Annotated in this window: 106 protein-coding genes and 1 riboswitch (2 of these 107 cut by a window edge); of the genes, 37 read left to right on the top strand and 69 right to left on the bottom strand. The window is 71.6% G+C overall.

Annotated features, from left to right (window positions below; genetic code table 11):
* The 5 genes in view from AC07DO_RS31860 to AC07DO_RS31840 are tightly spaced (each overlapping or abutting the next) and all read right to left on the bottom strand, a layout consistent with a single transcriptional unit that may run on beyond the window.
* Window positions 1–878, bottom strand: partial view of a sugar phosphate isomerase/epimerase family protein gene (locus AC07DO_RS31860; protein ID WP_479064525.1) — the 5' portion only. Its footprint begins 19 nt before the window's first position; only the first 878 of its 897 coding nucleotides appear in the window; its start codon is at window positions 876–878; its stop codon lies off the left edge, out of view.
* Window positions 875–2,089, bottom strand: coding sequence for a substrate-binding domain-containing protein (locus tag AC07DO_RS31855; protein WP_479064523.1), 1,215 nt, complete (start codon window positions 2,087–2,089; stop codon window positions 875–877). Before AC07DO_RS31855 ends, AC07DO_RS31860 begins: the two co-directional genes overlap by 4 nt.
* Window positions 2,086–3,096 (bottom strand): ABC transporter permease, encoded by a 1,011-nt coding sequence (locus tag AC07DO_RS31850; RefSeq protein WP_479064521.1) that lies wholly within the window; start codon window positions 3,094–3,096, stop codon window positions 2,086–2,088. Before AC07DO_RS31850 ends, AC07DO_RS31855 begins: the two co-directional genes overlap by 4 nt.
* Window positions 3,093–4,097, bottom strand: a complete 1,005-nt coding sequence (locus AC07DO_RS31845; protein WP_479064519.1) for an ABC transporter permease — start codon at window positions 4,095–4,097, stop codon at window positions 3,093–3,095. The genes AC07DO_RS31850 and AC07DO_RS31845 overlap by 4 nt, the downstream gene beginning before the upstream one ends.
* A complete protein-coding gene (locus tag AC07DO_RS31840; RefSeq protein WP_479064894.1) occupies window positions 4,094–5,647 on the bottom strand; it encodes a sugar ABC transporter ATP-binding protein in 1,554 nt (517 codons plus the stop codon). Before AC07DO_RS31840 ends, AC07DO_RS31845 begins: the two co-directional genes overlap by 4 nt.
* 199 nt (window positions 5,648–5,846) lie before the next feature.
* Here AC07DO_RS31840 and AC07DO_RS31835 point away from each other — a divergent pair, with 199 nt between their 5' ends.
* Window positions 5,847–7,043: an ROK family protein gene (locus AC07DO_RS31835; protein ID WP_479064517.1), complete on the top strand. Its 1,197-nt coding sequence runs from the start codon at window positions 5,847–5,849 to the stop codon at window positions 7,041–7,043.
* A 154-nt stretch (window positions 7,044–7,197) separates the two neighbouring features.
* On the top strand, window positions 7,198–8,031 hold the full coding sequence (locus tag AC07DO_RS31830; RefSeq protein ID WP_479064515.1) for an alpha/beta hydrolase: 834 nt from the start codon (window positions 7,198–7,200) through the stop codon (window positions 8,029–8,031).
* Between the two features lie 8 nt (window positions 8,032–8,039).
* On the opposite strand, the gene AC07DO_RS31825 is transcribed toward AC07DO_RS31830, so the two are convergent.
* The 6 genes from AC07DO_RS31825 to AC07DO_RS31800 all read right to left on the bottom strand — a co-directional run bounded on the left by AC07DO_RS31825 (window position 8,040) and on the right by AC07DO_RS31800 (window position 11,767).
* Window positions 8,040–8,774, bottom strand: a complete 735-nt coding sequence (locus AC07DO_RS31825; protein ID WP_479064513.1) for a hypothetical protein — start codon at window positions 8,772–8,774, stop codon at window positions 8,040–8,042.
* Window positions 8,771–9,289 carry a methanogen output domain 1-containing protein gene (locus AC07DO_RS31820; RefSeq protein WP_479064511.1) on the bottom strand — a complete coding sequence of 173 codons (519 nt, stop codon included), beginning with the start codon at window positions 9,287–9,289 and terminating at the stop codon, window positions 8,771–8,773. Before AC07DO_RS31820 ends, AC07DO_RS31825 begins: the two co-directional genes overlap by 4 nt.
* Window positions 9,290–9,417: 128 nt before the next feature.
* Window positions 9,418–9,681: a hypothetical protein gene (locus AC07DO_RS31815; protein ID WP_479064509.1), complete on the bottom strand. Its 264-nt coding sequence runs from the start codon at window positions 9,679–9,681 to the stop codon at window positions 9,418–9,420.
* Window positions 9,682–9,992: 311 nt separating this feature from the next.
* A complete protein-coding gene (locus tag AC07DO_RS31810) occupies window positions 9,993–10,550 on the bottom strand; it encodes a putative immunity protein (RefSeq protein WP_479064507.1) in 558 nt (185 codons plus the stop codon).
* Between the two features lie 33 nt (window positions 10,551–10,583).
* Window positions 10,584–11,042, bottom strand: a complete 459-nt coding sequence (locus AC07DO_RS31805; RefSeq protein WP_479064505.1) for a DinB family protein — start codon at window positions 11,040–11,042, stop codon at window positions 10,584–10,586.
* A gap of 5 nt (window positions 11,043–11,047) precedes the next feature.
* Window positions 11,048–11,767, bottom strand: coding sequence for a class I SAM-dependent methyltransferase (locus tag AC07DO_RS31800; RefSeq protein WP_479064503.1), 720 nt, complete (start codon window positions 11,765–11,767; stop codon window positions 11,048–11,050).
* A 106-nt stretch (window positions 11,768–11,873) separates the two neighbouring features.
* On the opposite strand from AC07DO_RS31800, the gene AC07DO_RS31795 reads away from it, so the two are divergent.
* From AC07DO_RS31795 to AC07DO_RS31785, 3 genes are all read left to right on the top strand, one after another.
* Window positions 11,874–12,146, top strand: a complete 273-nt coding sequence (locus tag AC07DO_RS31795; protein WP_479064501.1) for a hypothetical protein — start codon at window positions 11,874–11,876, stop codon at window positions 12,144–12,146.
* Between the two features lie 238 nt (window positions 12,147–12,384).
* Complete coding sequence (locus AC07DO_RS31790; RefSeq protein WP_479064499.1) at window positions 12,385–14,061, top strand: ABC-F family ATP-binding cassette domain-containing protein; 1,677 nt, start codon at window positions 12,385–12,387, stop codon at window positions 14,059–14,061.
* Between the two features lie 231 nt (window positions 14,062–14,292).
* Window positions 14,293–16,284: an N-acetylmuramoyl-L-alanine amidase gene (locus AC07DO_RS31785; RefSeq protein ID WP_479064497.1), complete on the top strand. Its 1,992-nt coding sequence runs from the start codon at window positions 14,293–14,295 to the stop codon at window positions 16,282–16,284.
* Here the strand turns inward: AC07DO_RS31785 and AC07DO_RS31780 are convergent.
* From AC07DO_RS31780 to AC07DO_RS31765, 4 genes are all read right to left on the bottom strand, one after another.
* Window positions 16,239–17,801, bottom strand: coding sequence for an FtsW/RodA/SpoVE family cell cycle protein (locus AC07DO_RS31780; protein ID WP_479064495.1), 1,563 nt, complete (start codon window positions 17,799–17,801; stop codon window positions 16,239–16,241). The two genes, AC07DO_RS31785 and AC07DO_RS31780, sit on opposite strands and share 46 nt — an antisense overlap.
* On the bottom strand, window positions 17,789–18,985 hold the full coding sequence (locus AC07DO_RS31775; RefSeq protein WP_479064493.1) for an LCP family protein: 1,197 nt from the start codon (window positions 18,983–18,985) through the stop codon (window positions 17,789–17,791). Before AC07DO_RS31775 ends, AC07DO_RS31780 begins: the two co-directional genes overlap by 13 nt.
* 107 nt (window positions 18,986–19,092) lie before the next feature.
* Entirely contained in the window at window positions 19,093–20,478 is a 1,386-nt protein-coding gene (locus AC07DO_RS31770; RefSeq protein ID WP_479064491.1) for a sensor histidine kinase, read from the bottom strand.
* 70 nt (window positions 20,479–20,548) lie between these two features.
* Window positions 20,549–21,226, bottom strand: coding sequence for a response regulator transcription factor (locus AC07DO_RS31765; protein ID WP_479064489.1), 678 nt, complete (start codon window positions 21,224–21,226; stop codon window positions 20,549–20,551).
* Between the two features lie 484 nt (window positions 21,227–21,710).
* On the opposite strand from AC07DO_RS31765, the gene AC07DO_RS31760 reads away from it, so the two are divergent.
* The 5 genes from AC07DO_RS31760 (at window position 21,711) to AC07DO_RS31740 (ending at window position 27,351) form a co-directional block, all read left to right on the top strand.
* Window positions 21,711–23,444: an ABC transporter permease gene (locus tag AC07DO_RS31760; protein ID WP_479064487.1), complete on the top strand. Its 1,734-nt coding sequence runs from the start codon at window positions 21,711–21,713 to the stop codon at window positions 23,442–23,444.
* A 113-nt stretch (window positions 23,445–23,557) separates the two neighbouring features.
* Window positions 23,558–24,904: an ABC transporter ATP-binding protein gene (locus AC07DO_RS31755; RefSeq protein ID WP_479064485.1), complete on the top strand. Its 1,347-nt coding sequence runs from the start codon at window positions 23,558–23,560 to the stop codon at window positions 24,902–24,904.
* On the top strand, window positions 24,901–25,116 hold the full coding sequence (locus tag AC07DO_RS31750; protein ID WP_479064483.1) for a hypothetical protein: 216 nt from the start codon (window positions 24,901–24,903) through the stop codon (window positions 25,114–25,116). Before AC07DO_RS31755 ends, AC07DO_RS31750 begins: the two co-directional genes overlap by 4 nt.
* Before the next feature lie 16 nt (window positions 25,117–25,132).
* Window positions 25,133–26,050, top strand: a complete 918-nt coding sequence (locus AC07DO_RS31745; RefSeq protein WP_479064481.1) for an endonuclease/exonuclease/phosphatase family protein — start codon at window positions 25,133–25,135, stop codon at window positions 26,048–26,050.
* Between the two features lie 194 nt (window positions 26,051–26,244).
* Window positions 26,245–27,351: a hypothetical protein gene (locus AC07DO_RS31740; RefSeq protein ID WP_479064479.1), complete on the top strand. Its 1,107-nt coding sequence runs from the start codon at window positions 26,245–26,247 to the stop codon at window positions 27,349–27,351.
* A 67-nt stretch (window positions 27,352–27,418) separates the two neighbouring features.
* Here the strand turns inward: AC07DO_RS31740 and AC07DO_RS31735 are convergent, their stop codons facing one another.
* The gene (locus tag AC07DO_RS31735) at window positions 27,419–28,057 is read right to left on the bottom strand and encodes an HD domain-containing protein (RefSeq protein WP_479064477.1); all 639 of its coding nucleotides are present in this window, start codon (window positions 28,055–28,057) and stop codon (window positions 27,419–27,421) included.
* 112 nt (window positions 28,058–28,169) lie between these two features.
* Here AC07DO_RS31735 and AC07DO_RS31730 point away from each other — a divergent pair, with 112 nt between their 5' ends.
* A complete protein-coding gene (locus AC07DO_RS31730) occupies window positions 28,170–29,180 on the top strand; it encodes a GlxA family transcriptional regulator (RefSeq protein WP_479064475.1) in 1,011 nt (336 codons plus the stop codon).
* Here AC07DO_RS31730 and AC07DO_RS31725 read toward each other — a convergent pair.
* From AC07DO_RS31725 to AC07DO_RS31690, 8 genes are all read right to left on the bottom strand, one after another.
* Window positions 29,162–31,408, bottom strand: a complete 2,247-nt coding sequence (locus tag AC07DO_RS31725; RefSeq protein ID WP_479064473.1) for a glycoside hydrolase family 95 protein — start codon at window positions 31,406–31,408, stop codon at window positions 29,162–29,164. The genes AC07DO_RS31730 and AC07DO_RS31725 overlap by 19 nt on opposite strands.
* Before the next feature lie 294 nt (window positions 31,409–31,702).
* On the bottom strand, window positions 31,703–32,203 hold the full coding sequence (locus AC07DO_RS31720; protein ID WP_150187755.1) for a hypothetical protein: 501 nt from the start codon (window positions 32,201–32,203) through the stop codon (window positions 31,703–31,705).
* A gap of 391 nt (window positions 32,204–32,594) precedes the next feature.
* Complete coding sequence (locus tag AC07DO_RS31715) at window positions 32,595–33,524, bottom strand: universal stress protein (RefSeq protein WP_479064892.1); 930 nt, start codon at window positions 33,522–33,524, stop codon at window positions 32,595–32,597.
* A 159-nt stretch (window positions 33,525–33,683) separates the two neighbouring features.
* Window positions 33,684–33,926, bottom strand: coding sequence for a DUF397 domain-containing protein (locus tag AC07DO_RS31710; protein WP_479064471.1), 243 nt, complete (start codon window positions 33,924–33,926; stop codon window positions 33,684–33,686).
* Between the two features lie 111 nt (window positions 33,927–34,037).
* On the bottom strand, window positions 34,038–35,204 hold the full coding sequence (locus AC07DO_RS31705; protein ID WP_479064469.1) for a thiolase domain-containing protein: 1,167 nt from the start codon (window positions 35,202–35,204) through the stop codon (window positions 34,038–34,040).
* Window positions 35,197–36,261, bottom strand: a complete 1,065-nt coding sequence (locus AC07DO_RS31700; protein ID WP_479064467.1) for a thiolase domain-containing protein — start codon at window positions 36,259–36,261, stop codon at window positions 35,197–35,199. The genes AC07DO_RS31705 and AC07DO_RS31700 overlap by 8 nt, the downstream gene beginning before the upstream one ends.
* Entirely contained in the window at window positions 36,262–37,278 is a 1,017-nt protein-coding gene (locus AC07DO_RS31695; RefSeq protein WP_479064465.1) for a Zn-ribbon domain-containing OB-fold protein, read from the bottom strand.
* A gap of 99 nt (window positions 37,279–37,377) precedes the next feature.
* Window positions 37,378–38,190, bottom strand: coding sequence for a crotonase/enoyl-CoA hydratase family protein (locus AC07DO_RS31690; RefSeq protein WP_479064460.1), 813 nt, complete (start codon window positions 38,188–38,190; stop codon window positions 37,378–37,380).
* A 210-nt stretch (window positions 38,191–38,400) separates the two neighbouring features.
* Here AC07DO_RS31690 and AC07DO_RS31685 point away from each other — a divergent pair, with 210 nt between their 5' ends.
* The gene (locus AC07DO_RS31685; RefSeq protein ID WP_479064455.1) at window positions 38,401–40,077 is read left to right on the top strand and encodes an acyl-CoA synthetase; all 1,677 of its coding nucleotides are present in this window, start codon (window positions 38,401–38,403) and stop codon (window positions 40,075–40,077) included.
* Here AC07DO_RS31685 and AC07DO_RS31680 read toward each other — a convergent pair.
* From AC07DO_RS31680 to AC07DO_RS31660, 5 genes are all read right to left on the bottom strand, one after another.
* Window positions 40,051–40,248, bottom strand: coding sequence for a hypothetical protein (locus AC07DO_RS31680; RefSeq protein ID WP_479064453.1), 198 nt, complete (start codon window positions 40,246–40,248; stop codon window positions 40,051–40,053). The genes AC07DO_RS31685 and AC07DO_RS31680 overlap by 27 nt on opposite strands.
* A 362-nt stretch (window positions 40,249–40,610) precedes the next feature.
* On the bottom strand, window positions 40,611–41,003 hold the full coding sequence (locus AC07DO_RS31675) for a hypothetical protein (protein WP_479064450.1): 393 nt from the start codon (window positions 41,001–41,003) through the stop codon (window positions 40,611–40,613).
* Window positions 41,004–41,171: 168 nt separating this feature from the next.
* Window positions 41,172–44,906, bottom strand: coding sequence for an nSTAND1 domain-containing NTPase (locus AC07DO_RS31670; RefSeq protein ID WP_479064449.1), 3,735 nt, complete (start codon window positions 44,904–44,906; stop codon window positions 41,172–41,174).
* A gap of 162 nt (window positions 44,907–45,068) precedes the next feature.
* On the bottom strand, window positions 45,069–45,935 hold the full coding sequence (locus tag AC07DO_RS31665) for a SigB/SigF/SigG family RNA polymerase sigma factor (RefSeq protein ID WP_479064447.1): 867 nt from the start codon (window positions 45,933–45,935) through the stop codon (window positions 45,069–45,071).
* A 50-nt stretch (window positions 45,936–45,985) separates the two neighbouring features.
* The gene (locus AC07DO_RS31660; protein WP_479064445.1) at window positions 45,986–46,432 is read right to left on the bottom strand and encodes an ATP-binding protein; all 447 of its coding nucleotides are present in this window, start codon (window positions 46,430–46,432) and stop codon (window positions 45,986–45,988) included.
* A 228-nt stretch (window positions 46,433–46,660) separates the two neighbouring features.
* On the opposite strand from AC07DO_RS31660, the gene AC07DO_RS31655 reads away from it, so the two are divergent.
* The 5 genes from AC07DO_RS31655 to AC07DO_RS31635 all read left to right on the top strand — a co-directional run bounded on the left by AC07DO_RS31655 (window position 46,661) and on the right by AC07DO_RS31635 (window position 49,840).
* Complete coding sequence (locus AC07DO_RS31655) at window positions 46,661–47,026, top strand: STAS domain-containing protein (RefSeq protein ID WP_479064443.1); 366 nt, start codon at window positions 46,661–46,663, stop codon at window positions 47,024–47,026.
* Window positions 47,027–47,124: 98 nt separating this feature from the next.
* Entirely contained in the window at window positions 47,125–47,298 is a 174-nt protein-coding gene (locus AC07DO_RS31650; RefSeq protein ID WP_150175163.1) for a CsbD family protein, read from the top strand.
* A gap of 78 nt (window positions 47,299–47,376) precedes the next feature.
* Window positions 47,377–48,180 carry an alpha/beta fold hydrolase gene (locus tag AC07DO_RS31645; protein ID WP_479064441.1) on the top strand — a complete coding sequence of 268 codons (804 nt, stop codon included), beginning with the start codon at window positions 47,377–47,379 and terminating at the stop codon, window positions 48,178–48,180.
* Window positions 48,180–49,505, top strand: coding sequence for a PP2C family protein-serine/threonine phosphatase (locus AC07DO_RS31640; RefSeq protein WP_479064439.1), 1,326 nt, complete (start codon window positions 48,180–48,182; stop codon window positions 49,503–49,505). Before AC07DO_RS31645 ends, AC07DO_RS31640 begins: the two co-directional genes overlap by 1 nt.
* Window positions 49,502–49,840 (top strand): STAS domain-containing protein, encoded by a 339-nt coding sequence (locus tag AC07DO_RS31635; RefSeq protein WP_479064437.1) that lies wholly within the window; start codon window positions 49,502–49,504, stop codon window positions 49,838–49,840. The genes AC07DO_RS31640 and AC07DO_RS31635 overlap by 4 nt, the downstream gene beginning before the upstream one ends.
* Window positions 49,841–49,858: 18 nt before the next feature.
* Here the strand turns inward: AC07DO_RS31635 and yczR are convergent, their stop codons facing one another.
* Window positions 49,859–51,340: a MocR-like transcription factor YczR gene (yczR, locus tag AC07DO_RS31630; RefSeq protein WP_479064435.1), complete on the bottom strand. Its 1,482-nt coding sequence runs from the start codon at window positions 51,338–51,340 to the stop codon at window positions 49,859–49,861.
* Window positions 51,341–51,398: 58 nt separating this feature from the next.
* Between yczR and yczE the strand changes: the two genes are divergently transcribed.
* Window positions 51,399–52,043, top strand: coding sequence for a membrane protein YczE (gene yczE / locus AC07DO_RS31625; protein ID WP_479064433.1), 645 nt, complete (start codon window positions 51,399–51,401; stop codon window positions 52,041–52,043).
* On the opposite strand, the gene AC07DO_RS31620 is transcribed toward yczE, so the two are convergent.
* Together AC07DO_RS31620 and AC07DO_RS31615 are read right to left on the bottom strand one after the other, a co-directional pair.
* On the bottom strand, window positions 52,026–52,649 hold the full coding sequence (locus AC07DO_RS31620; protein ID WP_479064431.1) for a chorismate mutase: 624 nt from the start codon (window positions 52,647–52,649) through the stop codon (window positions 52,026–52,028). The two genes, yczE and AC07DO_RS31620, sit on opposite strands and share 18 nt — an antisense overlap.
* A 72-nt stretch (window positions 52,650–52,721) precedes the next feature.
* Window positions 52,722–53,567 (bottom strand): alpha/beta fold hydrolase, encoded by an 846-nt coding sequence (locus AC07DO_RS31615; RefSeq protein WP_479064429.1) that lies wholly within the window; start codon window positions 53,565–53,567, stop codon window positions 52,722–52,724.
* 221 nt (window positions 53,568–53,788) lie between these two features.
* On the opposite strand from AC07DO_RS31615, the gene paaK reads away from it, so the two are divergent.
* Window positions 53,789–55,072 carry a phenylacetate--CoA ligase PaaK gene (gene paaK / locus AC07DO_RS31610; protein ID WP_479064890.1) on the top strand — a complete coding sequence of 428 codons (1,284 nt, stop codon included), beginning with the start codon at window positions 53,789–53,791 and terminating at the stop codon, window positions 55,070–55,072.
* A gap of 21 nt (window positions 55,073–55,093) precedes the next feature.
* On the opposite strand, the gene AC07DO_RS31605 is transcribed toward paaK, so the two are convergent.
* Complete coding sequence (locus AC07DO_RS31605) at window positions 55,094–55,936, bottom strand: ANTAR domain-containing protein (protein ID WP_479064427.1); 843 nt, start codon at window positions 55,934–55,936, stop codon at window positions 55,094–55,096.
* Window positions 55,937–56,062: 126 nt separating this feature from the next.
* Between AC07DO_RS31605 and AC07DO_RS31600 the strand changes: the two genes are divergently transcribed.
* Window positions 56,063–56,476, top strand: coding sequence for a helix-turn-helix transcriptional regulator (locus AC07DO_RS31600; RefSeq protein ID WP_479064425.1), 414 nt, complete (start codon window positions 56,063–56,065; stop codon window positions 56,474–56,476).
* A gap of 17 nt (window positions 56,477–56,493) precedes the next feature.
* On the opposite strand, the gene AC07DO_RS31595 is transcribed toward AC07DO_RS31600, so the two are convergent.
* Entirely contained in the window at window positions 56,494–58,005 is a 1,512-nt protein-coding gene (locus tag AC07DO_RS31595; RefSeq protein WP_479064423.1) for an acyl-CoA synthetase, read from the bottom strand.
* 118 nt (window positions 58,006–58,123) lie between these two features.
* Here AC07DO_RS31595 and AC07DO_RS31590 point away from each other — a divergent pair, with 118 nt between their 5' ends.
* Complete coding sequence (locus tag AC07DO_RS31590) at window positions 58,124–60,547, top strand: penicillin acylase family protein (RefSeq protein ID WP_479064421.1); 2,424 nt, start codon at window positions 58,124–58,126, stop codon at window positions 60,545–60,547.
* 32 nt (window positions 60,548–60,579) lie between these two features.
* Here AC07DO_RS31590 and AC07DO_RS31585 read toward each other — a convergent pair whose 3' ends face one another.
* Complete coding sequence (locus AC07DO_RS31585; RefSeq protein WP_479064419.1) at window positions 60,580–62,130, bottom strand: acyl-CoA synthetase; 1,551 nt, start codon at window positions 62,128–62,130, stop codon at window positions 60,580–60,582.
* Window positions 62,127–63,239: an NAD(P)H-dependent flavin oxidoreductase gene (locus AC07DO_RS31580; RefSeq protein ID WP_479064418.1), complete on the bottom strand. Its 1,113-nt coding sequence runs from the start codon at window positions 63,237–63,239 to the stop codon at window positions 62,127–62,129. The genes AC07DO_RS31585 and AC07DO_RS31580 overlap by 4 nt, the downstream gene beginning before the upstream one ends.
* A gap of 127 nt (window positions 63,240–63,366) precedes the next feature.
* Between AC07DO_RS31580 and AC07DO_RS31575 the strand changes: the two genes are divergently transcribed.
* Together AC07DO_RS31575 and AC07DO_RS31570 are read left to right on the top strand one after the other, a co-directional pair.
* Window positions 63,367–63,819, top strand: coding sequence for a VOC family protein (locus tag AC07DO_RS31575; RefSeq protein WP_479064416.1), 453 nt, complete (start codon window positions 63,367–63,369; stop codon window positions 63,817–63,819).
* Between the two features lie 49 nt (window positions 63,820–63,868).
* Window positions 63,869–64,207: a VOC family protein gene (locus tag AC07DO_RS31570; protein WP_479064414.1), complete on the top strand. Its 339-nt coding sequence runs from the start codon at window positions 63,869–63,871 to the stop codon at window positions 64,205–64,207.
* Between the two features lie 18 nt (window positions 64,208–64,225).
* Here AC07DO_RS31570 and AC07DO_RS31565 read toward each other — a convergent pair whose 3' ends face one another.
* Window positions 64,226–65,431 (bottom strand): beta-ketoacyl-[acyl-carrier-protein] synthase family protein, encoded by a 1,206-nt coding sequence (locus AC07DO_RS31565; RefSeq protein WP_479064412.1) that lies wholly within the window; start codon window positions 65,429–65,431, stop codon window positions 64,226–64,228.
* Complete coding sequence (locus AC07DO_RS31560; RefSeq protein WP_479064410.1) at window positions 65,428–65,676, bottom strand: acyl carrier protein; 249 nt, start codon at window positions 65,674–65,676, stop codon at window positions 65,428–65,430. Before AC07DO_RS31560 ends, AC07DO_RS31565 begins: the two co-directional genes overlap by 4 nt.
* A 108-nt stretch (window positions 65,677–65,784) precedes the next feature.
* Here AC07DO_RS31560 and AC07DO_RS31555 point away from each other — a divergent pair, with 108 nt between their 5' ends.
* A complete protein-coding gene (locus tag AC07DO_RS31555) occupies window positions 65,785–66,549 on the top strand; it encodes a 1-acyl-sn-glycerol-3-phosphate acyltransferase (RefSeq protein ID WP_479064408.1) in 765 nt (254 codons plus the stop codon).
* Between the two features lie 3 nt (window positions 66,550–66,552).
* Here the strand turns inward: AC07DO_RS31555 and AC07DO_RS31550 are convergent, their stop codons facing one another.
* Together AC07DO_RS31550 and AC07DO_RS31545 are read right to left on the bottom strand one after the other, a co-directional pair.
* Window positions 66,553–68,028 (bottom strand): hypothetical protein, encoded by a 1,476-nt coding sequence (locus AC07DO_RS31550; RefSeq protein WP_479064406.1) that lies wholly within the window; start codon window positions 68,026–68,028, stop codon window positions 66,553–66,555.
* Window positions 68,029–68,064: 36 nt separating this feature from the next.
* On the bottom strand, window positions 68,065–69,543 hold the full coding sequence (locus AC07DO_RS31545; protein ID WP_479064404.1) for an alpha/beta hydrolase family protein: 1,479 nt from the start codon (window positions 69,541–69,543) through the stop codon (window positions 68,065–68,067).
* 148 nt (window positions 69,544–69,691) lie between these two features.
* On the opposite strand from AC07DO_RS31545, the gene AC07DO_RS31540 reads away from it, so the two are divergent.
* Both AC07DO_RS31540 and AC07DO_RS31535 read left to right on the top strand, forming a co-directional pair.
* Window positions 69,692–71,044, top strand: a complete 1,353-nt coding sequence (locus AC07DO_RS31540) for a hypothetical protein (RefSeq protein ID WP_479064402.1) — start codon at window positions 69,692–69,694, stop codon at window positions 71,042–71,044.
* Between the two features lie 26 nt (window positions 71,045–71,070).
* The gene (locus tag AC07DO_RS31535; RefSeq protein WP_479064400.1) at window positions 71,071–71,811 is read left to right on the top strand and encodes a bestrophin-like domain; all 741 of its coding nucleotides are present in this window, start codon (window positions 71,071–71,073) and stop codon (window positions 71,809–71,811) included.
* On the opposite strand, the gene AC07DO_RS31530 is transcribed toward AC07DO_RS31535, so the two are convergent.
* The gene (locus AC07DO_RS31530) at window positions 71,802–73,382 is read right to left on the bottom strand and encodes a phytoene desaturase family protein (protein ID WP_479064398.1); all 1,581 of its coding nucleotides are present in this window, start codon (window positions 73,380–73,382) and stop codon (window positions 71,802–71,804) included. The two genes, AC07DO_RS31535 and AC07DO_RS31530, sit on opposite strands and share 10 nt — an antisense overlap.
* A gap of 302 nt (window positions 73,383–73,684) precedes the next feature.
* Between AC07DO_RS31530 and AC07DO_RS31525 the strand changes: the two genes are divergently transcribed.
* The gene (locus tag AC07DO_RS31525) at window positions 73,685–74,287 is read left to right on the top strand and encodes a restriction endonuclease (RefSeq protein ID WP_479064888.1); all 603 of its coding nucleotides are present in this window, start codon (window positions 73,685–73,687) and stop codon (window positions 74,285–74,287) included.
* Between the two features lie 52 nt (window positions 74,288–74,339).
* Here the strand turns inward: AC07DO_RS31525 and AC07DO_RS31520 are convergent, their stop codons facing one another.
* The 3 genes from AC07DO_RS31520 to AC07DO_RS31510 form a co-directional block, all read right to left on the bottom strand.
* A complete protein-coding gene (locus AC07DO_RS31520; protein ID WP_479064396.1) occupies window positions 74,340–76,505 on the bottom strand; it encodes a glycosyltransferase in 2,166 nt (721 codons plus the stop codon).
* Between the two features lie 790 nt (window positions 76,506–77,295).
* The gene (locus AC07DO_RS31515; protein ID WP_479064394.1) at window positions 77,296–79,533 is read right to left on the bottom strand and encodes a serine/threonine-protein kinase; all 2,238 of its coding nucleotides are present in this window, start codon (window positions 79,531–79,533) and stop codon (window positions 77,296–77,298) included.
* Window positions 79,515–80,489 carry an oxygenase MpaB family protein gene (locus tag AC07DO_RS31510; protein WP_479064392.1) on the bottom strand — a complete coding sequence of 325 codons (975 nt, stop codon included), beginning with the start codon at window positions 80,487–80,489 and terminating at the stop codon, window positions 79,515–79,517. Before AC07DO_RS31510 ends, AC07DO_RS31515 begins: the two co-directional genes overlap by 19 nt.
* 88 nt (window positions 80,490–80,577) lie before the next feature.
* On the opposite strand from AC07DO_RS31510, the gene AC07DO_RS31505 reads away from it, so the two are divergent.
* Entirely contained in the window at window positions 80,578–80,802 is a 225-nt protein-coding gene (locus AC07DO_RS31505; protein WP_479064390.1) for a hypothetical protein, read from the top strand.
* A 59-nt stretch (window positions 80,803–80,861) separates the two neighbouring features.
* The gene (locus AC07DO_RS31500; RefSeq protein WP_479064388.1) at window positions 80,862–81,260 is read left to right on the top strand and encodes a hypothetical protein; all 399 of its coding nucleotides are present in this window, start codon (window positions 80,862–80,864) and stop codon (window positions 81,258–81,260) included.
* On the opposite strand, the gene AC07DO_RS31495 is transcribed toward AC07DO_RS31500, so the two are convergent.
* From AC07DO_RS31495 to AC07DO_RS31485, 3 genes are all read right to left on the bottom strand, one after another.
* Window positions 81,230–82,051 (bottom strand): phytanoyl-CoA dioxygenase family protein, encoded by an 822-nt coding sequence (locus AC07DO_RS31495; RefSeq protein ID WP_479064386.1) that lies wholly within the window; start codon window positions 82,049–82,051, stop codon window positions 81,230–81,232. The two genes, AC07DO_RS31500 and AC07DO_RS31495, sit on opposite strands and share 31 nt — an antisense overlap.
* A gap of 106 nt (window positions 82,052–82,157) precedes the next feature.
* A complete protein-coding gene (locus tag AC07DO_RS31490; RefSeq protein WP_479064384.1) occupies window positions 82,158–82,991 on the bottom strand; it encodes a PIG-L family deacetylase in 834 nt (277 codons plus the stop codon).
* Window positions 82,992–83,174: 183 nt separating this feature from the next.
* Entirely contained in the window at window positions 83,175–83,750 is a 576-nt protein-coding gene (locus AC07DO_RS31485) for a TetR/AcrR family transcriptional regulator (RefSeq protein ID WP_479064382.1), read from the bottom strand.
* Between the two features lie 357 nt (window positions 83,751–84,107).
* Between AC07DO_RS31485 and AC07DO_RS31480 the strand changes: the two genes are divergently transcribed.
* Window positions 84,108–84,761, top strand: a complete 654-nt coding sequence (locus AC07DO_RS31480) for a CatB-related O-acetyltransferase (protein WP_479064380.1) — start codon at window positions 84,108–84,110, stop codon at window positions 84,759–84,761.
* A 51-nt stretch (window positions 84,762–84,812) separates the two neighbouring features.
* Here AC07DO_RS31480 and AC07DO_RS31475 read toward each other — a convergent pair whose 3' ends face one another.
* From AC07DO_RS31475 to AC07DO_RS31430, 10 genes are all read right to left on the bottom strand, one after another.
* Window positions 84,813–85,778, bottom strand: coding sequence for a hypothetical protein (locus AC07DO_RS31475; protein ID WP_479064379.1), 966 nt, complete (start codon window positions 85,776–85,778; stop codon window positions 84,813–84,815).
* Between the two features lie 122 nt (window positions 85,779–85,900).
* Complete coding sequence (locus AC07DO_RS31470) at window positions 85,901–87,100, bottom strand: acyl-CoA dehydrogenase family protein (RefSeq protein ID WP_479064377.1); 1,200 nt, start codon at window positions 87,098–87,100, stop codon at window positions 85,901–85,903.
* Between the two features lie 14 nt (window positions 87,101–87,114).
* Entirely contained in the window at window positions 87,115–88,560 is a 1,446-nt protein-coding gene (locus tag AC07DO_RS31465; RefSeq protein WP_479064375.1) for an MFS transporter, read from the bottom strand.
* Window positions 88,557–89,840: an ATP-grasp domain-containing protein gene (locus tag AC07DO_RS31460; RefSeq protein WP_479064373.1), complete on the bottom strand. Its 1,284-nt coding sequence runs from the start codon at window positions 89,838–89,840 to the stop codon at window positions 88,557–88,559. The genes AC07DO_RS31465 and AC07DO_RS31460 overlap by 4 nt, the downstream gene beginning before the upstream one ends.
* Window positions 89,837–91,033 (bottom strand): pyridoxal-phosphate dependent enzyme, encoded by a 1,197-nt coding sequence (locus AC07DO_RS31455; RefSeq protein WP_479064371.1) that lies wholly within the window; start codon window positions 91,031–91,033, stop codon window positions 89,837–89,839. Before AC07DO_RS31455 ends, AC07DO_RS31460 begins: the two co-directional genes overlap by 4 nt.
* Window positions 91,030–92,052, bottom strand: coding sequence for an ABC transporter substrate-binding protein (locus AC07DO_RS31450; RefSeq protein ID WP_479064369.1), 1,023 nt, complete (start codon window positions 92,050–92,052; stop codon window positions 91,030–91,032). Before AC07DO_RS31450 ends, AC07DO_RS31455 begins: the two co-directional genes overlap by 4 nt.
* Entirely contained in the window at window positions 92,049–92,894 is an 846-nt protein-coding gene (locus AC07DO_RS31445; RefSeq protein WP_479064367.1) for an ABC transporter ATP-binding protein, read from the bottom strand. The genes AC07DO_RS31450 and AC07DO_RS31445 overlap by 4 nt, the downstream gene beginning before the upstream one ends.
* Window positions 92,895–94,019 carry a FecCD family ABC transporter permease gene (locus tag AC07DO_RS31440; RefSeq protein ID WP_479064365.1) on the bottom strand — a complete coding sequence of 375 codons (1,125 nt, stop codon included), beginning with the start codon at window positions 94,017–94,019 and terminating at the stop codon, window positions 92,895–92,897.
* A gap of 128 nt (window positions 94,020–94,147) precedes the next feature.
* On the bottom strand, window positions 94,148–94,915 hold the full coding sequence (locus AC07DO_RS31435) for a class I SAM-dependent methyltransferase (protein ID WP_479064363.1): 768 nt from the start codon (window positions 94,913–94,915) through the stop codon (window positions 94,148–94,150).
* Window positions 94,916–95,044: 129 nt separating this feature from the next.
* On the bottom strand, window positions 95,045–95,431 hold the full coding sequence (locus tag AC07DO_RS31430) for a four-helix bundle copper-binding protein (RefSeq protein WP_479064361.1): 387 nt from the start codon (window positions 95,429–95,431) through the stop codon (window positions 95,045–95,047).
* Between the two features lie 105 nt (window positions 95,432–95,536).
* Here AC07DO_RS31430 and AC07DO_RS31425 point away from each other — a divergent pair, with 105 nt between their 5' ends.
* Window positions 95,537–95,776, top strand: a complete 240-nt coding sequence (locus AC07DO_RS31425; RefSeq protein ID WP_479064359.1) for a hypothetical protein — start codon at window positions 95,537–95,539, stop codon at window positions 95,774–95,776.
* A 245-nt stretch (window positions 95,777–96,021) separates the two neighbouring features.
* Here AC07DO_RS31425 and mmsB read toward each other — a convergent pair whose 3' ends face one another.
* The 6 genes from mmsB to AC07DO_RS31395 form a co-directional block, all read right to left on the bottom strand.
* Entirely contained in the window at window positions 96,022–96,957 is a 936-nt protein-coding gene (gene mmsB / locus AC07DO_RS31420; RefSeq protein ID WP_479064357.1) for a 3-hydroxyisobutyrate dehydrogenase, read from the bottom strand.
* Complete coding sequence (locus AC07DO_RS31415; protein ID WP_479064355.1) at window positions 96,954–98,030, bottom strand: enoyl-CoA hydratase/isomerase family protein; 1,077 nt, start codon at window positions 98,028–98,030, stop codon at window positions 96,954–96,956. The genes mmsB and AC07DO_RS31415 overlap by 4 nt, the downstream gene beginning before the upstream one ends.
* The gene (locus tag AC07DO_RS31410) at window positions 98,027–99,199 is read right to left on the bottom strand and encodes an acyl-CoA dehydrogenase family protein (RefSeq protein ID WP_479064353.1); all 1,173 of its coding nucleotides are present in this window, start codon (window positions 99,197–99,199) and stop codon (window positions 98,027–98,029) included. The genes AC07DO_RS31415 and AC07DO_RS31410 overlap by 4 nt, the downstream gene beginning before the upstream one ends.
* 5 nt (window positions 99,200–99,204) lie before the next feature.
* Entirely contained in the window at window positions 99,205–100,704 is a 1,500-nt protein-coding gene (locus AC07DO_RS31405; protein WP_479064351.1) for a CoA-acylating methylmalonate-semialdehyde dehydrogenase, read from the bottom strand.
* A gap of 211 nt (window positions 100,705–100,915) precedes the next feature.
* Window positions 100,916–101,095, bottom strand: a riboswitch (cobalamin riboswitch).
* 59 nt (window positions 101,096–101,154) lie between these two features.
* Entirely contained in the window at window positions 101,155–101,493 is a 339-nt protein-coding gene (locus AC07DO_RS31400; protein ID WP_479064349.1) for an SCO0607 family lipoprotein, read from the bottom strand.
* A gap of 150 nt (window positions 101,494–101,643) precedes the next feature.
* Window positions 101,644–102,660, bottom strand: a complete 1,017-nt coding sequence (locus AC07DO_RS31395; protein ID WP_479064347.1) for a helix-turn-helix transcriptional regulator — start codon at window positions 102,658–102,660, stop codon at window positions 101,644–101,646.
* A 127-nt stretch (window positions 102,661–102,787) separates the two neighbouring features.
* On the opposite strand from AC07DO_RS31395, the gene AC07DO_RS31390 reads away from it, so the two are divergent.
* Window positions 102,788–103,183 carry a RidA family protein gene (locus AC07DO_RS31390; RefSeq protein WP_479064345.1) on the top strand — a complete coding sequence of 132 codons (396 nt, stop codon included), beginning with the start codon at window positions 102,788–102,790 and terminating at the stop codon, window positions 103,181–103,183.
* A 64-nt stretch (window positions 103,184–103,247) separates the two neighbouring features.
* Here AC07DO_RS31390 and pstS read toward each other — a convergent pair whose 3' ends face one another.
* The 4 genes from pstS to AC07DO_RS31370 all read right to left on the bottom strand — a co-directional run bounded on the left by pstS (window position 103,248) and on the right by AC07DO_RS31370 (window position 107,291).
* Window positions 103,248–104,408 carry a phosphate ABC transporter substrate-binding protein PstS gene (pstS, locus tag AC07DO_RS31385; protein WP_479064343.1) on the bottom strand — a complete coding sequence of 387 codons (1,161 nt, stop codon included), beginning with the start codon at window positions 104,406–104,408 and terminating at the stop codon, window positions 103,248–103,250.
* A gap of 138 nt (window positions 104,409–104,546) precedes the next feature.
* Entirely contained in the window at window positions 104,547–105,317 is a 771-nt protein-coding gene (locus AC07DO_RS31380) for an SDR family oxidoreductase (protein WP_479064341.1), read from the bottom strand.
* Entirely contained in the window at window positions 105,314–106,534 is a 1,221-nt protein-coding gene (locus AC07DO_RS31375) for an acyl-CoA dehydrogenase family protein (protein WP_479064339.1), read from the bottom strand. Before AC07DO_RS31375 ends, AC07DO_RS31380 begins: the two co-directional genes overlap by 4 nt.
* A gap of 70 nt (window positions 106,535–106,604) precedes the next feature.
* The gene (locus tag AC07DO_RS31370; RefSeq protein WP_479064337.1) at window positions 106,605–107,291 is read right to left on the bottom strand and encodes an HAD family hydrolase; all 687 of its coding nucleotides are present in this window, start codon (window positions 107,289–107,291) and stop codon (window positions 106,605–106,607) included.
* Window positions 107,292–107,445: 154 nt separating this feature from the next.
* On the opposite strand from AC07DO_RS31370, the gene AC07DO_RS31365 reads away from it, so the two are divergent.
* Together AC07DO_RS31365 and AC07DO_RS31360 are read left to right on the top strand one after the other, a co-directional pair.
* The gene (locus AC07DO_RS31365; protein ID WP_479064334.1) at window positions 107,446–108,387 is read left to right on the top strand and encodes an alpha/beta fold hydrolase; all 942 of its coding nucleotides are present in this window, start codon (window positions 107,446–107,448) and stop codon (window positions 108,385–108,387) included.
* Window positions 108,388–108,441: 54 nt separating this feature from the next.
* Window positions 108,442–109,092 (top strand): TetR/AcrR family transcriptional regulator, encoded by a 651-nt coding sequence (locus AC07DO_RS31360; RefSeq protein WP_479064332.1) that lies wholly within the window; start codon window positions 108,442–108,444, stop codon window positions 109,090–109,092.
* Window positions 109,093–109,120: 28 nt separating this feature from the next.
* On the opposite strand, the gene AC07DO_RS31355 is transcribed toward AC07DO_RS31360, so the two are convergent.
* Both AC07DO_RS31355 and AC07DO_RS31350 read right to left on the bottom strand, forming a co-directional pair.
* Window positions 109,121–110,122 (bottom strand): LysR family transcriptional regulator, encoded by a 1,002-nt coding sequence (locus AC07DO_RS31355; RefSeq protein WP_479064330.1) that lies wholly within the window; start codon window positions 110,120–110,122, stop codon window positions 109,121–109,123.
* A gap of 86 nt (window positions 110,123–110,208) precedes the next feature.
* Window positions 110,209–111,081, bottom strand: a complete 873-nt coding sequence (locus AC07DO_RS31350; protein ID WP_479064328.1) for an LLM class flavin-dependent oxidoreductase — start codon at window positions 111,079–111,081, stop codon at window positions 110,209–110,211.
* 110 nt (window positions 111,082–111,191) lie between these two features.
* Between AC07DO_RS31350 and AC07DO_RS31345 the strand changes: the two genes are divergently transcribed.
* From AC07DO_RS31345 to AC07DO_RS31335, 3 genes are all read left to right on the top strand, one after another.
* The gene (locus AC07DO_RS31345) at window positions 111,192–111,734 is read left to right on the top strand and encodes a GNAT family N-acetyltransferase (RefSeq protein ID WP_479064326.1); all 543 of its coding nucleotides are present in this window, start codon (window positions 111,192–111,194) and stop codon (window positions 111,732–111,734) included.
* A gap of 62 nt (window positions 111,735–111,796) precedes the next feature.
* Window positions 111,797–112,069 carry a hypothetical protein gene (locus AC07DO_RS31340; protein ID WP_479064324.1) on the top strand — a complete coding sequence of 91 codons (273 nt, stop codon included), beginning with the start codon at window positions 111,797–111,799 and terminating at the stop codon, window positions 112,067–112,069.
* A 45-nt stretch (window positions 112,070–112,114) separates the two neighbouring features.
* Window positions 112,115–112,331, top strand: the 5' portion of a protein-coding gene (locus tag AC07DO_RS31335) for a phosphoinositide-specific phospholipase C-related protein (RefSeq protein ID WP_479064322.1). It continues 2,024 nt past the right edge of the window; the window shows 217 of its 2,241 coding nt (coding positions 1–217); it begins with the start codon at window positions 112,115–112,117; its stop codon lies beyond the right edge, outside the window.

Raw genomic sequence — 112,331 nt, 5'->3', positions numbered from 1 at the left:
CGGCGCAGGAAGCGGAGGCCGTCCGTGGCGAGCGTGTCCTGGCTGCGGGCCAGCGGCCGCCAGACGGAGGCGGCGACCGCGATGGCGTCGTTGTGGGCGGTGAACGACTCGATGCACAGAGCGCCCCGGTACTCCGCCGCCCGCAGCGCCGACAGGAAGCCGGGCCAGTCGAGGTGGTCGGCGCCGGGCGCGCCGCGGTCGTTGGCGCACACCTGGACGTGGGCGATGCGCCCCGCCGCGACGGCCACGGCCTCGGGCAGGGAGTGCTCCTCGATGTTCTGGTGGTACGTGTCCAGGGCGATGCCGATGGTGTCCTCGGGGAGGCCTTCGAGGGCGTCGAGGGTCTGGGCGACGGTGTTGAGCAGACTCGTCTCGTACCGGTTGAGGGGCTCGACGGCGATGCGGACTCCGGCGCGGGCCGCGTGGGCGACGACGGGGGCGATGTTGGCCCGCCATTCCTCGTAGGCGGCCGCGCGCGCGGTGGGGTCCATGCGCCAGGTGCGGCCGACGGGCGCGTACACGGGTCCGGCCACCACGGGGGCGCCGACCGCGTGCGCCGCGTCGACGCAGCGGCGCAGGTAGTCCTGGGTGGTGCGCGCGGTGACCGGGTCGGCACGGACGAGGTTGCGTCCTTCGGACATCACCGCGACGATGGCGGCCGGGGAGATGCCCGTGGCATCGAGGACCTTGGTGACGGCTGACGGGTTCCAGTCGTCCGGGCTCTCCAGTGGGAGTTCCGCGCAGTCGAAGCCCCAGTCGGCGAGGCGGGGCAGGGTCTCGGCGAGGGCGTCGGTGGTCACGGGCGAGTGCCAGATCCAGGGGTTGGCGCCCAACTTCCAGAGGGAGGCCGGTGGTTGGGGTCCGTCCGTCGGTGTCACTTCTTGCCTCCCCAGTCCTCGGGGTAGCCGGGCAGTTTCCGGCAGCCGCACATGGCGTAGTGCAGCGGGGGCATGCCGTCGCTGAGGTACTCGTCGAGGTTGGCCTGCGTGACGGTGGGCTGTGGCAGCTTCCACTCCTTGGGGACCGGCTTGCCGTCCAGGACGCGCAGGGCCGCGATGACGGGCGTACGCCACTGGAAGGTCGGGTAGGTGGGGGCGATCGCGGTGAGCTTCTTCTCCTTCCAGGCCTCCAGGAAGTCCTGCTGGTCCTCGCCGGTGATGGGCGGTACGTCGACGCCCGCGTCCTCGAACGCCTCGACGGCGGCGACGGCGGTGGCGCCGGAGTCCATCCACACGCCGTCGATGGAACCGTGCCGGGAGATGGCGTCGGCGACGACGGACTTGGTCTTGGCGGGGTCACCGTCGGTGAACTTTACGTCGGCGACGTCGAGTTCACTCTTGTCGAAGGCGAGTTTCGCCGCCGACCAGCGGGTCTCCAGGACGTCGACGCCCGGCGAGATCCGCAGGGCGAGGATCTTGCCCTTGGGCTCAACCTTGTCGACGAGGAAGTCTGCGGCGACCGCGCCGTAGCCGTATCCGCCGATCGGGTTGACGAAGGTGACCGCGCAGTCCGTCTCGACGCCGCGGTCGAAGACGATGACGGGCAGCTTGTCGCAGGCCTCCTTCACGGCGGGGGTGAGGGTGGCGGTGGTGTTCGGGGAGACGATGAGGGCGTCGCAGTCCTTGTTCCCGGCGAGTTCCTGGATGTCGGAGATCTGCTTGTCGTCCTTGCCCTGCGCGTCCAGGACGGTGAAGTCGGAGATGTTGTCGTGCAGTTTCACCTCGGCCTTCATGGTCTTGAGGCCGACCTGCCGCCAGGGGTTGAACACTCCCGCGTTGGAGAAGCAGAGGTGGACGCCGCCCGAGCCCTTCTTCTCGTACTGGGCGGTGCTGGTCATCTGCGGTTCGAGCATCTGCTCCCAGGGTCTGCCCGCCGGGCCCCTCGGGGTCTCGCGGGCGAGTGCCAACTGTCTCTTGTACTCGGACCGTTGGAAGAACTTGGACGGCTTGTCGTCACCCGTCTCCGAGTTTCCGCTCGCGGCGGCCGGCGCGTCGAGCGGGGTGTCGCTGGAGCACGCGGCGAGCAGGGCGCCCGACAGCAGGACGGCGGCCGACGCGAGCGCGCGTCCACGGACCGTGCGGGGGTTCATGAGGGTGTCCCTCCCGAGGGATGAGTACGACGACGGCGCAGCCGGGACCAGTCGGCGGCCCCGATGCCGACGGCGGCGATGACGATGACGCCCTGGACGGTGGACTCCAGGGCGCCGGACACGCCCCGCAGATTGAGCAGGGTGAACAGGGCCTGCAAAGAGAAGGCGCCGGCCATCGCGGCGACGACGCTGCCGCGGCCGCCGCCGAGCACGACGCCGCCGAGGACCACGGCGGTGATCGCCTCGAACTCGTACCCCCGCCCGGCCTGCGCGGACACGCCGGAGAAACCGCCGACGAGGACGGCGGCGAGCGCGGCGGCCGCCCCGGAGAGGACGAAGGCGATGACGCGGGCCCGGTGCACGCGTACGCCCGACAGGGCGGCGGTGCGTTCGCTGTCGCCGGTCGCGACGAGCGTCCGCCCGAAGTCGGAGCGCATGAGGAGGACCGCGAGGGCGCCCGCGGCCAGGCAGACGACGACGGCCCAGGGCAGCCAGCCCATCGCGGTGCCGCGCCCCGGTTGCCGGAAGTCCTGCGGGAGTCGGCCGTGCGGCGAGCCGCCCGTCCAGTAGAAGACGGCTCCTTCGAGGATCAGCATCATGCCGAGCGTGGTGATGAACGAGGGGACGCGCAGCCAGGTGGTGATCAGGCCGTTCACCAGTCCGGCGAGGGCTCCCGCGAGCAGCAGTCCGGCGGCGATGAGAAGCCACGGCGCGCCCGGGAACGAGCCGTAGACCTCGGCGGCCGCGACGACCCCGGCGGTCACGATCGCCCCCACGGACAGGTCGAACTCGCCGCAGACGATGACCAGGTACTGGCCCGCCGCGAGGATCACCAGGGGCGCCGCCCGTTTGACGAAGGCGAGGAAGCGGTCGGGTTCGTAGAAGCCGATGTCGGTGACCGCGAGGAGGACGAGCAGCACCGCGAGGAGCGCGTAGACCGGAGCGCCGGTGCCCAGGGAGCGGACCACGCGCTTGTACGTCGCGCCGGTTGCCGTGGCCGTGGTCATGCGGGCCTCCCGCTGCCGCGCCGGGCGTAGAGGGCGACGGCGGCGATGATGACGACGCCGCGGACGACGTTCTTGAAGAACGGGTCGACGCCGAGCTGGTTGAAGACGGAGTCGAGGACGGCCAGCACGAGGACACCGCCCAGCGTGCCGACCACTCCCCCGCGGCCGCCCGCGAGCGCGGTGCCGCCGAGGACGACGGCGGCGATCGACTCCAGGTCGTAGCGGGCCTCCGTGCCGGCCCAGGGGGCGCCGGAGCCGAGGCGTGCGGCGAGGAACAGTGCGGCGGCGCCCACGCACAGCGAGCACAGGACGTGCGCGGCGATGACGGTGCGACGGGTGCGGACGCCGGAGAGGCGGGCCGCGTGTTCGTCGCCGCCGGTGGCGTACAGGTGGTGGCCGAAGCGGGTGCGGCGCGTGATCAGCCAGAGTGCGGCGGCGACGGCGAGGAGCAGGAAGAGGGAGACGGGGAAGGGGCCGATGCGGTCGTAGCCGAGGTGCTGGAAGGAGACGGTGACCCTGCCGGCGGGGCCGGTGTAGTTGTCCTCGATCCAGCCGCGCAGGATGAACGCGGTGCCGAGGGTGGCGATGAAGGCGTTGACCTTGAGTCCGGTGACGATGAGGCCGTTGGCGAGGCCGACGGCCGCCGACAGCGCGAGCACGGCGAGCACGGCGGTGACGACGCCGCCGTCCTCCATGGTGGTGGCGGCGACGAGCGTGCCGAGGCTGATGAGGTAGGCCACCGACAGGTCGAGGGAGCCGGTGAGGATGACGGCGGTCTGCCCGACGGCGACGAGGCCGAGGGCGACGCAGTTCTGCAGGATGCCGACGGCGTTGGCGAGGGTGAGGAAGTCACCGCCGCGGGCGGCGACGACGATCCAGCCGAGTGCGGTGACGGCGGCGGCGGCGAGCCAGATGCCGACGGCCGGGTCGGTGAGTCGGCCGCGGCGGGGCGGGGCGCTCGGTTTCGCGGTGGTCGGTGGCGCGACGGCGGTGCCGGTCATGCGGCTCCTTCCTCTGCGGGTCTGCCGGGCGCGGGCGGGGTCGGGCCGTGGGTCGGTGCGGGCGGTCCGGGCGCCGGGTGCGCCGCGGGGTGTCCGGTGGCGAGGTGCATGACGTCCTCCTCGGCGGCGCCGGGCGGGAGTTCGCCTGCGATGCGGCCCTCGGCCATGACGAGGATCCGGTCGCTCATGCCGATGAGTTCGGGCAGTTCGGAGGAGACGAGGAGGACGGCGAGGCCTTCGCGGGCGAGGTCGCGGACGAGGGTGTGGATGGCGGCCTTGGCGCCGACGTCGACGCCGCGGGTCGGCTCGTCGAAGAGCAGCACGCGGGGCCGTGCGGCGAGCCATTTGGCGATGACGACCTTCTGCTGGTTGCCGCCGGAGAGGTACTGGGTCTGCTGGTCCTCGCCGCGTGCGTGCAGCCGGACGCGTTCCAGGAGCGCGGTCAGTTCGCGGGCGGCGGGCGGCCGGTTCCGGTCGGCGACGGCGCGGGTGACGAGGAGGGCGTTGTCACGCACGGACTGGCGCAGGGCGAGGCCTTCGGCCTTGCGGTCCTCGGTGACCAGGGCGATGTCGGCGCGGATGGCCCGGCGCGGCGACGTGGGGCGCAGGTCGGTGCCGTCGACGGTCATGGTGCCTTCGGTGAAGGGTGCGGCGCCGAAGAGGGCGCGGGCCAGGGAGGTGCGGCCGGATCCCTGCAGTCCCGCGATGCCGGTGACCTCGCCCGCGCGCAGGGTGAGGTCGATGTCCGTCAGGCGGCTGTTGCCGCCGCCGCGCACGCTCAGGCGGACGTCGCCGATGTCTTCGGGGCGGGCGCGGGGCGGGTAGTAGGCGCTCAGCTCCCGGCCGACCATGGCGCGTACGACCTGGTCGGTGTCGGTCCGCGCGGTGGGCACGGTCGTCACGTGGCGGCCGTCCTTGAGGACGGTGACGCGCTGCGACAGGTCGAAGACCTCGCGCAGACGGTGCGAGATGTACAGGATGCCGAGTCCGCGGTCCGCGAGGCGGCGTACGAGCGCGTGCAGGAGACCCGCTTCGTGGTCGGCGAGGGGCGCGGTCGGCTCGTCCATGACCAGCACGCGCACCTCGGAGGCGAGCGCCTTGACGATCTCGACGGTCTGCCGGCGGGCGACGGACAGGTCGCGGACGTACGTGCGCGGGGTGATGCCCGGCACGCCGACCTCGTCCAGCAGCGCGGCGGTGCGGGTCTCCATCGTGCGGCGGTCGACGAGGCCGCGGCGCGTGGGCTCGCGGCCGAGGAAGACGTTCTCGGCGACGGTGCGGTGTTCGAGGAGCGCGAACTCCTGGTGGATGATGCCGATTCCGGCGGTCTGCGCCTGCGCGGGATGCGTGAAGGCGTGTTCCGTGCCGTCGAGCGTGATCGTGCCCTCGTCCGGTACGTGTTCACCGGCGAGGATCTTCATCAGGGTCGACTTTCCCGCGCCGTTCTCGCCGACGAGCGCGTGCACCTCGCCCGCGGCCAGGTCGAGTGAGACCCCGTGCAGCACGCGCACCCCGAGAAAGCTCTTGGAGACGCCGTGCATCGTCAGCAACGTGCGGTTCATCTGGCTTGCCTGCATCGCCTGCACCCTCGGCTCCTTCGGCAGCGGTCTGCAGAGCAATGTGGTGAGCGAGCTTTGACCTGTCAAGGGCTCAAGCACGTCTGTCTGTACGGCTTCTGACGGTGCCTTAGGTCGGCGATCGAACAGCATCGGCCTTGTGAGCAGCGGAAGTCGTCCCTAAGGTTGCGGCATGTCTGGAGCGCCGGATCATCTCCCCGCAGCCGTGCCGTCCTCGCCCGGCGAGGTGCTCGCCCTGCTGCGCACCGGTGCCGCGGAGACGCGTGCGGACATCGCCCGGCTGACGGGCCTCGCGCGGTCGACGGTCTCGCAGCGCGTGGACGCGCTGATCGCGCACGGCTTCCTCGCGGAGGAGTCCGACGGCGGCTCGACGGGGGGCCGGCCGCCGCGCAGGCTCCGGCTGCGCACCCGCGAACACGCGGTGGCGGGCGTGGATCTGGGTGCCTCGCACTGCAGGGTGGCGCTCATGGACATCGGCGGCGAGACGCTGGCGCTGCGCGAGGACCCGCTGTCCATCGCGGACGGACCGCAGGCGGTTCTCGGCCACGTGGAGCGGACGCTGCGCACCCTGCTCAAGGAGTCGGGGCGGGACGCGGGGGGCCTCAAGTCGATCGGTGTCGGCGTACCGGGGCCCGTCGAGTTCTCCACGGGCCGGCCGGTGGATCCGCCGATCATGCCGGGGTGGCACCAGTTCCCCATCCCCGAGTTCTTCGCCGACCGCTTCGGCCCGCGCGCCCTCGTCGACAACGACGTGAACGTGATGGCGCTGGCCGAGCAGCGCCGCGCGTTTCCGGACACCCGCTATCTGCTCTACATCAAGGTGGGCACGGGCATCGGCTGCGGCATCGTCGCCGATGGCCGGCTGCACCGGGGCGCGCAGGGCAGCGCGGGCGACATCGGGCACATCCGGGTCGGTGACGTGGAGGATCCCTGCCGGTGCGGCAACACGGGCTGCCTGGAGGCGGTCGCGGGCGGCGCGGCGCTCGCCCGCAGGCTGTCGGCGCTCGGTCTGGAGGCCGCGTCGGGCAGCGATGTCGTACGTCTGGTCAAGTCCGGCAACCGCGACGCCGTGCGCATGGTCCGTGAGGCGGGCCGGGCGGTCGGCGAGGTCCTCGCGGGCCTGGTGAACTTCTTCAATCCGGACACGGTGGTCGTCGGCGGTGCCCTCGCCGCCGTCCACGACCAGCTCCTCGCGGGCGTCCGGGAGGCCGTCTACCGCCGCTCGCATCCGCTGGCCACGCACGTGCTGCGCATCGAGCCGAGCCGTACCGGGGAGAACGCGGCGGCGATCGGCGCGGGGATTCTCGCGGTCGAGCACGCGCTGTCGCCGCGGCAGGTGGACCGTGTCCTGTCGGGCGCGGTGCGCTGACGCGCGGAGCGAGGCCGTCGGCGATCGCGCCACGCCGCCCCGGGACGCGCTCGCCCCGCCGGTGACGGCGCGATCCGGAAGCGTGGGCGGCAGTATCGGCCAACACCGTCGCATTCCCCTTACCGCACGGCACCGGTGACCGTAGCGTCTGGGTATGTCCGCAACCGACGCAGAGCAGATCGACCGGGCCAATTCCTCCGACCGCACACCGGCCGTGTTCGTGCACGGTCTGTGGATGCTGGCCGGCAGCTGGGACCACTGGCTCCCGCACTACGAGGCCGCGGGGTTCGCCCCGGTCGCCCTCACGTGGCCCGGCGAAGCGGCGACGACGACCGAGGCGAGGCAGTACCCCGAGACCATCGCGGGCCGGACGGTCGGGCAGGTCGCCGATCATCTGGCGGGGCTCATCGGCACGTTGGAGCGCAAACCCGTGGTGATCGGGCACTCCGTCGGCGGGCTGCTGACGCAGATCCTCGCGGGCCGCGGCCTCTCGGTGGCGTCGGTGGCGATCAACCCCGCGCCGTTCCGCGGTGTCCTCGCGATGCCTCTGTCCACGGTGCGCTCGCTGATCCCGATGATCGTGAACCCCGCCGACCGCAAGCGCGCAAAGCCTCTGACGTACGAGCAGTTCCGCTACGCCTATGCCAACGCCGTCAGCGAGGAGGAGGCCCGCTCCATCTACGAGCGGTACGCCGTGCCCGCGCCGTGCGCCCCGCCCATGCAGGCGGCGCTCGCCAACTTCAACCCCCGCACGGAGGTGAAGGTGGACTGCCGCAATCCGCAGCGCGGCCCGCTGCTCGTCATCTCCGGCGGCAAGGACAACGCGATCCCCTGGGCGCTCGCCAGCGGGGCGTACAAGCGGCAGAAGCGCAACCCGGGCGTCACGGAGATCGTCGAGCTGCACGGACGGGACCATGCGTTGACGCTCGACAGCAGGTGGCGGGAGGTCGCTGACGTGGCGCTCGCGTTCGTGCGCCGGTTCGTCTGACGGCGCCTTCAGAACCGTCCCAGCGCGCCACCGATCAGGGCGGTCACCGACTCCACATGCTCCGGTGCGGGTGGCGAGTCCGCGGTGAGGGCGAGGGTGGCGTGCGGCGGGACGGGGATGCGGAGGTTCGTGTTCGTGGGTGTCGAGTCCGCGAGGTACAGGTCGGCCCGGGCGCAGCCGAGGACCGTCGGGACGTGTCGGGTGACGAGCTCCGCGACGGCCTCCGGTGTGGACGCCGCGGCGAGCGACACGATCAGCGCGTGCAGGCGGTCGAGGCGGGTGCGGACGGTCGACAGGGACGCGTTGAGCGCGGCGCGGTCCTCGGTCGCGCGGAAGCGGAGGATGCGCTCGCGTTCCAGCGCGTTGACGCGCTCCTTGAGGATGAGGAAGCGGTCGCCGGGGTCGATGCGGACGGCGCGGAGGTGGACGGTCGGGGCGGGCAGCCACTGGGCCCGGGCGCCGAAGCAGCGGCACCGCAGCCGTGCGCCGTCGTAGCCGTGGAGGGTGAGGCCCGCCGGTGTCGGGTGGCCGGTGCGCAGCCACTGCCGGACGAACCGGCCGACGTCGTCGGCGGATTCGGAGACGAGGGCGCTCAGCGGGACGTCGTCCTCGACGCCCGGGAGCAGCCGGACGGCCGCCGGGTTGGCCGTGAGGACCTGGCTGTCGGCTGCGACGAGCAGGACGGGTTCCGTGTGCAGGGCGGTGATTTTCCGGAAGAGGCCGAGCGCCTCGTCGCGGATCACGCCAGATCGCCGTAGTACTCACGCCCCGTACTCGCCTCGGTCTCGGACGGTGGGCGGAGGTGGACGACGACGCGGCAGCCGACGTCCCAGCGCGCGATGGTCTTCTCCAGTTCCACGCGGGCGTATCCGAGGTTCTCGGCGGCGATGGTGCCGAACACGTTCGACGTCATCATGCACATCGAGGGGCGACCCACGACCTTCTCGCCGAACGGGCAGACCCGGTTGCCCAGCACGATGCGCTGGTCGCTCTCCTCCACAACGTAGAAGTCCCCGCCGACACGCCTCTTGAAGTCGACCATGACCTGCGCGACCTGCCCGCGGTCGAGCCGGTCGACGGAGAGCGCGTGGGCGTACTGGCGGTTGAGGTCGACGCCGATGGTCTGACTGACGAGGCTCACGTATCCGGCGGCTTCCTCCAGGCCGACGACGTCCTCCAGGACCCGTGCCAGCTCACGAATGAGGCTCCGCATGAACACGTCGCGGTCCAGGGCGATGGGCGCTTCGGACGGTTCCACAGAGCACTCCCTAGTGGAGCAGCCGCTCGGCACGCGGCTCTCACCTTGCGTCACACCATGGTCGCTTGCGGTGACACACGCTGTCGACCGCTTTCACCGGGGCCGCACAAAAATCGCGGGTGACTACATCAATCGAAGGGATCGCCCGATGCGCCCGCGAGCCGGATGAGGCCGGGGCCGGAGGCGTCGGCGGCCACGACGTAGATCGTGTACGTCCAGTCCCGCTCCGCCGCGTACTCCCCCGCCCAGGTGAGGAGTTCGTCGACGTCGACCTCTTCCAAGACCTCGTACTCGTGCGAGGTCTTGGCCGGTACGTCCCAGAAGTGGATCCGGTACGTGGCGTGGTCCTGTTCCCAGGTCGTGGTGCGGGGGTCGGTGAGGCGGAGGCGCATGAGAGCAGCGTAGGCGGAGGGGGTCGGAGCAGGTCGGGCGGGCGTGTGGTCCACTTCACCCCATACGTGGCAGTGGTCCGGAACAACAGGCAGGAACGCGTCGTTCTTGTAGGTGTGGCTGCGGAGGGGACAGTGTCCCCGGGCCTCACCTATAGCCCATGGGGAAGATCGTTCGGCTGAAGCCCCATGGAGCCTTTCGCCGAGAGGCGACCGCCCTCCGCCGGTCACACCCAACGGCCCCGGCTGGTCTCCCCCGTCCAGCCGGGGCTTTTTCGTGCCCGCGCCGGCTCGTGTCGGGGCAGAGGCTCAACTCAAGGGCGCAGAAGCGCGTCCAGCTCACGGGTCAGTTCGCCCACCCGTCCGCCGCCGGACGGCGCCGCCGGATAGCGTTCGAGTACGTCGACGACGGCGCGTGTCGCCCTGCGCGACGCCCGCTCGACGCGCTCGGCTCCGACTGTCCGGTCGTCACCCACCACGAGTTCGGCCGCACGCGCCGCGTGGGCGGCCGCTCCCAGGATGTGTTTGACCTGGGCGGCCTTGGCCAGCGGGTGCAGAAAAGCGGCTCCCGCCGCGGCCATCGCCGCCCGCGCCGCCTCTTGTGCGGCCGCGGTGTCCGCTTCCTTGGCCGCCTTCAGCGCCGCCCAGGCGGTGTCGCGGAGGCGCTTGCCGCGCTCGCCGCCCCTGGCGAACTCCCACGCCGCGTCGATCGCTGCCCGGGGACGCTCGTCGTCCGGCCGGTCGGCCTCGAAGACCGCGAGCACCTCCTCCGCGCGGGCCGCGGCGAACGCGGTGACCTCGCGGAGGTCCTGTTTGCCCAGCGCGATGTCCGTCGCCTCGGCCGTATCCGCTGTTTCGCTCTCCCCTGTCATGCGTCCATCTTCGCCCGCCTCTCCACCGGCCTCTCAGCGGCCGGTGGACCCGTCGATCCGCTCGCGCACAATGTCCGCGTGCCCGGCGTGCCGGGCGGTCTCCTCGATCATGTGCACGAGGACCCACCGCATCGACGGCACCGGCCCTCGGCGACGGGCTCGCGGGGCGGGGAGGGCCAGATCCGGGCAGGCGTCGATGATCTCGTTCGCCCGCTCGACGGTCTTCCGGTACTCGGCGCGCACGCTGTCGGCCGTGTCCTCGGTGGACGGTTTCAGGGTCGCCTGCCAGTCGGCGGGCTCCTCGCCGAGGAAGTAGAACCGCTCGACGGACGCCAGGTGCTTCAGCAGTCCGAGCAGGCTCGTGCCCGACGGGACCCCGGCCGTGCGGACCTGCGGTTCCGGCACGCCGTCGGCCTTGTCCGCGATCGAGCGCCGCAGCTGGTCGAGGACGTTCAGGAGAGTCTCCTTTTCGTCGGCGGTATGCGTCGGCATGGAGGTCATCCCTCCGTTTCGGTGAGGGGCCGGAGGAGTCCGGCGGTGGACTGGATGAGGAGGACGTTGTCGACGACGGTGGCGGTCTCGCCCGCGGGGCCCGTGGCCCGGCGGCGGACCGTCTCCGCCCGCAGGACCGGCTGGCACGTCGGGTCGAGCCCCAGGTCGGCGGCCACCTCTTGCGGAGTCGGGTAGTGGACGGCGGGATCCTGGTTCCAGGACCAGGGCGCCGTGGAGCCGTGATCGACGATCAGGAGGAGTCCGCCGGGGCGCAGGGACCGGGCGGCGGCACGCAGGACGCGGGTGCGCAGCAGTGGGAACGGGGTGTGGAAGTACTGGGCGGAGACGAGGTCGAACCGGCCTGCGGGGAACCCTCCGCCGAGATCGTGCTGTTGCGCGGTGATCCGCTCGGCGACACCGAGGTGACGCGCGCGTTCCCGCAGCCGCTCGACGGCCGTACCGGAAATGTCCACGGCCGTGACGTGCCAGCCCTGCTGCGCCAGCCAGACGGCGTCGCCTCCTGCACCGGAGCCCAGGTCCAGGGCGGTACCGGGGAGAAGCGGTGCGACGGTCTCGGCGAGCAGCGGGTTGACGCGGGTGCCCCAGTCGCGGCGGGTGCGGTAGTGACGCTCCCAGAACTGCTGGGCGCTCTCAGTGGTGTCGTCGGGCGTGCTCTGAGTGGTGCCGGCAGTGGTGCTGTCAGTGGTGTTTTCGGTGGCATCCATGTCGTCAGCATCCGCAGCACCATTTCGCTCCTGCAAGAAAAATTGCGGATCTGCGAAAGGCGTCGCCGGGAGTCCACTGTCAGTGGTGGCTGGGAGGCTGGTCCGCATGGACAGCGACGATGAGCAGCTGCTGCGCGGCCGGGTCTACGGCCAGGATCACGAGCGCCCGGGCCCGCGCCCGGGAAAGTCCTATGTGGAGCTGGTGGGCGGCCCGTTGGACGGGCTGCTGCTCGACGTCACCGGCTGGACGCGCGAGGAGGTCTCCGCGGGTGTCGCTCTGCCGACCGAGCTGGGTCGGTTCGGTGCCGGCGGCCGGTCGACGTACCGCCCACGGCCGGGCGGTCGGGCCCGGTTCGAGTGGGCCGGGGACATCAGATGACGGCGGCGCCGCGGCAGCGTCCCGGCGCCCGAAAAGCCGGCCCCGGAAAAACCACAGGAAGAGCGGCAGGTCGCGCTGTTGGCCTGATCCACATGGCACGAGGTATCTGGTCGCAGAAGGTCCGCTCCGCCCGCTGACGGCGGCGCCCTTCTCCCACTGAATCAGCGCTCGCCGTCCCGGTTCCCGCCGGACGGCCGCTCGACGCTGCCCGGCTCCACTGCGAGCTGCGGAGCACCCCGTGAACCCCACCCCTTTTCCCTTCGCCGAAACCCGTCCTGCCCACATCCGTGTCGAGGGCGTCACCGTCACCCGCGGGTCCCGGCGCGTCCTCGACGACGTCTCGGTCACCGTCTCCGCCCGGTCACGCGTCGCCGTCGTCGGCGAGAACGGCCGGGGCAAGACGACGTTGCTGCACGTCCTCGCCGGGCTGATCACACCCGACGAGGGCGCCGTGCACCGCGTCGGCACCATCGGGCTCGCCCGACAGGAGCTGCCCGCGCGGGACGGCGAGACCGTCGGCACCCTGACCTCCGATGCGCTGGCCGCATCACTCACGGCGCTCGCCGCATTGGACGAGGCGACCCGCGCCATGGCCGACGGCGACCCCGCCGCCGACGACCGCTACGCCGCCGCGCTCGACGCCGTCACGCGGCTCGACGCGTGGGACGCCGAACGCCGCGTCGACGTGGCCCTGGAGGCCCTCGGCGCCTGTACGGACAGGGAGCGGGAGCTGGCGAGCCTGTCGGTCGGGCAGCGGTACCGCGTACGCCTCGCGTGTCTGCTCGGTGCGCGGCACGACGTCCTGCTGCTCGACGAGCCGACCAATCATCTCGACGCCGACGGGCTCGACTTCCTGACCCGCAGGCTGCGCGAACACGACGGTGGCCTGGCCCTCGTCAGCCACGACCGGGCGCTGCTGCGCGACGTCGCGGACCGGTTCCTCGACCTCGATCCGACGCGCGACGGGAGGACCCGCTCGTACGCGGGCGGTTACGACACCTGGCAGGTGGCCCGGCGCCGCGAGCGGGAGCGCTGGGAGCAGGACCACGCCGAGCAGCAGGAGGAGCACCGGCGGCTGCGGGACGCTACGGCGAAGGCCCGCGACCGGCTCTCGACGGGGTGGCGTCCGGACAAGGGCACCGGAAAGCACCAGCGGCAGTCCCGCGCGCCGGGCGTCGTGCAGGCCCTGAAGCGGCAGCAGGACGCCTTGGAGGCGCACCGGATCGACGTGCCGGAGCCGCCGCCGGTGCTCCGGTGGCCGGAGCCGGGTGTCCGCCGGGGTGCGGCGCAGCTGCGTGCCCACGGCGTCGCGGTCGACGGTCGCCTCGCCGGCCCCGTCGACCTCACGCTCGACGGCGGCGACCGGGTGCTCGTGACGGGGCCGAACGGTGCCGGGAAGTCGACGCTGCTCGCGGTGCTCGACGGTTCGCTGACGCCCACGGAGGGGTACGTCTCCACGGCTGCCGGGGCCCGGGTCGTGCGGGTGACCCAGGAGACCGTCGGGCAGGATCCCGCTCTCACCGCTCGTGAGGTGCACGCACGTCACGTGGGGCGGCTCGTGGCCGAAGGGGTGCTCCGCGACGCCGACGTGGTCCCGCTCGGGTCGCTCGGTCTGCTGGACCGCGACGCGTCGCGCACACCGGTGGGGCGGATGTCGCAGGGGCAGCGGCGGCGCCTCGATCTGGCGTTGGCGCTGTCCGGGCGGCCGGGGACGATCCTGCTCGACGAGCCGACCAACCACCTGTCGTCCGCGCTCGTCGACGAGTTGACGGACGCGCTCCGCGTCACGAGCGCCGCTGTCGTGGTGGCGACGCACGACCGGCAACTGCTGCGGGACCTCGCGGACTGGCCATGTCTGGACATCGGGGAGCCCCGAGACGCGATGGCACACGCGAGGGCACGGACAGCCGAGTGACCACGGCATCTCACCAGGGCCTCATTGGTCCACGCCACTGACGCGCCGCAGGCGGTGGGGCCGCCGTCCGCGAAAACTTGTCCGTACCTCGCCCTTGACCCATCAGGACCAGCGCTGACATGCGAAATTCCGGCCCCTGGGCATGATTGACGGATCGTCGGAGAGCCGGTACCACTGACGCACGCCCGGCCCCGCACGCCCCGTTACGCTTCACCGGCCCAGGAGGCTGCATTGCGAGGATCCGACACCGCCCGTACGCCGTCCGCGCGCAGACGTACCGTCAGGACGGCGGGCGCCCTCGCGTCGGCCGGCCTGCTGGTTCCGCTGCTCGGCGCGGCCCCGTCGTCCGGCGCACCCCAACAGGCCGCCCCGGACCGGCTGCAGGGAGCCTTCGCCGCGGCCGCCGACGAGTACCACGTGCCCCAGAGCGTGCTGCTCGGCGTGTCCTACCTGCAGTCCCGGTGGGACGCCCACGGCGGCGCGGCCAGCGTCACCGGGGGCTACGGCCCCATGCACCTCACCGACGCCCGCACCGCACTGGCCTCGGCCCCGCACCACAGCGAGGGCACGGAGGACCCGCGCGGCGACACCTCGCGCCCGGCGCCCCCGCCGAGGACCGAGGTGCCCGCGGAGTCCGAACTCCCCGCCCGCCTCAAGACGCTGCCCCGCGCCGCCGAGCTGAGCGGCCGGTCCGCCGACGAGCTGCGCACCGATCCCGCCGCGAACGTCGAGGGTGGCGCGGCCCTGCTCGCGGCGGCCCAGCGCACGCTCGGCAAGCCGCTGAGCAGCGACCCCGCCGACTGGTACGGCGCCGTGGCCCGCTTCTCCGGAGCGGACGACGAGGCCACCGCGGCCACGTACGCCAACGACGTGTTCGCGGTGATCCGTGACGGCGAGCGGCGCACCACGGACGCGGGCCAGCGCGTGACGCTCGCGCCGGAGCCGGGCCTCTCGCCCGACGAGGCGCAGCTGAAGCGCATGGGCCTGCGCAGGGCGGCCGCCGGTGAGACGGAGTGCCCGAAGACCGTGTCGTGCGAGTGGATCCCGGCGCCGTACGAGGAGTTCAAGGACCCCAACGGCAACCCGGACTACGGCAACCACGACCTGTCGAACCGGCCGAAGAGCCAGAGCATCGACACGATCGTCATCCACGACACCGAGGGCAGGTGGGAAGGCGTCCTGAAGATGGTGCAGGACCCGACCTACGTGTCGTGGCAGTACACCCTGCGCTCCACCGACGGACACATCGCCCAGCACGTGAAGGCCAAGGACGTCGCCTGGCACGCGGGCAACTGGTACGTGAACGCCAAGTCGATCGGCCTGGAGCACGAAGGTTTCCTCACCGCTCCCGACACCTGGTACACGGAGGCGATGTACCGCACGTCGGCGCGGCTGGTGAAGTACCTCGCGAAGAAGTACGACATCCCGCTGGACCGGCAGCACATCCTCGGCCACGACAACGTCCAGGGCACCGTGACGTCGTCGATCCCGGGCATGCACACGGACCCGGGGCCGTACTGGGACTGGCAGCACTACTTCACGCTGCTCGGCAAGCCGTTCCACCGCACGGCCGGTGCGGGCGGCGGAGTGGTGACGGTGGCGCCCCAGTACTCCAAGAACCGGCCCGAGTACACGGGTTGCGTCAAGCCCGGCGAGAAGTGCGTGCCGCACGGTTCGGCCGCGGTGCGCGTCCACACCGAGCCGCGTGACGACGCGCCGCTGATCAAGGACATCGGCAAGCGCCCCGGCGGCCAGGACTCCACGATCGACGTGAACGACACGGGCGCGCGGCTCTCCACCGGCCAGCAGTACGCGGTCGCCGAGCGCAGGGGCGACTGGACGGCCGTCTGGTACCTCGGCCAGAAGGCCTGGTTCAAGAACCCGAAGAAGCAGCCCACCGCGGTCGACGCGAAGGGCCTCGTGGTGACGCCGAAGGCCGGGGCGAGCGAGGTCCCGGTGTACGGGCGCGCGTACCCCGAGAAGGAGGCCTACCCGGCCGGTGTGCCGGTGCAGACCGTCTCGCCGCTGCCTTACAGGATCCTCGCGGGTCAGAAGTACGTCGTCGGTGACAAGGTGCCGGGCGAGTACTTCTACTCCCCGACGTTCGACACCGCACCGCACAAGGTGGTGCGCGGCAAGGACATGTACTACGTGATCCAGTACGGGCACCGGGTCGGCTACGTGCGGGCGGCCGACGTGCAGGTGGCGCGGTCGGGCAAGTAGCCGCACCGCGACCGTTCGGGTCCGGGGCCGTGTGGGGACGGTTCCGGATCCGACGCACGATCTGGAGCGATCCCGAAGCCCCGGCGGGAACCTCCCCGGTGTTCGAACCCGGCGTCGACGGGCTCGGAATGGTCCGCGCCCGGGTCTGGCCGGTGGGCCTCGTACAGGTCCCTGCGGGCCTGGTTGCTGATGGCCAGGAGGAGGGCGATGATCAGCCAGTTGGCGACCATCGACGAACCGCCCTGGGCGAGGAACGGCAGCGCCTTGCCGGTGAACGGCATCAGGCCGGTCACTCCCGCCACGATGATGAACACCTGAAACGCGATCACCAGGGACAGGCCCGCGGCGAGCAGCTTCCCGAACGGGTTGCCGCAGATGATGGCCGTGCGGAAGCCGCGCGCGACGAGCAGGGTGTAGAGCAGCACCACCGCCATCACTCCGGCGAGGCCGAGCTCTTCGCCGACGGTGGTGAGGATGAAGTCGCTGCGCCCGGCGAAACCGATGAGTTCCGGGTGCCCCTGTCCCAGGCCGCTGCCCGTGACGCCGCCGCTGCCGAAGCTGAACAGCGCCTGCGCGGCCTGGTCCGAGATCAGGCCCGGCGGGCGCCGGTCGGCCGGCAGGTAGATGTCGAAGGGGTGCAGCCAGGCCATGACGCGGCCCTTGACGTGCGGTTCGGTGGCGCCGACCGTGACGGCGCCCACCAGGGTCATGGCGACCCCGCACGCCACCCAGTTGGTGCGTTCGGTCGCGATGTAGAGCATGGCGACGAACACGCCGAAGAACAGCAGTGACGTACCCAGGTCACGTTCGAAGACCAGCACCAGCAGGCTCAGGAGCCACACCGCGGCGATCGGCCCGATCTGCCGGCCGTACGGCAGCGTCATGCCGAACATGCGGCGGCCGGTGCAGGACAGGGCGTCGCGGTTGAGCACCAGGAAGCCCGCGAAGAACACCACGATGCTGATCTTCGCGAACTCGCCCGGCTGGAACGAGAGCGGGCCGAGGTAGACCCAGCGCTTGGCGCCGTAGGTGTCCCCGGGGAAGAACGCGGGCGCCATCAGCAGGGCCATGGAGGCCGCCATGGTGACGTAGAGATAGCGCTGCAACTGCCGGTAGTCCCGCAGCGCCCACAGCACGACGATCGTGGCGGCCACCGCGAGGACGGTCCACACGAGCTGTCCGCCGCTCGCGGGGGCCGAGTGGAAACGCGCGGCATAGGCGGGGTCCAGGCGTTGGACCAGGACCAGGCCGAGGCCGGTGACGAGGAAGGCGAGCGGCAGGATCAGCGGGTCGGCGTGGGGCGCGAATCTACGGACGGCCAGGTGGGCGGCGGTGGCCAGGCAGAGCTGGGAGACCGCGAAGTGGGTGAGCCGGGCGGGCAGGCCGCCGGTCATGGCGAGGCCGGCGGACGCGTAGCCGTAGACGACGACGGCGAGGGCGAGGGCGAGCAGCAGCGCCTCGGTGCGGCGGGCGTCGAGGGCGCGGGGGCCGGCGTCGCGGGCGTTCAGTCCACGCACGGCACACCGCCTCCCGCGACCTTCGGGGAGCGGTCCTCGGACTGGCCCCCGGAATGGCCCTCGGAATGGCCCTCGGAGGTGTCGCCGGACTTCTTCCCGCCCTTGTCACCGGTCTGCTTCTCGGCTTCCTGCACCCTTCTGCGCACCAGGTCGCGGTCGACGATGTTCACGTCCTCGCCGTTGTGCTTGGCGAAGCTCTCCACCGGCAGGGTGGTGAACTCCACCTTGCCACCGGTGAGGTTCTTGGCCTGTCGGACGAAGGAGAAGACGCCCCAGCCCTCGTCGAGGACGACGTTGTCCGTGGCGACGTTCTTCAGGTCGAGCAGGCGCGCGGGGTTGGTGAGGGTCCCGACGCTGTTCACCTGGTGCAGCGCGGAGGCGAGGAACGCCTGCTGGCGGCGGGTGCGGTCCAGATCGCCCCGCCGCAGGCCGTGACGCTGGCGTACGAAGGCGAGCGCCTGCTGCCCGTCGAGTTCCTGCTTGCCCGCCGGGAAGTCGGCGCCCGAGTAGCGGTCCCTGACCGGGTGGTTGAGGCACACCTCGACGCCGTCGAGCGCGTCGGCGAGGTGGTAGAAGCCGGAGAGGCTGACCTCGGCGAAGTGGTCGATGGGGACGCCCAGGAAGTCGCGCACGGTCCGGATCTGGGACTGCCGGCCCGCCTCCCGGCCCTCGTGCTCCAGCTTGTGAGCGTCCGTGACGCCCTCGCGGCGCAGCCTGTCCTCCTCCGCCGCCTTCGCGAGTCCGTACGCCTTCTTGATCTTGTCCTTGCCGTACCCCGGTATGTCGACGAGGTCGTCGCGCGGGATGGAGAAACCCTTGGCCTTGCCGCCGTCGGCCGGGACGTGCAGCAGGATCAGCGTGTTGGCGTTGTAGCCGCCGATCTCGGAGCTCCCGGCGTGCAGTTTCTTCAGCACGTCATCGGGGAGGTCCTCCCCGTTCTGGTCCTTCCGCGTGTCGAGGCCCATGAGCAGGATGTTCGTCGAGCCGTCCTTCGACTTGGGTGCGTCGGCGCCGAGAGCGGCGGAGGAGCCGATGCTGTCGATCTCGCGGTACAGGTACCAGGCCGCGGCGCCGCCGCAGAGCACCAGGACACCGGTGAGGGCCAGCAGCGTGCGGCCGATCCGCGCCCTGCGGCGCGCACGATGTCGTCGGGAGCGGGGGCTGACGGCTCGGTGCTGAGACATGAGGACGATCCTGAACGCCCGTTCCTGAGCGGATCCTGAGGAAACGGAAGGGGGCTTCAGGAAGGAGTCCTCGAGAAAACTGCGAAGGAACCCTCAGGAAGGGGGCTTCAGGAGCGGGGTGGCGAATCCGCCGCCGGGAGTCGGAGTGCCAGGCGTGCGCCGCGCCCGCCCGGCTCCACCCGCAGGCTCCCGCCGTGGGCGCGGGCGATCTCGCGGGCGATGGCGAGCCCGAGACCCGTGCCGCCGCTGGCCCGGTTGCGGTCCGCCTCCAGCCGCGTGAACCGGTTGAAGACCTCTTCCGTCGCCTCGGGCGGGATGCCGGGCCCGTCGTCGGCCACTTCGAGCAGGGCCGTGCCGTCGGCGCGGTCCGTCGCCGTGCTGACGCGCACCTCGGAGTCGGCGAACCGCTGGGCGTTGTCCAGGAGGTTCGCGAGCAGCCGCTCCAGCTGTCCGGGGTCGGCGCGTACGAGAACCGGGTCGTCGGCCGGTACGAGGAGCAGCGGAACCCGCGCCGAACGCCGGCGGGCGATCAGCTCGGCCGCGAGCAGCGACAGGTCGACGAGCTCCACGTTCGGCGGCTGCTGTGCGTCGAGCCGGGCGAGGAGCAGGAGGTCGGCGGCGATCCGCTCCAGCCGTACGGTCGAGTCGAGTGCCTGTCCGAGAGAGGCCGCCGTGTCGGGGTCCGGCTTGTTGAGGAGGGCGAGTTCGAGTTCGGCGCGGGCCGCGGCGATGGGGTTGCGCAGCTCGTGCGAGGCGTCGGCGACGAACTGACGCTGCCGGGTGACGGAGTGCTCGAGGCGTTGCAGCGTGTCGTTGACGGTCTCGGCGAGCCTGGTGATCTCGTCCTGGCCGCCCGGCGCGGGCACCCGGCGGCTGAGCCGGTCCGCGGAGACGGCGACGAGCTCTCTGCGCATGGACTCGACGGGCCGCAGCGCGGCGCCGGTCACCGACCAGGCGATGAGTCCGGTGAGCAGGACGACCAGCGGGCCGCCGACGAGGACCGTGACGCCGAGGGCCCGCTCGGCGTCGGCCACGGCGTCGAGGACGGTCAGCGCGTAGACGTAGAGGTCGCCGTCACCGCTCGGCGAAGGGGTGCGGACGACCGCGACGACGCTGGTGTGGCTGGCCAGCGCGGGGGCGGCGGCGAAGTCACGTACCGCCGAGTCCTCCCCCCGTCCGGGACGGAACGCCGCGAGGACGGCGGCGCGGGCGGCGGGGTGCGGGGCGGTGCTGGCGAGCGGCCGCCCGTGGTCGTCGAGGACGAGCACGGCGTCCACACCGCCGTCGGGCTCCGGCAGGTCGCCGTGCGGGCGCCCCTGCTTGGCCGCGACGTCCGCGGCGGCCTGGCGGGCGGCGAGTTCGGTGCGGGCGCCCGCGTTGTCGACCAGGTTGCCGCGCAGGGTGACGTACAACCAGCCGCCGCCGATGGAGAGGGCCACGACCATGATGAGGACGGCCGCGGCGGTGGCCCGGCCCCGGAGCGTGCGGGGCATGCGGGGGCGCAGACCACGGCCCCTACGGGGTCCGCGGTTTCCGACGCCTGCGCGCGCGTCGTCGGCCCTGTCAGGGGGCATCGGGAGCCAGCCGGTAGCCGATGCCCCGCACGGTGCGGATGGTGTGCCTGCCGAAGGGCGCGTCGACCTTCTTGCGCAGCGAGCTGACGTACACCTCGACGATGTTGGGGTCGAGGTCGGACGGCGAGTCCCACACCTCGTCGAGGATGTCCTGCTTGGAGACCGTGCCGCCGTCCGCGGCCAGCAGGCAGCCGAGCACCTCGACCTCCCGCGCGGTCAGCTCGACCGTCTGCTCGCCTCGCTTGCAGAGCCGTGCGACGACGTCGAGGGTGAGGTCGCCGACCTGGAGGGTCGCGGGGCGCTCGCGTCCGGCGCGGCGGCCGAGGGCGCGCAGCCTGGCGAGGAGTACGACGAGGGAGAACGGCTTGGTCAGGTAGTCGTCCGCGCCCGCGTCGAGACCGTCGGCCTCGTCGTACTCGCTGTCCTTGGCGGTGAGGATCAGGACGAGGGCGTGCTCGTCGTGGGTGCGCAGCCTGCGGCAGACCTCCAGACCGCTGAGTCCCGGCAGCATCAGATCCAGCACGATCACGTCGTAGCCGCCGGTCAGCGCCAGCTCCAGTCCGGTGTGCCCGTCATGGGCGACGTCCACCCAGTGGCCGTCCGAGGAGATGGCCCGGCGCAGGGTGTCGGCGAGTGCGTGCTCGTCTTCGATGACCAGGATCTTCACGGTGCAAATATCACATATCCAGTAAATACGGCGCGGACCTCCCACCCTATGCCGCCGTTCCTGAGCGCTTCCTGAGGACCTGAACCGGCCGAGGCGCCTGAACCGGCCGAGGAGCCAGAAGCCGGAGAGGGAGGCGAAGCTGAAGAGGGACTCAGGTCGCTCAGGTTCTCTTCAGCGGCGTGGCGCGATCCTTTGGGGGCCGGTGGCGAGAAACGCGCTGCCCGAGGATGTGAGGAGGTGGTCGTTGTGCTCTACGGCGACCCTCCCAGTCGTGTGTCCCGCTGCTCCATGCGTGTCGTCACCGCTGGACAGCCGTGGCGGACCGCCGACTGACGTACACCGTCACGGCGAGCTCCCGCCTTCGCTTCCCCTCCCCCTCCCGCTTCCGGGCCTTCCGTGCTCGGTGTCGTCCGCGCCGTGCAGCCGTGCCGCTGCGCCATTGCGCCGTCGTGCCGTCGTGCCCGCAGAACCTTCGGGTGTCCCCATGTCCAAGCTCCGTCAGTTCCCCTCCCGCGGCGCCGTGCGCGTCGCCCGTATGCGCCCCGTGGACCTCCTCGTCCTACTCGGGGTCGTCGCGCTCTTCTACGTCGTGGCCCGCGTCGGCGCCTCGGCCGACCAGCCCTACGACGTCGACGAGCCCCCGGTCGTCTCCACCGATCCGGACGAGCTGCCCTACTACGCGGTGCGCTCTCTGCTGCGGATGTTCGCCGGGCTCGTGCCCGCCGTGCTCTTCACCTTCGTCTTCGGCACCTGGGCGGCCCGCTCGCGGCGCGCGGCGAAGGTGATCGTGCCGGCCGTCGACATCCTGCAGTCGGTGCCGGTCCTCACCTTCCTGAGCATCACCGTCACCGGTTTCATCGCGATGTTTCCCGGCTCCACCCTGGGGCTCGAACTCGCCTCCGTCTTCGCCGTGTTCACCGCGCTGGTGTGGAACATGGCGATGGCGTTCTACCAGTCCCTCATCACCCAGTCCAAGGAACTGGACGAGGCGGCACGGCTGATGCGCCTCACCCGCTGGCAGCGGTTCTGGAAGGTGGACGTGCCCAGCGGCATGATCGCCCAGGTCTGGAACGGCATGATCAGCTTCGGGGCCGCGTGGTTCGCGCTGTCCGCCTCCGAGACGATCAGTGTCAACGGCAGCGACAACGGGCTGCCGGGCGTGGGCTCCTACGTCGCGCAGGCCCTGGACAACGGCGAAGGCATGCGCGTCGCGCTTGCCGTCGTGGTCATGATCGCGATGGTCGTGTCCGTGAACTTCTTCTTCTGGCGGCCGGTCACCGCCTGGGCGGAGCGGTTCCGCACCGAGGACTGCGAGCTCGCCGAGCAGCCCCGCAGCTGGTTCCTCGACCTGCTGCGCCGCTCCACGGTGCCGTCGCTGCTCGGCCGCATGACGCGCCCGGCCGGCGAGCGGCTCGACCGCGCCATGCGTGTCCTCGGCACCAGCCCCGGGCGGCTGCACCACGATCCGGTCCGCCGCAAGCGCGCCGACCTCGCCTTCTACGTGCTGTATGGCGCCGCGGTAGCGGCCATCCTGTGGCAGGCCTGCACGTACATCCTGGACAACGTCCCGGCCGGCGAGATCGGGCACGCGGCCCGGCTCGCGCTGGTCACGTACGGCCGCGTGATGATCCTCGTGGTGTTCTCCACGCTCGTCTGGGTGCCGGTCGGTGCCTGGATCGGCATGAACCCGAGGGTCAACCGGATCGCCCAGCCGATCGTCCAGGTGCTCGCCTCCTTCCCGTCGAACTTCCTCTTCCCGCTCGCCGTCGTGGTGCTCGGCGCCTCGGGCATCTCGCTGAACTGGGGTGCCATCGTGCTGATGGCGCTCGGTGCCCAGTGGTACGTCCTGTTCAACGTGATCGCCGGCGCGAGCTCCATCCCCGGTGATCTGCGCGAGGCCTCCGACGACCTGGGGCTGCGTGGTTGGCTGCGCTGGAAGAAGCTGATCCTGCCCGCGGTCATCCCGTCGTACACGACCGGTGCGCTGGCCGCGTCCGGCGGGGCCTGGAACGCCTCGATCCCCGGCGAGCTCGTCGGTTACGGCTCGACGACGCTGACCGCCGTCGGCATCGGCGCCTACATCACGCAGGCCACGGACTCGGGCGACTTCGCCCGCAACTTCCTGGGTGCGGTCCTGATGAGCGTCTACGTCGTCATCATCAACCGGCTGCTGTGGCGACGGCTGTACCGGTTCGCGCAGAAGCGGTGCGCGCTGTGACCGGGCGCCGCAGGTACCGGGCCCGCAGGCACCGGGCCCGCGCTCACCAGCTGTGCGTGCCCCGTCGCCGCCACCTTCACCACCCCCTCACCCCGTCGCCGAGGAGCGATTCCATGAACAACACCTCAGCCGTTGCCATCGCCCCTGCCACCGACACCGCGGTCATCGCCGTCCGCGGGCTGCACAAGCACTTCCCCTCCCCCACCGGCGGCGTCCTGCCGGTCCTCCAGGACATCGACCTGACCGTGCGCGAGGGCGAGATCGTCGCGCTCCTGGGCAAATCCGGTTCCGGCAAGTCGACGCTGCTGCGCCACATCGCGGGCCTCCTCGCCCCGTCCACCGGCACGGTCCACTACCGCGGCAGGCCGGTGAACGGCCCCAACCCGGGTACGGCCATGCTGTTCCAGTCGTTCGCCCTCATGCCGTGGCTCACGGTCCAGCAGAACGTCGAACTCGGTCTGCAGGCACAGGGCGTCGAGCCGAGCGCGCGCCGGGCACGGGCCCTCGCGGCCATCGACATGGTCGGCCTCGACGGCTTCGAGAACGCCTACCCCAAGGAGCTCTCCGGCGGCATGCGCCAGCGGGTCGGCTTCGCGCGCGCCCTGGTCGTCGAGCCGGACGTGCTCCTGATGGACGAGCCGTTCTCCGCCCTCGACGTACTGACCGCGCAGACCCTGCGCAACGAACTCATCGAACTGCTCACGCGCCCCGGAAGCCCCACCCGTACCGCCCTCCTGGTCACCCACTCCATCGAGGAGGCCGTCCAGCTCGCCGACCGCATCCTGATCCTCGGCACCGACCCCGGCACCATCGAGGTCGAACTGCGGGTGGACCTCCCGCGCCCCCGCAACCGCCGCACCCGCGGCTTCGAAGCGCTCATCGAGGACGCGTACGAATGCCTGACCGGCGAACGGGCCGGACTCCCGCCCGCCCTCGGCACGCACGACCCGCTCCGGGTCGCCGCTCCCCTGCCGCACGCCGACGTGGAGCAGCTCACCGGACTCCTGGAGGAACTCGACAGCCGGGGCGGCTCGGTGGACCTCCCGTCTCTCGCGGACGCGCTGAACTACGAGGTCGACGACCTGATGCCGTTGGTGGAGGCCGCGGAAACACTCGCCTATGCCCGGATCAGGACCGGTGAGCTGCGCCTGACCACCACCGGCAGCGGCTTCGCCTGCGCCGACATCCTCACCCGCAAGCGTCTCTTCGCCGCCGCCGTACTCGCCAACGTCCCGCTCATCGCCACCATCCGTACGCTCCTCACGGCGTCCGACAGCGGGCGTCTGCGGGAGCACCACGTCATGGAACGGCTGCGCGCGAGCTCCTCGGACCAGGCGTCGCGGCAGCAGCTCAACACCGCCATCACGTGGGGCCGTTACGCCGAGCTCTTCGAGTACGACGCCCGTGACCGCGTCCTGCTGCTGCCGCGCGAGGACCACGCGGCGGGAGACGAGCGATGACGTCGCGCGAGTCCCTGCGGGCCGCGGTCGCCCTCGTCGCGGTCGCCGCCGTCCTGCTGGCCGCGGTGACCACCGCTGCTCCCGGGACGGCCCGGCTGCTCTGCGGTGTGCTGCTCGGGGCCTCGGTCACGGCGGTGGCGTTCGCCCTGGTGGGCTGGGGTGTGGCCGGTCGGGGCGCGGCCGGTCGGCGCGCCGGCGGCGGCGACTTCTGAGGGGGCGGCACCGACGATGCGTATCGCCCTCTCCGCCCTCCTTCTCACGGCGCTCCTGGTGTTCCCCGGCGTGCTGCCCAACACGCCGGGGCACCTGGGGAGTCTGGTGGAGACCGCGCTGCCGTGGTTCGGCCTCGGCATTCCGCTCCTGCTGGCGGCGGCAGCGGTGCGCCGTTCCCTCAAGGGGCTCGCCTTCGCCCTGGTCCCAACGGTCGCCTGGGCCGTCCTGTTCGGCCCGAGCCTCGTCCCACCCTCCGAACCGGCGCTCGGCCGTACCGACTTCCAGGCCCTCACCCTCAACGTCGGCGGCGACCGCACCGCGCCGCGCGAGGTGGCCCGCGACATCCTCGCCACCGACGCCGATGTGGTGGCCCTGGAGAAGGTGCCGAGCGACGCCATGAGAACGTACGAGCAGGAGCTGCGCGCCGCCTATCCGCACCGTGCGACGGGCGACACGCTCGGCCTGTGGTCCCGGTACCCGCTGCACGGAGTCGAGCGGCTCGACCTGGGCGGTGCCTGGCCGCACGCGGTGCGGGCCGTCGCCCGCACGCCCATCGGCGACACGGCGGTGTACGCGGTGCGGCTGCCGTCCGTGCGGGTCACCGTCCGCGAGGGCTTCACCGTGCGGCAGCGTGACGCGAGCGCGGCCCGGCTGGCCGAGCGGGTCGCCCGGGACCGCGCACGACGCGTGGTGGTCCTCGGCGACCTCAACGGCAGCCTGCGGGACCGGGGGCTCGCCCCGCTGACCCGTGGGCTGCGCCCCGCGAGCGGCGGGTCGGGCCACGGCATGGGCTTCACCTGGCCCGCGGCGTTCCCCGTCGTCCGGCTCGACCACGTCCTGGTGCGCGGCCTCGCGTCGACGGGGGCGACGGTCCTCCCGGACCTGGGCAGCGACCACCGGCCGGTCCTCACCGGACTGCGCGCCACCCGATGAGGCCAGGCTCCGCCTCGTCTGCCGCCGGGTGGGTCGCTGTCGACGCACCCGCGGCGCCCGCGATCATGCTGACGGTGGCCAGAGGGCCAAAGGCCCCCGCCTTGAGGACCTTTGGCCGGGCGATCGAGGGTTCCGGACTGTGACGATCAAGATGTAGCCAAAGATCATCCGTCACCGTGAGAAAGGGTGCCCCGATGACCTCCCTCTCGGACTCGGACAATCCGCTCGTCCACGGCTTTCTGCCGCAGCGGCTCCCGGCCCCGAACCTCGCCGGAGGCTGGACGGATCTGGACGCGCTGGCCCACGCGGCCGCCGCGGCGCCGTGCCGGGAGGAGGCCCGCCTCCTCGTCGAAGCCGCTTGCCGGACGACGGAGTTGCCCTCGTTGCGTCTCCGTGTCGCCCGGCTGTCGGAGCATCGGGCCAAAGCGGCCGCCATGCGCCTGGCGGTGATCGTGGCGGCCTGCGGGTGGACCGACCTCGACCCGGCGTCGCCCGGGGCCGGACGCGTGGCGAACGAGCAGTTCCTCGCCCTGTGGACGTCCCTCGCCCACCGCAGTGACCACTCCCGGCTCGTCGGACTGCCCACGCTGTCCCTCTTCAACTGGGCGCCGCTGCGCAAACCCGGCCGGGCCCTGCCGGTCGACCAACTGGCCCGTACCGAACCCCTCGTGCCGATCGTGCGCTGGTCGGCCAGGGAGCAGCCGCTGTCCCGCCTGGACCGGCTCATGCTGGCCACGGTGCGCCTGGAGGCCCACGGGGTCTGGCTGTTCCGGCTCGCCGAGACGCTGGCGGGCCGGTCCCCCGGCGACCGCTCCGTCTCCGTCGCACTGTGCCGCATGACCCGCATCCAGCACGCGCTGCACGGGCAACTGCGATCGAGCGCCGTGAAATTGGGTCTGGCGCCCGCGACCGGGCAGCAGTGCGCGGTGCTCGCCTCGATGACCGAGCACGAGGCGCTGGAACCGCCGGTGCTGCTCGCCGCCGACGCCGTGCTCGGCATGGGCGGCCGCATGGGGGCCGGCAGCCGGTGCCAGCAGCGTCGGCACCTCCCCGCCCGGCACCGCGCCTGGCTGTCCACCCTGGACCGCCGCAGCGCCGCCGTCAGAACCCTCGCGCACCGGCGCGGGGCGGACGCGGACGCCTACCGCGACGCCCAGGAGTCGCTGGTCGCGCTGCGCTGCGCGTACGCGGAACTGGTGCGGACCGCCACGCAGCCGCCCGCGACGGGCTGCGCGGGACCGGCGCACCGCATGACCGGTGACGTGCGGCGGCGCGGGATGCCCGTGGACGGCGCGGCCTGACCGACCCCGGGCCGGCCCTGCACGAAGGACGGAGGGCGGAGGACGCAGGGCGGAGGACGGCCGGTCGTCACTCGGGCCAGTCGGAGCCCTTGATGACCTCTACGAAGTCGCCGCGCTCGAAGCCGGGGACGCAGTGCGCCAGCACATCCGCCTTGACGTTGCCGAAGGTGGTCCGCGGACGGTCCTTGATGCCGTCGGCGAACGCGGCGAGGATGCGGTTCTTGAAGTCCGGACGCGGGTGCGCGGCGACCACGGTGGCGCGCTCCTCGTCCGTGACGGCGTCGTACCCGATCCCCAGAACGTCCAGTTCCACGCCTCGGGTGACCAGGGCCACCTCGGGTGCCATGTGCAACGGGATCTCGGGGGTGGTGTGCAGGGCGATGGCCGTCCAGACGCGGTCCGCCCGCTCGCCGCTGATGCCGTGCGTGTGCAGGAAACGGCGGGCCTCGTCCGCGCCGTCGATCTCGAAGCGCTGGTCGGTGCGGCGGAAGCGCTCGGTCAGCCCCAGGTCGTGGAACATCGCTCCTACGTAGAGCAGCTCCGCGTCGAAAGCCAGCCCCTGTTCCCGGCCGCGCAGCGACCCCCACAGGAACACCCGCCGGGAGTGGTCGAAGAGCAGCGGCGCGGCGGCATCGCGCACCAGCTCCGTCGCCTCCCTCGCCAACGCGCTGTCCGGGATCCGAATGCCCGCGATCGTCTCACTCATGAGGTGCGCCTTCCCTTGTCGAAGCCTTGCCGAATCGGTGATGACTCCACCTTCACCCGGTGCCCTAACCTGAAGCCATGTCCGTACAGCCATCAGAACCACAGATTCAGACATGACGCACCGCGTGGCCTTCCTCGTCTTCGACGGTGTGACGCTGCTCGACGTCAGCGGCCCCGTCGAAGTGCTTCACCGGGCGGGACGGCTCGGCTTCCGCTACGAGACGGTGCTGGTCTCGCCCCGCGGCGGCGACGTCACGACGTCCTCGGGGCTCGTGCTGGCCGGATCGGTCGCGGCGGCCGAGGCCGGCCCGCTGGACACCGCCGTGATCGCGGGCGCCGACCGGTTGGCGCTCCAGCCCCTCGACGACGACGTACTGTCAGCAGCCGACGCGCTCGCCCGGCGGGCGGCGCGGGTCGCCTCGGTGTGCAGCGGCGCCTTCGTCCTCGCGGCGCTCGGCCTCCTCGACGGGCGCCGCGCGACCACGCACTGGCAGCACGCGGCGACGCTCGCCCGCCGCTACCCCGAGGTCCGGGTGGAGCCGGACGCCCTCCACATCCGCGACGGCAGATACGTCACCTCGGCGGGCATCAGCGCGGGCATCGACCTGACCCTCGGACTCGTGGAGGACGACCACGGAGCGGACGCCGCCCGGACGATCGCACGTGAACTGGTCGTCTTCATGCAGCGCCCGGGCGGGCAGTCACAGTTCTCCACGGCCCTCGCGACCCCGCCCGCGCGCAACGACGTGCTCCGCTCGCTGACCGCGTCCGTCCTCGCCGACCCGGCCGGCGAGCACAGCCTGCCCGCCATGGCCGCCTCCGCCGCCGTCAGCACCCGGCACCTCGCACGGCTGTTCCGGACCGAGCTGAACACCACGCCGGCCCGCTGGGTCGAACGGGTCCGCCTCGACCACGCACAGCAGCTCCTCCTGGAAGGACACAGCGTCACGGTGGCCGCCCGGCGCAGCGGTCTCGGCAGCGACGAGACGCTCCGCCGCGCCTTCGCCCGTCATCTCGGCACGACACCGAGCGAGTACCGCAGACGCTTCGCCACCGCGCACGGACACGACGTCCCGCCTCCCCGAGAACCCCAGAAGCCCCGGGATCAGATACCGAAGACGTAGCGCTGCCCCGCACGCACCTTCAGCGTCCTCGCCCCGGCACTGAACAGCCCGCTGCGCAACGTCAGTTCACGCGTGCGTGAGGCCCTCAGCACGACACGGGTGGCGCGGCCCGCCGCCCAGTCGATGTCGATCGTCGCGCCGCCGCGGGCCCGCAGGCCGCGCACCGAACCCTCGGGCCACTCCGACGGCAGTGCGGGCAGGATCTCGATCGCGTCGTGCTGGCTCTGCAGCAGCATCTCGACGATGCCCGACGTCGCGCCGAAGTTGCCGTCGATCTGGAACGGGGGGTGGGTGTCCCAGAGGTTGGGCAGCGTCGAGGACTTCAGCTGTTCGCCGAGCATCTTGTGCGCGTGGTCGCCGTCCAGGAGCCGCGCCCAGAAGTTGATTTTCCAGGCCTTGGACCAGCCGGTGCCGCCGTCGCCGCGCGCGTTCAGGGAGACTTTCGCCGCCTCGGCCCACTTGCTGCCGGGTTCGATGTGGCGGCCGGGGTGGAGGGCGTAGAGGTGGGAGACGTGCCGGTGGTCGTCCGTACGGTCGTCCACGTCGGCTTTCCACTCCTGGAGTTGCCCCCAGGAGCCGATGCGCAAGCCGGGGTCCAGCGCGCCCAGAGCCTTCTCCAGTTCGGCGCGGAAGGCCGGTGAGTCCCCCAGGACGCGGGCCGCTTCCAGGGTGTTGGTGAACAGGTCGTGGACGATCTGCTGCGCCATGGCCGCGCCCGCGGTGAAGTCGCCGTGCTCCGGCGAGTAGCTGGGCGTGACGATCAGGGTGCCGTCGCGCGGGTCGGCGCGCAGGTTGTCGAGCCAGAACTCGGCGGCCTCTTTCATCACCGGGTACGCGGTGGTGCGCAGGTAGTCCGTGGAGCCGCCGAAACGGTAGTGCTCGTAGAGCTGCGCGGTGAGCCAGGCCGCGGCTTCGGGGAACCAGAACGCGGTCGACCAGTCGTGGACGCCGGTGAAGCCGTAAGGGTTGGTCTCGTTGTGCACGACCCAGCCGCGGCTGCCGAACATCTCCTTGGCGGTACGTCGCCCGGGAGCGCGCAGGGCCTCGACGAAGCGGTCGTACGGGGCGGTCGTCTCGGGCAGGTTCGCGGCCTCGGCGAGCCAGTAGTTCATCTGCAGGTTGATGTTGGTGTGGTAGTCGGCCGACCAGGGCGGGGTGGTGCTGTTGTTCCAGACACCCTGCAGGTTGGCGGGCAGCGATCCGGCGCGCGAGGAGGCGATGAGGAGGTAGCGGCCGTACTGGAAGAACAGCGCCTCCAGCGCCCGGTCGGCCGCCCGGCCGTCAGTGGTGTCCGCCCCGGTCCCGTACCGCGCGAGCAGCCGGTCCGTGGGCAGGTCGTCGGGCAGCGCCTGGCCGATGTCCAGGGTGACGCGGTCGAACAGGGCGCGGTGGTCGCGCAGATGGCGGGCGCGCAGCGTTCCGTGGCCCGCCGCGACGGCTCTGTCGACGCTGCGGGTGACGGTGGTGTGCGGGTCGGCGCCGCGGTAGCCGGGGTAGGTGTCGGCGTAGTCGGTGCCCGCGGCGAGGACGAACCACACGTGGTCGGCGCCGGTCACGGTGATGCCGCCGTCGTCGTGCGCGGTGCGCGTGCCGCCCTGGTGCCGGACGCGGAGCTGCGCCTCGAACTTCAGCCCGTTGTCGGCGAGTTCACCCCGGACGGTGAGCCGGTCACCGGCCGCCTTCGCGGTGAAGTCGGCGCGGGGTGAGGTGTAGCGGACGGTGCAGGTGACCCGGGCCGGGCGGTCGGCGGAGAGCCGGCCGACGATCACTCCGTCGGGGTACGAGGCGAAGAACTCCCTGCGGTGACGCGTCTGTTCCCGCTCGTACGTGACGGTCGCGAGGCCCTGTCCGAGGTCCAGGGCACGGCGGTACGTGGCGTCGGGCGCGTCCGGGGCGCCGGGGACGTCGATGTGCAGGTCACCGAAGGTCTGGTGGGCGCCGTAGCCGCGCCGGGCCTGGCCGAGCCCGGCCGCGACGTCGTCCGGGGTCAGCCTGCCCTTCGCGTCGAGCTCGTCGCGCACGGCGTCGAGCGCGCCGGGCCTGGGCGTGCGCCAGTTGCCGAAGTCGTAGCCCTCCCGGGAGCCGGGGCCGCCGCTCCACAGGGTCTTCTCGTTGAACTGGAGCCGCTCGGAGGCGAGGGTGCCGAAGACCATGGCGCCGAGGGCGCCGTTACCGATGGGGAGGGCCTCGCGCTCCCAGTCGGCGGCGGGAGCGGCGTACCAGAGCATCGATTCATCGGAGGTGTCACGCTCCGGGGCCCCTCCCTCCCTGGGCTCCTCTGCGACCGCCGAAGCCGCCGGAGCGCCACAGCGAGCACCTCCACTCGCTGCCAGAGCGGCCGCTCCGCCGACTGCGGACTTCATGCTCGTCCTTCGCGTGATCCCCTGAGTCATGACCGGTCACGTTAAAAGTCCGATGACTGGTTGACAAGAGCCCTGCGCGCGCCGTCGGGCCCACGACGCAGAACTGCCCCGTTCCCAGGACGGAACGGGGCAGGACGTGGACGTCGGTCGGTGGTGCTGTCAGCCCTGCTGGAAGAGCTCGGCGGGCAGCGGCTTCAGGAGCGCGTACAGGTCGTCGGTGATCGGCCTGTCCCAGGCGGCGATGGTCACCAGGACGTTGTCGCTGCGGTCGAACTGCACGCAGGAGATCCGGCTCTCGGAGAGCTTGAGGCGGCGCACGATGAGGAGGTTGTCGCCCTGCATCACCGGCACGTCCTCGCTGGAGACGACCGTGACGTCCTCGTCGTTCTCCAGGGCGAGCAGCAGCTGGGCCACCTCGAAGGGCACCTCGCCCTCCGCGGTCTCGCGCGCGGGCGATCCCTCGGGGAGGTTGCCGATGATCATCGCGGGGCCGCGGCCGCCGAACAGGTCGTAGCGCAGGAAGACGCCCTGGCAGCTGCCGTCGGGGGCGGGGAGGAGGCCCGCACCGAGATTGCCGGGCCAGTCACCGGGGTCCATGGCCAGGACATCGAAGTCCGGGCCCGCGGGAGTGGCGGAGCTGCGGCGGCGGAGGAAGGACATGCGCCCATGGTACGTGGCCTGCGGGGCGTTCCGGCGCGGGGGCGGCCGGGCCCCGAAGCACCGAGGCCCGCCCCACCAGCCACGGAGCGAACCCCGTCACCCCTCGACCACAATCACCGCCACCGGACCACAGGCGAAGGACACCCCAGGAGCACCCCAGAACCGCTCCGGCCCGCACCCCGGACGTACTACTCGAAAGGTGGAGCCCCATTGACCGACGGTTCCCCGTCTGCCTGCCGGAGACCGTCGGCCCGCTCGCCGCGCTCAGTGAGCTGTGGCCGCGCGGCAATAGCCTCACCGGTCTGACTCCGTCGCCTGGACCTGCTGGACGCGCTGGAGGGCGGAGGCTGCGTCGTGCTGCGGTGATGCGGTGCGGGCGGCGACGGTTCCGTTACGTTCCTGCGGGCTCCGGCGGTACCACCGCCACCGGGCACGCCGTGTGCAGCAGCACCGCGTGGGTGACCGAGCCGAGGATGCGGCCCGGGGCGAGCCTGCGGCGGTGGCGGCCGACCACCACCAGGTCGGCGGCGTGCGAGGCGTCCACCAGGTGGCGGGCCGCGTCGCCCGGGACGATGTACACGTCCACCGGGACGTCGGGGTGACGTTCGCGGTACGGGGTGAGCAGGTCGTCGGCGAGGTCTGCGTAGTCCCGTTCCGTCTCCTCGTCGGCGACGGCCTTCATCACGAACTCTCCGGCGGGCGTGGAGCTGAGGACCGGCCACGGGTACGCCGCGACGACCTGGAGCCTCGCCCCGCGCCGCCCGGCCTCCGCGAAGGCGAACGCGACGGAGTGCTCGTCCGGCGCGGGCGCCGAGAGGCCGAGGACCACGCGCGGCCCCGGGGCACGGACGTCCGGCGCCGGGACGTCGGGCTCTCGACGGTCTTCGGAAGCCGGACGCGGCACGACCACCACGGGACAAGCCGCCTCCCGCGCACACGCCAGACCGTTCGAGCCCAGCAGCAGGCTGGCGAAGCCGCCCCTGCCGCGGGAGCCGAGGACCAGCAGGCCGGCCCCGGCGCCGAGCCGCGGCAGTTCGCGCCCCGGGACGCCGTCCACCGTGACGAACTCCAGCTCGGGCAGACCGGCCCGCCCCACGACGGACTCGCGGGCCCGGTCCACCACCGGGTCGCTCTCGCCGCGCTCCACCACGGACGCGAAGGGGCCGTCGACCAGCGGTACGTCGTATCCCCGTACGTGCACGATCCGCAGGGGCACGTCGCGCAGCGCGGCGGCGGCCAGGGCCCACTCCAGGGCGCGGCCGCTGCCCCGCGAACCGTCCACGGCCACGACGACGGGTCGACCGCCGTCCTCCGGCCCCATGCCGCTCACGGACCCACTGCTCACGCTGCCGACCGGTTCGCTGCTCATGGCTCAAGCCTCGTGCAGTCCGGGTCTCGCGGCGAGAGTCGAAGGTCACGTGATCGGCAGGGACCGAAGGCCGGCGCGGCCGCGTGCTCGCGAGCGTGCCGGGTCAGCGGGTCAGGTCAGGTCGAACTCACCCTCCCGGGCGCCGTGGACGAAGGCTCCCCACTCCGCCGGGGTGAAGATCAGGGAAGGGCTCTCCGGGCGGCCGCTGTTGCGCATGGCGATGAAGCCCTCGACGAAGGCGATCTCGACGTCTCCGCGCCCCTCGCTGCTCGATCGCCAGTGCGCCGTGCTGAGGTCGAGCTCCGGCTTGTCCCAGCCCGCGAGCGGATGCTGCTGAGTGGTGCTGTCGGCCACGTCCGTGCTCCTCCCGAATGCGTCGGTCCGGCCGTCAGCCTAGCTTTCGCTCCGGTCGCCGGACAGGCCGCGGCGGCAGGTCCTCGGTCCGTCCGGCGTCGGCGGGTGCCGTCAGCCGGTGGGCGGTTGGGCTCCGACGAGCCACATGGAGAAGAACTGCGAGCCGCCTCCGTAGGCGTGCCCAAGTGCCCTGCGGACGCCGTCCACTTGGTGCTCCCCCGCCTGGCCGCGCACCTGAAGTGCCGCCTCGGCGAAACGGATCATGCCGGAGGCGCCGATGGGATTGGTGGACAGGACGCCGCCCGACATGTTGACCGGCAGGTCGCCGTCCAGTTCCGTGACCCCGGACTCGGTGAGCTTCCAGCCCTCGCCCTCCTCGGCGAAGCCCAGGTTCTCCAGCCACATCGGCTCGTACCAGGAGAACGGCACGTACATCTCGACGGCGTCGATCTCCCGGCGCGGATCCGCGATGCCCGCCTGCCGGTAGACGTCGGCCGCGCAGTCCTTGCCGGCCTGCGGCGAGACGAAGTCCTTGCCCGCGAAGAGCGTCGGCTCGCTGCGCATCGCGCCGCCGTGCATCCAGGCGGGCGGCCGGGGCGAACGGGCCGCGCCCGCGCGGTCGGTGAGGACCATCGCGCAGGCGCCGTCGGACGACGGGCAGGTCTCCGAGTAGCGGATCGGGTCCCAGAGCATGGGTGAGGCCTGGACCTTCTCCAGGGTGATGTCCTGTTCGTGGAGGTGCGCGTACGGGTTCTTCAGGGCGTTGCGCCGGTCCTTGTACGCGACGAGGGAGCCGACCGTGTCAGGGGCGCCCGTGCGCCGCATGTAGGCCCGTACGTGCGGCGCGAAGAAGCCGCCCGCGCCCGCGAGCAGCGGCTGCTGGAAGGGCACGGGCAGCGAGAGGCCCCACATCGCGTTGGATTCCGACTGCTTTTCGAAGGCGAGGGTGAGGACCGTACCGTGGACGCGCCCGGCGACGAGGTTCGCCGCGACGAGCGCCGTGGAACCGCCGACGGAGCCCGCCGTGTGCACGCGAAGCATGGGTTTGCCGACGGCACCGAGCGCGTCGGCGAGGTACAGCTCCGGCATCATGACGCCTTCGAAGAAGTCGGGCGCCTTCCCGATGACGACGGCGTCGATGTCGGCCCAGGTCAACTCGGCGTCCCGCAGGGCGCTTTGGGCGGCTTCGCGGACCAGGCCCGCGATCGACACGTCACGGCGTGCGGCCACGTGCTTGGTCTGGCCGATCCCGACGACCGCCACGGGTTCCTTAGACACGGGTCTCTCCTTCCAGGAGGGCGACCAGGTTCTGCTGGAGGCAGGGGCCGGACGTGGCGTGGGCGACGGCCCGGTCCGAGGCACCGCGGTGGATGCGTGCGGCGGCTTCACCGATCCGGATGAGCCCGGCGGCCATCATGGGGTTGGCGGCGAGCGCGCCGCCGGACGGATTGACGGCGACGTCGTCCGTCAGGCGCAGAGCCTTGCGCAGGACGATTTCCTGCGAGGTGAACGGCGCGTGCAACTCGGCGGTGTCGACGGTCCGTTCAAAGACCCCGGCGCGTTCGGCGGCCAAGCGGGTGGACGGCGAATCGGTGAGGTCGCGCACGCCGAGGCCGTGCGCCTCGATGCGGTGGTCGATGCCGCGGATCCACGCCGGTCGCTCGCAGAGCTCCCGGGCTCGCTCCCCCGCGGCGAGGATGACGGCGGCGGCGCCGTCCCCGACCGGCGGGCAGTCGCCGGTGCGCAGGGGGCGTACGGCGTACTCGCCCTGCGCGACCGAACCGCGCAGCTGCGCGTGCGGGTTGGTGACGGCGGCCGTGCGGCTCCGGCTCGCGACCCCGGCGAGTGCGGGTTCGTCGGTCTCGCCCGCGTCGATCAACGCCTGTGCCTGCAGTGCGGCGAGGGCCACGGAGTCGGGCCAGAGCGGGGCGACGTAGTACGGGTCGAGCTGTCGGGTGAGCACGTCACGCACGGAGCCGGGCGAGGACTTGCCGTAGGAGTAGACGAGCGCGGTGTCGGCCTCGCCGGTCTGCAGTTTCACCCAGGCCTCGTACAGGGCCCAGGCGCCGTCCATCTCGACGTGCGACTCGGAGATCGGCGGCCAGGCGCCCACCCCGTCGAGCGCCATCGTGAAGGAGAAGGCGCGTCCTGCGAGGTAGTCCGATGAGCCGGAGCAGGTGAAGCCGATGTCGCTGGTCTTCAGGCCGGTGGCGGCGAGGACCTCGTGCAGCACCGGCATGAGCATCTCGACCTCGGAGAGCTCGTCGGTGGTGCGCAGGTGGTCGCTCTGCCCGAAGGCGACGACGGCGACGGGCCGCCGCTCGTGGGGCGCCATCTAGACCAGCTCCTTGTACGTGTCGTAGTCGGCGTCGGGTTCACCCGTGGGCCGGTAGTGGTCGGGGAAGCGGCCGCCCTCGGTCCAGACCGGTTCGACGCGCAGTCCCATGCGGACCTGGTCGTAGGGGATGCCCGCGATGCGGGCGTGCAGGGCGAGGTCGGCGCCGTCGAGGGCGATGTGCGCGTAGACGTACGGGACTTCGATGTCGAGGTTCCTCGCCTTGATGTTGACGATGCAGTACGTCGTGACGGTGCCGCGCGGCCCGACCTCCACGCGCTCCACCGTGGCGACCCCGCACGTGGGGCAGGCGCCGCGCGGCGGAACGTACACCTTGCGGCAGGACGGGCACCGCTCGCCGACGGTCCGCCTGTCGGAGAGGGCGGTGATGTAAGCCGACTGGGCGCGGCCCGGCGAGTAGGTGTAGTCGAGCCGTGCGGCTGCGACGATGCCGGTGACGGGTTCGTCGAACACGCCGGTGTGCGGCTCGGGCCGGGACTCCGCAGCGTCACCCTCGTACGCCTCGTACGTCTCGTACGTCTCGTACGTCTCGTACGTCTCGTACGTCTCGTACGTCTCGAAGCAGGCGATGTCCGTGATGGCGCCGACGCGTTCGCCGGCCCAGCGGACGCGGACCCGCATGCCGGTGCGCACGGCGTCGGGGCCGGGCACGTCCAGTGCGTGGAGCAGGGCGGTGTCGGCGCCGTCGAGCTTGACGAGGACCCAGGCGAACGGGGTGTCCAAGGGCTGGCCGCGGCGCGGTTCGTGGTTCCAGGCCCAGGTGGTGACGGTGCCGGTGGTGGCGACCTCGACGAGGTCGCGGATTTCCTCGGCGGTCACGGGGTCGTACTCGACGGGCGGGACGAGGACGCGGCCGTCGCCCGTCCGCACGCCGAGCACGGTGCGTTCGCGCAGTCCGGTGAGGAAGGCGCTCTGCACGGGCCCGAGTGAGCGGGTGAAGGGGAACTCGACGACAAGAGGGGCACGGAGCACTTCTGGGGAGGGGACGGATGTCATGAGGGGACTCCGTTTCCGGGTGAGGGGGCGCCCCGTCGGGGGCGCGGGGAACTGCGCGACCAGCCACATCGGGCCCGCAGTGAAGAGACGGGCTACGACCTACGCGCGCCGGAAGACGGGCGCCCGCTTCTCCGCGAAGGCTTTGGAGCCTTCCTTCGCGTCGGCCGTGTCGAAGACGGGCCACCCCCGTTTCAGCTCGGCGGCGAGGCCGTCCGCCTCGGTCATCTCGGCGGTTTCGTACACGGACGCCTTCACCGCCTCCACGGCGAGCGGCCCGCACGCGTTGATCTGCTCGGCGATGACGAGGGCCTTCTCCAAGGCCGTGCCGTCAGGCACCACGTGCCCGACGAGGCCGATCGCCGCGGCCTCCGCCGCCGAGTAGGGCCGCCCGGTGAGCAGCATCTCCAGGGCGTGCGTACGAGGGATCTGCCGCGGCAGCCGTACGGTGGAACCGCCGATGGGGAAGAGCCCCCGTTTCACCTCGAACAGGCCGAACGTCGCCGACTCCCCCGCCACGCGGACGTCCGTGCCCTGCAGGATCTCCGTGCCGCCCGCCACGCAGTACCCCTCGACCGCGGCGATGACGGGTTTGCGGGGGCGGTGGTGGCGGAGCATCGCCTTCCAGTGGAGATCGGGGTCGGCCTTGAGCCGGTCGCGGTGCTGCTCGCCCTCCATGCCCTTTCCGGCGAGGGCCTTGAGGTCCATGCCCGCGCAGAAGGAGCCGCCGGCGCCGGTGAGCACGATGGAGCGGATCCCGTCGTCCTCGTCGGCCTCGACCCATCCGTCGTACAGGCCGACGAGCATCGCGAGCGACAGTGCGTTCTTCGCTTCGGGCCTGTTCAGCGTGAGTATCAGTGTGGCGCCCTCGCGCCGCACGGAGAGGTGTTCCGTCCCACGTTCCGTCCCACCCATTGCCGTGCTCCCTCCGTCGACGGCCGCCCGCGCGGCCGGCCTGTCGGCTGCAGACCTGGAACAGGTTGCAGTAGCCGGGGAGCCAGTTCAATAGTTTTCTGACACCCAGTCAGTTTTCTTCCGCAGGGGCCCTTCCCACTTGTTGGCCCCTCTGCTCTGATGACCGCCAAGCCAGACATCACTGTGGACGCCGGGGTCAGGAGGAGTGCGGTGGAGTACAACCTTGCCGACCTGTTCGAGTCGGTCGTCGACGTGGTCCCCGACCGCGAGGCGCTCGTCTACATCGACCACCCCGGCACGGGCGCGGAACGCCGCCTCACCTACGCCGAGCTCGACGCGGCCGCCAACCGCGTCGCCCACCACCTCGTCGACAGCGGTCTGCGCCCCGGCGAACACCTGGGCCTGCACCTGTACAACGGCGTCGAGTACCTGCAGACGGTCCTCGGCTGCCTGAAGGCACGTCTCGTACCGGTCAACGTGAACTACCGGTACGTGGAGGAGGAGTTGGTCTACCTCTACCGCGACGCGGACCTCGCGGCGCTCGTCTTCGACGCCGAGTTCACCGAACGGGTCGCGGCGGCGCTGCCGCGCACGGAGAAGCTGCGGCACCTGGTGCGGGTCGGCGAGCCGCCCGCCGACGCTCCCGCGCTCGACGTGGTGGCGTTCGCCGACGCGGAGGCCGCGGGGGCGCCGGAGCGCGGGTTCGGGCCCCGCTCGGCCGACGACCTGTTCATCATCTACACGGGCGGCACGACGGGCATGCCCAAGGGCGTCATGTGGCGCCAGGAGGACCTGTTCTTCGCCGGGCTCTTCGGCGGGGAGCCGGCGGGCGAGCCGGTGAAGCGGCCCGAGGAACTCGCCGAGCGGGTCGCGGCGGGCGGGCCCGGCATCACCTTCTTCCCCGCGCCCCCGCTGATGCACGGCACGTCGACCCTGACGTCGTTCATCGCCTTCAACTACGGGCAGCGGGTCGCCCTGCACCGCAAGTACGTACCCGAGGAATTGCTGCGCACCATCGAGAAGGAGCGGGTGTCCAGCGTCTCGCTGGTCGGCGACGCGATGCTCAGGCCGCTCATCGACGCGCTGCGCGGCCCGCTGGCCGGCACCGACCTGTCCTCGCTGTTCAGCGTCTCCTCGTCCGGGGCGATCATGTCGGAGACCGTTCGCGCCCAGTTCCAGGAGCTCGCGCCGAACGTGCTGCTCCTGAACAACTTCGGCTCCTCCGAGTCGGGCTCCAACGGCAAGGCGACCGACGACTCCGGCCCGGAGAAGGGCTTCCGGCTGGAGGTCAACGAGCGCACGCAGGTGGTGGATCCGGTCACCCACGAGCCGGTGCCGGTGGGCGTGCCGGGCCGACTCGCCCAGCGCGGCCACGTGCCGCTCGGCTACTACAACGACGACAGGAAGACAGCGGAGACGTTCTTCCAGAGGGACGGCGAGCGCTGGGTGCTGCTCGGTGACATGGCCACGGTCGACGAGGACGGCATCGTCACCGTGCTCGGCCGCGGCTCGCAGTGCATCAACACGGGCGGCGAGAAGGTGTACCCGGAGGAGGTCGAGCAGGCCCTCAAGTCGCATCCGGACGTGTACGACGCGCTGGTCGCGGGGGTATCCGACGAGCGGTGGGGCAGCCACGTGGCCGCCGTCGTCCAGCTCAGGGACGGCGCGGCCGGGCTGGACCTGGAGGCGGTGCAGAACCACTGCCGCGCCCTGCTCGCCGGCTACAAGATCCCGCGGTCCGTGGTCTTCACGGGCCACATCCAGCGCTCCCCCAGCGGCAAGGCGGACTACCGCTGGGCCAAGGCGGTGGCCGCCGAGGGGACACATCGGAAAGACGGCCCCGGTTCGTCGACATCCCTGTCAGCAGGGGTCGATGAACCACACTAGGCTCCCGTCACCGAAGTCTCCCTTGGACGGCGCTGCGGGTGTGGTGTAGATGAGCTGACCGGCCTTGTCGTAGAACTTCGCCTTGGTACCTCGGGACTGGTTGTTGAACCAGCTGCTGCCGTTGAGCCCCTCGGGGGCCTCGTGCAGGTGGCAGTCCGTGAACCTGACCACTTGGCCCTTCACGAAGATGCAGAAAGAGCCCGACGGACAGGCTGCTGGGCCCGCTTCAGCGCTGTTCCTGATGGTCGGCTGCGCCGGGGCCGAAGCGGACGTGGCCAGGACTCCGCCGACAGCCAGCGCGGTGGCTGACAGTGCTGTGACAGAGCCGCGGCGGAACTTCGTGCTTCGCATGGTGACACTCCTGGTGTGGTGTCAGCGGGTGGGTGGCGGATGCCCGTGCCGGTCGATCCTGCTGCGCGTGGCCCCGGCACGCGGCCTGTGCCCGGCGCCCCTGAGGGGTTCCGCGGGCACAGGCCGCGCAGCGTCCGTGCGACGCGCCGGCCGCTGTTCAGGCCGAACCGGTGGGGCCCCGGTCAGCAGGCATCGACGTACCAGACAGGGCCCCAGTCACCGTGGGAGTCGGACGACGGAGCTCCGGGTGTGGTGTAGATGAGCTGCTTGCTCTTGTTGTACATCTTCGCCTTGGTGCCGGCGGACTGGTGGTTGTACCAGGAGCCGCCGCTGTTGAGCCCGTCAGGGATCTCCTGCATGTAGCAGTCCTTGAACTTGAACGCCAGCCGCTTGAAGTTCGCGTCCTTGTACCCGCAGAAGTAGTACTTCGGGCAGTCGGAGGGAGCCGCGGCGGCGCTGCTCCCCGTGGAGGGCTGCGCCGGGGCGGAAGCGGAGGTGGCCAGGACTCCGCTGACAGCCAGCGCGGTGGCTGACAGCGCCATGATCGCGCCGCGGCCGAACGTGGTGCTTCGCATGATGGAACTCCTTGGTGTCGTGTCGACGGGACCGGAGCGCCCGGGGCGGTCCGGCACCGATTTCACCCCGCCATGGCGTTGTTCATCAGCCCAGTTCAGTGCGGGTAAACAATCGAGTTCCAGCGGAGACCAGCCGATCGCCGGGGGTTCGTGCCCTGCCGCACCACGTCAGCAGAGCGACCGGTAGGGAACATCCGGGACGTACGTCTTCCACGCCTCGGGTGACAACAGATCACCGTCACGTCCGCACTGGTCGTCCGCGATCTCATCGGGCGCTACGGCATAGCGCTGCACCGGGGCGTCCGCGCCGGATACGTGGAGGGTGTCGCCTCGCCGGTTGAAGGAGAGGGCACGCACCGCGCCGCCGGGTGTCCGCAGCTCCGTCCCCAACTGCGTATGGGAGGGAACGTCCCACAACCGGACCGTGCCCGACCCGTCTCCGACCGCGAGCGTGCGCTCGTCCGGCGAGAACGCCAGGGCGCGCACGGGAAGGGGCTCGTTGCGGCGCTCGGTGACCAGAGGCCCTGTCAGGACTCCTTGGCGTCTTGTGACGTCACCGCTCCAGAAGGTTACGCGGCCGGAAGCGTCGCCCACGGCCAGGTACTTTCCGCTCGGGCTGAAGGTCAGGGCCCACGGCGCCTCATCACTGAGTGTTCGGTCGGTGAACCGCCAGTTGTGCATCGTCGCGCGCATGTTCCGCGTGGTGGCGAGCACCTCGCCGTCCGGTCGCAGGGCGAGGCCGCCGCCTCCGGCGACGGTGACCGCCGAACCCCGGTACTCCAGCTTGCTCGTGCGCCGGTCCTTCTCCGTGTTCCACCGCTCGACGCGCCGGCCGTCGGACCGCAGGACCCAGAGCTGATCCGCGTCCGCGCCGAAGGCAACGGCGCTCTCGCTGTCGACGGCGGGAATTCCCCCGAAGCCCATCGAACGCTTCTCGTAGTTGTTCTCGGTGTCCCAGAGGGTGAATGAGGCGGGGTCCCGGTCGTCGCCCGCGGCTGCCGCGTATCCAAAAGTGCCGCTGTCCGCACTGAACGCCATCAGGCCGGGGGCGGGGAGAGGCGGAAGTTTCCGCTCGGGAGGAGCAGCGGGCACGAGTCCCGTGACCGATCTCAGCACGGTTCCGGTGTCCGGGTCCCGAAAGCTCAGCGTGTCCTTCCCCGACTTCCGGCGGACCGTACTGAGAAGCCGGCCGTTCGGACTGAACAGGGCCGCGCCGATCGGGCGCGCGGTCCACGCGGAATCGGTCAGATCCGACAGGTCGATCGAGTGGACCTCCCGCCACGAACCACCGCTCTGGAACCGCAGGGTCCTGCCGCCGGCAATCCACCGCGGCGCGCGAGCCCTGCGCTGTCCGGCCAGGGAGTGGCGAAGGGCGGGCACGCCGACGTGAGCGGTGCGCCATATCAGGATCTCGCCCTGCCCGGCCCCGGCGAGGAACCTGCCGTCAGGGCTGAAGGCGATCTCCCGAACATCCGGTCCGTTGATGGTCCATGCCCTCTTGCCGGACGGAAGCCGCCAGGCGTGGACCCCGTCTCCGTCCACCAGTGTCAAGGTTTTCGCGTCGGGAGAGAACTTCAGGCCGGAGCCTGCGGCTCCGCACCTTCCGTCCGCGTCGACGGTGACCGTTCTTCTGCGTCGGGCGATGTCCCAGACCTGTATCGGTCCGCCCTTTTCGCACAGGGCGACCCGCCGATCGTCCGAGCTGACGGCCTGTGTCGACCGGCCGTCGGTGCTGACCGACAGCAGCGCACGGCGGCGGGCCAGGTCCCACAGCCGGACGGTTTTTCCGGCCCCGTCACCCTGGGGTTGAGCAATGGTGAGGAGGCGGCCGCTCGGGCTGAACTCCGCCACTCCGCCGGCGGACACCGGGATGGTTTCATCATCCAGCTGCCCGGCGTTCAGGTCCCAGAGACGGATCCCGTCCACGACATCGATCGCCAGCTTGTTCCCGTCCGGGCTCAGACCGACCGGAACCGAGTCCGTCATGTTCGTCCATTTACGGTATTCGTTCACTTGCCGGTGCGAGCGCACGTCCCAACGTTGGATGTAGTCATCACTCACAGAGACGAGCCGCCGTCCGTCGCCACTGAGGAAGCGCGCGACACCGGGGTTGGAATCTCCCTCGCGGAAGACGTCGTCCTCCCGGCCCGTGGTGAGGCCGAGGAGAGCGGACCGCGTCTCGGGCAGGTCGGCGAGCCGGTAAGCGGCGACGCTCAACGCCCGGGCCTGTGCGGGGTCGGTGTACCGCAGCCCGTCCGCGACCTCGGCCACCCGGCGGGCCGCGACCTGGAGCCGCTGCCGCTCGCCGGACCGGCTCTGCTGCCACGCGATGGTGCCGGCGACCAGAGCGAGGACGACCAGCAGTGACAGTGCGCCGATCGCGGCACGCCGTACGCGACGTTCACGGGTGCGCGCCGCCGTGCCGGCGCTGAGGTAGTGACGCTCCCGCGAGGTCAGCGCGTCCTGCCCGTGGAGGGGGAAGGCCGCTTCCGCTTCGGCGAGTGCGTTCCCACGCAGCAGCACCCCGTGGTCATGGCCGCGCTCGGCCCAGTCGCGTGCGGCGTCGGTGAGCCTGCGGTGCACGAGCAGCTTCTGACGGTCCTCCTCGATCCAGGCCTGGAGTCGGGGCCAAGCGGTGATGAGCGCCTCGTGGGCCAGTTCGACCGAGTCCTCGGCGACGGTCACCAGCCGCGCCCGGGCCAGACATTCGAGGACATGGCGTACGTCTGTGTCCTCCCCGGCATCCAGCTCCGCGCGCCCGGCGGGCCGCCTGGTGTCGGGCGTGCCCTGGCCGGGCGTGATGAGCCGGAGCAGGAGGTGACGGGCCACGATCCGCTCGTCCGGTGTCAACTCCCCGTATACGGTTTCGGCGGTGCGGGCGACAGCTCCGTCGAGACCGCCCGCGGCCTCGTAACCCTCCAGAGTCAGCGTGCGGCCACGGCGTCGGCGCCAGACTTCGCGCAGCGCGTGCGACATCAGCGGCAGCCCACCGGGTTCGTCGGCGACCTCGTCCACCAGCCTTGCGGTCAGGGCGCGTTCCACGATCACCGTGCGCGCCGCCGCGGGCTTGGTGATCGCCTCCCGCAGTTCCTGCCGGTTCATGGGCACGACCGGCAGTGCGGCCTCCGTCAACACGGTGGCCAGAGCCCGGTGCTCCAGGCACCGTGCGTAGAAATCGGCTCGCAGGCCGATGACGACGCGCAGCCGAGTGCCGTGCTCGGCTCCCAGCAGAGCGTCGAGGAAGGCTGTGCGTTCCTCGGCGTCGTGGCACAGGGTGAAGACTTCCTCGAACTGGTCGACGATCACCCAGGTCTCCCCCGGCGTGCTCGCCGGAAGAAGTCTGTCCCGGTGGGAGCGCATGGGCCGGGCCCCGGGGGTGAAGATGCGGATGGCGGCCGGTCTGGTGGCCGCGTCGGCGAGGTGCTGCAGGTGTGCGATCAACCCGGCCCGCAGCAGTGAGGACTTGCCGCTGCCCGAAGGGCCGAGCACCACGCTGACCCGGTGGGCGCGCGCGGTGGCGGTCAGGTCGTCGAGCAGTTGCCGCCGTCCGAAGAAGGAGCCGCTGTCACCCGCCTCGAACCGGGCGAGCCCCGGATACGGTCCGGTCCCCTCGTCGGCGTCCGGGACTGTCTGCCGGGCCAGTTCGCGGCTCGCGTCCTCCCATCGCTTCTCCCAGTGGTCGAGGTCGCCGGCACAGGCCCGCACGTACGCGAGCGTGACCTCGAGTGACGGCAGCCTCTCGCCCGCCGCCGCCTTGGAGAGGGCGGTCACCGAGTACCCGGCCCGCTGGGCCATCGCCCGGTACGACAGGCCGTCGGCCTCCTGTCGCACCTTCCGTAAGTCATAGGCGAACCGGGCCACCGGACCCGCCGCGGGATCCACCGGCTTCTCCTGACGCCCCATCTGCGTTCTCCCCCGTTCACGCGTCACGCGATCACAGCGTACGAACGCGTTCCGGGCCGTCACAAGGACGCTCTCGGCCCGCGGCCGAACACGTCGAAGGCCCGCACGCGTCCGGTTCGGTCGCGTGCGGGCCTTCGACGTGGCGGAGGGGCGAGCCGCAGGTCAGTCGGTGGTCAGGAGACCGGCGCGGAGCTTGCTCACGACGCGGGAGAGCAGCCGGGACACGTGCATCTGCGAGCAGCCCAGGGTGTCGGCGATCTGCTGCTGGGTCTGCTCCTCCACGAAGCGGAGGTGGATGAGGGTCCGGTCCCTTTCGTCGAGGTCCGCGATGAGCGGGGCCAAGGAGTGGAAGTTCTCGACGAGTTCGAAGGACTCCTCGTCGATGCCGATGAAGTCGGCCAGCATCGTGTCGGACTCGTCGTCCTGGCCGTTGACCGCGGCGTTCAGGGAGACCGCGCTGTAGCCGTTGGACGCCTTCTGGGCCTCGGCGACCTCCGCGGGCTCCAGCTGCATCAGCTCCGCGAGCTCGGCGGTGGACGGCATGCGCCCGAGCCGGGTGCGCAGCTCCTCCGTGGCCTTGGACAGCTCGATGCGTGCTTCCTGGAGCCGGCGCGGCACGTGCACGGCCCACGAGGTGTCGCGGAAGAACCGCTTGATCTCGCCTGTGATGTACGGAACGGCGAAGGAAGTGAACTCGACCTCACGGGTGAGCTCGAACCTGTCGATCGCCTTGATCAGACCGATGGTGCCGACCTGAATGATGTCTTCCATCTCCTGCTGGCCGCGGTGCTTGAAGCGCGATGCCGCGTACTGCACCAGCGAGAGGTTCATCTCGATCAGCGCATTGCGCACGTACTGGTACTCGTGCGTGCCCTCCTCGAGCTGCGTGAGGCGGTCGAAGAACCGCTTGCCGACCTCACGCGCGTCCCTGGGCGCGATGGAGGAGGGGTCCGTGTACGCGCGCTCGACGAGGTCCTCCCCGGCACGGGTGGCCGTGTCCTGCGTCTGCCCCTGCGTCACGGTAATCATGGCGTTCCGCTCCTTGTTCAGCTCGGCTGTTTACCCCCGCAGCGCCACGGTTACCCCGTCGATCGCGTCTCACGCGTACAGTTTTTCGAAAAATTCGGGCCGGGCTCCAAAGACAGGTCCAGAGCGGCCACGATGGTCTTGCCTCCGTCCCTCGCTTCGACGGTGACGCTCGAGCTCAGGCGCTGGACCATCAGCCAGCCGAAGCCGCCCGGCCGAGCCGGGTCCGGGGGCACGTAGACCGGCACCGCCTCACTGCGGTCGCTCACGCAGATCAACAGGGCACCGCCTTGGACGCTGACAGCGAGTCCGCTCAGGCCTCCGCCGTGCCGCATCGCGTTCGCCGCCAACTCGCTGACCACCAGCAGCGCGTCCTCGTGCACGCGACGCGCCTGCGCACGTGGCAGCCCTCGGCTCACCGACAGCAGTGCCGCGTCCACCTCGGCGCGGGCCTGAGCGCAGGTCGTCCGCACTGTGTCGGGCATCTCGGGAGCGCTCATGAAGCCTTGATCCTTTCCCTGCACACGTGCAAACGCGACCGCATTGCACCGTTCCTTGTGTTCGCATGCCCGACCCCGCTGCCCGCACACCCCCCGCACCCCACAAGGAGGAAACACGTTCACAACAGTGAAACGGCGCCCTGCCGGTCCTCTCCCCCGCGGCCTGTCGTACCCGGTGAAAGGGCCGCTCCATTCTCACCCGGCCACGGCATATGACAAGGTCGGGGCATGTCCCTCAACAGCATCGAACTCGCCAGACAGGACCGGGTGGCGGTCGTCACGTTGCGCCACGACATCGACCTCGACAACGGGAGCGAGGTCACCGCCGCCTTCCAGCGCGCCCGGACCGAGAGCGGCACCGAGGCCACCCTGCTCGACCTCGCCGAGCTGACCTTCGCCGACAGCGCCCTGCTCAACCTGATCCTGCTGGCGCGCGCCGAGCACGAACAGGCGCAGCGCCCCTTCGTTCTCTGCGGGCCCTTGCACAGTGCCATCCAGCGGCTGTTCGAGATCACGGGTGTCATCGACATCCTGATCGTGGCCGACACGCACGAGGACGGTCTGCGGCAGCTGACCAAGCTCCTCAACGGCTGACGACTGAAGGAATGTGTGTCGTCGATGTTTGACGCGGCGCCGAGCGGCCATGCGGATCTTCAGTACATGATGTCGATGGCAAGGAGCGTGAGCGCACCATGACCGCCAACGAGAAGGCCAAGGCGAAGACCGAGCAGGCCAAGGGTGCCGCGAAGGAAGCGGCCGGTCGCGCTGTCGGGAACGAGCGCCTCACCGCGGAGGGCCGCGCCGACCAGATGAAGGGTGACGCGCGCCAGGCCAAGGAGAAGACCAAGGACATCGGCAAGCACTGACCGCAGCACCGTTCGACGCCGTCGGGGCGGCCCCATCGAAGGGGCCGCCCCTTCCGGGTGTCTGAGATCATGGAAGTCATGGACATCATCCGCAGGAACAACGTCACCGTCACGGGCAACCCGCAAGGGCCGACGGTGATCCTGGCCCACGGTTTCGGCTGTGACCAGAACATGTGGCGCCTGACCGTGCCCGCCCTGGAGCCGCACTACCGCGTGGTCCTGTTCGACTATGTGGGCGCGGGCCGGTCGGACCTCTCCGCGTTCTCCGCGGAGCGGTACGGATCGCTGGACGGTTACGCCCAGGACGTGGTGGAGGTGTGCGAGCGGCTCGACCTGCGCGACGCCGTGTTCGTCGGCCACTCGGTGAGCTCCATGATCGGTGTCCTGGCAGCCCGGCAGGCCCCCGAGCGCATCAAGGCCCTCGTCATGGTCGCCCCGTCGCCCCGGTACATCGACGACGAGGGCTACCGCGGCGGCTTCAGCGAAGAGGACATCGACGAGCTCCTGGAGTCCCTCGAGGCGAACTACCTGGGCTGGTCCGCGGCGATGGCTCCGCTCATCATGGGCAACCCGGAGCGACCCGAGCTCGGCGAGGAGCTCAAGAACAGCTTCTGCGCCACCGACCCCGAGATGGCGCTGGTCTTCGCCCGGACCACGTTCCTCTCGGACGCCCGGGAGGAGCTGACGAGCGTACGCATCCCGACGCTGGTCCTCGAGTGCTCGCAGGACGCGATCGCGCCCCGCGAGGTCGGTGCCTACGTACACCGAAGGGTGCCCTCGTCGCAGCTGGTCACCCTCGACGCGACCGGGCACTGCCCGCACCTGTCCGCGCCCGAGGCGACCAACGCGGCGATCATCGCGTTCCTGGCAGGCCTCGGGTGATGTGCCGCACCGGAACCGGTCCCGAGGAGGCCGACGGCGAAACCTCCTCGGACTCGGTGTTCGCCGCCCTTCTGGAGGACAGCGCCGAGGAACTGTACGAGAACGCGCCGTGCGGTTACCTGTCCACGCTGATGGACGGCACCGTGGTGAAGATCAACAGCACGTTGCTGGACTGGCTGGGGCTCGACCGGGATGCGGTGGTGGGCCGGCTGCGGTTCACGGACCTGCTGCCCGTGGGCGGCAGGCTGTACCACGAGACGCACTTCGCGCCGCTGCTGCGCATGCAGGGCGAAATCAGCGGGGTGGCTCTCGAGGTCAAGCAGGCGGACGGCGGCCGCAGGCCGGTGCTCGTCTCCGCCGTCGTCAAGTACGGCAGCACCGGCACACCGCTGCTGACCCGCATCACCGTCTTCGACGCCACCGACCGCCGTGCCTACGAGACGGAGCTGCTGCGCAGCCGCAAGGCCGCCGAGGAGTCCGCACGGCAGGCCCGCGCCGACCGGGCCCGGCTGCAGCAGGCGCTCGCCGTCCTCCAGCAGTCGCTGCTGCCCGCGTCCTTGCCTCCCATTCCCGGCGTCGAGACGGCCACGTACTACCACACCGCCTCCCCGGACCAGCTCGGCGGCGACTTCTACGACGTCTTCCCCCTGGACGGCAAACGCTTCGGCTTCTTCCTCGGCGACGTGTGCGGCAAGGGTCCGCAGGCGGCCGCGGTCACCTCGCTGACCCGTTACACGCTGCGCGCCGCGGCCCTGCACGACCCCGATCCCGCGGCCGCGCTGACCACGCTCAATCAGGTCCTGCACGACCGGTACTCGGGCGACGACCCGCGCTTCTGCACCGTCATCTTCGGCGTCCTGGACCCTGATCCGGTCTCCGGGTACGTGTCCGTGGAGCTGGCGTCCGGGGGCCACCCGCCGGCCCTGGTCCTGCGGAGCGGCGGTACGGCGGACTACCTCCCCACACCGGGCGGCCTCCTCGTCGGCGCGCTGCCCAGCCCGCACTTCACGGCCGCGAGGACCACCCTGGCACCCGGTGACACGCTGCTGCTCTACACCGACGGCGTCACCGAGGCCCGCACGGGCGCCGACCGCTCGGACCTCTTCGGGGACGAGGCGCTGCGCGCCTTCACCGCCGAGCACGCCGGCGCTTCCGCCGGTGGTATCGTCGCCGCGCTCACCGAGCTGCTGACGGGCCTCGGCGCGGGCCTGGACGACGACACCGCCCTGCTCGCCCTCGGAGCATCCGCCCCGAGGGCCACGACGGAAAACCCGACGCCGGACCATTCGATGACGGACGACCCGACGACGAAGACCACGCCATGAGCCCACTGAAGATCATCACCGGCGACTCCGCGACGGGTCCTGTCCTGGAGATCATCGGCGACCTCGACCACCACACCGCCCCCGAACTGCGGGACGTGCTCCCCACGGTCGACCTGCGGCCCGGCGGCCGCCTCGTCCTCGACCTCACGGCGATGCACTTCTGCGACTCGAGCGGCATCACCGCCCTGCTGGCCGCCCGCAACCACGCACAGGCGGCCGGCGCGGACATCGCCCTCGCCGCCGTCCCGGCCAACACCCGGCGGATCCTGCGCATCGTCGGGCTCGACCAGGTATTCGCGCTGCACGAGGACGTCGCGACCGCCACGCGCCCCTGACGCTCCGCCCGGTCCGCCTCACGCCACCCAGCGCGGCCGTCCCGCACCGGACGCCGCCCCGAGACCGTCCGCCGAGGTGACCGCCAGGCGGCGCACCGCCTCGCGCAACGTGTCGGGCGTGGCGGTGTACGGGATGCGGAGCCGCTGTTCGAAGATGCCGGGGTCGGTGGCGAAGCAGGAGCCGCTCTCGATGCGTACGCCCTTGCCGCGGGCCCGCTCGGCCAGCGCCGACGCGACGGGTTCGCCCAGGTCCACCCAGAGCGAGAGGCCGCCGGGCGGGAGGCTCCAGTTCCACGCCGGAAGGTGCTCGTCCAGAGCGGCGGCGAGCGCGGCCCGCTGCTCGCGCAGCCGTTCCAGGCGGTCCTGCAGCAGCTCGTCGGTCCTGCGGAGCAGGTCGAGGGCCACCAGCTGGTCGAGGACCGAGCCGCCCATGTCGGTGGCGACGCGCTGTCCCGCGAGTTCGGTGACGAGCCGCGCGGGGGCGCGCAGCCAGCCGATGCGCAGCCCTGCCCAGTGCGTCTTGCTCATGGAGCCGACGGTGATGAGTTTCGCCGCGCCGCCGGGCGCCGCGTGGGAGGCGAGTGGCGGCGGTGCGGGCACGTCCAGGGCGAGTTCGGCGAGGGTCTCGTCGACGACGAGCCAGCTGCCGGACCGCTGTGCGGCACGCAGTACCCGGATCCGCTCGTCCTCGGGCATGAGGCAGCCGGTGGGATTGTGGAAGTCCGGGATCAGGTAGGCGAGGTGCGGAACGGTTTCGCGGAACGCCGCCGCGACGACGCCGACGTCCCAGCCCGCCTCCGTCACGGGCACGGACAGCGGGCGCAGGCGGGCGCGCCGCATGGCCTCCAGCGCGTTCGGATAGGACGGGTTCTCGGTCAGGACGCGGTCGCCCGGCCCGCACAGGAGCCCCAGCACGAGGGTCAGCGCGTGCTGGGCGCCGGAGGTCACCAGGATCTGCTCCGGCACGGTGGCGAGGCCTCGCACGGTGAAGCGCCCGGCGATGGCGGCACGGAGCTCCGGCAGGCCGTACGGGTGGTAGCCGGGGGTGTGCGCGTGCTCCGCGAGGCGCGGAGCGATCCGGACGAGGGTGTCGGTGAGTTCCTGCCCGGGCAGGCCCGGCGCGGCTCTGGCCAGGTCGATCACGGAATCCTCTGCCGCGGCGCCTTCGGCCGTCGTGTTCTCGGTCGCGAGGAGGCGCCGCACGCCGTTGGGCGTGCTGCCTTCGGGCAGCGCCGTCCAGGTGCCCGCGCCCTGGCGGCTGTACGCGTAGCCGTTCTCGCGCAGCAGGTCGTACACGGCGGTGACGGTCGTCCGGCTGGTGCCGAGGACGACGGCCAGGTCGCGTTCGGCGGGGAGCCTGACGTGCAGGGCGATGCGTCCGTCCAGGATCAGTGCGCTGACGGCGTGGGCGAGGTGGCGGTAGGCGGGACGCGTGCCGGACGGATCGGGCAGCATCGCGGCGAGCCGGCGGCCGCCCAGCGTTCGATCGGCGTCAACCACACCATTCTCCTGGGATTGGCCGTGTTTTCCGGGCCAATCACTCTACAGAGTTACCGCAATGGCCATCTCATACGTTTCCCTCCGCGAACGCCCCTCCCGACGGCTGCCCCAGCTGCTCCTCGGTCTCGCCCTCTACGGGTTCAGCCTGTCGCTCCTCGTGCGGGCCGCGTTGGGCGTGAATCCGTGGAGCGTCCTGTACGAGGGTCTGGAGCGCCGCACGCCCCTCAGCTTCGGCACGATCAGCGCCGTGCTCGGGGTGCTCGTCCTACTCCTGTGGATACCGCTGAAGCAGCGGCCGACGTTCGGGACCGTCGCCAACATCGTGGTCCTTGCCGTCTCTTCGGACCTCGGTCTGCTCGTCGTTCCCGAGGCCCTCGGCCTGCCCGCCCGGCTGGGTCTGCTGGTCGCCGGGGTGGTCCTCAACGGCCTTGCCGTGGCCGTGTACGTGGGAGCGCGCTTCGGCCCCGGGCCGCGCGACGGCCTGATGACGGGCGCGGCCGCGCTGACAGGTCTTTCGCTGCGACGCGTCCGCACCCTCATCGAGCTCGCCGTGCTCGCCGTGGGGTGGCTGCTCGGCGGGACCGTGGGCGTGGGCACGGTGCTCTACGCCGTTGCGGTCGGCTCCGTCACCCAGTTCTTCCTGCCGCGGTTCGCCTGCCGCGGCCCGCGCGACGAGCCGCGGGTGTCAGCCCGCGCAGACTGACGGCAACGCCCGTCCCAGGGCGGCGGAGTGCAGGGCGTCGAGCCGCTGTTCGTGCCGTACGTGCGCGGCCGCGGCGGTCAGCACTCCCCCGCAGTACGGCGCCGAGCGCGCGACCGAGGTGGCGGCGACGGACCGCACCAGCTCTCCGTTGACGCGGTTGATCTGCTCGCGGACCTCGGTGAGGTCGGGCCGTTCCGTCGGCGCCCGCGACGGATCGGCGTCCCAGCGCCGGAACAGCCCGCGCTGGACGGCCTTGTTGGCCTCGATCTGGTCCCGGAAGATCCGGATGGTCGCCTCCGGATCGGCGCCGGCCTCCTCCGCCTGCGCGGCCACCGCGTCCAGGACCTGTTGTTCGCGGGCCGGGTCGTCGATGGGGCTGTCCGTGCCGTACTTGGCGGCGGCGACGAGGTCGGCGGTGGCGAGGCGCTGCGCGGACAGGTCGGCGAGGGGGTGCAGTTGGGCGTACGGGCCGACGGAAGCACCGGGCGCCGACGCCGCGACGGCAGGCTGCGCGGGCACCGCGACGGCGGTGCCGCCGCCCGCGAGCACAGCGGCGGTCAGCGCACCGGTGGCCAGCGCGCGGCGGACGGATGTGGCGTGGCGCACGACGTCTCCCCTGAGGATCGTTGACGGACGGACATCGGGTGAGGTCCGTCCTCATGGTCCGGCCGGCTCGCGTCAGTCCTGCGCGAGGAATCCCGCGACGCGCCGTACGAACCACTCCGGGTCGTCCAGCCACGGGAAGTGTCCGGCGCGGGGCTGCACTTGGCGTACGCCGTGCGGGAAGAAGCCGGCGAGTTCCTGCGCGTGTGCGGGGTTCGGGCCTCCGTCCCACTCCCCCGCGAGCACGAGGACCGGTGCGGCCAGTTCGGTCAGGGCGGTGCGGGTGGCGGCCGGGTCGAAGGCTCCGTCGCCGTAGAAGGCGGCCGCCGCCTCCGCGTTCTTCTCCGACGCGCTCGCCGCGCGGTGCGCCTGCGCCGCCGCGTCCCAGCGGCCGTAGGCGAGGGGTGCGAGGTCGTCCGCGACTTCGGCGAAGCCGCGTCCGGCGGCGAGCGCGTCCAGCGCGGCCTCGGCGGCCGGGTACCAGGGTTCGCCCGCGCGCAGCGCCGCCGCCTCGCGGTGGTCCCGGTCGGTGACGGTGAGGCCCAGGGAGTGCGTGGCCGGGGCGACCAGGACGAGGGTGCGGACCCGCTTCGGACGGCGGGCCGCGTACTGGGTGGCGATGTTGCCGGACGCGGAGTGCCCGAGCAGGTCGATCCGGTCGAGCCCCAGGTGCTCGCGGAGCGCCTCGACGTCGTCGACGAGCCGGTCGCAGCGGTACGTCGCCGGATCGTCCGGCACCGCGGAGTCGCCCGTGCCGCGCAGGTCGAGCAGGATCAGGCGGCGGTGGGCGGTGAGTCCGCCGAGGTCGCCGAGGTAGGCGGAGGCACGCATGGGGCCGCCCGGCACGCACAGCAGGGGTTCGCCCTCCCCCTTCTCGTGGTAGGCGAGCTCCGTCCCGTCGTACGCGCTGAATGTCGGCATGGGGGTGATCATCACATCCCGTGTGCCGCACGGGCAACGCGGTCGCGCCGCGGCCCATGACGGTGGCCCATGCCGCCGCCCGCACCCTCGCGCCGCAGCTCAAGCCGCTGTGCGAGATCCCTTGACGCCCACCGCCCGGCCTGGATTACTGAGCTCCACAGAAGATCGACGACCGAATGATCGGTCGCCCGTTCAGGACGGGAGCATTCCCTATGACGCGTATGCCGCTACTGCTGGACGCGGCCGAACGGCTCGGCACGCGCGAGCTCGCAGCCCTGCAGCTGGAGCGCCTCCAGGACACCTTGTTGCATGCGTACGAGAACGTCCCGTTCTACCGGGCGGCGTTCGACAAGGCGGGTCTGCGCCCGGACGACTGCCGCTCGCTCGCCGACCTCTCGCGGTTCCCGTTCACCACCAAGGACGACCTGCGGGCCAACTACCCGTTCGGGATGTTCGCGGTGGAGCAGTCCGAGGTGCGCCGCCTGCACGCGTCGAGCGGCACGACGGGCCTGCCGACGGTGGTCGGGTACACGGAGCAGGATCTGTCCATGTGGGCGGACGTGGTGGCGCGTTCGATACGTGCCGCGGGCGGCCGTCCCGGGGACAAGGTCCATGTGGCGTACGGGTACGGCCTGTTCACGGGCGGCCTGGGCGCGCACTACGGAGCGGAGCGGCTGGGGTGCACGGTGATCCCCGCGTCGGGCGGTATGACGGCGCGGCAGGTCCGGCTGATCCAGGACTTCCGCCCAGAGATCATCATGGTGACGCCCTCGTACATGCTCACGCTCCTCGACGAGTTCGAGCGGCAGGGCGTCGACCCCCGTACGACCTCGCTCCGGGTCGGCGTCTTCGGTGCGGAGCCGTGGACGGAGGAGATGCGGCGCGAGATCGAGGAGCGCTTCGCCATCGACGCCGTGGACATATACGGGCTCTCGGAGGTGATCGGGCCCGGCGTCGCGCAGGAGTGCGTGGAGACCAAGGACGGGCTGCACATCTGGGAGGACCACTTCTACCCGGAGGTCGTCGATCCGATCACGGGCGAGGTGCTGCCGGACGGTGAGCGCGGCGAGCTGGTGTTCACGTCGCTCACGAAGGAGGCCATGCCCGTCATCCGGTACCGGACACGGGACCTGACGCGGCTGCTGCCCGGTACGGCGCGGATCTTCCGGCGCATGGAGAAGGTGACGGGCCGCAGCGACGACATGGTGATCCTGCGGGGCGTCAACCTCTTCCCCACTCAGATCGAGGAGATCGTGCTGCGCACGGCGGGCATCGCCCCGCACTTCCAGCTACGGCTGACGCGTGAGGGGCGCATGGACGCCCTGACGGTACGGGCCGAGGCGCGCGCGGACACGCCGACGGAGCGGCGCGAGGCCGCGGCCCGCGAGATCGCGGCGGCGGTGAAGGACGGGGTCGGCGTCTCGGTCGGTGTGGAGATCGTCGACCCGGAGACGCTGGAACGGTCGGTGGGCAAGTTCAAGCGGATCGTGGACCTGCGGGGCTGACGCTTCCCGCGGAGCGGTCAGTCATGGCACGCCGTCCGCGGGAGGGCTGGGGTCTACCGCCGAGACGGCCAGGTCGGGCAGCGACTCGGTCCGCGACGCCGCGCGTGCCCGGCGAGTGGCATGCGCGGCGCTCGCCTTGGTGATCGCGGCGTCGAGGTGCCTGCGCACGGCCTCGGGCAGGGCGGCCCCCTGGACGGTGCCGACCACGTCCCCGGCCAGCACGTGCAGCTTGGTGTTGGTGTTCTGCGAGGCCGTGACCAGTGCGTCCCAGGCCGCCTCGGGGCTCAGGTTGAACGTGGACATCAGGATGCCCCTGGCCAGGTCGATGGTGGGCCGGGTCTGCATGGCCCGGCGCAGCTGGGCCACGACGACCTGCAGGTCCTGCGTGGCCCCCTCGGGCTGGTTCGCCTCGTGCACGACCGGGCATGACGCCCCGTCGGCCTCCGGCACCCGGGCCGGCTCCGGTTCCGGCTCCGGCTCCGGGAGCGCGAACAGGCCGCGGGTCCCGGTCAGTTCGAGGAGGCGTTCCACGGCGGGGCTGCTGTGGCGGATGACCACGGTCTTCCCCTGCTGCACCGCGTGCTGACGCAGGCTGAGCAGGACGTTCAGCCCGGAGCAGTCACAGAAATCCACCTCGCGCAGGTCCAGGTCGAGGCCGGCCGCCGAGTTGGTGAGCGCGCGGTACAGATCTGTCCGGAGCCGTTGACCGGTGTCGAGGTCGAGCTCCCCCCGCACCATGAGACTCCTCCTGCCACCCACGGCACTGCCGCCCCGTGGCAACGAGGCCGTCGGGGTGCGGCTGCCCTGGCTGTGCTCGCCGCCCTCGTTCTCGAAGGGCCGCCGAGTGAATGCGGGATCCGGCATGGCCTCTCCTCATCTCGCGCCTACCGCTGCCTCCAGGCTGCCCGCCTCAGGACACGCACGTCAACTAATACATGAAATCGAGTACGTGTTTTTGAAAGCGTGAATGAGAGGTACTAGAGTTGGCGCATGGATGGAGTGCCCGAGCCACACACCGGATGGACGTTTCTCACCAACCACGCGCGCGTGCTGGCGGCCATCGCCGACAACCACAACGCCCGCATCCGCGACATCGCCGCTCACTGCCGGCTCACCGACCGGGCCGTCCAGAAGATCATCGCGGACCTGGAACAGGACGGATATCTGTCCCACACCCGTGAGGGGCGAACCAACACGTACCAGATCGACCCCGCCAAGGTGCTGCGTCACCCGGCGGAGTCGGGACTCGCCGTCGCCTCCCTGCTCTCGCTGCTCGTCCACGACGAAGCGGACCGGACGGGCCCCGCGCAGTCCGCTCCGACCACGCCATCCACCCCGTCCGCACCAGTCACCCCGTCGACTCCGTCCGCGCAGGACGACGGTCGGCGCCACGCGAGCGCGTGAGCTGACGAGGTCACCGCTCAGCCTGCGGCGAAACGATCCCGCAGTTCCCTCTTGAGGATCTTCCCGCTGGCGTTGCGCGGCAGCTCGTCCACGAAGAGGACCCTCTTGGGCGCCTTGAAGTGGGCGAGCTTCTTCCGTGCGTGGGCGATGAGTTCATCCTCGGTGACGTCCTTGTCGCCCCGTACGACGACGGCGGTGACCGCCTCGATCCAGCGCTCGTCCGGCAGCCCGATCACTGCCGCCTCCGCGACCCCCGCGTGCTCGTACAGCGCGTCCTCGACCTGCCGCGACGCGACCAGGACTCCGCCCGAATTGATGACGTCCTTCACACGGTCGACGACGGTGAAGTACCCCTCCGCGTCCCGCACCGCGAGGTCCCCGGAGTGGAACCAGCCGTCGCGGAACGCCTCCGCGGTCTCCTCCGGCTTGTCCCAGTACCCCTCGCACAACTGCGGTGACCGGTAGACGACTTCGCCCTGGGTCCCGTCCGGCACCTCCCGGCCGTCCTCGTCGACGACCCGCGCCTCGACGAAGAGCACGGGCCGCCCGCAGGAATCCATCCGCCCCTCGTGCTCGTCGGGGCCGAGGACGGTGGCGAGCGGGCCGATCTCGCTCTGTCCGAAGCAGTTGTAGAAGGCGAGCTCCGGCAGCCTCGCGCGCAGCCGCTCCAGGACCGGCACGGGCATGATCGACGCACCGTAATAGGCCTTGCGCAGCGCGCGGAGGTCGCGGTGCGCGAAACCGGGGTGCCGCGAGAGGCCGATCCACACGGTGGGCGGCGCGAAGAGGCTGTCGGCGCGGCCGCCCTCGACGAGGTCGAAGATCCGCTCGGCGTCGGGCCCGTCGAGGATGGTGCTCTCCGCCCCGACGGCCAGGTACGGCATCAGGAAGACGTGCATCTGCGCCGAGTGGTAGAGCGGCAGCGAGTGGACGGGCTTGTCGGTCTCCTCGAGGTCGAGGGCGGTGATCGCGCTGACGTACTCGTGGACCAGCGCCCGGTGCGAGAGCATCGCGCCCTTGGGGAGGGCCGTCGTCCCCGACGTGTAGAGCAGCTGCGCCAGGTCGTCGCCCCGGGGTCCGTCCCCGTCGTACGGCGCGTACGCCGAAGACCCCGCGAGCCGCGTGAGGAGTGAGTCGTCCGCGTCCCGCAGGGCCAGGACCGGCACGCCGGACGGCAGGCGTCCCGCGATGTCCGGGTCGGCGAGGACGAGGGAGCAGCCGGACTGCCGGACGATGTACGCGAGGTCGTCGCCGGTCAGGTTCTGGTTGACCGGCACGTGGACCAGGCCGGCCCGCGCGCAGGCGAGGAAGCCGATCAGGTAGGCGTCGGAGTTGTGGGCGTAGGCGCCGACGCGGTCCCCGTGGGTCAGGCCGCTGTCGCGCAGCGCGCCGGCCGCGCGCGACACGGCGGCGTCGAGTTCCTCGTACGTCCACGAACGCTCGCCGTAGCGCAGCGCCGTACGCCCCGGCGTGCGGCGCGCGCTGCGCCCGAGGACTCCGTCGACCGTGTTGTCGCGTACACCCGTCATGGCGTGATCCTCGGTCCCCGCATCGGCGGGGTCAAGAGATCCGTTCCGCGGCGGGGGAAAGTGACCGACCGCTTGGTACGCTCAACCGCCCCTTCCCGAACTCCAGTTGGGAGGCACGATGCGCATCCGCACAAGACGCACGACGGCCGTGGGAATCACCCTGCTGACGGCATTGGCCCTGCTCCCGTCGTCCGGCGCGGGCGCCGCGCCGAAGGACGCACACCCCTCGGGCGGTGGCCTGCACGCCACCATCCGCTATACCGAGTACGGCATTCCGCACATCCTCGCCAAGGACTACGCGAACCTCGGCTTCGGCACCGGCTGGGCACAGGCCGCCGACCAGGTGTGCACGCTCGCCGACGGCTATGTGACCGTACGCGGCGAGCGCTCCCGTCACTTCGGCCCCGACGCCTCGCCCGGTTCCGCGCTGTCGTCGGCGTCCACGAACCTCGGCAGCGACCTGTACTTCCGCGGTGTGCGGGAGGCCGGGACCGTGGAGAAGCTCCTCGCGCAGCCCGCGCCGGCCGGGCCGAGCCGCCGCACGAAGGAGCTGATGCGGGGCTTCGCCGCGGGCTACAACGCCTGGCTGAAGCAGAACCGCATCACCGACCCGGCGTGCGCGAAGGCCGGCTGGGTGCGCCCGATCACCGCTCTCGACGTGGCGCGGCAGGGCTTCGCCGTGCAGGTGCTGGGCGGGCAGGGCCGCGGGATCGACGGCATCACGGCCGCCGCACCGCCGACCGCCGCGCCATCGGGAGCGACCGGCCGACAGACCGTCCCCGACCCCCGGCGCACCGCGGATGCGGCCCGCGAGCTGTTCTCCTCGCAGGACGCCGACATGGGTTCCAACGCCGTCGCGTTCAGCGGAGAGACCACGGCGAACGGGAAGGGCCTGCTGCTCGGCAACCCGCACTACCCCTGGCAGGGCGGCCGCCGCTTCTGGCAGTCGCAGCAGACCATACCCGGCGAACTGAACGTCTCCGGCGGCTCGTTGCTCGGCACGAGCGTGGTCAACATCGGCTTCAACGGCGACGTGGCGTGGAGCCACACGGTCGCGACCGGCGTCACCCTGAACCTGCACCAGCTGACGCTGGACCCGTCCGACCCGACCACCTATCTGGTGGACGGCAAGCGCAGGAAGATGACGAAGCGCACCGTCACCGTGCCGGTCAAGGACGGCGCCCCGGTGACGCGCACCCAGTACTGGACCCGGTACGGCCCCGTCGTCACGGGCCTCGGCACCCAGCTTCCGCTGCCCTGGTCCTCGACCACGGCGTACGCGCTCAACGACCCCAACGCCGTCAACCTGCGCGGCAGCGACACCGACCTCGGCTTCGGCAGGGCACGCTCCACCGCCGGCATCCTCAAGTCCCTGCGCGAGACGCAGGGGCTGCCCTGGGTCAACACCGTCGCCGCCGACCGGCACGGTCACTCACTGCTCAGCCAGTCGCAGGTACTCCCCCGCATCACCGACGACCTCGCCGAGCGCTGCAGCACGCCGCTCGGGAAGGTCACCTACCCGGCCTCGGGTGTCGCCGTCCTCGACGGATCGCGCGGCGCGTGCGCGCTGGGCTCGGACAAGGACGCGGTGCAGCCCGGCATCTTCGGCCCGTCGCGGATGCCGACGTTGCAGAACGCCCCGTACGCGGAGAACTCCAACGACAGCGCCTGGCTGACCAATGCCGACCACCCGATCACCGGCTACGAACGGATCTTCGGCACGGTCGGCACGCAGCGCTCGATGCGCACGCGTGGCGCCGTCGAGGACGTGGCGGCGATGGCGGAGAAGGGGGATCTCACCGTCCGGGACCTCCAGCGCCAGCAGTTCGCGAACCGTGTCCCCGCGGCCGACCTCGCTACGGACGACACGGCGGAGGCCTGCGCGGCGCTGCCCGGTGGCACGGCAACGGGCAGCGACGGCAAGGCGGTCGACGTGCGCAAGGCCTGCGAGGTCCTGGCCCGCTGGGACCACCGCATGGACACCGACAGCCGCGGCGCGCTGCTCTTCGACCGGTTCTGGCGCAGGCTGACGGCGACCGTGCCCGGCGCGCAGCTGTGGAAGGTGCCGTTCTCGGCGGCCGACCCGGTGCGCACCCCGAACACCCTCGACACCGCGCTGCCCGGCTTCCGTACCGCGCTCGCCGACGCGGTGTCCGAGCTGACCGCGGCGGGCGCCGCCGTGGACGCCCCGCTCGGCGCGCACCAGTACGTCGTGCGCAACGGCAAGCGCATCCCGGTCTCCGGCGGCACCGAGTCCCTGGGCGTGTGGAACAAGATCGAGGCGAACTGGGACAAGAAGGCGGGTTACACGGAGGTCGCCCACGGGTCGAGCCACATCCAGGCGGTCGGCTGGAACTCCGGCGGCTGCCCGGAGGCCCGCACCCTCCTGTCGTACTCCCAGTCCTCCAATCCCCGCTCCCCGCACTACAGCGACCAGACGATCCTCTACGGCAAGGAACGCTGGGTGACGTCGCGCTTCTGCGAGAAGGACATCCTCCGCGATCCGGAGCTTGAGGTGGTGCGAGTGCGCGAACGGCGCTGAACCCCTGCCCTGCGGAGACCAGGGGGCGCGGCCTACAGGGCGCGCTCCCGTCCCTCCCAGTACGGTTCGCGCAGGCGCCGCTTGTACAGCTTGCCGTTGGGATCGCGGGGCATCGCCTTGATGAAGTCGACGCTCTTGGGGCGCTTGTAGCCGGCGAGGTGGTGCTCGCAGTGGGCGAGGATCTCCGCGGCCAGGGCGTCGTCGCCGGTCCGGTCCTCGGTGACCTCGACGACGGCCTTCACCTCCTCGCCCCAGTCGTCGTGCGGGATGCCGAAGGCGGCGGCGTCCGCGACGGCGGGGTGGGTGAGCAGTGCCGACTCGATCTCGGCGGGATAGATGTTGACCCCGCCCGAGATGATCATGTCGATCTTCCGGTCGCGCAGGAAGAGATAGCCGTCCTCGTCGAGGAGGCCGAGGTCGCCGACGGTGAAGAAGTTGCCGATGCGGTTCTTCTTCGTCTTCGACTCGTCCTTGTGGTACGAGAATCCGCCGGTGGACATCTTCATGTAGACGGTGCCGAGCTCGCCGGGGCCGAGGCGGTTGCCGTCGTCGTCAAAGACCGCCAACTCGCTGATGGGCCACGCCTTTCCGACCGTCCCCGGCTTCTTCAGCCAGTCCTGGGCGGTGGCGAAGGCCCCGCCTCCCTCGCTCGCCGCGTAGTACTCCTCGACGCACTCGCCCCACCAGTCGATCATCGCTCGTTTCACGTGGTCGGGGCAGGGCGCGGCGCCGTGGATGGCGTGCCGCATCGACGTCACGTCGTACGCGGCGCGTGTCGCCTCCGGCAGCGCGAGCAGGCGGTGGAACTGGGTCGGCACCATGTGCGTGTGCGTGCACTTGTGTACGTCGATGAGGCGGAGCATCTCCTCGGGCGTCCACTTGTCCATCAGGACCAGCGGGTGGCCGATGTGCAGGGCGGCGCCCGCGAACTGGAGGACGGCCGTGTGGTAGAGCGGCGAGCAGACCAGGTGGACGTTGCCGTCGAAGGGCTTGATCCCGAAGATGCCGAGGAAGCCGCCGAGGTACGACTCCTCGGGGAGCTTGCCGGACAGGGGGCGGCGGATGCCGCGGGGGCGGCCGGTCGTCCCCGAGGTGTAGTTCATGACCCAGCCGAGCGTGCGGTCGTCCGGGGCGGACTCGGGCTGTCCGTCGAGGAGTCGGGCGTAGGGGCGGAAGCCGGGTACGTCGCCGACGGCGTAGCGGTGGGTCTCGGACAGGCCCGCCTCGTCGGCCGCAGCGACCGCGGCGTCCGCGAACTTCTGGTGGGCGATGAGCACCTTGGCGCCTGAGTCGGAGACGATCCAGGCGATCTCGGGGCCGACCAGGTGGTGGTTGACGGGGACGAGGTAGAAGCCGGCCTGGGAGGCGGCCAGGTACGCGGTGAGGAACTCCACGCCGTTGGGCAGCACGACGGCGAACGCGTCCCCGCGCTCCAGGCCCGCGGCCCGCAGCCCGTGCACCAGCTGGTTGACGGCGCCGTGCAGCCGTCCCGCCGTCCACTCCTCGCCGTCGGGCGCCACGAGGACGGTGCGGCCGGGGTCGGCCGACGCCTGGGCCCAGAATCCATTCGGGGGTGTGCTCACGACTGGCCTTCCCTTCCCGCGATACGGATGACACGGTCGACGGCCCGCTCGAAGCCGCGCGTCAGATCGTCGAAGACGGCCTGGACGCTGCGTTCACTGTTCATCCGGCCGACGATCTGTCCGACCGGGGTGCCGAGCAGCTGCTGCACCTCGTACTTCTGGATCCGCGAGACCGCCTCGGCGACCAGCAGCCCCTGCAGCGGCATCGGCAGCGTGCCGGGGCCCTGCGGGTCGTCCCAGGCGTCGGTCCACTCCGTACGCAACTGGCGTGCGGGCTTACCGGTGAGGGCGCGCGAGCGAACCGTGTCACCGGAACCGGCGGCGAGGAGCTTCTGGGTCAGCGCGGACGAGTGCAGGTCGGCCTCCGTGGTGGTGAGCCACAGCGACCCGAGCCACACGCCCTGCGCGCCGAGCGCGAGCGCGGCCGCGATCTGCTGTCCGCTGCCGATGCCCCCGGCGGCGAGCACCGGGAGCGGTGCGACCGCGTCGACGGCCTCGGGGGTGAGCACCATGGAGGCGATCTCACCGGTGTGGCCGCCCGCCTCGTACCCCTGGGCGACCACGATGTCGATGCCCGCGTCCGCGTGTTTGCGGGCGTGGCGTGCGCTGCCCGCGAGGGCCGCGACGAGGACGTCGTGGTCGTGGGCGCGCCGGATGACGTCGGCCGGGGGTGAACCGAGCGCGTTGGCGAGGAGTTTGATCGGGTAGTCGAAGGCGACGTCCAGCTGGTTGCGGGCGACCTGCTCCATCCAGCCGGTGATGCGCCAGCCCGACGCCTCGCCCTCGGCAAGCTCGGGCACGCCGTGCTTGGCGAGGGTGTCCCGCACGAACTGCCGGTGCCCCTCCGGGATCATCGCCTCGACGTCGGCCTCCGTGACGCCCTCGACCTTCTTGGCGGGCATGACGACATCGAGCCCGTAGGGCCTCCCGTCGACGTGCTCCTCCATCCAGTCGAGGTCCCTGGCCAGCTCGTCGGGTGCCGTGTAGCGGACCGCGCCGAGCACCCCGATCCCGCCCGCCCTGCTGATGGCGGCGGCCACCGCGGGGAACGGCGTGAAGCCGAAGATGGCGTGCTCGACTCCCAGTCTCCTGCTCAGCTCCGTCTGCATGGGCGCAGGATGCCGCAGCGGCCCGGACGAGGGAAGAGATTTTCTGATGCAGTGTCAGATCCACTCGGTTTCCCCGGCACCCGCCCACCCCCTGGCCCCGCGCGCCGCGACAGCCGATCATGGACGGATGGCTGCCTTCTACCACGTGTGCTTCGCCGTCCCCGACCTCGAACAGGCCATGCGCGACTTCCAGCGCTCCGCCGGTGTCGAATGGAGCGCGCCCGTGTCCGACCGGCTCGGGGCATGGGACTACCGGATCGTCTTCACCTCGGGCGGGGCTCCGTTCATCGAACTCATCGAGGGCGCTCCCGGCAGCCCGTGGCACACGGAGGACGGGGCCAGATTCGACCACATCGGCTTCTGGTCGAGCGACATCCGGGTGGGCTCCCGGCGCCTGGAACGGGAGGGCTTCCCCGTGGACTTCTCGGGCTGCCCCCACGGACGCCCGTTCGCCTACCACCGGATGGACAGCATCGGAGCGCGCGTCGAACTCGTCGACGTCAGCCGCCAGCAGGCCTTCCTCCAGGCGTGGCATCCGGGCGGGCCGCCGATGCCGGCCATCGTGGAGACGGCTGAGTGAGCCGCGCTTTCGACACGCGGCCAGGACCGGCTCTTCCTACGATGGCGGCATGTCCCTCGATCTGTTCTCCGGCATTCCGGTCAGCGACTACGCCTCGGCCCTGACGTGGTACGAACGCCTGCTGGGCGGCCCTCCCACGTTCTCCCCGAACGACGTCGAAGCCGTCTGGGAGCTCGCGGAACACCGCTACCTGTACATCGAGCACCTCCCCGACCACGCGGGCCACGCCCGGCTCACCGTCTTCGTCGGCGACTTCGACGAGCGCGTCGCGCAGATCACGGGCCGCGGCCTCGCCCCCGTCCGGCGGGAGACGTACGCGAACGGCGTCCGCAAGGCGACGTACCGCGATCCCGACGGAAACGAGATCGGTCTCGGGGGCGCGCCGTAGGGGTTCACGGACCGGCGCTCACTCCCGGGCAAGGACCACGACCGCGTTGTGCCCGCCGAAGCCGAACGAGTTGCTGACGGCGATGTCCGAGGACAGGGGCCGGGCGCGGTCGGCGACCACGTCGATGTCGAACGCCGGGTCCGGGTCCGTCAGGCCGGCGGTGGGCGGGACGAGGTCCTCGCGGAGTGCGAGGACCGTCAGCGCGGCCTCGATCGCGCCGGCCGCGCCGAGCGTGTGGCCGAGGCTGCCCTTGGCGGAGGTGACGGGCGGCCGGTGCGGCAGGACCCGGGCCAGGAGCGCCGCCTCCATCGCGTCGCCGCGCGGGGTCGACGTGCCGTGCGCGTTGACGTGACCGACCTCGCCGGGGGCCACGCCCGCCTCGGCGAGCGCGGCGCGCAGGGCCCGCTCGGCGTGGCGCCCTTCGGGGTGCGGGGCCACGAGGTGGTGGGCGTCGCTGCTCGCCCCGTACCCGACGAGCCGGGCGAGCCGGGGCGCGGAGCGGGCGGCCGCGTGCTCGGGGCGCTCCAGGATCAGGGCGCCCGCGCCCTCGGCGATGACGAAGCCGTCGCGGTCCCTGTCGAACGGGCGCGAGCACCGGTCGGACAGCGCGCGGAGCTGGGCGAAGCCGGTCACGACGAGAGGCGTCACGGCCGCGTCGGCGCCGACGACCACGGCGATGTCGCACTGGCCGGAGGCGAGCAGGTCGCGGGCCGTACCGAGAGCCGTGGCCCCCGAGGCGCACGCGGTCGCGACGTTCAGGGTCGGCCCGGTCACGCCGAGGTGCAGGGCGACGGTGGCGCACACCATGTTGGGCAGGTAGCCGGTCAGGAAGTACGGGGAGACGCTCTCCGGGCCGTCCGACGCGAGGCGCGATGCGGCGGTGCGCTGGGTGTGCATCCCGCCGACGGAACAGCCGGTGACGACGGCGACGCGCGTCGGATCCCACTCCGCCGGGTCGAGCTTGGCGGCGTCCAGGGCCTGGGTGACGGCCGCCAGACCCATACGGGCCCCGGGGTCGAGGTGCGCGGTACCGGGCTGCCGGGGGCGCAGCGCGTCCATGCCGTCGACACGGCAGCTCAGGGAGACCGGCAGGTCCCGCAGGTCCGGGTCGGGTCCGGCGGTCGCGCGCCCCGCACGGACCGCGGCCCAGGTGCTGTCCGTGTCGTGCCCCGCGGCGGTCACCAGGCCGAGGCCGGTCACCGCGACGGTGACGTCCCGCGTCATCCGGCGCGGCGCTCGTCGACGCGGGCGGTGAACTCGGCGAAGGTGAGCTCCCGCAGCTCGTCCTCGGTGGCGTCGACACGGAGTTCGTCCTTGAGCGTGATGGCCATCTCGACGACCATCAGCGAGTCGACGAGCAGTTCGGTCATCCGCGCGTCGGGGCGCACGGCGGCCGGGTCGACGTCGAACCTGTCGATGAGCAGGCCGGTGATCAGATCCGCGGTCGCGGGTGACGCAGAGGTACTCATGGCGGGCCTTTCTGAACGGCGCACGGAATTCGGGCGCTAGGAAGAGAGACCACCTCAATGGCACCTTTAGTCTTGCGGTGACCCATTTTCAGCTGAAAGTGGGATCTTGTGACCGAAGCGAACGCGGGACCGCGGACCGACGCCCCGGCCGGCCTGCTGGACGACGTCGGCATCGATCTGCTGGACGGCGTGCTGGGGTGGCTCGCCGACGACTACCTCCGCGTCGAGGTGTCGGGCCTGGAGAACGTCCCGCCCTCGGGGCCCGCACTCATCGTCGCCAACCACTCCGGCGCCTGGGGCCTCGACGCGTTCGTCCTGCACAAGCTGCTGTACCGGGAGTTGCGCAGGCCGGTGCACGTCTACGCCTCCCCCGTGGTCTTCCGGCTGCCGGCCGTGGCCGCGTACGCCCGCAGGCACGACGTGTTCACCGACGATCCGACGCTGGGCCGGGACCGGTTGCTGGCGGGGCACCTCGTCGCCCTGTTCCCCGAAGGGCTCGGCGGGGTCGGCAAGTCCTTCTCGCAGCGCTACCGCATGCGCCCCTTCAGCCCCGCATTCGCGGTGACCGCGGTGCGGACCGGCGTGCCGGTGGTGCCCGTGTCGATCGTGGGTGCCGAGGAGACGTTGCCGAAACTCGGTGAGCTCCGGTCGCTGGCCCGGCGGTTCGGCCTGCCGTACTTTCCCGTCACCACACCGCTGCCGCTGCCTTTCAAGTGGCGGATCAGCATCGGCGAGCCGATCCCTGCCCCGGCCTGCGCCGCGTCCTTCGCCGCCCGTGCGGCAGCCGTGCGGGACCTGTGCGACGAGGCGTGGTTCACGGTTCAGGGCATGGTCGACCGGGACCGGCGCCGCAGGGCGACGCCGTTCCGGTAGCGGTCAGCTCGCCAGCCATTCGGCGGCCCGGCGGGCATCGGCTGCCGCCCGGCCGCAGCGCTCGGCGTGGGCGAGGAGCGTCATCCGGCACTGCTCGCCGAACGCGTCGCGGTTCCAGCCGGACTGCCGCGCGCAGTCGGTGAGTTTCCTGGCGTGCTCCTCGAGGCTGCAGGCGCCCGCCTCGGCAGCGGCGGCGTAGTGGGCGGGGCTCTGTCCGGCCGCGGGTGCCACGTACCCGTCGACCGCGGGGCGGGCGGCCAGGTCGGCTGCCGCGTGCGCGTCGTCCGCGAGGGCGAGGCGCAGGGACGCGGCGGGCAGGTCGGCCGGCAGCGCGTCGGGGGTGAGGTGCGGGGCGAGTACTACCGGTTCGGCGTGCCGGGTGAGGGCTCGGACGAGTTCCGTGGCGGTGAGAACGGCGAGTTCGGCGGCGGCGCAGGGACCCGGTGCCGCGCACAGGGAGGCCGACGGGTCGTGGCTGCCGTGCCCCTGCGCCTCGTCCAGGTCGCGCAGCCAGGCGGTGGCGCACAGGATCTCGGTGCCCGCGTCGACCGCCATGCCGTGCCAGGTGAAGGGGGCGCGCACCTCGTGCAGGCTTGCGGCCAGCGGCGGATAGCGGCGCAGGGCCTCGCCGACGGCCCGCTCGGCGCGGTCGGTGCCGGGCATCAGCGGCTGCACCGTGAGCAGCGCGAAGGCCTGCGGCACGGTGTCGGCGAGTGCCCTGGTGAGGGTCTCGAGCACGTGCTCGACCACGGCGTCTCTCGTGTCCTCGGCGACGTCGTCCCCCGCGTCGGCGACGCCGTCGCGGAGCGACCCGGCGAGTCCGCCCGGGTGCACTGCATGGACGTACGCGTCGAGACGCCGGCGCAGCGCGGCGGAGCGGGCCGCGTACTCGGTGCTGTCCTCCGCCCGGGCCACGGCTTCGAGGATGGCGCTGATCAGGCTGTCGTCGGCGGCGTCGGCCCCGAGCACGATCCGCCGCGCGAGGCGGGCCGTGAGCGCACACCAGTCGTCGCGGGCGACGCTGCCGTCCGTACGGCGTGCCGCGCAGATCTCGGCGGCCTCCTGAGCGGCGGCCTCCCGCACCTGGGCGCGCACCGCGCCCAGAGCGACGGGCAGCGCCGCATGAGGCGTCACCCGAAGGCGGCGCCCTTCCGCGGTGAGGGCGGTGACGGTGCCCCGGGCCCCGGCTTCCTCGGCCCGGTCGATCAGGCCCGCGGCGTCGTCGACGTTCAGGGGCATCAGGAAGGTGCCGAAGGCGGTGCGCAGCCGGGTCGGTCGCCCGCCCGCGGTGCGCCGCAACTGGGCGAGGACCTGCCGGGTCAGGCGCTGCCGGGTGAACGGTTTGAGTCCGAGGGCGCGTGCCGGGGCGTCGATCCAGGAGACGCGCTGGGCCGCCAGCGCGGCGCTGATCAGGGCGCTCTCCAGGGGCCAGGCCCTCGGCGGGCGGCGGGAAGCGGTCGTGGTGTCACTGGCGTTCATCGCCGGTCTCCCTCTGGGGTCTGCTGGAGCGCGGCGTCACTTGTCGCGCACCAGGTAGGGCTGGTTGCCGACGATCTCGCCGTCGTAGCGGGTGATGAGCTCGTTGACGCGGTCGCGGTACGGCACCTCGCCTCGGCGGAGGGTGTCGGCGTACGCCTGCGGGGCGTGCGAGAGCGGATAGTCGTACGTCTCGTCCAGCCAGGCGCACTCGATCCAGCCGGCCGGGGTGTCGTTCGCGGAGGCCGGTCCGCGCCCGTCGAGGCCGGGGATCACGTCGTGTTCGTTGACGAGGCTGACCACTTGCGTGGTGGGGTCGACGGGTCGTTTGGTGTCGATGGGCGAGCCGACGGTGAGCACATGGGTGAGCCGGTACGTGGACACGAAGTCCAGGTCGCAGGCCAGGTTCATGGCCGTGATGCCGCCGAGGCTGTGCCCGACGATCATCAGCTCGGCGCCCTCGGGCACACCCGCGCGGACCAGCACCTGCCGCGCGGAGCGGCTGTACGTGGTGTCGGTGCGCAGCAGCGCGTCGAACGCTCCGACGAGATCCTGCGGGGTGCTGTTGCTCAGCCGCCCGAAGCTGGTGCCGGGCAGCAGCAGAACGTACCGCGTGGCGCCGTCCGTGCAGTCGATTCTCCGCAGCAGGGCGAGTCCGTGGTTGCCGAGGGCGGAGATGTCGTCGATGTAGCGGACGATGTCGTTGCCGGACCGGGCCAGGACGCGGGCCAGCATCGCGTCGGCGTCGCAGCGCTCCGCCCGCCCGGGCCCCGGGTTGAGATGCCTGATCAGTACGGAGGGCAGGCCGAACAGCGGGTCGGTGGTGGGTACTCCGCCGGTCAGGGTGACCCAGGCGAAGCTGTCGTTGGTCGGGTTCTCGTCGAGCAGCCCGGCCAGCGCGAGCAGTTCCATGACCACGGGGCTGATCGTGGTCAGGGTGCGGGTGACGCCGAGGAGTTCCACCAACTCCCGCGCGGCGCGCAGCGCTTCGATCCTGCGCCCCGCGACGACGGCGTTGGTGAGCCGCTTGGCGAGCGGCGCCGCGAGGCTCGGGTGTTCAAGGGCGGCGGCCTCGATGCGCATCGCGAAGGCGTCCACGGCCATGGCGACGCAGGCGGGCCGCCGGCGCGCCACGGCTCCCAGGGACCGGACGGTCTCACCGACCAGGCCGCCGTTGGCGGCGAGCCCGAGCCCGGCGGGGTTCGACATCGCGCGGGCCGCGGACAGCGCGGTGCCGAGGGCCCAGGCGGGGCGCCGCAGCGCCTGCAGCCCGACCCGCCAGCTCGCGCCCGCCACGGTGAGCTCGGCGCCGGTCCTGCGCGCGGCGAGCGCGGCGTCCGCGAGCAGGATCGAGGCGGCGACGAGCAGCTCGGGATCGGTCTGCTCCAGCTGGTCCCGCGATACGGGGTGCTGCTTCCGTACGAGAAGCTCCTGCCGCACAGGGCTTTCTCCCCCCTCGGGCTCTTCTCCCCGTGCGGGGATGGCCTCGTCGACCGCGTCGGCTGCCCGGGACGTCATCCCTGCCACCTCTTCCCTGAGGGTCACTCCCTGCAGTAGACCTGCCTCCGCGCCGGTCGGCAGGGCCGCTGCCGCCGCTCAGGTGAATCACCGAGCGTGCGCGCGCGCCGGGGTCGACGACCGCCACGTCCCGTACCAGCATCCCGGTGTGATCATCGGGAAAGCAGGCGCGGGACCGGCGCGGGCGCGGTGGCTGCTGGTCGGCCTTCTCCTGACCGGCGGCTGCTGGTCGGCCGCCGGGCCCTCCGCCGCCGACGGCCCCACCGCCAACGGTCTCGCCCTTCAGGTCACGGTCAACACCCGCCCAGGGCTCGGCGCCCTCGATCCCGGTATCCGGACCGGTGCCACGGTCGTGAAGTCGTACCGCCTGATCAACCGCGGTGGCGCCGACCTGCACAACGTACGGGTGCACGACCCCGCCATGCCCGGTGCCGCGATCCGCTGCCCCGGCGGTCTCGACCGCGTGCCGATGCTGGCGGGGCTTCGCTCGGCGTACTGCACGGCGACCACGGCCGCACGCCCCGGACCCTGGGTCGGCGACGTACGGGCGGTCGGACAGCAGCCCTACCTGCGCGCGATGGTGCAGGCGACCGCACGCTCGGGGTACGCCGGGGTCGGCGCGGCCCTCGGCCTGACGGAGACGGCGCGCGTGACGGGACCCGACCGGGCCGAGGTCCGTTACGTCGTGGCCAACCACGGCAACAAGCCCGTCCACGGCGTACGTGTCACGGACCCGGCGCTGCCCGCGGAGCGGATCGGCTGTGCGGGGTCCGCGCAGCCGGTCGTCACCCACCTCGCCCCCGGCGCGCGGGCCACGTGTGTCACCGTGGTGCGGCGCGCACCCGGTGCGTACGAGAGCCGGGGCCAGGCCGACGGCAGCGACCTGCTGCGCACGCTCGACGCCCGCGGCGGCGCGGTGGCGCCCCCGCGGCTGACGGCACGTTCCTCGGCGCGGTTCACGCTCCGCGCGCCGCCGCCACCCGTCGCTCGCGTGCCGCGGCCTCCCCGGCCGGCGGCCGTGGCACCGCGGCGCCCGCCCGCGGGGCCGCCCCCGGAGCGACCCCGCGTGGCGCCACCGCTTCCCGGCCCCCCGGTCATCACCCTCTTCCCCCTGCCACCGCCGCCGCCGGGCATCGCGGCGCCGGTGCTCGGCCCCGTCGGGCCCGCGCCGCCGCCCGGAGCGGGGCTGGCTCCGGGAGTGGTCCCGCCGGGCGCGGTTCCACCAGGTGCGGTTCCGCCGGGCGCCGTGCCACCGGGGGCCGTGCCACCGGGTGCGGTGCCGCCGGGGGGCCTGCCACCGGGGGTGGCCCGAGAGCAGGCCCAGCCGCCCAAGAAGGACGAACGACGTGCCGAACGGCGTACCGAACCACGGCGCTCCCTGGCCGGCCGCTTCATCCGGCGCGACCGGACCCCCACCGGGCTCGGCATGCTCGCCGCGCTGCTCCTCATCCTGCTCCCCGCAGCGATCGCGGCCGCCGTGTTCGGCTCGCGCAGACTCTGACCGTCCGCAACGAATCGGGACCGCCGATGATCGAGAGTTTCGCCATCGTCCTGGGCGTCGCCCTGCTCGCCGCAGCGGGCGTCCTGCTCAAACACAGGCTCTGGCCGCTGGGCCCCGACGACGAACCCCGCGAGGACGTGGCGGAGTACATCTCGATGATGGTCAGCGTGCTGTACGCCCTCGTCCTGGGCCTCGCCCTGGTGTCGGTGTGGGACGCCAACGCGGGCGCCGAGGACCACACCGCCACCGAGGCCAGCGCCGCCCACCAGATCCATCTGCTCGCGCCGGGTCTGCCCGCCGGGCAGGCCGACCGGATGCGCGGCGAGATCGAGTCGTACGTCCGGCACGTCACCGACACGGAGTGGCCCGCCATGGCCGAGCGCGCCCCGCTCGGCACGACGGGCTGGCAGCTGCTCGACAAGGTGCGCGCGACGGCTCAGGTGCCGACCGATGCCACGCCGGCCCAACAGGCGACGGGCCAGGAGACGCTGGCGCAGCTCAGCGTCCTGGACGAGGCACGCCGCGGACGTGAGGCCGACTGCGCGGAACAACTGTCACCGGTGATCTGGTTCGGCCTGATCGTCGGCGGCGTCCTCACCATCGCCTTCATGTTCATGTTCGGCGTGCAGCGCAGCTTCACCCACGTCGTGATGGTGATGGGCCTGTCCGGCCTGATCGCCTTCACCGTCCTCCTCATCTACCAGCTGGACAGCCCCTTCGACGGCCTGTTCGCCGTGGACGCGACCCCGTTCACGCGCTACTTCTGACCGGCCTGACCGGCATCCGGCTCCGACTCAAGCACCGCCATCGCGGCGTTGTGCCCGGGGATGCCGCTGACGCCGCCGCCGCGCACCGCGCCCGCGCCGCACAGCAGGACGTTGGCGTGCCGGGTCTCCACGCCCCAACGTCCCGATCCCTCCTGGGCGTAGGGGAAGGCGAGGTCGCGGTGGAAGATGTTGCCGCCGGGCAGCCTGAGGTCCCGCTCCAGGTCCAGCGGGGTCTTCGCCTCGATGCAGGGGCGGCCCTGCGCGTCCAGGGCCAGGCAGTCGGCGATCGGCTCGGCGAGGTGCGCGTCGAGCTGGGCGAGGGTGGACTTCAGGAGTTCGGCGCGCGCGGTGTCGTTGTCGTCGGCGAAGAGCCGTGCCGGTGTGTGCAGACCGAAGAGGGTGAGGGTCTGGCAGCCGCGTTCGACGAGGTCGGGCCCGAGGATGGTGGGGTCGGTCAGCGAGTGGCAGTAGATCTCGGAGGGCGGCGCGGCGGGCAGCGTACCGGCCGCGGCCTGGGCGTACGCGGTCCCCAACTCACCGTATCCCTCGGCGATGTGGAAGGTTCCGGCGAAGGCCTCGCGGGGGTCGACGGACGTGTCGCGGAGCCGCGGCAGCCGTTCGAGCAGCATGTTGACCTTGAACTGGGCGCCTTCGGCGGGCTCGGGCAGGTCGTCGCCGAGGAGCCCGGCGAGGGCCTCCGGTGAGGCGTTGACCAGGACGTGGCGTGCGGAGGCGGTGTGTTCGGTGCCCTCCGTCCGGTACGTCACCTCGGCGTGCCGCCCGTCCGTGTCGATCCGCGTGACCTCGCACCCGGTGCGCAGCCTCGCCCCCGACATCCGCGCCGAGTCGGCGATGGCGGAGGTGAGGGCGCCCATGCCGCCGACGGGCACGTTCCAGTCGCCGGTGCCGCCGCCGATGACGTGGTAGAGGAAGCAGCGGTTCTGTCGCAGGGACGGGTCGTGGGCGTCGGCGAACGTGCCGATGAGGGCGTCGGTGAGGACGACGCCGCGCACCAGGTCGTCGGCGAAGCGCTCCTCGATCGCGGTGCCGATGGGCTCTTCGAAGAGGGTGCGCCACGCGGTGTCGTCGTCGACGCGGGCGCGCAGTTCGGCGCGGCTGGGCAGGGGCTCGGTGAGCGTGGGGAAGACGCGGCGGGCGACCTCGCCGGTCATGGCGTAGAACGCGCGCCAGGCGTCGTACTCGCGCTGTCCGCCGGTGAGCCGCGCGAAGGCCTGCCGGGTGCGCGCCTCACCGCCGCCGACGAGGAGGCCGGTGGGGTGGCCGCCGCGCTCGGTGGGGGTGTACGAGGACACGGTGCGGGTGCGCACCCTGAAGTTGAGGTCGAGGTCCCGGACGATCTTCTTGGGCAGCAGGCTGACGAGGTACGAGTAGCGGGAGAGCCGCGCGTCGACCCCGGGGAAGGGCCGGCTGGAGACGGCGGCGCCCCCGGTTCCGGAGAGCCGCTCAAGGAGCAGCACGGATCGTCCGGCGCGGGCGAGATAGGCGGCGGCGACAAGGCCGTTGTGGCCACCGCCGACGATGACGGCGTCGTACGCATCACGATCGGGCATGGCTCTTCCTAGCACGGGGCGCGCGGCATTGCGGACCGGTCGCCGCCCGTGGCGCACCGAACCGCGGGCACCGGGCCGCACCCCGGCAACGTCCTCGACATGACCGAGCGACAATATGAGCACGCTGATGCTCTCGCCTTGGCCGCAAAGTCCTCTTGTCGCCCGCGGGCGGGCACTCCACACTGCGGGGCAGGGGAGATGGGGAGCTGATGGCAGCAGCACGGCGACGGCGTCGGCCGTTACGGAAGAAGACGCGTCGGCAGGTGCGGTTCTGGGGCAGCGCGGCCGTGGTGGTCGCCGCGATGTGGGCGGCCGGGAACTGGGCGAGCGTGTGGCCGGTCCTGCTGGCCGTGCTGGTCGTGGCCGTACTCGGTGGCTCCGGGTACGGGCTGTGGCAGGCGCACCGCCTCGCCGTCGGCAAGGACCGGGCGTGGCGGCTGGCGGAGGACGCGCGGGCACGGGAGCTGTCGATGAGCGAGGTCGACACGCTCTCCTGGCAGGACTTCGAGCGGTACGTCGCGGACCTGTGCCGCCGGGACGGCTGCACGCGGGTCGTCGTCAGCGGGAAGCGCGGTGACCTGGGTGCCGACGTGATCGGTTGTCTCGCGGACGGCCGCAAGCTGGTGATCCAGTGCAAGAAGTACGCGCCTGAGCGCAGCGTCTCCTCCCAGGACATGCAGAAGTTCCTCGGCACGGCCCGCAACGAACACGGCGCGGACGTCGCCCTGTTCGTCACCACCTGCCGCAGGTTCACGGCAGCCGCGCTGGACCTGGCGGTGCGGCACGACATCGTCGCGGTCCACCGCGATCTGCTGGGGGCGTGGGTCAAGGGCGCCCGGCTGGACAGCCTGATCCCCCTGAACGGCCACGGTGACGGCCGCGCGCAGCGCCGCTCCCCCGCCTGAAACGGTCACGGTCCGCGGTCCAATTGCCTTGGGTCCGGGGCGGAGGACGGACTCACCGGAGGTCGGCGTCCGCGTCCCGCAAGCTCAGTGCCAAGTCGTTGGTGACCGTGAAGAAGGGTTTGGCGCGTGTTTCGCCGCGTGTGCCGTGCGTCAGGTGGACGGCCGGGGCGACGTCGGTCTTCTTGCGGTCGACGATGTCGCCTCCGATCCGGCCGATGGTGACGGGCGGGCTGGCGTGGCCCACGTAGAGGCGTAGGTCCCATACGTCGTGGGCGCTGCTTCGGCGGGTGAGCGCCCGGGAGTAGGGCAGTGTGAACGAGAAGCTCGACGGCTCCCTCGTTGATGGCGTCGCCGGGGTGTCGTTGAGGGGCGCGGGGACGGCGGGGACCGTGAAGTCGTAGGTATCGCCCTGGCGGGAGACGGCGATCACCGAGGCGTCGTGCAGGGGGCGCGGGAGGCCGGCCGCGAAGAGGCGGGCGGTGACCGTGGCGTGGGCGTCGCCGATCGTGATGCTGGTGACCTCGGCGTGCGCGGGGCGCCGCCAGGTGCGCAGGGCCAGGTAGCCGTCGGCTGTGGTGTAGGGGAGCGCGGCCGTCACGTTGCCGTCGACGAGTGCGGGTGCGGAGCCGACGCCGCGTGCCCGTTCCGCCAGGGCGCAGACGAGCCGTGTCCGCTTCACCGCTGTGCCGCGGCCCTCGACGTAACAGTCCCAGCGGCCCTCCGGCAGTTCGTGCTCGGTCGGATCGAGGGTGAGGTGGGTGTCGGGAGCGGCCGGTAAGGGGATCCGGATGTGTCGGCCCTTGGGGTCGCGGCGCAGGCGGGCCAGGAAGTCGAGGGGGCCGGGTGGTAGCGACGCCGCGTCGAAGCGGACGGTGATGCTGCGGTCCTTCGCGATCCGGGCGCAGGCGACGGGGTGGGTGGTCGGTTGAGGGGCGGCCGGCGGATCGGGGGCGGATGCGGGTGCCGGCGGTTCCTCGTGTGTGCCGGGTCCGGTCGGTAGCGCGGACCGCAGCTTGGACCACCATGTGCCGCGGTGTGCGGTCTTGGTCGAGTGCTTGCGGGGCAGGGCCGAGAGTTCTTGGAACAGGGTCTCGTAGCGCAGGGCGAGGGCGGACGGTTCGTAGTCCTGCGCGCGTCTTCGGCCCGCGGCGCCGAGGAGCTCACGGAGGAACGCGTCGGCCATCAGGCGGTCGAGTGCTGCCGCGTACCCGTCCACGCCGGTGTCCAGGGGGACGAGGACTCCGTTCGTCTCATCGATGATCTCCGCGGGCCCGTGGGGGCAGTCGGTGGAGATCACGGGGACGCCGCAGTGCATGGCCTCGACGATGGTCATGCCGAAGGACTCCAGGTCGGAGGAGACGGCGGCGATGGCGCCTTTCGCCCACTCGGTCTCGATCGGGGAGACCGGGCCCATGAGCAGTACGCGGTCGTACAGGCCGAGTTCGTCGATCCGGCGGCGCAGCTCGGGGCGTTCGGGTCCTCGCCCGTAGAGGCGCAGCGACCAGGTGGGGTGGTGGGCCGCGACCTTCGCGAAGGCGTCGATGAGCCGGTCGTAGCGTTTGACGGCGATGAGTCGGCCTGCGGCGATGATGACGTTCGAGCGCAGGTCGGAGGGTTCGACAGCGGGCTGGGGGACGCTGTTGGGTATGCAGAGGATGCGGGTCGGTACGTCCGGTAACGCGCGGCGGTACTGTGCGGCGTCGGCGCCGGACACGGTCACGAAGGCGTCCAGTCGGGCGACCGCCTTGTTCTGGTGCGCGCGTAACGCGGGGTTGTGGGCGCCCAGGCTCAGGTGTTCCTGACCGATGCGCAGGTAACGGCTCTGGCCGTCGCGGGCGAGGTAGCCGTTGAGGTCGGGGCGGGTGGCGATCACGACGTCCGCGTCGGTCCCGCGCAGCCATGCTCCGATGCGTTCATCGTGCAAGGCGGAGTGGAGCAGGCGTGTGGAGTTCACGGCGGCGCCGGTGTCCGGGAACATCGTGCACGGCTGGGCGGTGAGCGGGTGGTCGCCTTCGTAGGTGGGGCTTTCCGTGCGCATGTCGATCAGCGGGGTCAGCGTCACCCGTTCGTCGAAGGCGAGTTCCGGCTTGTCGGTGACCTGGTGGACGCTCACGACCTCGACGTCGTGCCGGTCGGCCAGGGCACGGGACAGATTGACGGTGGCGCGGATCGTCCCCCCGATGCCGTAGGCGTTGTTGATCAGAAACGCGATCTTCACGGATTGCTCCCCCCGCGCAGCCACCGTGGTCAAGGGCGTGCGCCATCCGCCCTGCGCGGAATGGGCGCCGCGCAAGGCCTGTTTTCACCACTTGCGTGTCGCGCGGCGTGCGGCTTTTAGCGGTACGTCAGCTTGTGAATACAGCCATTCAAATCCACAGAGTGTTCACATGTCCAGTGCGACATATGGATCAAGATGGCGCCAAGCCGGGCATTAGGCGTGGTCAAAGGTGCCGCTTTCACACCCCTACGCGACAGCACTTGTGATGAAAACGTGAAGATCTGGAAGCTTCTCTTCAGGTTGCCCAGAATTGAGTGACGGCCCCATAACGAATCCCCCGCAGCGCTTATTCAGAGGAAATATGAGCACGGCCATGTCGTGCGCCCGCTGCCTCAATTCGACGCACAGCGTCAGAGTGATCGCGGGGGCTCGACGTGCCCCCGCGATCCAGAATCCGGCCCCCGGTACTCAGACCGCGGGCCCCCCGGTGTTCTGACTCCTGGCGTTCGACGCGCTCAGACCCTGCGCGAATCCCTGCTCTGCCGCCCCGCGCTCCAACGCGCCGCGCTCCCCCGAGCCCCCTCGGCGCCGCAGCACGAGCCAGCACGCGCCTGTCGCTGCCGCGGCAACGACCAGTACAGAAACTATGACGATCACGCGTTCTCCAGTCCCCGTCGGTACGGCGGCACCGTGACCCGGCCCGCCCTGATCCACAGTGTCGCCCCCCACGTGACCATGAGGAAAGGCACAATGTCGCCCCATACGTGGCCATGAAGGGCCTCCGCCCTCCTCACCGCCCCCCGCCGATCCCCCTCTGCCGCGCCACCGCCACCCGCCGGTACACCTCGACCGCCTCCGCGCCCCGCCCCAGCTGTTCCAGGCAGTGGGCCTCGTCGTTGTGGCTGGCGAGGGTGTCGGGGTGGTCGGGGCCCAGGACCTGTTCGCGGGACGTGGCCACCCTGCGGTACTCCGTGAGCGCGTCGGTCCAGCGGCCGAGCCAGCCGAGGCCGACGGCGACCTCGCGGCGGCTGACGAGGGTGTCGGGGTGGTCGGGGCCCAGCACCCGTTCGCGGACGGCGCACACGTCGCGGGCCTCCGCGAGCGCCTCCTCCCAGCGGCCGAGGCGCCCGAGGTTGACGCCGAGTCCGTGGCGGGCCCGGAGCGTTTCGGGGTCGGCGGGGCCGTTGACGCGGATGCGGTCGTCGATGAGGTGGCGGTACAGGTCCAGGGCCTCGCCGCTGCGGCCGAGCCGGCCCAGGCTGATGCCGACCTCGTAGCGGGCGGTGAGCGTGTCGGGGTGGTCGGGGCCGAGTGCCCGCACGCGGGCGTCGGCGACCTCCCGGTAGGTTTGGAGGGCCTCCGGCCAGCGGCCCAACTGACCCAGCGCGTACGCGACTTCGTAGCGCGTCACGAGCGTGTCCGGATGGGCTGGGCCGAGGACCCGCGCCCGTGCCTCCGCCACTTCCTCGGCGAGCTGGTAGGAGTCCTCCAGGCGTCCGAGGCGGCTCAGGTTGTACGCGAGGTTGTGGCGGCAGCGCAGTGTGTCCGGGTGGTCGGGGCCCGACGTGCGCTCGCGGACGGCGAGCACCGAGGTGTACGTCTGGTGGGCCTCGAAGTGCCGTCCGAGCCGGCCCAGTACGTACGCCGTCTCCTGGCGTGCGGCGAGCGTGTCCGGGTGTTCGGGGCCGAGCGTGCGCTCCCGGCCCTGCGCGACGAGGCTGTACTCGCGCAGGGCGTCGGAGGCGCGGCCGGTGCGACTGAGCGTGAAGCCGACCTCGTACCGGCTGGCGAGGGTGTCGGGGTGGTCGGGGCCGAGGGCGTGCTCGCGTTCGGCGGCGACCGAGCGGTGCACCTCGCCCGCCTCCGCCCAGCGGCCGAGCCGGCCGAGGCTCAGTCCGGCGTTGTGGCGGTTGGTGAGGGTGGCGACCAGTTCGGGCGGGGGTGTGGGTCGCTCGGTGGGCCGGGGGTCCGCGGCGCGACGCGCGTCGACCCGCGGGATCCACTCGCCGGTCAGGCCCGCGGCCGCGTCGGGCGGGGTGGTGCGCAGCACGGACGCGCCGCCCGCCTTGTGCCCCGTGGTCATGCCCCGGGTCCAGGAGGGCAGGCGCGGCTCGTGGGAGGCCAGTGGATCGGCGCGGCGGACGGGTGGCGTCGCGACAGTGGGGACGTACGTGATCGAGGTGCGTCCCGCGGCGATGCGGCGGCCCAGCTCCCGCGCGTCGTGCGGCCGGCCCGTGGGTTCCTTGGCGAGCAGGTCGAGGACGATGCGGTCGAAGTACGCGGGCAGTTCGTCGCGGTGTCTGCGGGGCGGCTCGGGCGTCGTGTCGCGGTGTCCGACCAGGACGGCCCAGGCGTCCTCCATGTCGAACGGCGGGGCTCCGGTGGCGATCTCGTACAGCACGCACCCGAAGGAGTAGAGGTCGCTGCGCTGGTCGACGGAGTCGCCGCTGATCTGCTCGGGCGACATGTAGTGCGGGGTGCCCATCGCGATGCCCGTGCCGGTCAGGCGCGAGGTGAAGCCGATGTCGGCGCCGAGGCGGGCGATGCCGAAGTCGCAGATCTTCACCGTGCCGTCGGCGAGCCGCATGATGTTCGCGGGCTTCAGGTCGCGGTGCACGATGCCCTGTTCATGGGTGTAGGCGAGGGCGCCCGCGACCTGGTCGGCGATCTCCACGACGTCCTCGACGGGCAAGGGGTGCTGTTTGTTGTCCTCCATGAGCTGGCTGAGGTTGCGCCCGTCGAGGAGTTCCATCACCAGGTACAGGACACCGTCGTACTCGCCGAAGTCATGGACGACGGTGACGCCACGGTGCTGGAGCGCGGCCGCGACGCGCGCCTCCCGCCGGAAGCGCTCGCGCAGCACGCGCGTGAACGCCTGGTCGTGCTGGGGCCCCATCGGCTTGAGGCATTTGACCGCGACCTGACGGCCCAGCGACTCGTCGCGGGCCCGCCAGACCTCGCCCATGCCGCCGCGCCCGATCAGATCCAGGAGCCGGTAGCGGCTCTGGATCAGCCTGGTGTCCGCCATCTCGTGTTGTCGCCCCCGTTGCCTCGCCGCGCCCTCCCCGCCCCGTCCAGTATGGCGTCCCCTCTGTCGAGTTTGTACGGGGCCGGGCGGCTGCCGGGGCCGAGCCTCGCCATGGCGCGCAGGATGTGCTTGGGCGGGAGTTGCCAGCGCACACGGTTGGGAACGGCGCGCAGGACGGTGCCGGTGAGGACGAGGCGGCGGGTCACCGTGAGGGACGGCGGGGCCGCTCTGCCGTACAGCTCGTGGGCGTACGGCGGCAGCGAGGCGTAGGCCAGGTTCGCCACACGCCGCCACAGCAGTTCGCGCGCCGGGACGAGCAGGGCGTGCGTCGGCGGGCGCTGCAGGAAGTCGTCGACGGCGCGCGCGTCGGACCCGGCGGCGAGCCGCGGCCGCACCTCCTCGAAGTACGCGGCGAGTTCACCCGTCGACGCCGGTACGTCCGCCGGGTCGAGGCCCACGAGGCGGGCGCTCCGCCGGTGCTCGTCGACGTACCGGTCGGCCAGCGCGTCGGTGAGACGGAATCCCGAGCGGCGTACGACGTGGAGGTAGGAGTCGATCTCCGCGCAGTGCACCCACAGCAGCAGCTCCGGTTCGTCGACGCCGTACCGCTCCCCCGTCTCGGGGTCGGTGGCCCCGAGCATGGTGTGGATCTTCCGCACCCGGGCGCCGGCCTTCTCGGCCGCCTCGGTCGTTCCGTAGGTGGTCGTGCCCACGAAGCCGGCGGTACGCATGAGACGGCCCCAGGCGTCCCTGCGGAAGTCGGAGTTCTCCATCACGCCGCGGACCGCGCGGGGATGCAGGGCCTGGAGGTAGAGGGCTCTGATCCCGGCGACCCACATCATCGGGTCGGCGTGCGCCTGCCAGGTCACGGACGCCGGCCCGAAGAGCCCGGGGTCAGGGGCGGATGCGGGGTCGGGTGCGGGTATGGACGTACGCGCGTGTGTGCGCTCCGGCATGGTGCGACCAACTCCTGACGGGTGACAGCCTGACCGCCAAGTGTGGCCACGTCCCCTCAAGAATGGCCAGGCGCTCCGGCTGTGCGGCGTGCTGACCGAGGTAGCGTTCCGGCGTGACGTCGACGCCGCCCCGTTTTCCGCCGTATCCGATACGTGGCGTCCGCGTGCGGCACAGAAGGAGAACTGCGCGCCGCAATTCGCGGAGATCGAAGTGGACTTCGGCTCTCACGCATTGGCGTTCAAGGTCGCCGGCTACCTGGCCGCCCGCCGAGCGATGGAGCGATGCAACAAGCCGCAGATGCGGGGTAGTTGAAAGGCCTGTGCAGGTCGGGCCGAGGGGGCCTGTCCGCTACGCATGAACGGGGTGCTGTGATGAGTCTCGCTGTCTCGGCCACGGTGATGGCGCGCGGGAGCAGCATGGACGGGCCGGGCGACTGGGCTCTGTTGATCGGGATCTTCGTGCTCTATCTGGCGGTCGGCTTCGGCCTCGAGTACCGGGCGAAGCGGCGCCGGGGTGCGAACCAGCCGGCGAAGGCGGCGGCGAGAGGGCTGTTCGTGGAGCGGGACGGCAGCGCCGGCGCCGCTCCACAGCAGTACCTGGCCAGTCGCACGGTGATGCTGGTGGGCGCGTTGGCGACGGGCCTGGCCGGCTTCCTCACACGCGGCACCCCGACTGCCGTGCAGGCTGTGGTGATGGGTGCGGTGGCGGTCGTGGCGATCTCCGCGTGGGCGTACTTCGACTACCGCACGGAACCGCGGGACGAATCGTGACCGGTCCCGTCCGGGCCGGGAGCGTCCCGTCCAAGCCCCCGGCGAATCGCGATCTCCACCGGTGAGTACGCGCCGTCGGCCCGCTCCAGTTCGTACGGTGCCGTGGGCAGCAGCGGTGGCTGGGCCATGAAGCGGGGCCGCGTGCCGTGGTGCGGTTGCGCCGCGTGCACCAGGAACGGGTGGCACAGGAAGACATCGCCCGGGGCCCCCGTGGCGAGGGCGAGGGGCCGGTGGTCGGACGCCGCCACCACATCGGGTGCGAGCGTCAGCCCGTTGGCCCCGTCCTCCCCGTACTTCTCCAGCACCTTCGGTACGTCGAGGTGTGAGCCGACCCGGATCCGGGTCGGGGCGTCCTCCTCACCGACCTCGCTGAACAGGAACAGCATCAGCAGCGCCCGGCCCCGGGAGCGCAGATTCGTGAAGTACCAGCTCTCGCCCTCGGGCAGATAACTCCCCTCGATGTGCCAGCCCGCGTCGTCCGGCTCGTCCTGATGAGGGAATCGGAGTGGGAACGTACCCAGGGAGTAGCGCGGCTCCCAGCGTCCCGCGCCGACGAGCAGGTCGTACGCGTGCTGCAGAAACGGTGAGTTGGGCGCGGCGGCGAACGGGCCCTGCGCCATGCCGCCCACCCAGTGCACGGGTTGCGTCCACGTCGTCGGGTCGTCCGGGTCGCAGCCCGTCTCCCGCCACAGCAGCCGCGCGCAGTCCGCGGCCACGCGCGGCGCTACGGCACCCTCCACCTTCACGAAACCGTCGCGAAGAAACCGGGATACCAAGGTCGTGTCGTCCATGCCCTCAGCGTGCGGCGACGCCGACCCCGGCCGCCCGACACTTTCCGCACCGCTTCTGTCGGGCAGCAGGGCGGCACCCTGCGTCAGGGTGCTGGGGACGTCCTGATCAGCGCAGTCCGGCGAAGAGATCGCTCTCGGGAACGGGGGCGCCCGTCGCGTCCTTGACGCGGACGAAGGTCTCCATGCCCATCAGCTCGCCGAACCTCTCCTTGCCCATCTTGAGGAAGAAGATGTTCTCGCCCTGACTGGCGTGGGCGGCCAGCGCGTCGAACTTCTGACCGCTGAACGGGGTGGTGTCCACCCACGTGGTGATCTCGTCGTCGGGCAGACCGATCTCGGCCAGCGCGGCGGCCTCGGCGGGATCCGGCTCCGGCATGTCCTCGCCGAACTCACGCATGATCTCCCCGAACCGCTGCATCGACGAGCGGGGCATCGTCGTCCAGTAGACCTTCGGCGTCAGGCCGGTCATCTCGAGCGCCGCCATGGTGATGCGGTGGGCCTGGATGTGGTCGGGGTGGCCGTAGAAGCCGTTCTCGTCGTAGGTGACGACCACGTCGGGCCGGTAGTGGCGCATGAGGTCCGCGAGCCGGGCGGCGCCTTCCTCGACGGGGGTCCGCCAGAAGGATCCGGGGGCGTCGTTGCTGGACCAGCCCATCATTCCGGAGTCGGCGTAGTCCAACATCTCCAGATCACTGATCTTCAAGGCTTCGCAGCTCGCCACGAGCTCCTGCCGACGCATCGCGGCGACGGCCGCGGGATCGTGACCGGGGTCGCCCGGCTTGACACCCCCCGGCCCGTCGCCGCAAGCGCCGTCGGTACAGGTCACGAGAACCGTACGGATGCCGTCGGCCGCGTATCGCGCGAGGACTCCTCCGGTTCCGGTGGCCTCGTCGTCGGGGTGGGCGTGTACCGCCATGAGCGTCAAGGGCCGGTCAGCCATGAAACAGTCCTCCAGCAGGAAGTGGACAAGGTTCGATCCGAGGGTGCGGTGAGGGCACCACGGTGTGCGGGGTTTCACCACGATCCCGAAGGCTCCGGCTCTGGTCCCCGGTCGATCAACAGCAGCGGCCGGAGCGGTTGTTCCCGCCCACCCCGAAAGCTTTCAGGCGCGCACGGTGTCCCTTCACGAGGACTTGCCCATACCGGCGAAGAGCGCGTCGAGGATCCGGTCGGCATACGCGTGGGTCAGTGGCTCCTGGGTGATCAGGAACTGGAAGTAGAGCGGGCCGGAGAGGATCGCCATGGCCAGGTCCAGGTCGAAGTCGGGCGACAGCTGACCCTGATCCCGTGCCGTCCTCAACCGGGCGACGGTCAGGTCGGCCTGCGGGGTGATGAAGCGCTCGTTGAGCGCGGCGGCGACCTGGGGATCGCCCTGGGCCTCGCCGACCAGGGCTTGGTACAGCGGGCCGAAGGGCGGGTTGCCCAGCAGGTCGAGGGCCGCGTGCATCTGCGTGCGCAGGTCGGCGACGATGTCACCCGTGTCGGAGAAGTCCAGGCTGGACCGGTGCAGAGAGAGCAGGGAATCGAGGAGCAGGGCACCTTTGGAGGGCCATCTGCGGTAGATGGTGTGCTTTCCCGCCCCGGCCCGCGCAGCGATCGCTTCGATGCTGAGCTTCGCGTAGCCGATCTCCTGACCCAGCTCCAGCGTGGTCCGCATGATGGCTTCGGTGCGGGCGGCGCCGCGGTGGGAGTCGGTCATGGGACCACCTTAACGGGACGGCACGGCACGTGCCGTACTTGACGGGGTGCGCTGTCATGCGCTGTTCTTTCCGTGCGGCACGACACGTGCCGTTTCAAAGTGAGGAGCGTGGACCATCTTGCTCTGCTTGCTCTGCCTGCGCGTACGCATCCAACTCGCCCAACTCACCCGGTACGTCCGGCACGCTTGGCACGTCCGACGCACCAAACTCGCCCACGCTCGCCCGTCACGCCCGACGCGCCCGGTACACCCGTCACACTTGTCACACCCGCCACGCCCGAACCACCGGACGTCCGCTCTCTCCTGATGTGCACCCCTCCCCGACGTCCGCCCTCGCCGAAAAGGAAGCCATCACAGATGCCACCCGTTCCCGCCGACCCCACCCAGGTGCACCCGATGCCCGAGCAGCCCCGTGTCGTGCTGCTCAAACCGCTGGTGACCTCGCCCCTGATCGAGGTCGGGGACTTCACGTACTACGACGATCCCGAGGACCCGACCGCGTTCGAGACCCGCAACGTCCTGTACCACTACGGGCCCGAGAAGCTGGTCATCGGAAAGTTCTGCGCGCTCGGCGAGGGCGTGCGGTTCATCATGAACGGCGCCAACCACCGTATGGACGGCCCCTCCACGTTCCCCTTCCCCATCATGGGCGCGTCCTGGGCGGACCACTTCGACCTCATCACCGGCCTGCCGGGGCGGGGCGACACCACGGTGGGCAACGACGTCTGGTTCGGCTACCGGACCACCGTGATGCCCGGCGTCCGCATCGGCCACGGAGCGATCATCGCCTCCGGCTCCGTCGTCGTCGACGACGTCCCCGACTACGGAATCGTCGGCGGCAACCCCGCACGGCTGCTGCGCCGCCGCTACAACGACACCGACATCGACCGCCTCCTCGCGGTGGCCTGGTGGGACTGGCCCCTGCCGCACCTCACCGAGCACCTGCGCACGGTCATGTCCGGCAGCGTCGACGAGTTGGAGGCCGTGGCACCCGGACACGACGCGTCCTGAGCACCGTTGTTCCCCTACGCAGGCGAGCCACGACGGGACTGAACCCGCCCCTCAGCGGTTCCTGTTCTTGCTCCTGTCCCTCTTCCTGTTCCGGGCCGCCATCGTGTGGAACACCTTCTTCGGTTCCCAGCGCCTCTCGTCCAGCACCCGCACGACACCGTAGGAGCCAAGGTCGCGCTTCCCGGGCCTGGAGTAACCGGCGAAGGTGAACCAGAGCGCGGTGTCCACGCCCTCCTCCTCGAAGACGTCCAGCAGTTCGGTGAGGTAGCGCACCTGCTCGTCCTCGTCCGGGATCGCGCCACGCGGCACCTGCCACGCCATGCCGCCGCGTTCACCCGCGCCCCGGTACGCGCAGGTTCCGTACTCGGTCACCGCGACGGGCTTGCCGTGGCTCAGATGCGCGCGCAGCTCGTCGCGGAAGCTGTCGGCGTTGTAGGCGGCCCGGTAGGCGTCGACGCCGACAATGTCGAACGGGCCCCAGTCGACGGCCTCCCAGGGGGCCGAGGCATAGGTCACCCGCCCGCCAAAGTGCCGACGGACGGTCCCGGCGGCCCGGGAGAGGAAGCCGTTGACGCGTTCCTGCACCGGCCCGAGGGAGGACCACCACTCCATGTCGGCGTCGGCCATGGTCCGCAGGCGGTCGCCGTAGGTCTCGCCCGGCAGGAAACCGCCGCAGAACGCGCTGATCTCGCAGCCGGCGACGAACACGACATCGGCGCCGGCCTCCCGTACGGCCTCGGCCCGGGCGGCGCAGTCGGCGAAGTACGGGAGCAGTTGGTCGCGGGGGTGGTCCACGGGGAAAGGGGCGAACCAGACTTCGAGGCCGGCGTCCGCGGCGTACCGGGCGGCGATGCTCAGCCGTTCCGGCTCTCGTCCGGAGATACGAACGGCATCGCAGTGGAGTTCCCCGGCGATCACCGTCATGTCGTCACGGACCGTTTCAGGGGTGAAGTCCTTGCGGGACAGATCCAAGCCCGGGAGGAACCCGGTGTCGTAGTTGATGCCCCTTGCGCGCACGTCAAAGTCCCTTCTACAGGTGTCCGCGCCCAGCCGGCACAGGCGCACGGTGATCCGCCGCGGTCCGCATCCCGCGTCCGCAGCGTACTCAACCGGGCGTGCACGTACCCCTGTTGGGGCTCTCAGCGGCGCACGCGCGGCATTCCCAGGCCGATCCAGGAGATGATCTCGCGCTGGATCTCGTTGTTGCCGCCGCCGAACGTGAAGATGACCGCCGAGCGGTAGCCGCGTTCGAGTTCGCCATGGAGGACCGCGCCCGACGAGCCCTCCTTCAGCGCGCCGGCCGAGGCGACGACCTCCATCAGCCAGGCGTACGCGTCGCGGCGTGCTTCCGAGCCGTAGACCTTCACCGCGGAGGCGTCCTGTGGAGTGAGGGTGCCTTCCTGGACGGCGTTCACCATCTGCCAGTTGAGGAGCTTCATCGCGTCGAGCCGCGCGTGGGTCCTCGCCAGGCGCCCGCGGACCCAGTTGAGGTCGATGACGCGGCGGCCGTCGGCCAGTTTGGTGTCCATCGCCCAGCGTTGGACGTTGTGGAGGGCGCGGATCGCCATGGTGCCGTGCGCGGCGAGCGTGACGCGTTCGTGGTTGAGCTGGTTCGTGATCAGGCGCCAGCCCTTGTTCTCCTCGCCGACGCGGCGGGAGACGGGGACGCGGACGTTCTCGTAGTAGCTGGCGGTCGTGTCGTGCGAAGCCAGGGTGTTGATGAGGGTGCAGGAGTAGCCCGGGTCACTCGTGGGGACCAGGAGCATGGTGATGCCCTTGTGGAGCGGGACGCCCTCTTCGGGTGTGGCCGTACGGACCGCCAGCCAGACCCAGTCCGCCGTGTCGCCGTTGGTGGTCCAGATCTTCTGTCCGTTGACCGTGTAGAAGCCGGTCTCCTCGTCGCCCTCCCGCACCGCCTTCGTCTTCAGCGCGGCGAGGTCCGTGCCGGCGTCGGGTTCGCTGTAGCCGATGGCGAAGTCGAGTTCGCCGGAGAGGATCCGCGGCAGGAAGTAGGCCTTCTGCTCGTCCGTGCCGAACTGCATGATCGTCGGCCCTACGGTGTTCAGCGCCATCAGCGGCAGCGGTACGCCCGCCTGCGCCGCCTCGTCGAAGAAGATGAACTGCTCCATGGGCGACAGCCCGTGCCCGCCGTACTCCTCGGGCCAGCCGACCCCCAGCCACCCGTCCGACCCCAGGCGGCGGACGGTCTCCCGGTAGAACCGCTTCTGGGCGGCGGGTTCGCCGTACCGCGAGTAGACGTTGTCCGGTACCAGCTCGGCGAAGTACGCGCGCAGCTCGGTGCGCAACTGCTGCTGCTCAGGCGTGTATTCGAGGTGCACTGCCCCTCCAGGCTCTACCGGCTCGACGCCCGGCCCGCTCGGTCCCGGACCTGACGGCGCACAGAGTAGAACCCGTTGCAGAAATAGGGAATGGGTGGGCCGCGCCGGCTACGGGAGGTACGGGGCCTGCGCAGGGCACGGAGCAACAGCGGTGGCAGCAGCGCGCACTGCGCCGCGACAACCAGCCAGAACAGGCCCGCGTGGTCGGTGCGTTCGGCCCACGCGTAGCACTCTCCCCCTACGATGCCGCTGGCGAACGCGCCGATTCCGGCCGCCAGGCGTTGCCGGCCGAAGACGACCGCGGGCGAGCGGGTGGACCGCGACAGCGCTTCGAGGTCGTTCTTCAGGAACAGGACGATCTCACCGACACAGATGAGCAGCGCCCCGCCGAGGATGGCGGCGGGGTGGCCGAGGGCCAGTGCGGTCATGCCCGCGGCCAGCGTGGTGAAGCCGATGCGCAGGGCGCGCGGGTAGGGCAGGTGGGCTATCCAGTCCGCCAGGAGAGGCTGGGTGACCACGAGGAGAAGGGCGTAGAGGGCGAGGACCAGGCCGTAGAAGTACGTCGACGTCCTGCCCACCGCGTAGAGCGCGAGGTAGTGCTGGAAGAACATGAAGACGTACACGCTCAGTACGGTGATCGCGAAGGGGAGGAGGGGCGGCGGGGCGGGGCCCGGGCGGTCGGCTCCAGCTTCGGCTTCCGTTCCGGCTCCGGCTCCGGCTTCCGTTCCGGCTCCGGCTCCGGCTTCGGCTCCAGTTCCGGCTTCGGCTTCGGTCCCGGTTCCGGCTTCGGCTCCAGTTCCGGCTTCGGCTTCGGAGGGTGTCGGGGCCGCTTGCGGGGGCGCCCCCGGGATCGTCTGCGGCAGCAGCGCGTGGCCCGCCGTGATCAGGCCGAACAGTACGGCGACCACGGTGAAGAGCCCGGCCGACGCCGTGAGCACGAAGGGCGCGGCCGCGATGGGGCCCAGCGCGATGCCCGCGTTGAGCGCCGAGCTGCTCGCGGACAGGAGCGGGGCGCGCCGCTCCTCCCCCACCCCCGTGACCAGGTACGCCTTGTTGGCGGGCAGATAGAGCGCGGCCCCGACGGAGACGAGGAACAGCGCGGCGACCGCCCACGTCGGCCTGCTCAGCCCCGGCAGGAACGCGGTGAAGCCCGCCGTGCGGATCACCAGGGCCAGCACCATGGTGCGCCGCAGGCCGATGCGTTCGGCGAGGGCCGCTCCGACGACACCGCCCGCGAACTGTACGAACGAGGCGACGGCCAGCACCACGCCGACGGTGCCGAGTCGCATGCCCAGCCGTTCGTGCAGCAGGACCGACATGAAGGGCAGCACGGCGAAGCTGCCCAGGGGTATGAGGAACGAGCCGGTGAGGAGGAAGTACTGGGGGCCGGTGAACCGGGTGAAGGGTGCGAGGCGGGTCGATATCCGTGTCGGTACCGGAAGGTGGGGTGGTTGGGTCATTCTCGGTCGTCGTCGGCCATGACGGCCGGCCTGTCGTCGCCCACGACGGTCGGCCGTACGCTGCCGGCCGCGCTGAGCGCCCTGTGCAGGGCCAGTTCGGCGGTTTCGGCCTCGGCCAGCACGATTCCCGTGCATCCGCGCTGGTCGCTCAGGTGCTCCACGCGCCGCCCCGGGACGGCGGTGGGGTACCACTCGGGCGAGCCGGGGAACGCCGGCAGGCCGTCGAGACCGGTCCAGCCGGTGAGAGTGCCGGGGCGGTCGGGGTAGACGAGTACGAAGGCCGTGGCCGGGCCGGGGGCAGACCCGGTCGTCACCGTGTCCAGCAGTGCGGGGCGACGGCCGAGCGCCGTGTCGACCATGGCGTCGTAGACGTTGGTGCCCAGGGCACGGCACAGGGCCTCGCCCACGAGGGCGCCGCCGATGCGGCGGTTGATCTCCACCAGCTCCGGGCCGTCCGCGGTGAGGACGAACTCGACGTGCGCGAAGCCGCTGTCGTGGCCCGCGGCTGCCAGCACGCGTCCCGCCCAGTCCTCGATGCGGCCGAGTTCGGGCAGAGGGAAGGCCACGGGGAACGCCGCGGCCTCCTCGCGGACGGACGGCTCGGGTGACATCTGGCGGCTCAGGACTCCGAGCAGCTTCGTCTCGCCCGCCCAGCCGAGGGTCTCCGCGCTGTAGACCGGCCCCGAGAAGAAGCGCTCGGCGAACAGCCGCCCGTTGAGGGGGCGTTCGGACGCTTCGGTGAGCGCGGTGTGCAGGTGCCGCTCGTCGCGCACCGGCCATACGTTGCGGGAGGACGTGCCCGCGGAGTCCTTCAGGACGGCGGGCAGGCCGACCTCGCGGAGGATCTCGGCGGCGGCCACGGCGATGGTGGTGGTCGAGGGGATGTCCGGGGGGACGGCCAGGGCGCGGCTTCCGCTCAGGCCCCGCTCGTGGAGGAGCGCGCGCACCCGGCTCTTGTCGCGCAGGCGTCGGACCGCGCTCGGGTCGGGTCCGGGCAGGCCGAACTTGGCGGCGAGGTCGGCGCCGGGCACGCTCCAGGTGTCGGTCGAGTTGATGAGCCCGCTCAGGTCGGGCACGGCCGACAGGGCGGCCGCGCAGGCTCCGGCGTCGTGGGTGTCGACGTCGACGATGTCGAGTGCGCCGGGAGCGAGGTGGGCGAGTTCGTGACGGTAGACGTCGCGGTCGCCGGTGAGCAGGCACAGGCGGTGCCCGGCGTTGCCCGCCGCCTCGACGAGGCGGCCCAGGCCGAAGGTGAGTGCTTCGAGTGCGGCGATGGTCACGGTGCCTGGTCCTCCTGGGCCGGTGCTCCGAGCGGGTCGCTCGACAGCGTGAGCGGATCTGTCTCCCGTACGAGCCGGGCCTTCGTCGGCGCGGGTACGGCTCCCCCGCTGCGTACCTCGTACCGCCGCCGGTTCCACTCCATCGCCGACCAGGGCGGTGTCAGGTCCGCGAGGTCGGTGATCTGGTGCGGTTTCAGCGTGCGCGGGTCGAGCGCCTCGCGGTGGCGGGCGAAGACGCGGTCGGTGTAGCGGTGTCCGGTGTCGGCGCCGATGACCAGGTGGGTGCGCTCGGGGTCACGCGCGGCCTCCCAGCCCGCGACCAGGTGGGCCGCACCGGTCGACAGGCCGGCGAAGACGGCGTGGTCGCGCAGCAGTCCCACCGCACCCGCCATGGCGTGCCGGAAGTCGAGCCAGTGGAGGGTGTCGTACAGGTCGTGACGGACGTTGTCGAAGGGGATGGAGCTGCCGATCCCCGCGATGATCGCCTCCGGGTCGCTGAACCCCTCGCTGCCGAAGGTGACGCTGCCGAAGGGCTGCACGCCCAGCAGGCGAACGTCGCGGTCGCGCCCGCGCAGCGCCTCGACGAGGCCGCCGCTCGACGACCCGGTGCCCACGGCCCCGACCACGGTCAGCGGTACGCCGGGCAGCGCGCCGTCGACGAGGGCGGCGAACTCCCGGTAGCCGGTGTAGTGGACGGCGTCGTGGTACTGCCGCATCCAGTGCATGCCGGGCCGCTCGGCCAGCAGCCGACGGACGCGCCGGACCCTGCCCTCCTGGTCGAGCCGCAGGTCCTGCGAGGGCGGCATCTGGTCCACGGTGGCGCCGAGCACCTCGAGTTGGGCGCGCATCGTGGCGTCGACCGTGGTGGAGGCGACGATGTGGCAGTGCAGCCCGTAGCGGTGGCAGGCCATGGCCAGGGCGAGTGCGTAGATGCCGCTGGAGCTGTCGACGAGGGTCTGGCCCGGTTGCACGGTTCCGCGTTCCAGCAGGGTGCGGACCGCGCCGAGCGCGGCGTAGACCTTGAGGGTCTCGAAGCGGGCGAGGACGACGTTGTCGGACAGCCGCAGCAGGTCGGGGGCCTTTATCGCGTCGGTGATGTGGTCGTGGACCGGGGCGGTCCCGGGCTCGTGCGCGGAGAGGGGCGCGTCGAGCGGGGCGGCGTCGGTGTGCGTGGGGGTCACGGTCGCCGTCACCGCCCGACCGAACGCAGGTAGCGGCCCAGGTCCTCGGCTCCCGCGACGTTGCGGGGGCCGCTGACGACATCGCCGTACGACATGACGTGGAAGCGGTTGTTCTTCACCGCCGGTACGGACTTCAGGCTCGGCAGCTTCTTGAGGTAGGCGATCTTGTCCTTCGCGGGCTGGTCGGCGTAGTCGACGATCACGATGACCTCGGGCTTCGCCTTGATGACCGGCTCCCAGCCCACCGTCGTCCACCCCTTGTCGAGGTCCCCGAAGACGTTGGTGCCCCCGGCCGCGGTGATGATGTCGTCGGGCGCGGCGTGCCGGCCCGCCGTGAACGGCTGGTCGGTACCGGAGTCGTAGACGAACACCTTGGCCGGGTCGCCCTTCGCGGGCCACGTCTTCTTCAGCGCGGCGATCCGCTCCTTGAGGTCGCCGACCAGCTCGTCGGCCCGCTTCCGTACGCCGAAGATCTTCCCGAGGTTGTCCAGATCCGTGTAGAGCGCCTGGAGCGGCGAGGTGTCGACGCTCTTGTTGCCGTAGTCCCAGCAGGTCTCGGTGTGCAGGTAGCTGGCGACGCCGACCTTGTCCAGCAGGGCGGGGGTGATGCCGCGTTCCTCGCTGAAGCCGGAGTTCCAGCCCGCGAGGACCCAGTCGGCCTTCGCGTCGACGACGATCTCGCGGGTGATGCGTTCGTTGCCGAGGCGGTCGACCTCGGCGTACTTCTCGCGCCAGGGCGAGCCCTTGATGGACGGGTCGCCGAGCTTGTTCATGACGTAGCCGCGCATGCGGTCCGCGAGGCCGAGGGCGAACATCTTCTCCGCGCCGCTCACGTCGTAGGCGATCGCGCGTTCGGGGCGCGTGTACGTGATGTCCTTGCCGCAGTTGGAGACGGTGACGGTGTCGGTTCCCTTGCCGGTGCCGGGCTTGCTGCCCGCCGCCGATTCGACCTCGGCGCCGCAGCCGGTCAGCAGGAGCCCGGTGGCCAGCAGCCCGGCGGCGAGGGCTCGGGGGAACGGTGGTCGGGTCACGAGTGGGGTCCTTCCGGGGACGGGGAAGCAGGCGTGGGGGCGGGGATGCCGGCCGGAGTTGCCATGCCGGCCGGGGACGGGGCGAGGTCGTAGAGGAGTTGCGGGAGGCCCGTACGCGGGTGCGGTACGACGACCGCGTCGACGCCGAACACCTTGCGCACCAGCTCGGGGGTGAGCACCTCGGCCGGGTGACCGGTGGCGACCAGGCAGCCCGCACCGAGCACGGCGATCCGGTCGCAGACCTGCGCGGCCAGGTTCAGGTCGTGCAGGGCCGTGAGCACGGTCAGTCCCGAGCCGCGCAGGAAGGACAGCAGCTCCACCTGGTGGCGTACGTCGAGGTGGTTGGTGGGCTCGTCGAGGACCAGGAGGCGGGGCTCCTGCGCGAGGGCGCGTGCCACGAGTACGCGTTGACGCTCGCCGCCGGAGAGGCTGAGGACGCTGCGGTCGGCGAGGTGGGCGACGTCGAGGCGGTCCATCGCCGCACCGCACAGCTCCCGTTCGCGGGCGGTCAGGGCGTGGTTGCCCCGCGCGTGCGGGGCGCGGCCCAGGGCGACCACTTCCTCGACGGTGAAGTCGAGTTCGGTGTGGCTCTCCTGGGTCAGCGCGGCGACGGAGCGGGCGCTGTCGCGCAGTTTCAGCGACGTCAGGTCGGTGCCGTCGAGCAGTACGGCCCCGGACGTCGGCCTCAGCGCGCGGTAGACGCAGCGCAGCGCGGTCGACTTGCCGCTGCCGTTGGGGCCGACGAGTCCGACGATCGAACCGGCGGTCACGTCGAGGCTGAGCCGGTCGACTAGGGCACGTCCGGCTGCCTCGACGGTCAGGTCGCGGAGGGAGAGAACCATCTACCGGCCTCCGAAGAGATAGCCGCGGCGGCGCATCAGGACGACGAACACCGGCACGCCGATCAGCGCGGTGATCACCCCGAGCGGCAGTTCCTCGGGGGCGAAGGCGGTACGGGCCACGAGGTCGACCCACACCATGAAGCAGGCGCCGGCCAGCGGCGCGACGGCGAGGACGCGCCGGTGCGTGGAGCCGACCCAGATCCGCACCACGTGCGGCAGGACCAGGCCGACGAAGCCGATCGCGCCGCTGACCGCGACGATGAGTCCGGTGACGGCCGCCGTGAGCACGAAGAGGCCGCGGCGCACCGCGTCCGCGTCCACGCCCAGACTGGCCGCGGTCTCGTCGCCGAGCGACAGGACGTCGAGCGACCGGCTGTGCCGCAGCAGTACGACGACCGCGACCAGCACCGCCGCCGTCACCAGGGGCAGGGACTCCCAGGTCGCGGAGCCGAGACTGCCGAGCAGCCAGAACAGCACGGTCCGCGCGGCCTGCCCGTTCGGCGCGAGGAACACCAGCACGCTCATGAGCGCCTGGAAGCCGTACGCCAGCGCCACCCCGGTCAGCACCAGCCGCAGCGGCGTCAGTCCGAGCGGTCCGCGCGCGGCCAGATACACCAGCACGGTCGCGCCGAGAGCGCCGAGGAAGGCGGCGGCCGAGAGGGCGTAGACCCCGAGACCCGCGAAGATCCCGAACACGACGACGGCGGTCGCCCCCACCGAGGCGCCGGACGAGATGCCGAGCACGAACGGATCCGCGAGGGCGTTGCGCACCAGCGCCTGGATGGCGACGCCCACGACGGAGAGCCCGGCGCCGACGACCGCGGCGAGCAGGACCCGTGGTGTGCGCACGTGCCAGACGATGGCGTACCCCGACGCGTCGTCCGCGTCGATGCTGCCCCCGGTGAGTGCCGCGGTGAGGAAGTGCACGACATCGCCGAGCGGTACGACGGTCGGTCCCAGCGCGATACCGGCCAGGACGGAGACCACGAGCGTCGCGGAGAGCGCCACCAGCGTGGTCAACAGCCTGCCGCGCCCGGCCGGTTGCTCATCGGAGTCCTGGCGTGGTGCGCCCCGCGGGCGGGCGGCGCGGCTCGCGGGCGGCGTCGCGGATGTCGCCTCGGTCATGGAGTCCCCTCGTTCACCTGCGCGTTGACGTGCGGCGCAGGCGTGCACACGTAGAAACGCGGGCCGTGCTGATTGCCGCCCGCAGAGCAGTAGTCGGCCGCGGGTGCGTCAGAGTTCCCGCGGACGCGTCAGATTTCCCGCGTGTGCGAGGAGGGTTCCGGACGGGTGCCGGTCACGATCAGCCGCTTCGAGTGGTGGTCGTACGGGCCGCCGTCGAAGTCGCCGTAACAGCGCACGTCGGTGAAGCCGGTCGCCTCGAAGAGCGCGCTCAGCTCGGCCGCGCTGTAGAGGAAGGAGGTGATCGACGCCTCGCGCGCCTCCCCGTCCCTGACCAGCGTCCAGTCGGTGCGCAGCCGGGTCCAGCTGTCCAGGACGGTGTCGCGCTGCAGCACGTACGCGCCTGCGTCGAGGTCGACGACCTGAGGCCGGCCGATCCAGCCCGCGAGGACCTCCTTGCCCATCACGTCGATGAGCAGCCGTCCGCCCGGCACGAGCGAGTCGTGGGCGTTGCGCAGCACGCGCTCGTTGTCCTGCGGGTCGTCGAAGTAGCCGAACGAGGTGAAGAGGTTGAGCACCACGTCGTACGTCTCCGGCTCGACGTGCGTCAGCATGTCCCCTCGTACCAGCCGGACGTCGACGCCCGCCGCCTCGCACGCGGCGTCGGCACGCTTCAGCATGGCGGGGCTGAGGTCGACCCCGGTGACCGTGCCGCCGGCGCGGGCCAGCGGTACGAGGTACAGGCCGGGTCCGCAGCACAGGTCGAGGACCCGGCTCCCGGCCGGGAAACGGAGCAGCGGCGCTCCGTCGACGAGGGCCGCCACCTCCGCGCGCCTGCGCTCGGAGAACATGGTCTCGGCGAAGTCCGACCAGAAATCGTCGTCCTCGTACCAGTTCATGGGGCTGCTACCTCGTTCCAGTGCGTGGGTGCGCGTCACCGCGTGGGGACTCTGGAACAGTGGTCGGACCGGAATCACTTCTGGTTCCCGGCCCGCGCCGGTCGGTTGCGGGTAGCTTTCGCCCGGGCGTCAGCCCAGCGTCGTCAGGAAAGCGTCACACGCCTTCGCGCAGCGGCGGCAGGCTTCCGCCCAGGCAGCCGATGCGGAGTGCAGGTCGCAGAGCGAAGCGCACTGGAGGCAGACCGCCCGGCACCACTCGACCTGCATGCGGACGCGTTGCTCGTCCTGGTCGCTCTGTTCGGCCAGGACGCGGGACGTCGCCTCGCAGACGTCCGCGCAGGCGGTGTTGAGGCGGGGTGCCTCACCCGGCTCGCCCGGGCCCGCGCGCACGAGGCATACGCGTGCGCAGTCGTCGCAGGCCTGCGCACAGGCGAAACGGTCCTCCAGGTAGCGGACGAGGTCCTCGTGGCTGAGTTCCTGCTGCTCCTCCGTCGCTGGGGTTGCGGACGCGGTCATGGACGCTTCGTACGCCGCGGTGGGCCTCGCCTGGACGCCTGGCGGGGTTGTCGTGGCTGTCACGGGGACCCCTCCCTTCGGTCCCGGACGAGTAGCCGCCACGCGGTGAACGAAACCCGCCGGCCCCGCGAGGGAGCGGGGAAGCCGACCTACCCGGTGATCGTCCTGGTCGCCCTCGCGACGGGCCCGCGCAACGGCACCGTCGGCCGACTCGCCGTGGCCGCGGTGATCACGGCCGCGGTCCTCGGCGCGCGGCCGGTCCTTTGCCACGGGATCGGGTGGCCGCTCCCGCTGAGCACGCCGGTGGTCGCCGCGACGGCACTCGCGTACCGCGAACGCGCCTGAGACACGCGGCAGACATCGCAGGCCCCGCCGCGACGGGGGAGACACGGCGGGGCCCACACATCGATTGCCCGCTGACGGGACCCTCACACCCACGCGTCAAAATCTCTTTCCGCGGCCGTGGCCGACGGCCCCGCGGCGAGTCGTGAGCGTCGTCGCCGGTCCATGACGAACCGCTCCCCCCGCTCGCAAGGCCCGCCGAGGCCTTGCGGGCGGGGTTCCGCGGTCGGGGCCAGTCGTGTGTCCGCTCACGTCACGTGCTCGCCCGACCGGTTCCTGATCGCCCTCACGATCGCCGAGAAGTCGCGGTCCGCCCCGCCCTGCGCGGTGAACTCCGCGTACAGTTCGGCCGCGCGTCGGCCGAGCGTGGCGTCCACGCCCGTCGCGCGGGCCGCCTCCGCCGCCAGGCCCAGGTCCTTCGCCATGAGGGCGGAGGTGAAACCGGGGCGGTAGTCGCGGTTGGCGGGACTGGCGGGGACCGGGCCCGGTACGGGGCAGTTGGAGGTGAGCGCCCAGCACTGGCCGGATGCGGTGGAGGCGACGTCGAAGAGTGCCTGCGCGGTCAGGCCCAGGCTCTCGCCGAGTACGAAGGCCTCGCTGACGGCGACCATCGAGACACCGAGGATCATGTTGTTGCAGATCTTCGCCGCCTGCCCGGCGCCGGCGTCCCCGCAGTGCACGGCACGCTTGCCCATCGCGGCGAGCAGAGGTTCCGCCTCGGCGAACTCCTCCGCACCGCCGCCCGCCATGAACGTCAGCGTGCCGGCCTCGGCCCCCACGACTCCGCCGGAGACCGGTGCGTCCAGGCCGCGGTGGCCCGCGGCGGCCGCGGCCTCGTGCGCGGTGCGGGCGTCCGCGACGTCGATGGTGGAGCAGTCGACGAACAGCGTGCCCGGCGCGGCCGCGGCGAGCAGCCCCTCGTCGCGGTAGAGCGCTAGGACGTGACGTCCGGCCGGGAGCATCGTGATCACGACGTCGGCGCCGGGCACCGCCTCCGCGGCCGAGGCGGCGGGCGCCACTCCCCTCTCCGCGGCGGCCGCGAGCGCGTCGGCCGACAGATCGTGCCCGACCACGCGGTGACCCGCCGCCACCAGGTTCGCGGCCATCGGCCGGCCCATGTTGCCGAGCCCTATGAACACGACGGTCCTCGTCGCCGGTGACTCCGTTCCCTCGGTTCCGTTCACCACGCCACCTCCTGCGTCACGGCGCCGGCGTCCAGGGCGAGTTCCCGGTCTCCGAGCGGCGCGAAGAAACGTGCGACGTCGCCCGCGGTCACCTCGGCGAGCGTGCCGGGGTTCCAGCGCGGTGCGCGGTCCTTGTCGATGACCTGGGCGCGGATGCCCTCCGCCAGGTCGGGCGAGGCGAGGGCCGCGCAGGAGACGCGGTACTCCTGGTTCAACACTGCTTCGAGCGAGCCGAGTTCACGCGCGCGACGCAGCGCTTCCAGGGTCACTTTCAGCGCCGCGGGCGACCGGCCGAGCAGCGTTTCGGCGGTCTCCTTCGCGGCACGTGAGCCGTCCGCGTGGAGGCGGTCCACGATCTCCTCGACGGTCTCGGCGGCATAGCAGTGGTCGATCCACTGCCGCTCGTCCGCGAGTTGGCCGGGCGGCGCGTCCTGGACGTACCGCGGCAGGACCTCCCGTACGGGCGACTCGGCGAGGTCGGCGATCAGGCGGGGCAGCGAGGACGACGGTACGAAGTGGTCGGCGAGTCCGCACCTGAGCGCGTCGCCAGCCGCCAGCTCGGTGCCGGTCAGGGCGATGTGGGCGCCGAGGTTGCCGGGCGCGAGGCTCAGCAGGTAGGTGCCGCCGACGTCCGGCACGAAGCCGATGCCCGTCTCGGGCATGGCCACCCGGGTCCGTTCAGTGACCACACGCACGGCGGCGTGCGCCGAGACGCCGACTCCGCCGCCCATCACGATGCCGTCCATGACGGCGACGAACGGCTTCGGGTAGCGGGCGATGCGCGCGTCGAGGTGGTACTCGTCGCGCCAGAAGGCCCGCGTCGCCTCTCCGTCGCCCGCCGTGACGTCCTCGTGGATGGACCGGATGTCGCCACCCGCGCACAACCCTCTCTCCCCCGCCCCCGCGAGGACGACGGTCTCCACGGCGGGGTCCCGCTCCCATGCGGTCAGCGCCTCGTCGATGCGGAGCACCATGGCGTGGGTGAGGGCGTTGAGGGACTTGGGGCGGTTGAGGATCAGGTGGCCCGCTCGGCCGTCGACGTACGTCTGCACAGCGTCCCCGGCCGCCGTCATCGGACGGCCTCGATCAGTCCGCGGGCCACGATCAGGCGCATGATCTCGTTGGTTCCTTCCAGGATCTGGTGGACCCGCAGGTCCCGGACGATCTTCTCGATGCCGTACTCGCTCACATAGCCGTATCCGCCGTGCAGTTGCAGGGCGCGGTCGGCCACGGAGTACCCGGTGTCGGTGGCGAAGCGTTTGGCCATGGCGCACAGCTGCGGGGCACGCGGATCGTCCCGGTCGAGCGCGTCGGCGGCCTGGCGCACCAGCGCGCGGGCGGCGGTCAGCTCGGTGGCCATGTCGGCGAGCCGGAACCGCAGCGCCTGGGCGTCCAGGAGGGACGCGCCGAACGCCTCACGGTCGGCGAGGTGGGCCAGGCTGCGGTGCAGTGCGCTCTGGGCGCCGCCCAGGGAGCAGGCCGCGATGCCGAGCCGCCCGCCGTTGAGGCCGCTCATGGCGATGCGGAAGCCCTCGCCCTCGTCACCGAGGCGCCGGTCGGCCGGCACGCGCACGCCGTCGAGGATCACTTGGCGGGTGGGCTGGGCGTTCCAGCCCATTTTCCGTTCGTCGGCGCCGAAGGCGAGGCCGGGGTCGTCCCGTTCGACGACGAACGCGGAGATGCCGCCGGGGCCCTGCTCGCCGGTGCGGGCCATGACGACGTACACGTGCGAGGCGCCAGCTCCGGAGATGAACTGCTTGACGCCGGTGAGGACATACGTGTCGCCGTCGCGTTCGGCGCGGGTCCGCAGGGCCGCGGCGTCCGAACCGGCACCCGGCTCGGTGAGGCAGTAGCTGCCCAGCGACGCGGCGGTGCACAGGTCCGGCAGCCAGCGGGCGCGCTGCTTCTCGTCGCCGTACCGGTCGATCATCCAGGCCACCATGTTGTGGATGGAGAGGTAACCGGCGATGGAGGGACAGCCGGTGGCGAGGGCCTCGAAGACGAGGGTGCCGTCGGTGCGGCCGAGGCCCGAACCGCCGTGCTGCTCGCGTACGTAGACGCCACCGAGGCCGAGTTCGGCGGCCCTGCGCAGCACGTCCACGGGGAAGTGCTTGTCGCGGTCCCAGGCGACGGCGTGCGGTGCGAGGTGCTCGTCGGCGAAGTCGAGCGTGACCTCGGCCAGGGCGAGTTGGTCCTTGGTGAGGGCTGTTCCCGTCGGGGTCATCGGGGTCATCGGGGTCATCGGGGTCATCCCATCGTCGGGATGGTGAAGTTCGCGCCTTCCCTGAGCCCGGACGGCCAGCGCGAGGTGACGGTCTTGGTCCGGGTGTAGAAGCGGACGGCGTCGGGACCGTGCTGGTTGAGGTCGCCGAAACCGGACCGCTTCCACCCGCCGAAGGTGTGGTACGCCACCGGGACGGGGATCGGCACGTTGACGCCGACCATGCCGGCGCCGACGCGGCGCGTGAAGTCGCGGGCGGTGTCGCCGTCCCTGGTGAAGATGGCGACGCCGTTGCCGTAGGGGTGTTCGCTGGGCAGGCGCAGGGCCGCTTCGTAGTCCGCGGCGCGGGCCACGCAGAGCACCGGGCCGAAGATCTCCTCGCGGTAGATCCGCATGCGCGGTGAGACGCGGTCGAAGAGGGTGGCTCCGGCGAAGAAGCCGTTCTCGTGCCCGGGCAGGGTGAAGTCGCGTCCGTCGACGACGAGTTCGGCGCCTTCGTTGACGCCGATGTCCACGTAGCGGCGGACCCGGTCGAGCGCGTCGCGGCTGACCAGCGGGCCGAAGTCGGCCTCCGGGTCGTCGGAGCGGCCGATGCGGAGCGCGGCGACGCGTTCCTTGAGCCGGGTGACGAGCGCGTCGGCGGTCTCCTCGCCGACGGGGACGGCGACCGAGATGGCCATGCACCGCTCCCCCGCCGAGCCGTACCCGGCTCCGACGAGGGCGTCCACGGCCTGGTCGAGGTCGGCGTCCGGCATCACGATCATGTGGTTCTTGGCGCCGCCGAAGCACTGGGCGCGTTTGCCGTGCGCCGCGGCGGTGGCGTAGATGTGCGCGGCGATCGGGGTGGAGCCGACGAAGCCGAGCGCCTGCACCCGCGCGTCTTGCAGGAGGGCGTCCACCGCGTCCTTGCCGCCGTTGACGACGTTCAGGACGCCGGGCGGCAGGCCCGCATCGAGGAACAGCTCGGCGAGCCGGAGCGGCACGGAGGGCGCACGCTCCGACGGCTTGAGGATGAAGGAGTTGCCGCAGGCCAGCGCGGGGGCCGCCTTCCACAGCGGGATCATCGCGGGGAAGTTGAACGGGGTGATGCCGGCGGTGACGCCGAGCGGTACGCGCAGGGAGTGCACGTCGATGCCGGTGCCGGCGTTGTCGGTGAACTCCCCCTTCTGGAGGTGCGGGATCCCCGCGGCGAACTCGACGACTTCGAGGCCGCGTTGCAGGTCGCCGTGGGCGTCGGCGACGGTCTTGCCGTGCTCGCTCGAGAGCAGCCGTGCGAGTGACTCCCGCTCTCCTTCGACGAGTTGCAGGAACCGCAGCATCACGCGGGCGCGCCGCTGCGGGTTCCACTCGCCCCATTCGCGCTGGGCGGACTCGGCGTCGGCGATCGCCGCGGTGGTCTCCGCCCGCCCGGCCAGCGGCACATGTGCTTGTACGGTGCCGGAGTTGGGGTCGTACACGTCGGCGAAGAGCCCGGACGTGCCGGGCACGTGCTTGCCGCCGATGAAATGTGTCAGTTCACGGACCATGAGAGCCTGCTCTCGTCAGGTGAGTCCGGGGATGGCACGGCAGTCCGACGGCGCCACCGGATGAGGTGGGCGGGCGGTTCTGTCGTGGGACGCGAAGGCCTAGAAGCCGTCGTGGAGTCGGGCGCGGGCCGCGGCCTTCGCTCGCTTCGCCGGTTCACCTGGGTCGTGGGTACGGACCGGTGCCATGCGTGTCTGCTCCATCCTCGTGGACAACACGGAACACCCCGCGGCCGGTATCCTGACTCCCGGATCAGCGCGCGTTCTCCCGCCTTCCCGACGGGACTCGTCCGTCAGTGGCGTATCGCTCGGCGAGAACGCACTCCCCGGTCACAGTGGCGGGACCGCGCCGGATTCACACCGGCTTCCCTGCACCGCGGGCTCTGGTCACGAACATATAGTTGGACGTCCTAGTAAGTCCACCCCCACCTTTCGGCCTGGGTGGCGAGGCCGCTACTGGCCGTCCTTCAACTTGATGATCTTCCCGTTCTCGTCGAGCGTGTGATCGTTCCAGTACGTGTCCCACTTGTCCCCGACATGCTCGGGGACCTTGCCCTCCGGGTAGCGGGCGTAGCCCTTCGGCGGCTCCTCGCCGTCGGGCCGGCAGGCGGACCCGCCGCTGCCCACGTGCAGGACCGGATACTCTCCGCCGCCGCAGACCGCGTCCTCCATGGAACAGCCGGTCAGCACCGCGGCGGCCGCCGCACCCGCCAGCGCGAGCGCCGCGAAGGACCGCGCCGAGCGCCTGCCGGATGCGCGGAACGCGGGGCGAACTCGGATGCTGCTGCGCACAGTCGTCTTCCTCTCATCGGGTTACGCGTCCAGCGTGCGCGAGAGAAGGGGGATGAATCATGAGTACGCGTACTCAGACGTCGCCTCCCGACCCTGCGCCGCGCCACAGCTCCGGAGGACGACGTGGCCCTGCGGGGGGGGCGTGCACATCTACGGCGCCCACGAGCCCCCTGTCACCTGGGGCGAGGCGGGCGCTGCGTAGAGCGCGGCGATCGCGGCGGCGCGATCGCGCAGGGAGGTGCGGAGCCACTCCGGGGACAGCACTTCCGCGTGCGTGGCGAGCTGCCACAGGGCCCATTCGGCGTGCCGGGCGTCCTGGAAAATCAGGTGCAGCCGCGGTCGGCCCTCACCGAGGACGTCTTCTTCCTCGTCACGGACGGACAACGCGGTGGCCACCAGGTCCTTGCGTCGCTCCGGATCCACCCGCACCCGCACGGCGACCTGGTGGTCGCCGCCGTTCCGGAACTGCGTGTTGCGTTCCTGCCAGGCGCGGTCCAGGTCGACCGCGTCCGGTCGCTGCGCGGGTGCGTCGAGCGCCTCGGCCGCCAGCACGCGGGACAGCCGGTAGGTACGGTCGGCGCCGCCTCGCACGGCCAACAGGTAACCCTGGCCGCGTACGGTCACCAGGCCGATCGGGTCCACCGTGCGCCACTTCGCGGCCTGGCCCACCGCCGCGTAGTGGATACGCAGTTTGTGGCCCGCGAACACCGCGCGCCGGACCTCGGCGACGATCGGCTCGGGCAGTTCCTCACTGTCCGCTCGCCGTGCCAGGAGGTCCAACTCCGGGTCGATGAGCAGGCGTTGCGCCGCGCCCGCCGCAGCGCCCCGGAGGTTTTCGGGCAGTGCGTCGAACACCTTCAGCATCGCCGACGCGAGCGCCGAGTCGAGGCCGAAGAGCTGGGCGCCGCGCCGTGATCCGGCGACCAGCAGGGCGAGCGCCTCGTCGTGGTTCAGTCCGGTCAGCGCTGTCTGAAAGTCGGGCAGCAACGCGAACCCGCCGCGTCGGCCGCGTTCGGCGTAGACGGGGACACCGGCCGCGGAGAGCGCCTCCATGTCACGCAGCACCGTGCGGGTGGACACCTCAAGCTCGCGGGCGAGGGCGTCCGCCGTCATCCGGCCGCGCCGACGCAGGAGGAGCACCAAGGAAACCAACCGGTCGGCGCGCATACGAAAATCCTAGCGAAATACATGACTGGAGATGTCATGTATTGCTGGAAGGCTCCACCAGGCGAAGCGAACCGAAGTGAACCGAAGTGAACCGAAGTGAACCGAACCGAATGGAGCGAGCGGGACCATGGAACGAAACGCAGTCAACCCGGTGACCTGGTCGACGGAGATGGGCTTCAACCAGGGCGAGCTCGTCTCCGGGCACTCACGCACCCTGTACCTCTCGGGCCAGACCGCGATGAGCGGAGAAGGCAGACCCGAGCACGACGGCGACATGGCGGCGCAGCTGGCGCTGAGCGTCGACAACGTCAAGGCGGTGCTCGCCGAGGCCGGCATGTCCCTCTCGAACCTCGTCCGCCTCAACGTCTACACGACCGACGTCGACCTCCTCTTCCAGCACTACGGCGTGCTCGCCGGACAGCTCGCCGCCGCCGAAGTCGCACCGACCACCACGATGCTCGGGGTGACGCGCCTGGCGATCCCCGGCCAGCTGGTCGAGCTGGAGGGGACCGCGGTCGCCTAGGAGCGGCGGTGGGGAGGACGACGCCCGTCACGCGGTCCGGGGCCCGACGTACCCCCGGCTTCTCTCAGGAGAGCGTGTCCACCACGTCCCGTACCTGCCCGGCGACCGACTCCGGCAGCGGCGCGTAGCTCAGGCGTGACAGGTCCTTCTGCCCCACCTTGCTCGCCGTGTAGGTCAGGAACGACTTGAGGGCGGGCAGGGTCGCCTTCTGGTTCCCCTTGTCGCAGACGATCTCGTAGGTGACCTGGACGATCGGGTACGCGCCGGGCGTCGACGCGCCGTAGCGGAACTTCAGCTTCATGTCCTTGCCGGTGCCGGCGACCTGAGCGGCCGCGATGCCCGCCGACGCCGTCGCGGGAGTCGGTGCGACCGGGGCGGGCGCGCCGGTGTCGATGTTCACGGTCTTGATCTGGCGGGCCCGCGCGAAGGACAGCTCGAAGTACCCGATCGCGCCGACGCCGGAGGTCACCTCCGAGGCGACACCGCTCGACCCGCTCGCGGACGCGCCGCCCCTCCCCTGCCAGGACTTGGCCACGAGGTGGGGCCAGGCCGCGGGGGCCGCGCCCGCCAGGTAGGCCTGGAAGTTCTGCGTCGTGCCGGAGTCGTCGGACCGGTGCACGGGACGGATGGGCATCGACGGCAGCGCGGCGCCCGGGTTGAGCCGCCGGATCTCCGGGGCGTCCCACGCAGTGATCTTCTGGTCGAAGATCTTGGCGAGGGTGGGAGCGTCGAGCACCAGGTCGTCGACGCCGGGCACGTCGTAACCGATCGCGATGGGGCCGCCGACCATGGGCAGGTCGATGGCCCGCCCGCCCCGGCACACGTCCTTCGAGCGCTCGACCTCATCGGGCTTGAGCGCGCTGTCGGAGCCGCCGAACGCGGTCGCACCCCGCAGGAACTGCGCGCCGCCCGCGCCCGATCCGATCGGGTTGTACGCGATCCGCACCTTCGGGCAGACGCTCTGATAGTGCTTGATCCAGTACTTCATCGCGTTCTGCTGCGCGCTCGACCCGGTCCCCTGGACCCTGCCCGCGTCGGCACAGTCGATCCCGGCGACGGCGGCGCCGGCCTCGGACCCCGCGTCACCGTCCCCGCCGTCACCGTCGCCCCCGAGCCCCGCGACACCGCATCCCGTCAGTGACAGCGCCAGCAGCGCCGTGAGGGAGACCGCGGTGCGCGCTCCCCCTCCTTGGTGGTACGTACGTCCTGGACGTGGGCGTTGCAACGTTGTCCCCTCGGGGTACCGCGGAATGGATCTCGATCTGACGCGAAATGCTCGCACCCCCCGCCGAGCGGGCGGGTGACGCGGGGGCGAACATCGGGCGACTTCCTGCGGTACGGAGGGCGAGCGGTGAGCGGGGCGTTACAGCGGGCCACCCCCGAGGAGCTGGCCGCCGTCCACCACGAGGGTCTCCCCCGTGATCCAGCGGGCGCCCTCCCCGGCGAGGAAGGCCACGGCCTCGCCCAGATCCTCGGGTTCGCCGATGCGGCCGAGGGGCGTGGCCGCGGCGACCGCCGCCTCGTTCTCCTCCCACAGCGCCTCGGCGAGCTTGGTGCGGACCACTCCGGGGGCGATGGCGTTGACGCGGACCTTCGGGGCCAGTTCCAGGGCGAGTTGCTTGGTGAGATGGATGAGTGCGGCCTTGGAGACGTGGTAGATGCCGACGTCCTGGGCGACCGTGAGGCCGCCGATCGATGCGGTGTTGACGACGGAGCCGCCGTGCTCGCCCATCCACGTCTTCACCGCGAGCGACGTCCACAGGATCGGTGCCCAGAGGTTGACGTCCATCGTCTTGGCGAAGCGACCGTGGTCCTGGTCGACGACCGGGCCGTACGCCGGGTTCGTACCGGCATTGTTGACGAGGATGTCGAGGCTGCCGTACGTCGCGACGGTGTGCTCGACGCAGGCGCGCGCGGCGGCCTCGTCGGTGGCGTGGGCGCCGAACCCGGATACCCCGTCGCCGAGTCGGGCCGCCGCCTCCTTGGCGCGCTCCTCGCTGCGCGAGGTGACCACGACCCGCGCGCCGCGGTCGCGCAGCGCGGCGGCCGCCGCGAGACCGATGCCCCGCGAGGCGCCGGTGACGACGGCGACCTTCCCGGCCAGGGAGCCCTGACCGTCACGCGGCGCGCTCATCGGCCGCTCCGCTCGTTCTCGCGGCGGCGCAGTTCACGCAGCGCGATGGCCCGCTTGTGCACCTCGTCGGGGCCGTCCGCGAGCCGCAGGGTGCGCAGGTGGGCGTACATGCTGGCGAGCGGGAAGTCGTCGCTGACACCGCCGCCGCCGTGCACCTGGATGGCCCGGTCGACGACCTTGAGCGCGACCTCGGGTGCGGCGACCTTGATGGCGGCGATCTCCGTCCGCGCCTCCTTGTTGCCCACGGTGTCCATCAGGTACGCGGCCCTGAGGGTCAGCAGGCGTGCCATGTCGATCTCGACGCGGGACTCGGCGATCCAGTCCTGGATGTTCGCCCGGTCGGCGAGCGGCGCCCCGAACGTCGTACGTGACTGGGCGCGGTCGATCATCAGGTCCAGCGCGCGCTCCGCCATGCCGATCGTGCGCATGCAGTGGTGGATGCGTCCGGGACCGAGCCGCGCCTGGCTGATCATGAACCCGTCGCCCTCGCCCGCGAGGAGCGCCGTGGCGGGGACGCGTACGTCCTCGAAGAGCACCTCCGCGTGGCCCTCGCGGTCCTGGTAGCCGAAGACGGGGAGGTTGCGCAGGACCGTGACGCCGGGGGTGTCGAGCGGGACGACCGTCATGCTCTGCTGGCGGTGGCTCGGCCCGTCCGGGTCGGTCTTGCCCATGACGATGAGCACCCGGCAGTTCTTGTGCAGGGCGTTGGAGGTCCACCACTTGCGGCCGTTGAGGACGTAGTCGTCGCCGTCGCGGACCATCCGCATCTCGATGTTGCGGGCGTCGGAGCTGGCGACGGCCGGCTCGGTCATGGCGAACGCGGAGGCGATCTCGCCGGCGAGCAGCGGCTTCAGCCACTTCTCCTTGTGCTCCTCGGTGCCGAAGAGCGTGAGGACCTCCATGTTGCCGGTGTCCGGCGCGTTGCAGTTGGTGGCCTCGGGGGCGAGGTGCGCGCTGCGGCCCATGATCTCCGCCAGCGTCGCGTACTCCAGGTTGGTCAGGCCCGGGCCCCACTCGGGGTGCGGGTGGAAGAGGTTCCACAGACCCTGCTTCCTCGCCTCGGCCTTGAGCTCCTCAAGGACCGGCGGGTGGAAGTGCGGATCGCCCGACCCCGCCATCTGGGCCTCGTACACCGCCTCCGCGGGGTGGACGTGCTCGTCCATGAAGGCGAGCAGCCGCTCCTGGTACTCCTTGGCCCTGTCGGTCACGTCGAACACGGGTCGTCCTCCAACGGTCGTGGGTCAGGCAATCTTGGTCCGGATCAGGGCCCCGGCGCAGGGGTTGTCCTCAGGTGCGCCGCGGAACACCCGGCCCGGCCGCGGCACCGGCACCGCCCGCCGGGACGAGGAGCCGCGCCAGCTGTGCCGCGGTCGTGGGCGCGTCGCGGTGTACGACTCCGGCGATGCCGAGCCGTTCCGCCGCCACGACGTTCTGCGGCAGGTCGTCGACCATCACGGTGTCCTCGGGCCGGGCGCCGAGACGCTCGCACGCGGTGGCGTAGGCGCGGCGGGACGGCTTGCGCACGCCGATGTCCCCGGACACGGTGACGGCGTCGAACATCGCGGGCAGGTCGAAGCCGTCGTAGCAGTGGTCTCCGAGGGAGTTGGAGAGCAGGCCCACGCGTCGCCCCTCGGCCCGCAACGTCGCCGCCAGGGTGATCATGTCGGGGTCGGGGCGCAGCCGGGCCTGGATGCGGCGCACCAGGCCCGGGCCCTCGACCGCCGCTCCGTGGGCCCGCAGCCTCGCCGCGAGGCCGTTCTCGAATTCCGCCTCCTTGATGCGGCCTTCCTCGTGCGCCACGAGCAGGGCGCCGCTCTCCTCGTCCTTGGAGAGGAGCCGCAGCAACAGCCGCGGATCGTCGGCCAGTTCCGTGCCGAGCTCCTCGAACGCGGTGACGACGCTGGTGGTCAGCACCCCGCCGAAGTCGAACAGGACCGCCGTGCGTACCCGTACGTCCGTGTCACCCGTCGCCATCGCCACCGCGCCTTCGCTCGTCCCGGTCCCGTCAACGTATTTGAATCCGGGTTCAGGTTCAAGAGCGTGGGGCGTCCCGCCCGCCAAGCACGGCGTCGCCTTGTACATTGAACCCAACGTCAAGTTCAGAGCGCGGACCACGGAGGTTCTGCACATGCCGACACACGTCACCCCCGCCGAGTGGGAGCGCGTCGCGACGCGCTCGGTCACCTCGGGCGACATCACGCTCCGCGTCTTCGACCACGGCGACGGAGAGCCTGGCAGGCCTCCGGTGGTCCTGTGCCACGGCTTCCCGGAGCTGGCGTTCTCCTGGCGGCACCAGGTCTTCGCGCTGGCGAGCGCCGGGTACCGCGTCCTCGTCCCCGACATGCGGGGGTACGGCGGGAGCTCGCAGCCCGCCGACGTCGACGCGTACGACATCCTGACGCTCTGCGGCGACCTGGCCGCGGTCCTCGACGACGTGGGTGCGGACGACGCCGTCTTCGTGGGGCACGACTGGGGTGCCATGGTGGTGTGGCAGATGGCCCTGGCCCGCCCGGAGCGGGTGCGCGCGGCGGCCGGGATGAGCGTGCCGGTGACGCGGCGCGCCCCGGCGCCGCCGATCCCGATCCTGCGCAAGCGGCTCGGCGAGGACTTCTACATGGTCTGGTTCCAGGAGCCCGGCGCGGCGGACGCGGCCCTCGGCCGCAACGTGCGCAGGACGCTCGTGGCGAAGGAGATCTACTCGGCCCGGTGGGCCGAGCAGCACGACGAGCCGTCGTCGCCCCCGCCGTGGCTCAGCGAGGAGGAACTCGCCTACTACGTCGAGACGTTCGAACGCACCGGCTTCACCGGCGGGCTCAACTACTACCGCAACCTCGACCGCAACTGGGAGCTCACCGAGCACCTGGCCGACCGCCGCGTCACCCAGCCCTCGCTGTTCCTCACCGGCTCCAAGGACCTCGTCGGCCAGTTCATGCCGGCGAAGGACCTCGACCACATGCTGACCGATCAGCGCGCCCACGTCGTGCTCGAAGGCGGCGGCCACTGGATTCAGCAGCAGCGTCCCGACGAGGTGAACGCCGCTCTGCTCGACTTCCTCTCCCAGGTCGGCTGATACCATCCGCTGCCACCGATACGTACAGGTTCGACCGACAGTGAATGGATCGCAGTGGCTGCCCAGGCCCCGGCCGCAGACGGCGGCGAGAAGCAACCGATCACACCCCGCAGTGCCCGTGGCGTCAGGACGCGCAACGCGCTGATCGCCGCCGCGCGCGAGGTGTTCGAGCGCGACGGGTACCTGGACGCCCGTATCACGGACATCTCCAAGGCGGCGCACGTCGCCTCCGGGTCGTTCTACACGTATTTCAACAGCAAGGAAGAGATCTTCCAGGCGCTGGTCGAGCAGGTGCAGGAGGAGATGCTCCACCCGCACCTGCGCGAGCGCACCGGCATCACCGACCCCCGGAAGCTCATCGACGCGTCGAACCGCGAATACCTGCGTGCGTACAAGAAGAACGCCCGCCTGATGGCACTGTTCGAGCAAGTCGCCCAGGTCGACGAGCAGTTCATGGCGCTGCGCATCGAGCGGGGCAACGCGTTCGCCCGGCGCAACGCCAAGCTCATCCGGACCCTCCAGGAGAACGGCCAGGCCGACACGTCCCTCGATCCCCTGGTCACCGCGCACGCCCTGTCCGTCATGGTGAGCCGCATGGCCTACATGGTGTTCGTGCTCGGGCAGCGCATCCCGTACGAGCGGCTCGTCACGACGCTCAACACGATCTGGGAGAACGGGCTGCAACTGCGGGACGGCGAGCACTGATCCCGGCCGCGGACCTTGGCTCCCCCGGCTACCAGCCGCGCGCGGACTCCAACAGATGGTCCCTGACCAGGGCCACGTGCGGGTTGTCGGAGGAGCCGGGGCGCTGGACGAGGTAGCCCGTGTTGATGGGCGGGTCGTCCGGGTCGTTGAGCAGGACCAGTGCGCCGGACGCGAGTTCGTCGAGGCACAGGTAGCGGGGCAGCACGCTGAAGCCCGCGCCGCCCACGACCGCCGCCTTGACCGCGCGCAGGTCCGGCATGGTGACGGCGGGCTTGCAGACCAGGCGCTTGCCGAAGACGTGACGCCAGTAGCGGCGGACGATGGGCAGGTCCTCGGCGTACGCCACGAGGGGGACGCCGTGCAGGACCGCGGGGCCGTCGACGGCGAGCCGCGCCGCCCCGCCGATCCGCTCGGCCCAGACCGCGGAGGTGACGAGGACGAACTCCTCGTCGGCGAGGGGCACGGAAGCCAGGGCCCTGCCGCGGGGGCGGGCCGTGGCGATCAGCAGGTCGTGCCGGCCCGCGCGCATCTCCTCCAGGAGATCGTCCGTCAGGCCGGTCGCGACCCGCAGCACCACCCCCTTCTCCACCAGTGGCGCGATCCGCGGCAGTACGCAGTGGGAGAGGAGTTCCGCAGGGCCGGCCACGTGCACCGGCTCGGCGGAGCTGTCGCCGCCGTGGCCCGCGACCTCGGCGAGCGTGTCCAGGGGCTCGACGATGCGGGCCGCCAGCTCGTCCGCGAAGGGTGCGGGGGCCGCGCCGCGCGGGAGCCGCTCGAACAGTTCCCGGTCGAGCCTGCGCTCCAGGGACCGGATCTGCGCGGTGACCGTGGGCTGTGACAGGCCGAGGAGGCGGGCGGCCGCCGTGAAGGAACCGGAGCGGTAGACGGCGAGGAAGGTGCGGAGTTGATTCAGGTCCAGGGAGGCGGTGGTGCTCGGAGTGCCTGATGCGCCGGGCGCCGCGTCCCCCTGCCCACCGGCCTCGGCTTCGGCTTCGGCTTCGGCGCTGACATCGGTGTTCCTATGCCTCATGCGCGGGAGCATAGGGCATGCCGATGGGTGGGGCGACTGGTGAGGAGGGACGCGGCGATGGTCTGCGGCGGTCGGGGGGCAGGGAGTCAGGGCATCAGCGGGGCCACGGCGTCCGTGACGAAGCGGATGAACCCCTCCGGGTCCGGTTCGTCGGCGGTGGGCTGCAGGACGACCGTGTCGGCCCCCGCCCCGGCGAGCCGCCGGACGGCCTCCGCCACGGCCTCCGCGCCCCCTGCGACCCCGAGGCCCTCGGTCCCGTCCCGCCCCTCGCCGCGGAGCTCGGCCCGCAGCCGGGTCTCCGCGTCCGGCCCGGTCGCGGCGAGCAGATAGACCACCACCGGGTGGGCTCCCTCGCGCCCGGCCGACTTCCGGCCCTCGTCGATGAGTTGGCGTGCCCTGCGTACCCCGTCCGGGGTCGCGCTCGCGTCCAGGATGGTGCCGTCCGCCGCCTCTCCGGTGAGCCGCAGCGAGCGCGGACCTCGTGCACCCGCGTACACCGCGGGGGCGGTCGCGGGCGGCCAGTCGAGCGCCACGCCGTCGAGGTGGACGTACCGCCCGTGGGTCGTGACGCGCTCACCCGCGAGCAGCGCCCTCATCGCGTCGAGATGTTCGCGCAGGAGGGTGACCGGCGACTCGGCCCGCGCCCCCACCTGCCCCATCCAGTCCTGCACGCCGTGTCCGACACCGAGCATGACGCGGTCGGGGAAGAGGCGGTGCAGCGTGGCTGCCTCCATGGTGGCGAGAGCGACGTTCCGCAGCGGCACGGGCAGCAGCCCCACCCCCACGCGCAGCCGCTCGGACCAGGCGAGCGCGGCGGAGGCCGCCGCGATGCCGCTCTCCAGGAAGCAGTCCTCCCAGAGCCACAGCTCTTCGAGGCCCGCGTCGTCGGCCGTGCGCACCATGTCGCGCAGGCGCTCGGGGGGAAGTTGGGGACGGAAGACCACGCCGAGAGTCGTCATGTCGCTTTCCTATCCCGGCCGCTCGCCCGCGATCAACAGAGAATCGACTGCTTCGTCGCCGCCTCGGTAAGGGTTGTGGCGTACAAGACCCTTACTGAAGGGTGAGGGCCATGAGCCATCCCGACGGACAACAACTCACCGTGCCCAGGACCGGCGTTACCCGCGTGCGCCGCGCCGTGGCGGAGGACGTTCCCGAACTCGTACGCCTGCGGTCGCTGCTCTTCGCGACCCGCGACGAGGAGTACTTCAAGCCCGCGCCGGACAACGGCGGCGCCCCGGCCCCGGACGACTGGCGCCGCAACCTCGCCGCGGTGCTGGAGGAACAGCTGACGGCCGACGCCGCCCGCATCCTCGTCGTGGACGGCGCACACGGACTCGCCGCCTGCGGAATCGGTACCGTCGAGCAGTGGTTCCCCGGTCCGCACAGCCTCACCGGCCGGGTCGGCCACGTGATCGGCGTGGTCACCGACCCCGCGTACCGGCGGCGCGGGCACAGCCGGGCCGTCATGCGGGCGCTGCTCGACTGGTTCCGTACGCAAGGTGCCTCCCGCGTCGACCTGTACGCCTCAGCCGAAGGCGAGCCGCTGTACCGGAACCTGGGCTTCGTCGACCACCCCGACCCCGCCCTGTACTGGCGTCCGGCCCACCGCTGAGCCGCGCGCGCCCATTCGCCCGGAGAGACCTGCGGCTGTAGGGGCTCACCCCGTTCATCTGCGTGCTGTCGCTGTTCTGGGCCGTGTCGTCGTACGCGGCGATCGCGGGCCGGGGCGGCGGCAGCTGTTTCCGGCGCGGCACCGACAAGGGGAGCCGGTACGCGTACGAGTACGGCGGGCTGCGCCTGTTCCACGTCTCCGGAGACCGCGTTTTCCTCGTGCCGCGCGACTGGACGCCCGATGACGGCACGCTCCACGTGCTCAAGGAAGGGGACGGTCAGCGCGTCGACCTGCTCAGCGGGGCGGGTCGCCGGGCCGGGGAGTGCCTGGGTTGACGGGTCGGTGTGGCGTCGCGTCCCGAGCCAGAGGATGATCGTTTCGTGAGTGGCAGCGACGCGGAGCACAAGGGCGCCACCGCGACCGAGCAGCCCCGGTGGCGTGGGCGGTGGCGGCGTCCGTCGTCCTGGCTGCGGCCCGCGGCCTGGGGCGTGCTGACCCTGTGCACCGTCGTCCTCGTCCTCGCCGGCTGTGCCCGCGCGACGGTGCTGAACCGTGTCTTCTACCAGGCCGTCCTGGACGAACAGGGCGCGTACGAGC

The sequence above is a fragment of the Streptomyces sp. NPDC045678 genome (genome assembly GCF_056432085.1).
The sequence above is the reverse complement of the archived record's forward strand: the minus strand, read 5'-3'. Positions and strand labels throughout refer to the sequence as shown.

Coding starts and splice junctions, on each gene's coding strand:
- AC07DO_RS31855 (WP_479064523.1), bottom strand. CDS start 2,089: ATGAACCCCCGCACGGTCCGTGGACGCGCGCTCGCGTCGGCCGCCGTC.
- AC07DO_RS31850 (WP_479064521.1), bottom strand. CDS start 3,096: ATGACCACGGCCACGGCAACCGGCGCGACGTACAAGCGCGTGGTCCGC.
- AC07DO_RS31845 (WP_479064519.1), bottom strand. CDS start 4,097: ATGACCGGCACCGCCGTCGCGCCACCGACCACCGCGAAACCGAGCGCC.
- AC07DO_RS31835 (WP_479064517.1), top strand. CDS start 5,847: ATGTCTGGAGCGCCGGATCATCTCCCCGCAGCCGTGCCGTCCTCGCCC.
- AC07DO_RS31830 (WP_479064515.1), top strand. CDS start 7,198: ATGTCCGCAACCGACGCAGAGCAGATCGACCGGGCCAATTCCTCCGAC.
- AC07DO_RS31815 (WP_479064509.1), bottom strand. CDS start 9,681: ATGCGCCTCCGCCTCACCGACCCCCGCACCACGACCTGGGAACAGGAC.
- AC07DO_RS31810 (WP_479064507.1), bottom strand. CDS start 10,550: ATGACAGGGGAGAGCGAAACAGCGGATACGGCCGAGGCGACGGACATC.
- AC07DO_RS31805 (WP_479064505.1), bottom strand. CDS start 11,042: ATGCCGACGCATACCGCCGACGAAAAGGAGACTCTCCTGAACGTCCTC.
- AC07DO_RS31800 (WP_479064503.1), bottom strand. CDS start 11,767: ATGGATGCCACCGAAAACACCACTGACAGCACCACTGCCGGCACCACT.
- AC07DO_RS31795 (WP_479064501.1), top strand. CDS start 11,874: ATGGACAGCGACGATGAGCAGCTGCTGCGCGGCCGGGTCTACGGCCAG.
- AC07DO_RS31775 (WP_479064493.1), bottom strand. CDS start 18,985: ATGTCTCAGCACCGAGCCGTCAGCCCCCGCTCCCGACGACATCGTGCG.
- AC07DO_RS31770 (WP_479064491.1), bottom strand. CDS start 20,478: ATGCCCCGCACGCTCCGGGGCCGGGCCACCGCCGCGGCCGTCCTCATC.
- AC07DO_RS31760 (WP_479064487.1), top strand. CDS start 21,711: ATGTCCAAGCTCCGTCAGTTCCCCTCCCGCGGCGCCGTGCGCGTCGCC.
- AC07DO_RS31755 (WP_479064485.1), top strand. CDS start 23,558: ATGAACAACACCTCAGCCGTTGCCATCGCCCCTGCCACCGACACCGCG.
- AC07DO_RS31750 (WP_479064483.1), top strand. CDS start 24,901: ATGACGTCGCGCGAGTCCCTGCGGGCCGCGGTCGCCCTCGTCGCGGTC.
- AC07DO_RS31745 (WP_479064481.1), top strand. CDS start 25,133: ATGCGTATCGCCCTCTCCGCCCTCCTTCTCACGGCGCTCCTGGTGTTC.
- AC07DO_RS31740 (WP_479064479.1), top strand. CDS start 26,245: ATGACCTCCCTCTCGGACTCGGACAATCCGCTCGTCCACGGCTTTCTG.
- AC07DO_RS31735 (WP_479064477.1), bottom strand. CDS start 28,057: ATGAGTGAGACGATCGCGGGCATTCGGATCCCGGACAGCGCGTTGGCG.
- AC07DO_RS31730 (WP_479064475.1), top strand. CDS start 28,170: ATGACGCACCGCGTGGCCTTCCTCGTCTTCGACGGTGTGACGCTGCTC.
- AC07DO_RS31725 (WP_479064473.1), bottom strand. CDS start 31,408: ATGCTCTGGTACGCCGCTCCCGCCGCCGACTGGGAGCGCGAGGCCCTC.
- AC07DO_RS31720 (WP_150187755.1), bottom strand. CDS start 32,203: ATGTCCTTCCTCCGCCGCCGCAGCTCCGCCACTCCCGCGGGCCCGGAC.
- AC07DO_RS31715 (WP_479064892.1), bottom strand. CDS start 33,524: ATGGGGCCGGAGGACGGCGGTCGACCCGTCGTCGTGGCCGTGGACGGT.
- AC07DO_RS31700 (WP_479064467.1), bottom strand. CDS start 36,261: ATGGCGCCCCACGAGCGGCGGCCCGTCGCCGTCGTCGCCTTCGGGCAG.
- AC07DO_RS31695 (WP_479064465.1), bottom strand. CDS start 37,278: ATGACATCCGTCCCCTCCCCAGAAGTGCTCCGTGCCCCTCTTGTCGTC.
- AC07DO_RS31690 (WP_479064460.1), bottom strand. CDS start 38,190: ATGGGTGGGACGGAACGTGGGACGGAACACCTCTCCGTGCGGCGCGAG.
- AC07DO_RS31675 (WP_479064450.1), bottom strand. CDS start 41,003: ATGCGAAGCACCACGTTCGGCCGCGGCGCGATCATGGCGCTGTCAGCC.
- AC07DO_RS31670 (WP_479064449.1), bottom strand. CDS start 44,906: ATGGGGCGTCAGGAGAAGCCGGTGGATCCCGCGGCGGGTCCGGTGGCC.
- AC07DO_RS31665 (WP_479064447.1), bottom strand. CDS start 45,935: ATGATTACCGTGACGCAGGGGCAGACGCAGGACACGGCCACCCGTGCC.
- AC07DO_RS31660 (WP_479064445.1), bottom strand. CDS start 46,432: ATGAGCGCTCCCGAGATGCCCGACACAGTGCGGACGACCTGCGCTCAG.
- AC07DO_RS31655 (WP_479064443.1), top strand. CDS start 46,661: ATGTCCCTCAACAGCATCGAACTCGCCAGACAGGACCGGGTGGCGGTC.
- AC07DO_RS31650 (WP_150175163.1), top strand. CDS start 47,125: ATGACCGCCAACGAGAAGGCCAAGGCGAAGACCGAGCAGGCCAAGGGT.
- AC07DO_RS31645 (WP_479064441.1), top strand. CDS start 47,377: ATGGACATCATCCGCAGGAACAACGTCACCGTCACGGGCAACCCGCAA.
- AC07DO_RS31640 (WP_479064439.1), top strand. CDS start 48,180: ATGTGCCGCACCGGAACCGGTCCCGAGGAGGCCGACGGCGAAACCTCC.
- AC07DO_RS31635 (WP_479064437.1), top strand. CDS start 49,502: ATGAGCCCACTGAAGATCATCACCGGCGACTCCGCGACGGGTCCTGTC.
- yczE (WP_479064433.1), top strand. CDS start 51,399: ATGGCCATCTCATACGTTTCCCTCCGCGAACGCCCCTCCCGACGGCTG.
- AC07DO_RS31615 (WP_479064429.1), bottom strand. CDS start 53,567: ATGCCGACATTCAGCGCGTACGACGGGACGGAGCTCGCCTACCACGAG.
- paaK (WP_479064890.1), top strand. CDS start 53,789: ATGCCGCTACTGCTGGACGCGGCCGAACGGCTCGGCACGCGCGAGCTC.
- AC07DO_RS31605 (WP_479064427.1), bottom strand. CDS start 55,936: ATGCCGGATCCCGCATTCACTCGGCGGCCCTTCGAGAACGAGGGCGGC.
- AC07DO_RS31600 (WP_479064425.1), top strand. CDS start 56,063: ATGGATGGAGTGCCCGAGCCACACACCGGATGGACGTTTCTCACCAAC.
- AC07DO_RS31595 (WP_479064423.1), bottom strand. CDS start 58,005: ATGACGGGTGTACGCGACAACACGGTCGACGGAGTCCTCGGGCGCAGC.
- AC07DO_RS31590 (WP_479064421.1), top strand. CDS start 58,124: ATGCGCATCCGCACAAGACGCACGACGGCCGTGGGAATCACCCTGCTG.
- AC07DO_RS31580 (WP_479064418.1), bottom strand. CDS start 63,239: ATGCAGACGGAGCTGAGCAGGAGACTGGGAGTCGAGCACGCCATCTTC.
- AC07DO_RS31575 (WP_479064416.1), top strand. CDS start 63,367: ATGGCTGCCTTCTACCACGTGTGCTTCGCCGTCCCCGACCTCGAACAG.
- AC07DO_RS31570 (WP_479064414.1), top strand. CDS start 63,869: ATGTCCCTCGATCTGTTCTCCGGCATTCCGGTCAGCGACTACGCCTCG.
- AC07DO_RS31565 (WP_479064412.1), bottom strand. CDS start 65,431: ATGACGCGGGACGTCACCGTCGCGGTGACCGGCCTCGGCCTGGTGACC.
- AC07DO_RS31560 (WP_479064410.1), bottom strand. CDS start 65,676: ATGAGTACCTCTGCGTCACCCGCGACCGCGGATCTGATCACCGGCCTG.
- AC07DO_RS31550 (WP_479064406.1), bottom strand. CDS start 68,028: ATGAACGCCAGTGACACCACGACCGCTTCCCGCCGCCCGCCGAGGGCC.
- AC07DO_RS31545 (WP_479064404.1), bottom strand. CDS start 69,543: ATGACGTCCCGGGCAGCCGACGCGGTCGACGAGGCCATCCCCGCACGG.
- AC07DO_RS31535 (WP_479064400.1), top strand. CDS start 71,071: ATGATCGAGAGTTTCGCCATCGTCCTGGGCGTCGCCCTGCTCGCCGCA.
- AC07DO_RS31530 (WP_479064398.1), bottom strand. CDS start 73,382: ATGCCCGATCGTGATGCGTACGACGCCGTCATCGTCGGCGGTGGCCAC.
- AC07DO_RS31525 (WP_479064888.1), top strand. CDS start 73,685: ATGTGGGCGGCCGGGAACTGGGCGAGCGTGTGGCCGGTCCTGCTGGCC.
- AC07DO_RS31515 (WP_479064394.1), bottom strand. CDS start 79,533: ATGGCGGACACCAGGCTGATCCAGAGCCGCTACCGGCTCCTGGATCTG.
- AC07DO_RS31510 (WP_479064392.1), bottom strand. CDS start 80,489: ATGCCGGAGCGCACACACGCGCGTACGTCCATACCCGCACCCGACCCC.
- AC07DO_RS31500 (WP_479064388.1), top strand. CDS start 80,862: ATGAGTCTCGCTGTCTCGGCCACGGTGATGGCGCGCGGGAGCAGCATG.
- AC07DO_RS31495 (WP_479064386.1), bottom strand. CDS start 82,051: ATGGACGACACGACCTTGGTATCCCGGTTTCTTCGCGACGGTTTCGTG.
- AC07DO_RS31490 (WP_479064384.1), bottom strand. CDS start 82,991: ATGGCTGACCGGCCCTTGACGCTCATGGCGGTACACGCCCACCCCGAC.
- AC07DO_RS31485 (WP_479064382.1), bottom strand. CDS start 83,750: ATGACCGACTCCCACCGCGGCGCCGCCCGCACCGAAGCCATCATGCGG.
- AC07DO_RS31480 (WP_479064380.1), top strand. CDS start 84,108: ATGCCACCCGTTCCCGCCGACCCCACCCAGGTGCACCCGATGCCCGAG.
- AC07DO_RS31465 (WP_479064375.1), bottom strand. CDS start 88,560: ATGACCCAACCACCCCACCTTCCGGTACCGACACGGATATCGACCCGC.
- AC07DO_RS31445 (WP_479064367.1), bottom strand. CDS start 92,894: ATGGTTCTCTCCCTCCGCGACCTGACCGTCGAGGCAGCCGGACGTGCC.
- AC07DO_RS31440 (WP_479064365.1), bottom strand. CDS start 94,019: ATGACCGAGGCGACATCCGCGACGCCGCCCGCGAGCCGCGCCGCCCGC.
- AC07DO_RS31435 (WP_479064363.1), bottom strand. CDS start 94,915: ATGAACTGGTACGAGGACGACGATTTCTGGTCGGACTTCGCCGAGACC.
- AC07DO_RS31430 (WP_479064361.1), bottom strand. CDS start 95,431: ATGACCGCGTCCGCAACCCCAGCGACGGAGGAGCAGCAGGAACTCAGC.
- AC07DO_RS31415 (WP_479064355.1), bottom strand. CDS start 98,030: ATGACGGCGGCCGGGGACGCTGTGCAGACGTACGTCGACGGCCGAGCG.
- AC07DO_RS31410 (WP_479064353.1), bottom strand. CDS start 99,199: ATGACCCCGATGACCCCGATGACCCCGACGGGAACAGCCCTCACCAAG.
- AC07DO_RS31405 (WP_479064351.1), bottom strand. CDS start 100,704: ATGGTCCGTGAACTGACACATTTCATCGGCGGCAAGCACGTGCCCGGC.
- AC07DO_RS31395 (WP_479064347.1), bottom strand. CDS start 102,660: ATGCGCGCCGACCGGTTGGTTTCCTTGGTGCTCCTCCTGCGTCGGCGC.
- AC07DO_RS31390 (WP_479064345.1), top strand. CDS start 102,788: ATGGAACGAAACGCAGTCAACCCGGTGACCTGGTCGACGGAGATGGGC.
- AC07DO_RS31380 (WP_479064341.1), bottom strand. CDS start 105,317: ATGAGCGCGCCGCGTGACGGTCAGGGCTCCCTGGCCGGGAAGGTCGCC.
- AC07DO_RS31370 (WP_479064337.1), bottom strand. CDS start 107,291: ATGGCGACGGGTGACACGGACGTACGGGTACGCACGGCGGTCCTGTTC.
- AC07DO_RS31365 (WP_479064334.1), top strand. CDS start 107,446: ATGCCGACACACGTCACCCCCGCCGAGTGGGAGCGCGTCGCGACGCGC.
- AC07DO_RS31355 (WP_479064330.1), bottom strand. CDS start 110,122: ATGAGGCATAGGAACACCGATGTCAGCGCCGAAGCCGAAGCCGAAGCC.
- AC07DO_RS31350 (WP_479064328.1), bottom strand. CDS start 111,081: ATGACGACTCTCGGCGTGGTCTTCCGTCCCCAACTTCCCCCCGAGCGC.
- AC07DO_RS31345 (WP_479064326.1), top strand. CDS start 111,192: ATGAGCCATCCCGACGGACAACAACTCACCGTGCCCAGGACCGGCGTT.